Source organism: Cupriavidus sp. GA3-3 (assembly GCF_000389805.1).
GTDB lineage: Bacteria > Pseudomonadota > Gammaproteobacteria > Burkholderiales > Burkholderiaceae > Cupriavidus > Cupriavidus necator_D.
The window spans coordinates 279,498-393,819 of record NZ_KB944461.1; the positions used below are offsets into that span (position 1 = coordinate 279,498).

The following is a 114,322-nucleotide window of genomic DNA, read 5'->3' on the forward strand; positions in this document are numbered from 1 at the left end:
GCTCGATCGCCGCGCCCGCGGCGGCCGGCGCCGCGGTTGCCTGCAGCGATTCGCGGTTGGCAGCCAGCAGCGCGTCGACCTGCTTGGCATCGACGCGCGTCATCAGGTGCTGGTAGGCCTGCACCGGGCTGGCGGCCGACAGCTGCTTGTCGATGGCACGCCAGTCCAACGGCTCGACGTTCAGGAAGCGCTCAACGCCGGCAGCCACGTTCGGCACCACCGGCTTCAGGTAGACCGTCAGCAGGCGGAAGGCTTCCAGCGAGACCGAGCACGCCGCATGCAGCGCCGCGCGCTTGTTTTCGTCCTTGGCCAGTTCCCACGGCTTCTCGGTGTCGACGAAGGCGTTGACCGCATCGGTCAGCTCCATCACCAGGCGCAACGCCTTGCTGTACTCGCGGGCTTCATAGAGGTGGGCGACCTGCGGTGCGGCCTGGCGCAGCTGTTCGAGCAGCGGGTGGGCCAGCGCGGCCTCGTCGACCTTGCCTTCGAAACGCTTGACCAGGAAGCCCGCGGCGCGGCTGGCGATATTGACGTACTTGCCGATCAGGTCGCTGTTCACGCGCGCAATGAAGTCATCGAGGTTCAGGTCGAGGTCTTCCATGCTCGCGTTGAGCTTGGCGGCGAAGTAGTAGCGCAGCCATTCCGGATTCATGCCGGTGTCGACATAGCTCTGCGCGGTGATGAAGGTGCCGCGCGACTTGCTCATCTTGGCGCCGTCCACGGTCAGGAAGCCGTGGGCGAACACATTGGTCGGGGTGCGGTAGCCCGAGAAGCGCAGCATCGCCGGCCAGAACAGCGTGTGGAAGTACAGGATGTCCTTGCCGATGAAGTGGTACTGCTCGGCGGTCGAATGCGGGCCGACCCAGGCGTCGAAGTCGATGCCCTTCTTCGCGGCCAGGTTCTGGAAGCTGGCGTAGTAGCCGATCGGGGCGTCCAGCCACACGTAGAAGTACTTGCCGGGCGCGCCGGGGATCTCGAAGCCGAAGTAGGGCGCATCGCGCGAGATGTCCCAGTCGGACAGGGTCGAGGCCTCGCCCTCGGCGCCCAGCCATTCCTGCATCTTGTTGGCGGCCTCGGGCTGGGCCAGGTCGGCCACCCATTCGCGCAGGAAGGTCTCGCAGCGCGGATCGGACAGCTTGAAGAAGTAATGGGCCGACGACTTGCGCACCGGCGTGGCGCCGGACACCACCGAATACGGGTTCTTCAGGTCGGTCGGCACATAGGTGGTGCCGCAGACCTCGCACGAGTCGCCGTACTGGTCCTTGGCGCCGCACTTGGGGCACTCGCCCTTGATGAAGCGGTCCGGCAGGAACATGTTCTTGACCGGGTCGAAGAACTGTTCGACCTCGCGCTCGGCGATCAGGTCCTCGGCCTTCAGGGCCAGGTAGATCTTTTCGCACAGCTCGCGGTTTTCTTCAGCGTCGGTGCTGTAGTAGTTGTCGAACGACACCAGGAAGCTGTCGAAGTCGCGCTTGTGCTCGGTCCAGACGCGGTCTATCAGTGCCTTGGGTGTGATGCCTTCCTTCTCGGCGCGCAGCATGACCGGCGTGCCGTGGGTGTCGTCGGCGCCGACGTAGTAGACCTCGTTGCCCATCATGCGCTGGAAACGCACCCAGATATCGGTCTGGATGTATTCCACCAGGTGGCCGATATGGATCTGGCCGTTGGCATAAGGCAGGGCGGATGTGACGAGGATGCGACGTGCGGTCATAAACAGGAGCCGGTCAGGAGCGGGGAAATATCAGGGGGACGGCGCCAGCCAGGAAGGGAGGGCGCGTGCCGGGAAGGGGCTATTTTAGCAACTGGCCAGCGCCTGCGCGCCGGTTCCGCATGGCGGAATGGCGAAACCCACGGATCCGTTCGGCCAAAAAAAAAGCGCCGGTCAGAACCGGCGCAGCTTTCCACAACGGAAAAGGAGGAGAAATCAGGTACCGCCCGGGAGGTCAGCCACCCATCGCGAGCCAGCAACGGTGGCAAGCGGCACCTGTTTCTATGACTGGGTCATCCTTGAATTGGTTTCAAAAAAATTTCGACGCGGCGATTTTGTGCCCGTCCGGCCTCAGTGCCGTTGTCCGCAACCGGCTGGGATTGCCCGCGCCCTTCGGCCGTCAGTCGGTTGCGTGCGACGCCGCGATCACCCAGGTAGCCGGCCACGCTCTGGGCGCGGCGCTGCGACAGCTGCATGTTGTAGTTGGGGTTGCCGGTGCTGTCGGTATGGCCCACCACGTTGGCGCTCACGTCCTGGTGCTGGCCCAGGGTCTGCGCGACCTGGTCGAGCACCGAGCGGAACGACGGCTTGATGGTGGCGCTGTCGGTATCGAAGGTAACCTGGCTGGGGATGTTGACCTTGAGCGTGCCATCCGGCTGCTCGGTGATCTGGGTGCCCGTGCCCGCGGTGTCCTTGTTCAGCTTGCCGCGGATGGCGTTCCAGTTGTAGCCGGTTGCGCCGCCGATGGCACCGCCCACTGCCGCGCCCACCAGCGTGCCGGTGGTATTGCCGCCGATCAGGTTGCCAAGCCCGGCGCCGACCGCGGCGCCCACGCCGGTGCCGACTGCCGTATGGGTTTGCTGTTCAGTGGCGCAACCTGCGGCCAGCAGCGTGGCAGCGGTGAGCGAGACAGTAACGAGCTTGATCTTCATGCTTTCTCCTTCTGATGTTCCCGTAAATGTTCTTGGTACCGCATCGCGATGGTAACGCCAAGGCTAGCGGCAGGTAACCCTTTGTACGCGTCGGGCCCGGCCGGCCCGGGCACCGCCTGCGGTGCCGGCGTACCGGGCCGTCCAACCGCACTACAATATGGATATGGCGGCGCGCGCACAAGTGCAAGCTTGTGAGATTTGTAAATGTCTGTAATCCCACACCCTATGCAGGGTATTGCGCGCGGATTTCCGGCGTTCATGGCCGGTGCTGCATACTTTGATACATTAGGCGCAGGCCATCATGCGCCAGTCCCCCCAAATCATCGAAGCGGAGTTTGTCTTGAGCGTCAGCACTGAGCAGGTCACCGAAGCCCTGCGCACCGTCATCGACCCCAATACGGGCAAGGACCTGGTATCCACCCGCTCGGCCAGGAACATCCGCGTCGACGGCGGCGATGTCTCGCTGGAAGTCGAACTCGGCTACCCCGCGAAGAGCCAGTTCGATCCGATCCGCAAGCTGGTGGTTGCTGCGGTGCGGCAAGTGCCGGGCGTGAGCAATGTCAGCGTGGCCGTGACCATGAAGATCGTCGCGCACGCGGTGCAGCGCGGGGTCAAGCTGCTGCCGGGCGTGAAGAACGTGATTGCGGTGGCGTCGGGCAAGGGCGGGGTGGGCAAGTCCACCACGGCCGTGAACCTGGCGCTGGCGCTGGCGGCGGAAGGCGCGCGCGTCGGCATGCTCGACGCAGACATCTATGGGCCGAGCCTGCCGATGATGCTGGGCATCGACGGCCGCCCGGAATCCGCCGACGGCCAGACCATGGAGCCGCTGGAAGGGCACGGCCTGCAGGCCAACTCGATCGGCTTCCTGATCGAGCAGGACAACCCGATGGTATGGCGCGGCCCGATGGTCACCTCGGCGCTGGAGCAGCTGCTGCGCCAGACCAACTGGCACGATCTGGACTACCTGATCGTCGACATGCCGCCGGGCACCGGCGACGTCCAGCTGACGCTGTCGCAGAAGGTGCCGGTCACCGGCGCGGTGATCGTCACCACGCCTCAGGATATCGCGCTGCTGGATGCCAAGAAGGGCCTGAAGATGTTCGAGAAGGTGGGCATTCCCATCCTGGGCATCGTCGAGAACATGGCGGTCTACTGCTGCCCGAACTGCGGCCATGTCGAGCATATCTTCGGCCACGGCGGCGGCGAGAAGATGTGCGCCGACTACGGCGTCGACCTGCTGGGCAGCCTGCCGCTGAACCTGCAGATCCGCGAGCAGGCCGACTCCGGCCGCCCGACCGTGGTGGCCGAGCCCGACAGCCCGGTGGCCGGGATGTACCGCGCCATCGCGCGCAAGGTGGCGATCAAGGTCGCCGACAAGGCGCGCGACATGACCAGCAAGTTTCCGAGTATCGTGGTGCAAAACACCTGAGCGCGCGCCGCGCGCAGCAACCATGGAAAGCCAGCCTGCCCCCGACCTGCCGGCACCCGCTGCCCGCCCCGCCGTCACCATGGCGGTGGTGATGCGCAAGGTCGCGCTGGCCAACCGCTGGCAGCCGTGGAAGTGGGAGCTGGACGCGGTGCTGCCGGACCTTGGCGAGTTCGGCACGCATCCCGTGTGCCTGGAGCACGACGCCCACGGCGCGCACTGGCTCTACCCGGGCTTCGAGGTGACGTTGTTCCGCGACCAGGGCGAAGGCTATTACCTGAACCTGACCTCGACCACGCCGTGCTGGTTCGTGCTGTGGCGCATGCCAGAGGACGACGGCGCTGGCGAAGAGGCCCATCCGGTGCCGATGACCGTGACGCTGTCGTACAACGAGGCCGGCCGCTGGCTCGATGCCGGCGAGACCGTCGAGAACGTGCCGCTGGCGCCCGAGCAGCGCGAGTGGCTGCAGGCCTATGTCGACCAGCACTACCGGCCCGAGCCCAAGCAGCGGCGCCGGCCCGAATCCTTCAAGGCGCCGGAAGACCGCGCCCGCTACTGATCCTGACGACCTGAGCTTGCCCTGCCGATGAGCGATTCGTCCTTCCTGTCGCGCTGGTCGCGCCGCAAGGCCGCGGTGCGGGAGGGCGTGCCCGTGCCGGCAGAACCGGCACCACCGGCGCATGCCGAAGCCGTCCCCGCGGCCACCGGGGCCGCGCCCGAAGCGCCGCAAGTACCGGCCCCGACGCTGGAGGACGTGGCCGCGCTGCGCCCCGGCGACGAGATCGCCCGGTTCGTGGCCCGCGGCGTGGATGAGTCAGTCAAGCGCGCGGCGCTGAAGACGCTGTTCGCCGATCCGCACTTCAAGGTCATGGACGGGCTCGACATCTATATCGACGACTACAGCAAGCCCGACCCGATCCCGCCGGAGATCCTGCGCCAGCTGCGCCAGTCCGAGACCCTGGGCCTGTTCGAGCCGACCGACGAGGAACGCGCGGCGGCACAGGCCGCGGCCGCCGCCGCGGGGCCTGTGGATGTACCGCCGGCGGCGCCCGCCGAGTTCGCCGAATCCGGCGAGACCGCCGACACTACGGACATACCCGCACCAGTCGAAACGCCGCAGCAAACTGTAAGTCAAAGCGCAGAACAGGGCCCGCAAGACCCGGATAAATGCGCGTAGCCTCACAGGTGCAGCGCAGCCTACAATAGGCATCCCCACAATCCGCCGGCCCGCAGACCCCTCGCCAAGAAGGACGTCCGGACCGGTCAGCCGCATTCGCCATGCCGACGCTGATCTGCAACTGCAACGACACCATGCCGCTTGACGGGGCGGCATTGTCCGAAGCAACCAAGGACGCCAACCAGGGCCCCTTGAAGGTCCATCGCCTGCTGTGCCGGCGCGAGATCGGCGACTTCACCGCCGCGCTCGACGGCACCGACGACGTCATCGTCGCCTGCACCCAGGAACGCCAGCTATTTACCGAAGTCGCGGCGCAGGCCGCGCAGGGCAGCGATGGCCGCCCGGTGGTGACTGCGCCGGTGCGCTTCGTCAATATCCGCGAGACCGGCGGCTGGTCACAGGGCGCCCGGCGCGACCCCAAGACCGCCAATGCCAAGATCGCCGCGCTGCTGGCCGTGGCAGCGCTGCCCGAACCTGACCCGGTGCCGGTGGTGGATTACCGTTCCGACGGCGCGGTGCTGGTGCTGGGCCCGGCTCAGCGGGCGCTGCCGTGGGCCGAGCGGCTGGCCGCGATGCAGCTGGAGGTCACGGTGCTGCTGACCGGCAGCGACATGCGTGAAGGCGCCGCGGCGCAGCCTGCGGCGCGCGCCTATCCGGTCCACAGCGGCCGGCTGGGCTCGCTGACAGGCTGGCTGGGCGCGTTCGAGGCCAGCTGGGAGACCGGCGCCGGCCGCAGCAACCCGATCGACCTGGACCTGTGCACCCGCTGCAACGCCTGCATCGACGCCTGTCCCGAGGACGCGATCGACTTCAGCTACCAGATCGACCTGTCGCGCTGCCGCTCGCACCGTGCTTGCGTGCGCGCCTGCGGCGCCGCCGCGGCGATCGACTTCGACCGCCCGCAGGGCACTGTGCAGGGACGCTTCGACCTGGTCTTCGACCTGTGCGACACGCCTGCCTTCACCATGCACCAGCCGCCGCAGGGCTATCTGCACGCCGGCGCCGATGCCGCGCGCCAGCAGGCCCAGGCGCTGATGCTGGCGGGGCTGGTGGGCGAGTTCGAGAAGCCCAGGTTCTTCCGCTACAAGGAAAACCTGTGCGCGCATGGCCGCAACCAGACCACCGGCTGCACCGCCTGCATCGACATCTGCTCGACCGAGGCCATCGGCTCGCGCTGGCATGACGGCAAGGGGCGCATCGAGGTCACGCCCAACCTGTGCATGGGCTGCGGCGCGTGCACCACTGTGTGCCCGAGCGGGGCCATCAGCTATGGCTACCCGGGGCCGGAAGTGACCGGCGCGCGCCTGCGCACGCTGCTGTCAGCGTACCGCCAGGCCGGCGCGCGCGATCCGGTGGTGCTGCTGCATGGCGAGGAATACGGCACGCCCGCGCTGCTGGCACTGGGCCGTTCCGCCCGCGGCGGCAAGGCCAAGGGAGTGCCCGCCAATGTGATGCCGTTGTCGCTGTTCCACCCGGCCTCGGCCGGGCTGGAGCTATGGCTCGCCGCGCTGTGCTGGGGCGCCAGCCGCGTAGCGGTGCTGCTGACCGGCGACGAGGCACCGCAGTACCGCACCGCGCTGCTGGAGCAGATCGCGGTCGGGCGCGCTCTGCTGGCCGGCCTGGGCTATGACGGCGAGGTACTGTCGCTGGTCGAGGCCGCCGATACGCCGGCGCTGGATGCCGGCCTGGCGGCGCTGCGCCCGGGCCGCAACGCAGTGCCGCCGGCGCCGTTCGGCCCCGTCGCGGCCAAGCGCGAGATGCTGGACTTTGTGCTGGACCACCTGGCGCGGCACGCGCCGGTGCCCGCGCCAAGCGTGCCGCTGCCGGCCGGCGCGCCGATCGGCGCGATCGCGGTGGATACGGGCAAGTGCACCATGTGCATGGCCTGCGTCGGCGCGTGCCCGTCGCAGGCGCTGCGCGACAATCCCGAGCGCCCGGTGCTCAGCTTTATCGAGCGCAACTGCGTGCAGTGCGGGCTGTGCGAGAAGACCTGCCCGGAAGACGCCATCAGCCTGGTGCCGCGCCTGCTGGCCGGCGACGCGGCGCGCCGCCCGGTGACCCTGAACGAGACCCAGCCGTTCCATTGCATCCGCTGCGCCAAGCCGTTCGGCACGGCGCAGATGGTGGAGTCGATGCTGGTGCGCCTGGCCGGCCATCCGGCCTTTGCCGGCGCCGCGGCCGAGCGCCTGAAGATGTGCCCTGACTGCCGCGTCATCGACATGATAGAGCGCGATACGGGAACCGCCACCGGCGCCACGCTGCGCTGACAGCGGCCAGGCCACCCAGGACAAATCATCACGACATGACAGATTTCCAGCCGATCCAGCTCACCGCCGCGCCGCCCGCCGACGATGCCGAAGACACCGCCCGCGCCGACCTCTACGGTCTGCTTGCCACGCTGTTCTACCACGCGCCCGACGCCGCGCTGCTGCACCACATCGCCGCCAACCGCGCCGTGGGCGAGGACGCGAACACCGTGCTGGGCAAGGCGTGGAACGCATTGTGCGATGCAGCATCGGAGACCACGGCGGCCGAGGCCGAGGACGAGTACCGGCAGCTGTTCGTGGGCGTGGGCCGCCAGGATGTGTTCCTGTACGGCTCCTTCTACATGACCGGTTTCCTGAACGAGCGCCCGCTGGTGGCGCTGCGCGAAGACCTGGCCCGCTACGGCCTGGAGCGCCATGAAGATGTCAGCGAAACCGAGGACCATATCGCCACGCTGTGCGAGGTGATGCGCTTCCTGGTGGCGGGCGACGACCTGGCGGTGTCCAACCTGGGCGAGCAGCAGCGTTTCTATGCGCAGCACCTGCAGCCCTGGGTGGAGCGATTGTGCGATGCAGTGACGACGCACCCGCAGGCGCGTTTCTATCGCAGCGTGGCAGGCTTGCTGGGCGCGTTTGCCGGCGTGGAAGCGATGGCGCTCGAGATGCATTGAGCGGGCGGCATTGAATATCGGCGCGCTTCGAGGCTTCTTTAGCGCAGCGGGCCCAAGGCGGCCATTTACACGAAAATGGGTTGGAAAGTAGGGAAAAACCCGTGCATATCATGGTCTTTCCTGCTAGTTGATTCTAGAATATGCATAACAACGCATAACGGCTAAAACCATCGGGCTTGGACAGCCGAGGAGCCCCCACATGACACAGAAGCAAACCAGGGTCGCGCGCCGCACGTTTCTCGCGGGCGCTGGAGTTGTGGCTGCCGCTACGGGTGCGGCAGCGCTGACCGCGCGCGGTCCGGCCATGCCGGACCAGGCCGCAGCTCTGCCGGAACCCACCGATCCTCCGTCGGCCAGCAAGGGTTACCGGGTCTCTGACCACATCCGCAAGTACTACCGGACCACGCTGGTGTAGCTGCCAGGGCGGTGTGGTCTGCCGCACCGCCTGCAACCGGACGCGACCTGCGTCCGCATCTGAGGTGAGACATGATCTTGACCCGCAAACGCGCGGCGCAGGGCGCATCCGCCCGCCTCGCTGACGGCCTGGCCAACCGGCCTGAACATGCCGGCGCAGCCTCCGGCCGACTCTCGCAGCGGCTCGCGGCCAGCCTGGCCGGCGCGATGCCGACCATGGACCGCCGCAGCTTCCTCAAGCGCTCTGGCATCGGCGTCGGTGCCGGGCTGGCGGCCTCGCAGCTGACGCTGATCCGCAAGGCGGACGCAGCCGACGACAAGAAGGCGGCTGCCGACGGCAAGACCGGCATCGTGGTCAGGCGCACCGTGTGCGGCCACTGCTCGGTCGGCTGCGCGGTCGACGCGGTGGTGCAGAACGGCGTGTGGATCCGCCAGGAGCCGGTGTTCGATTCGCCCATCAACCTGGGCGCGCACTGCGCCAAGGGCGCGGCGCTGCGCGAGCACGGCCACGGCGAATACCGCCTCAAGTACCCGATGAAGCTGGTCAACGGCAAGTACCAGCGCATCAGCTGGGACCAGGCGCTGGACGAGATCACCGCGAAGATGAAGGAGATCCGCCAGCAGACCGGCCCGGACTCGATGTTCTTCGTCGGCTCGTCCAAGCACAGCAACGAGCAGGCCTACCTGCTGCGCAAGTGGGTGTCGTTCTTCGGCACCAACAACACCGACCACCAGGCGCGCATCTGTCACTCCACCACCGTGGCGGGCGTGGCGAATACCTGGGGATACGGGGCGATGACCAACTCGTACAACGATATGCAGAACGCGAAGGCAGCGCTGTATATCGGCTCCAACGCGGCCGAGGCGCACCCGGTATCGATGCTGCACCTGCTGCACGCCAAGGAGAACGGCTGCAAGGTGATCGTGGTCGATCCGCGCTACACGCGCACCGCAGCCAAGGCGCAACACTACGTGCGCATCCGCTCGGGTACCGACATCGCGTTCCTGTTCGGCATGCTGTACCACATCTTCCAGAACGGCTGGGAAGACCAGAAGTACCTGCAGGATCGCGTCTACGGCATGGACAAGGTCAAGGAAGAGGTCATGGCCAAGTGGACGCCCGACAAGGTCGAGGAAGTCTGCGGCGTGCCCGAGGCGCAGGTGAAGATGGTGGCCGAGATCATGGCCAAGAACCGTCCCAGCACGCTGGTGTGGTGCATGGGTCAGACCCAGCACACCATCGGCAACGCGATCGTGCGGGCCTCGTGCCTGGTGCAGCTGGCGCTGGGCAATATCGGCGTGGCGGGAGGCGGCGCCAACATCTTCCGCGGCCATGACAACGTGCAGGGCGCCACGGACGTGGGCCCCAACCCGGACTCGCTGCCGGGCTACTACGGCCTGGCCACCGGCGCGTGGAAGCACTACGCCGCGGTGTGGGGTGTGGACTATGAATGGATCAAGAAGCAGTTCGTCTCGCAGGCGATGATGGAGAAGTCCGGCACCACGGTGTCGCGCTGGATCGATATCGTCACCGAGAAGAACGAGCTGATCGACCAGGACAACAACGTGCGCGGCGTGTTCTTCTGGGGCCATGCCCCGAACTCGCAGACGCGCGGCCTGGAGATGAAGAAGGCGCTGGACAAGCTCGACCTGCTGGTGGTGGTCGACCCCTATCCGTCGGCGACCGCGGCCATGGCCAACATGCCGCCGGCCGAGGGCGACAAGGTCAACCCGAACCGCGCGGTCTACCTGCTGCCGGCATGCACGCAGTTCGAGACCTCGGGCACGTGCACCGCGTCGAACCGCTCGCTGCAATGGCGCGAGAAGGTCATCGAGCCGCTGTTCGAGTCGATGCCCGACCAGACGCTGATGCAGGCGTTCGCCGACAAGCTTGGCTTTGGCAAGGAGCTGTCGAAGAACATGAAGCTGATCGAGGTGAAGCGCGCCGGCCGCACCTGGATGGAGCCGGAGCCAGAATCGATCCTGCGCGAGATCAACGCCAGCAACTGGACCATCGGCTACACCGGCCAGTCGCCGGAGCGGTTGAAGGCGCATATGCGCAATATGCAGATGTTCGACGTCAAGACGCTGCGCTGCAAGGCGGGCAAGGATCCGGTGACCGGCTACGACCTGACCGGCGACTACTTCGGGCTGCCGTGGCCGTGCTACGGCACGCCGGAACTGAAGCACCCGGGCTCGCCCAACCTGTACGACACCAGCAAGCACGTGATGGACGGCGGCGGCAACTTCCGCGCCAATTTCGGCGTGGAGCGCGACGGCGTCAGCCTGCTGGCGGAGGACGGTTCGTATTCGCTGGGCGCTGAGATCACCACCGGCTATCCGGAGTTCGATCATGTGCTGCTGAAGAAGCTGGGGTGGTGGGACGACCTGACCGATGCCGAGAAGGCCAAGGCCGAAGGCAAGAACTGGAAGACCGACCTGTCGGGCGGCATCCAGCGCGTGGTGATGAAGAACCATGGCTGCCACCCGTTCGGCAACGCCAAGGCGCGCGCGGTGGTATGGAACTTCCCCGACGCGATCCCGCAGCATCGCGAGCCGCTGTACTCCACGCGCCCGGACATGGTCGCCAAGTACCCGACCCACGACGACAAGATGGCGTTCTGGCGGCTGCCGACGCTGTACAAGTCGGTGCAGCAGCGCAATATCGAGAACAAGGTCTATGAAAAGTTCCCGATCATCCTGACCTCCGGGCGGCTGGTCGAGTACGAGGGCGGTGGCGAAGAAACCCGCTCCAACCCGTGGCTGGCCGAACTGCAGCAGGAGAACTTCGTCGAGATCAACCCGCGCGCGGCGTCCGACCGCGGTATCCGCAACGGTGACTTTTGCTGGGTGAAGACGCCCACCGGGGCCCGCATCAAGGTGCGCGCGCTGGTGACCGAGCGGGTGGGGCCCGATACCGCGTTTATCCCGTTCCATTTCTCGGGCTGGTGGCAAGGCAAGGACCTGAAGGACTACTACCCCGCGGGCGCGATGCCGGTGGTGCGGGGCGAGGCGGTCAACACGGCCACCACCTACGGCTATGACTCGGTGACGATGATGCAGGAAACCAAGACCACCGTTTGCCAGATCGAGCGGTTTGCCTAAGCGCAGAGGGACACCATGGCACGCATGAAATTTATCTGTGACGCCGAGCGCTGCATCGAGTGCAACAGCTGCGTCACTGCCTGCAAGAACGAGCACGAGGTGCCCTGGGGCGTGAACCGGCGCCGCGTGGTCACCGTCAACGACGGCATGGTCGGCGCCGAGAAATCGATCTCGGTGGCCTGCATGCACTGTTCGGACGCGCCCTGCATGGCGGTCTGCCCGGTCGACTGCTTCTACCGCACCGAGGACGGCGTGGTGCTGCACGACAAGGACGTCTGCATCGGCTGCGGCTACTGCTCCTACGCCTGCCCGTTCGGCGCGCCGCAGTTCCCGTCGACCGGCACCTTCGGCGTGCGCGGCAAGATGGACAAGTGCACCTTCTGCGCTGGCGGCCCGGAAAAGAACGGCTCGGAAGCTGAGTTCGAGAAATACGGCCGCAACCGCCTGGCCGAAGGCAAGCTGCCGCTGTGCGCCGAGATGTGCTCGACCAAGGCGCTGCTGGGCGGCGACGGCGATGTGATCGCCGACATCCTGCGCAACCGCGTGATCAAGCGCGGCACCGGCGGCGACGTGTTCGGCTGGGGCACGGCCTACGGCACCGCCAAGGGCGGCGCGGCCCAGCCGGCCCAACCGGCACAGCCGGCGCCCGCTGCACCGGCCGCACCCGCGGCCCCGGGAGGGCAAGCGTCATGAACCGCGTCCGCGTTGTTGCATTGGTGTCGCTGTGCGGCGTGCTGCTGGCAGCTTGCGGCGAGAAGCCGCAGACCATCAGCCCGTCGCACCGCAAGACTGACGCCCAGGCCTACCAGGGCGCCCCGGATGATCCGTTCGTGGCCAAGGGCTGGAAGCAGGGCGACAAGACCAGCTGGGACAACCAGATTCGCCAGCGCAACCAGTTGCAGAACGAGTACAACCGCACGCAATGAAGGCGCTGCAGCTGGGCTGCCCCGGCAGCCGGGCGCTGGCCCTCGACGATCCGAAGGAGTGCACATGACGCCGTCGCAGAATGCATGCCGCGCAGGCTGGCGGCGCTGGCTCAGCGCCGGCGCGCTGGCGCTGGCGGCCTTTGCCGGCACCGCCGCCGCACAGGCGCCGGCCTCGGCACCGCCGGCACCGGCCGCCGCGCAGGCCAATGCCGACACCAACAACCCGGCCACGCACCCGGTCCAGCCGCTGGCCGGCATCGCATCCGAGAATATCTTCAACATACCGCGCCGCGATATCGCCGCCGAGGCCCAGTCGCAGCAGCAGCGCACCGTCACGCAGCCCGGCAACAATGCGCCGGTCTGGCGCGAGGTCAATTCCGACCAGCGCCACTACAGCAGCCTGCCCGACAAGGAAGCCGGCGTGCTGATCCAGCGCACCGGGCAGCAATGGCGCCTGTTCCGCAACGGCGTCATCACCGTCTGGGGCGGCTGGCTGCTGCTGGTGGTGCCGCTTGCCATCCTGGGCTTCTTCCTCTGGCGCGGCGCCATCCCGCTGCGCACGCCGCGCACCGGCCGCATGATCGAGCGCTTCACGCCGCTTGAGCGCATTGTCCACTGGACCATGGCGATCTCGTTCGTGGTGCTGGCGGTGTCGGGCATCGTGCTGCTGCTGGGCAAGCATTTCCTGCTGCCGCTGATGGGCCACATGCTGTTCGGCTGGCTGACCTACGTGCTGAAGAACCTGCACAACGTGATCGGCCCGATCTTCACGCTGTCGGTGATCGTGGCCTTCGTGGTGTTCGTGCGCGACAACCTGCCCAACCGCGACGACATGCGCTGGGTCACCAGCCTTGGCGGCCTGGCGTCCGGCAAGCATGTGCCGAGCGGGCGCTTCAATGCCGGCGAGAAGATGTGGTTCTGGATCGGCGTGTTCGTGTTCGGGCTGGTGCTGTCGGCATCGGGCTGGGTGCTGGACATGATCGTGCCAGGCATGGACTACTACCGCGCGACCATGCAGATCGCCAACGTGATCCATGGGATCTCGGCCGTGCTGATGATCGCGATGGCGTGCGGCCATATCTACATGGGCACGGTCGGCATGGAAGGCGCCTACCGCGCCATGCGCGACGGCTGGGTGGACGAGGCCTGGGCCAAGGAGCACCACGAGCACTGGTACGACGACATCAAGTCCGGCAAGATCCCGGCCCAGCGTTCGGCCAGCCCGGAAGCCGCCGCGGGGCGCAACACCCGGCATACCCCGGGCGAAGCCTGAGGCCGGCTGCCAACCAGACCATGCGGAACCCACGATGACGATGACACGCACCCTGACGCTGGTTGCCCTGTGCGCGGGCGCCACCCTTGCCACCGGCGCGCTGGCCAAGCTGCCGCCGCCGACCGAGGCCCAGCAGGCCAAGGCCGCTGAGACCAAGGCGCGCGCCGCCTGGGCCGACAAGGTCGCCGCCTACCAGTTGTGCCGCGCGCAGGACAAGACCGCGGCGCGTTACTTCGCCGAGCGCAAGGCCCACGGCCAGGAAACCCGCGCGCCGTCGCAAGCCGCCGCGTGTGCCGATCCGGGCCCGTTTGTGGCGCCGACCGCCGCTGCGCCTGCCGCCCCGGCGCCAGCCGTGGCCAGCACCGCGGCCGACGCCAAACCAGCCGCGGCCGGCGCGGTACAATCCCCTGCAAAGGCGCCGTAACCACAGCCCCATGCACGCCGCGCGCGGCGCGGGGCCCTCACCAGCAGTCCCGAGCCCCTCGTCATGACCCTGCGTCCCGAGCTTACCCAGGCAGCCGTTCCCCTGATCGAAGAGGTTGAAGTCGTCGACGAGCAGGGCCGCGTGCGCGCGGCCTACCTGCCGGGCGAGCGTCCGCTGACGGTCTACCTCGACAAGCGCGAGCTGGTCACGCTGATGACCCTGGGCGGCGCGCCCGAGCACCTGGTGCTCGGCTACCTGCGCAACCAGCGGCTGGTGGAATCGATCGAAGACATCGCCGCGGTGCAGGTCGACTGGGAAACCGAGTCCGCCGCCGTGACCACGCGCAATGGCGTGGACCGCATCGAGGAACGCACCGCGCGCCGCGTGGTGACCACCGGCTGCGGGCAAGGCACCGTGTTCGGCTCGCTGCTCGATGAGGTCGACAACATCCGCCTGCCGGTTGGCGCCACGCTGGACCAGGACACCCTGTACGGCATCATCGACACCATCCGGCTGCAGCAGTCGGTCTACAAGCAGGCTGGCTCGGTGCACGGCTGCGCGCTGTTCCAGGGCACCGAGCTGCTGATGTTCATCGAGGACGTGGGCCGCCACAACGCCGTGGACGCCATCGCCGGGCGCATGTGGCTGGAAGGCATGACGGGCAGCGACAAGATCTTCTACACCACCGGGCGCCTGACTTCCGAGATGGTGATCAAGGGCGCGCAGATGGGCATCCCGTTCCTGCTGTCGCGCTCGGGCGTGACGCAGATGGGCTACCAGATGGCCCGGCGCGTCAACCTGACGCTGTTTGCGCGCTGCACCGGCAAGCACTTCCTGCTCTACACCGGGCGCGAGCGCTTCCGCCACCGGCTGCCTGAAGACGCGGTGGCGTAAGCGGCACTTGGTTGTTTGCGTTTGCATAAAGGGGTGGGCGCGATTGGTTGTACAATGCGGCGCACTCCGAGCCAGTGTGTTTACCCTCCCAACCTTATGAGCATCAAATCCGACAAGTGGATCCGCCGCATGGCGGAGCAGCACGGCATGATCGAGCCGTTCGCGCCAGGCCAGGTCCGGGAGCAGGACGGGCGCAAGATCGTTTCGTACGGCACCTCGAGCTACGGCTACGACATCCGCTGCGCCGACGAATTCAAGATCTTCACCAATATCAACAGCACCATCGTCGATCCGAAGAATTTCGACGAGAAGTCGTTCGTGGATTTCAAGGGCGATGTCTGCATCATCCCGCCCAATTCGTTCGCGCTGGCGCGCACGATGGAATACTTCCGGATCCCGCGCAGCGTGCTGACCATCTGCCTGGGCAAGAGCACCTACGCCCGCTGCGGCATCATCGTCAATGTGACGCCGTTCGAGCCGGAGTGGGAAGGCTATGTGACGCTGGAGTTCTCCAACACCACGCCGCTGCCCGCCAAGATCTACGCCGGCGAGGGTTGCGCCCAGGTGCTGTTCTTCGAGAGCGACGAAGTCTGCGAGACCTCGTACCGCGACCGCGGCGGCAAGTACCAGGGCCAGCACGGTGTCACACTGCCGAAGACCTGAGCGCATTACAATGCCGGCGTTTGCCGGAAGGCTGGCCCCGAGAATGGCCGCCACACCTGACGTCAGAGCCACATGTCGCCGCAGCGGGGAACCTCCTGCCGGCCATGTGGCTCAAGTCCTTTATGTCCTGCTTTCCATCAAGGATGCCCGATGAAATTCCGTTTCCCCGTCATCATCATTGACGAAGACTTTCGCTCCGAGAACATCTCCGGCTCGGGCATCCGCGCGCTGGCCGAGGCGATCGAGAAAGAGGGCATGGAGGTCATGGGCCTGACCAGCTACGGCGACCTGACGTCGTTTGCGCAGCAGTCCAGCCGGGCATCGACCTTTATCGTCTCGATCGACGACGACGAGTTCACGCGCGACGGCGATGACCAGCTCGAGGCCGCCGCCATCGAAAAGCTGCGCGCCTTCGTCACCGAAGTGCGCCGCCGCAACTCGGACCTGCCGATCTTCCTGTACGGCGAGACCCGCACCTCGCGCCACATCCCCAACGATATTCTGCGCGAGCTGCACGGCTTCATCCACATGTTCGAGGACACGCCGGAATTCGTGGCACGCCACATCATCCGCGAAGCCAAGGTCTACCTCGACACGCTGGCGCCGCCGTTCTTCAAGGCGCTGATCGACTACGCGCAGGACAGCTCGTACTCGTGGCACTGCCCGGGGCACTCGGGCGGCGTGGCTTTCCTGAAGAGCCCGGTGGGCCAGGTGTTCCACCAGTTCTTCGGCGAGAACATGCTGCGCGCCGACGTCTGCAACGCGGTCGATGAACTGGGCCAGCTGCTGGACCACACCGGCCCGGTGGCCGCGTCGGAGCGCAATGCCGCGCGCATCTTCAACTCCGACCACATGTATTTCGTCACCAACGGCACCTCCACCTCGAACAAGATGGTGTGGCATGCCAACGTGGCGCCGGGCGACATCGTGGTGGTGGACCGCAACTGCCACAAGTCGATCCTGCACGCGATCATGATGACGGGCGCGATCCCGGTCTTCCTGATGCCCACGCGCAACCACTACGGCATCATCGGCCCGATCCCGAAGAGCGAGTTCGATCCGGAGACGATCAGGAAGAAGATCGCCAACCACCCGTTCGCCAGCAAGGCCAAGAACCAGAAGCCGCGCATCCTGACCATCACCCAGGGTACGTACGACGGCGTGCTGTACAACGCCGAGCAGATCAAGGAAATGCTGGCCGCCGAGATCGATACGCTGCACTTCGATGAAGCCTGGCTGCCGCATGCGGCCTTCCACGACTTCTATCGCAATATGCACGCGATCGGCAAGGACCGCCCGCGCAGCAAGGACGCGCTGGTGTTCGCCACCCAGTCGACGCACAAGCTGCTGGCCGGCCTGTCGCAGGCCTCGCAGATCCTGGTGCAGGATTCCGAGACGCGCAAGCTGGACCGCTACCGCTTCAACGAGGCGTACCTGATGCACACCTCGACCAGCCCGCAGTACTCGATCATCGCCTCGTGCGACGTGGCCGCGGCGATGATGGAAGCGCCGGGCGGCACCGCGCTGGTGGAAGAAAGCATCCAGGAGGCGATGGATTTCCGCCGCGCCATGCGCAAGGTCGAGGGCGACTACGACGACGGCAACAACGGCGACTGGTGGTTCAAGGTGTGGGGCCCGGACGCACTGATCGAAGACGGCATCGGCGACCGCGAAGAGTGGATGCTCAAGGCCAATGAGCGCTGGCACGGCTTCGGCGACCTCGCCGACGGCTTCAACCTGCTCGACCCGATCAAGGCCACCATCATCACCCCGGGCCTGGACGTGGACGGCGAGTTCAGCGAACGCGGCATCCCGGCGGCCATCGTCACCAAGTACCTGGCCGAGCACGGCATCATCATCGAGAAGACCGGGCTGTATTCGTTCTTCATCATGTTCACTATCGGCATCACCAAGGGCCGCTGGAACTCGCTGGTGACCGAGCTGCAGCAGTTCAAGGACGACTACGACCAGAACCAGCCGCTGTGGCGCGTGCTGCCGGAATTCGTCGCCAAGCACCCGCAATACGAGCGCATGGGCCTGCGTGACCTGTGCGATGCGATCCACAGCGTGTACAAGGCCAACGACGTGGCCCGTGTGACGACGGAGATGTACCTGTCGGACATGGAGCCGGCGATGAAGCCGTCGGACGCCTGGGCCATGATGGCGCACCGCGAGATCGAGCGCGTGCCGGTCGACGACCTGGAGGGCCGCGTCACCGCCATCCTGCTGACGCCGTACCCGCCGGGCATTCCGCTGCTGATTCCGGGCGAGCGCTTCAACCGCACCATCGTGCAGTACCTGAAGTTCGCGCGCGAGTTCAACAAGCTGTTCCCTGGCTTCGAGACCGACATCCACGGCCTGGTCGAGGACGAGGTCGACGGCAAGACGGCGTACTTTGTCGACTGCGTGAAGCAGGGCGGCTGAGCGCCAGTCCGCGTTCCGCTGACGTGAACAGGGCCCCGCTATGCGGGGTCCTTTCTTTTGGGGGGGAGCTAGGTGAACGGATTCAGCAGCATCGCGCCCGTGCCGCGGAAATCCTCAACATTGCGCGTGACAATGGTCAGGTCGTGGATCAGCGCGGTGGCGGCAATGAACTTGTCCAGCGCGTGCTCAGGCCGCGGCGCGCGCAGCTGGCCCCAGACCTGGGCGACGTCGGCATCGACCGGCAACACCAGCCGGCCAAAATCCTCCAGCACGGTCGCCAGCCATTGCTCCAGCACCTCGGCCTGCGCCGTATCGCCGCGATGGCGGATCAGCGCTACGCCACGCTGGAGCTCGCCCACGGTCAGCGCCGACAGGTAGAGCGCGGCACCTTCCCGCGCCGCCTGCCGGAAGAACGCGCGCACGCCGGGGTTGGCGCGTTCGCGCTTGCGCGTTTCGCTGATGACGTTGGTATCAATCAAATACACGCGGCGCCTCGCCTGGATTCTGGATCCGCTCGAAGTCGGCGTCTTGCCCGACGTCCGGGATGCTGGCCAGCACCTCGGCCAGGCTGCGCCGGCGCGTGCCGCCCAGCGCCTGCGCCAGGATGGCGCGGTGTTCGGCCTCGGCGCTGCGGCCGTTGGCGACGGCCCGCTCGCGCAGGCGCTGGACCAGGGATTCATCGATGCCACGAACGAGTAGTGTTGCCATCTTGAGCTCCTCACCATCGGATGGAGCAAGGATAGCATTGTTATCAATACGGCGGTCACGTATCGACGGCAGGCTGTGCATCGTTGCCGTGTCCGGCCGGTACAAGGGTGTGGTGGGCATGGTGGCTCTCCTGGGGGGTCAGTCTGCTGAACACAGGAGCCAGTCTGGGCCCCGCCGGAGCGCCGGTCGATGAGCCGATTCGCAATCGCGCGCCATGCCTTGCGGCGACACCAAAGCGCCACCGCGCCACCACCGCCGGACGGCGCCGGGGTGGACCCGCGCCAATGAAAAAGCCCCGCGTTGCCGCGGGGCTTGCCAGGCTTGCGCGTCCCCGGGGAGCTGGTTCAGCGCTTCTTTTCGAACTCAAACTGCGGCGCGGCCGATTCGCTTTCCGCGGGCGGCTGTGTCGGCAGCTCCAGCGATCCGCCAGCGGCGGGCTGCGACCCCGGTGCCGGTACCGACAGGCTCGGCGCCGGCTTGGGGCTGGTGCCTCCCAGGTCGAGGCTCAGGTCGCGCGTGATGCTGCGATCCTGTGCCTTTTGCGTGCCGGTGCTGACCAGGCCGGGGAAGACGATGATCAGCGCCACCATCACCAGCTGGATGACCACGAACGGCACCGAGCCCCAGTAGATATCCGAGGTCTTCACCTCGCGCGGCGCGACTGAGCGCAGATAGAACAGCGAGAAGCCGAACGGCGGGTGCATGAACGAGGTCTGCATGTTCACGGCCAGCAGCACGCCGAACCAGATCAGGTCGATGCCGAGCTTGTCCGCCACCGGGCCGACCAGCGGCACCAGGATAAAGGCCAGCTCGAAGAAGTCCAGGAAGAACGCCAGCAGGAAGAACAGCACGTTCACCGCGATCAGGAAGCCGGCCTGGCCGCCGGGCAGCGCGGTCAGCAGGTGCTCCACCCAGATATGGCCGTCCACGCCGTAGAACGTCAGCGAGAACACGCGCGCGCCGATCAGGATGAAGATCACGAAGGCCGACAGCTTGAGCGTCCCTTCCATCGCCTGCCGGGTCAGCCCCAGGTCAAGGCGGCGCTTCATCAGCGCCAGCACCAGCGCGCCGAGCGCACCCATGCCGCCGCCTTCGGTCGGCGTGGCCACGCCGACGAAGATCGTGCCGAGCACCAGGAAGATCAGCGCCAGCGGCGGGATCAGCACGAAGGTGACCTTCTCGGCCATGCGCGACAGCAGGTTCAGCTTCAGCGCCTTGTTGATCACCGCCAGCACGAAGGCGAACAGGATGGCCGCGCCGACCGAGATCACCAGCCGCTCATCCAGCGGTGCCTCGGGCTTGTACATCTTGTCCACCGCCACGCCCACCACGATCGACAGCGCGGTCAGCACCAGCACCGAGGTGGCGCCGCTCTTGCCGCTGGGTTCGCGGAAGGTGCGCGCCTCGAGCGGCAGCGCCGGCGCCGCGGCCGGCTTGATCAGCGTGATCAGCAGCACGTAGCCCATGTACAGGCCGGTCAGCACCAGGCCCGGCACGAACGCGCCCTTGTACATGTCGCCGACCGAGCGGCCGAGCTGGTCGGCCAGCACGATCAGCACCAGCGACGGCGGAATGATCTGCGCCAGCGTGCCCGACGCGGCGATCACACCCGACGCCAGCCGCTTGTCGTACTTATACTTCAGCATCAGCGGCAGCGAGATCAGCCCCATCGAGATCACCGAGGCCGCCACCACGCCGGTGGTCGCTGCCAGCAGCGCGCCGACGAAGATCACGGCATAGGCCAGGCCGCCGCGGATCGGGCCGAACAGCTGGCCGATGGTGTCGAGCAGGTCCTCGGCCATGCCTGAGCGTTCCAGGATCAGGCCCATGAAGGTGAAGAACGGGATCGCCAGCAGCGTGTCGTTCTCGATGATGCCGAACAAGCGGCTGGGCAGTGCCTGCAGCAGCGCGGGCTGGAGCAAGCCCAGCTCGATGCCGACGAAGGCGAACAGCAGACCGTTGGCGGCCAGCGCGAAGGCGATCGGAAAACCCGACAGCAGGAATATGACCAGCGTGCCGAACATGATCGGCGCCATGTTTTGGATCAGGAATTGCGTCATCGTAGGCGCCTGTTATTGTTTTGCCGACGGGCCGGGGCGATTGGCGTCCGCTATCGTCGCGGCGATTTCCGCTGCGGGGTCGATCGAATGCTTGCGGAATGCGGAGGCCGGCAGCAGGCCCTTCAGGTAGGCGAAGCGCTTGATCAGTTCGGACAGGCCTTGCAGGATCAGCAGGAAGAAGCCAGCCACGATCAGGAACTTGGCCGGCCAGCGGATCAGGCCGCCGGCATTGCCCGACATTTCATGGCCGACATAGGACAGCCAGAAGTAGGGGATCGACAACCACAGAATGATCAGCGTGATCGGCATCAGGAAGAAAATGATGCCAAAGACGTCGATCCACGCCTGGGCGCGCTCGGACAGGCGGCCGGCAATGACGTCGATGCGGACATGCTCGTCGCGGCGCAGCGTGTAGGGCGCACCGAGCAGGAACACACCGGCGAACATATACCACTGCAGTTCGAGCCAGGCATTGGAGCTGATGCTGAAGGTGTAGCGAATGATGGCGTTGCCCGCGCAGACCAGTACGGCCAGCAGGATCAGCCATTTCGCCCACTGCCCGATGAAATCAGTCACGGCGTCGATAAGCCGCGAGATCCTCATAAGGAAAGACATGTGATCGTCCTAGGGATTTTGGGGATACAGGGGTGGCGCGTTAGTCTACGGTGTCAGCCGCTCCGCATCTTTAGGGTGAATCCCCAGTGCATCACATTTGCACCGATTTCCGCACCAATTAGGTGCGGTTTTCGATGGGATTCGGATATTTCAAGGCCGAATGTTTACCGGCGGAGAATGACCGCTACTTGCCATAAACCATAGCTAATACGTGCGTTTGCACACAGAAAATCAGAACGGGAGCTTGTTGCTCCCGTTCATGGCCGGCGGGTTACCCCTGAAGCGGGGGTCAGCCGTTCAGCGTCTTGCGTGCCTCGGCGATGGCGGCGCGCACCTGCGCCGGCGCCGTGCCGCCGATATGGTCGCGCGCGGCGACCGAGCCTTCCAGCGTCAGCACCGCGTGCACGTCGTCGCCGATCAGCGCGGCCTTGTCGCCCAGGCCCGAGACTTCGCGCAGCTCGGCCACGCTCAGGTCGGCCAGGTCGCACTGGCGGCTGTCGCAGGCGCGCACCGCGTGGGCCACGGCCTCGTGGGCGTCGCGGAAGGGCAGGCCCTTCTTGACCAGGTAGTCGGCCAGGTCGGTGGCGGTGGCGTAGCCCTGCAGCGCGGCGGCGCGCATCGCTTCGGGCTTGACGGTGATGCCCGGCACCATGTCGGCAAAGATGCGCAGCGTGTCCACGACGGTATCGACCGTATCGAACAGCGGCTCCTTGTCTTCCTGGTTGTCCTTGTTGTACGCCAGCGGCTGGCCCTTCATCAGCGTCAGCAGGCCGATCAGGTGGCCGTTGACGCGGCCGGTCTTGCCGCGCGCCAGTTCGGGCACGTCGGGGTTCTTCTTCTGCGGCATGATCGAGCTGCCGGTGCAGAAACGGTCGGCGATGTCGATAAAGCCCACGCGCGGGCTCATCCACAGCACCAGCTCTTCTGAGAAGCGCGACACGTGCGTCATCACCAGCGCGGCGGCGGCGCAGAATTCGATGGCGAAGTCGCGGTCCGACACGGCATCCAGCGAGTTGCGGCACACGCCGTCGAACCCAAGCTGCTGCGCCACGAACTCGCGGTCGATCGGGTAGCTGGTGCCGGCCAGCGCGGCCGCGCCCAGCGGCAGGCGGTTGACGCGCTTGCGGCAGTCGGCCATGCGCTCGGCGTCGCGCGTGAACATTTCGTTGTAGGCCAGCAGGTGGTGGCCGAAGGTCACCGGCTGCGCCACCTGCAGGTGGGTGAAGCCGGGCAGGATGGTGTCGGCGTTCTGTTCGGCCAGGTCCAGCAGCGCGGCGCGCAGCGCGCCCAGCAGCACCATGATGTTGTCGATCTCGCTGCGCAGCCACAGGCGGATGTCGGTGGCGACCTGGTCATTGCGCGAGCGGCCGGTGTGCAGGCGCTTGCCGGCATCGCCCACCAGCGCGGTCAGGCGCGCCTCGATGTTCAGGTGGACGTCTTCCAGGTCCAGCTTCCACTCGAAGCCGCCGGCCTCGATCTCGGCCTTGATCTGCGCCATGCCGCGCTCGATCTCGGCGCGGTCGGCCTCGGCGATGATGCCCTGCTTTGCCAGCATGGCCGCGTGGGCCAGCGAGCCCTGGATGTCGAACAGGGCCAGGCGCTTGTCGAAGAACACCGAGGCGGTGTAGCGCTTCACCAGGTCGGACATCGGTTCGGAGAAGCGGGCGGACCAGGCTTCGCCTTTCTTGGCAAGTTGGGAGGTGGACATGGACGTCGGCTGCAGTGGCTCGCGCCGGCGTGCGGACGGCGGCGGGCGCGAGAAATTGGGAAACGGCGATTATATCGCCCGCCGGCCCGCTGGCGGCACTGGGTGGCGCCGGCCGGCCCGGCAGCGCCGATCATCAGAGCCGGCTGTGGATCACAGGCCCCTTGAACACCACCGGGCCGCTTGGCCCATCGGCGTTGGGCGAGCCGCCCGGCGGCTCGATGCTGACCGCCAGCGCGGGCACCGCCGCGGGCAGTTGCGCCAGCGCCAGCCGGGCTTCGGGTGCCCGCCCGATCACGCCGAGCGACTGCGGCTTGCCGCCCGCAGGCAGTGCCCACAACTGCAGTACCTGCTGGTCGCTCAGGGCCAGGTGATCCAGGCGGCGCACGATCAGGCTGCGTGCGCCGGCGTCCCACGACACCAGCATCGCAGGCTGGGCACGGTCGTCGTTCAGCACGGCGAGGACCTCGGCCGGCGCCGCCTGATCCTGCCGGGCCAGCTGGATGCCGATGCCGACGGCAAGCACCGCCACCATGGCCATTGCCGCCGCGGCACCGCGCCAGAACACCGGGGCCGACCACAGGCGCTGCCACCAGCCGTCCGCGGGGCGGGTGTCAGGCGCCGGGCGGTCCGGCTGACTGGCCGGATCTGCCATTTTCCAGCCGAGGCGATCCTCGATCCCGCACCAGACCTTGTCGACCGGCTCGGCGGCCGCCTGCAACTCGGCCACGCCCGCCAGCCGCGCCTGCCAGCGGTGGATCGCGGCGCGCACCGCGGGCTCTTCGCGCGCGAGTTGTTCCAGGCGTCGGCGTGCGCCGCCGCGCAGCACCCCCAGCGCGTACTGCGCGGCGATGCGGTCGAGCAGGTCGGGATGGCTGGCCAGCTTCATGCCGCGCCCTCCATGCAGCTGCGCAGCCGCTCCAGGCCGCGCCGGATCCAGGACTTGACCGTCCCCAGCGGCGCGCGCAGGCGGGCGGCCAGCTCGGCGTGGCTCAGGTCCTGCAGGTAGGCCAGCATGATGGCCTGGCGCTGCGGCTGCTCCAGGCGCTGCAGGCAGCGGTTGAGCGCGCGTGCCTGCTGGCTGGCATCGGCCAGTTCCGCGGGCCCGGCGGTGTCGTCGGCCAGCCATTCGCCCAGGTCTTCGTCAAGCTCGACCGTCTGCCCGACGCGTGCCGCGCTTGCCCGGCGCAGGCAGTCCAGCGCGCGGTTGCGCACGATCGCGGTCATCCAGGTCATCGGCGCGGCCAGGTGCGGCCGGTAGTCGCCGGCGTGGTGCCAGATGCTGACAAAGCTTTCCTGCACGACATCCTCCGCCCAATCGCGCCTGCCAGTGATACGCAGCGCAAGGCCAAACAGTTTCGTCGCGGTGAGGTCATAGAGGCCGCGCAGCGCCTGCCGCTCGCCGATGGCCACGGCCTGGAGCAGGGCCGCAAGCCGCTCGGCGCCGGGCGGCGCGGCGTAGGTTTCGGCGGAAGGGGACACCGGAGAGGGGGGCACCGGGGCGTCTCGCGAAAGGGTGTTGCCGGATTATAGGCACGACCTTGCATCCGATTGGCCCCGGCGTGCGTATCAGGTGGCAGGCGCACGATGGCGGCCCCGGGCTGCGGGCCGCGGCGCCGTTGATCCCACACAGGAGAACATCATGGAACGCATGCGCACCACTGCGGTCACGACAGATCCGACCGATTCCCTTGACCGCATTGTGACCGCGCCCGATGCGCGCCGCCGCGGGCTGCTCAAGGCGCCGGGGCTGTTCGCGCTGGGCTCGCTCGCCGTCATCAGCCTTGGCGAGTCCATGCCGGCCTGGGCGCAGACCCAGTCGGGCAGCACCAGGGACGACATCAATATCCTGAACACCGCGCTGGGACTGGAATACCAGGCGATCGCGGCCTACCAGGTGGGCGCGGAAAGCGGCCTGCTGCAAAAGCCGGTGCTTGCCACCGCGGTCAAGTTCCAGGACCACCACAAGGCGCACGCGCAGGTGCTGGCCGGGACGGTGTCAAAGCTGGGCGGCACCCCGGTGGTGGCGAAGAAGGCGTCGGAATACACCTTCCCGACTGACAAGCTGAAGACCCAGGCCGATGTGCTGCGCTTTGCCGCGGGGCTGGAGAAGGGCGCCACCGCCGCCTACCTGGGCGTGCTGCCGAATTTCCACAACCGCGAACTGACCCGCGCCGCCGGCAGCATCCTCGGGGACGAGGCGATGCACTGGGCGGTGCTGCTGCACGCGCTGGGTGAGGATCCGGTGCCGGGGGCGTTTGTGGGGTGAGGGGTCAGACTGGCGCCATTTGAAAGAGCTGCCGCCCGATGTGGACGCGCCCCTCTCCCGCACGCGGGAGAGGGGCGCAAACCGGCAGCACTCTGACGCCAATCAGCCCGTATTGCGCAGGCCCGCCGCGACGCCGTTGATGGTCAGGTGGATGCCGCGCCGCACCCGGATGTCGTCGCCATCCTTGCCCGAGCGGTAGCGTTTCAGCAACTCAACCTGCAAGTGGTTCAGCGGATCGAGATACGCAAAGCGGTTCTTGATCGAGCGCGCCAGCAGCGGGTTGTCCGCCAGCCGTTCCTGGTGGCCGGTGACCAGCGTCAGCATCTCGCAGGTCAGGTGCCATTCCTTGCTGATGCGGTTGAACACGGTGCGGCGCAGGGCCGCGTCATCGCACAGCTGGGCGTAGCGCGAGGCCACGGCCAGGTCGGTCTTGGCCAGCACCATGTCCATGTTGGACAGCAGCGTCGAGAAGAACGGCCAGGTCTTGACCATGCGGCGCAGCGTGGTCACGGCCAGCTTGCGCGCCTTGTCGTCCGGCGCGGTGTCCAGCAGCGACTTGACCGCGCTGCCGAAGCCGTACCAGCCCGGCAGCAGCAGCCGGCACTGGCCCCACGAGAAGCCCCACGGAATCGCCCGCAGGTCTTCGATGCGGCGGTTCTTCTTGTCCATCAGCTTGCGCGAGGCCGGACGCGAACCCAGGTTCAGGTCGGCGATCTCGGTGATCGGCGTGGTGGCGAAGAAGTAGTCCTTGAAGCCCGGGGTCTCGTAGACCAGGTCGCGGTAGGCGGTGAAGGCTCGGTCCGACAGCTGCTGCATCACGGCCTCGAACATGTCGAGGTCCTTGGGTGCGTTCTGCTGCGGCAACAGCGAGGCTTCCAGCGTGGCGGCGACCACCGTTTCCAGGTTGCGCCGGCCGATCTCGGCGTTGGCGAACTTGCTGTTGATGATCTCGCCCTGCTCGGTCAGACGGATCTGGCCGTTCACCGTGCCCGGCGGCTGCGACAGGATGGCCTGGTAGGTCGGGCCGCCGCCGCGGCCGACGGTGCCGCCGCGGCCGTGGAACAGGCGCAGCTTGACCTGGCGCTGCTCGAACAGCTGCACCAGCTCCAGCTCGGCCTTGTACAGCTCCCAGGTGGAAGTCAGGAAGCCGCCGTCCTTGTTCGAGTCCGAGTAGCCAAGCATCACTTCCTGCTCGACGCCATGGTGCGCGATCACCGAGTCGAAGCCCGGCAGGTCCAGCAGCGACTGCATGATGCCGGCGGCGTTGCGCAAGTCCTCAATGGTCTCGAACAGCGGGATCACCATCAGCTCCATGCGCGCCGGGTCGGTCTTGCTGCCCAGCGTGCCCTGCAGCATGCCGGATTCCTTCTGCAGCAGCATCACTTCGACCAGGTCCGACAGCGTCTCGGTGTGCGAGATGATGTAGTTGCGCGCAATGCGCTTGCCATAGCGCGCGCGCAGCTCGCGCGCGGCGGCGAAGATCGCCAGTTCCTTGCGGGTCTGCTCGGAATACTCGTGCCACGGCAGCGTCAGCAGGCGCGGCTGGCGCAGTTCGGCCAGCAGCAGTTCCAGCTTGCGCGCCTCGGGCAGGGCGGCGTAGTCGGGGGCGATGCCGGCGGCGGCGAACAGCTCGGCGATGACCGCCTCGTGCACGTCCGAGACCTGGCGCATGTCGACCGACGCCAGGTGGAAACCGAACACGCCGATGGCGCGCGCCAGCGCTTCGATACGGCCATTGGCCAGCGCCTGGCCATGGTTGGCGCGCAGCGAGTCGACCACCACCTGCACGTCGGCGGCAAAGGCCTCGGCGCTGTCATAGGGCTCGGCCGGCGCCACCGGGCGGCGCGGCACGGCGTGGCCGGTCAGCGCCTTGCTGGTTGCGGCCAGGCGCGCGTAGATGCCGATCAGCGCGCGGCGGTAGGGTTCGTCGGCGCGATGCTCGGAGTGGTCGGGCGAGCGCTCGGCCAGCGCCAGCAGTTCCGGGCTGGCGTCGACCATCAGCGTCGACATCGACAGCTCCGCGCCCAGCGCATGGACTTCATCCAGGTACCAGTCGATGATCATCTGCCCCTGCTGGCTGGCGGCATGCTCCAGCGTCTCGGCGGTGACGTTGGGGTTGCCGTCGCGGTCGCCGCCGATCCAGGAGCCCATCTGCAGGAACGGCGCCAGCGGCGCCGGCTGCGCGCCCGGAGTGCCCTTGCGCTTGCGCGTGGTCGGGAACACCGCGGCGATGTCTTCTTCCAGCTCGCTCATCAACTGCGGGATGCCGCGCAGGAAACAGGTGCGGTAGTAGGACAGGGCGTTTTCGATCTCGTCGGCCACCGTCAGGCGCGAATCGCGCAGCATGCGGGTCTGCCACAGCGTGGTGACCTTGGCGCGCAGCTGCGCGGTGTTGTGGTCGCGCTCGCGCGCGGTCATCGGCAGGTCGCGCTCGGCCAGCAGGCGGGCGATTTCGCGCTCGGCGTCGAGAATACTCTTGCGCTGGACTTCGGTCGGGTGCGCGGTCAGCACCGGCACGATCAGGGCCTCGTCCAGGAACTTGCGCAGCTGCTTGCCGGTCACGCCGGCGGCGTCGATCGCCTCCAGCGCGTGGGCCAGGCTGCCCGCCTGCGGCGGCGAGCCGGCCAGCGCGTGCACGCGGCGGCGGCGGTTGTGGTGCTGGTCTTCGGCGATATTGGCCAGGTGCGAGAAATAGCTGAACGCGCGCACGACCTGGTTGGTCTGGTCGCGCGACAGGCGCTTGAGCAGGCGGTCCAGCTCGGCGCCGGCGGCGCGGTCGTTCTCGCGGCGGAAGCGCACCGCGGTCTGGCGGATGGTCTCGACCACCTCGAAGGCGGCGTCGCCTTCCTGTTCACGCAGGCATTCGCCCAGCAGGCGGCCCAGGAAGCGGATGTCCTCGCGCAGCGGCACGTCCTTGTCGGCGGTGCGGCGGGCGGTGGGGGCGATGGTGGTTCCGTTGCTCGACACGATGGAAAGCTTGGGCTTGGGGGAACGTTTGGTCCCGCTGCGGCTGGCGGGGCGTTTCGGTTCGGCGGCGGATGCGCCGTTTGCGTCACCCTGGGCGGCGCCGAGGGCAGGGCTTTGGTCTTTCGCAGCCGGGGCGGTCCGCCGGCCGTTGGGGCGCGCAGCATGCTGCGTCATGCAATCTCCTCGTTCTGCTTCTAGCTTATCTATTGGTGCGGAGGGACTATTGGGTCGCGTGCTACCATTGACGCATGTCGTCTGCCACCCTGTCTTCCTCTACCGCTGTCGTGTCTCGCAATCTTCCGCAAAAGCTCGTCATTGCCTCCCGAGAGAGCCGTCTGGCCCTGTGGCAGGCAGAACATGTGCGTGCTGCATTGCAACAATACTATCCCGCGTGCGACGTGTCCATTCTTGGCATGACCACGCGCGGAGACCAGATTCTAGACCGTACGCTGTCCAAAGTCGGCGGCAAGGGTCTGTTTGTCAAAGAACTGGAGTTCGCGATGGACGAAGGCCGGGCGGACCTGGCGGTGCATTCGCTCAAGGATGTGCCGATGGAGTTGCCCGAAGGCTTCGCCCTGACCGCGGTGATGGAACGCGAGGATCCGCGCGACGCGCTGGTGTCTTCCGCCTACGCCTCGCTGGACGAGATGCCGGCCGGCACCGTGGTCGGCACCTCCAGCCTGCGCCGTGAGGCCGCGCTGCGCAGCCGCTATCCGCAGCTGGTGATCAAGCCGCTGCGCGGCAATCTGGACACGCGGCTGGGCAAGCTGGATCGCGGCGAATACGGCGCCATCATCCTGGCCGCCGCCGGCCTCAAGCGCCTGGGCCTGGGCGAGCGCATCCGCGCGCTGATTCCCGTCGACGTGTCGCTGCCGGCCGCGGGCCAGGGCGCCCTCGGCATCGAGATCCCGGCGAATCGCGCTGAGCTGGCGCAATGGCTGGCGCCGCTGAACCACCAGCCGACGGCGCTGGCCGTGAGCGCCGAGCGCGCCGTGTCGCGCATGCTGGGCGGCTCGTGCCAGGTGCCGCTGGCCGCCCATGCGCGCTGGGAAGGCGATCAGCTGAAGCTGGACGCCTTTGTTGCCTTGCCCGATGGCACGCGCGCCATCCGCGCTGCCGCGTCCGGGCCGGCAGTTGACCTGGCTGCTGCCGAAGCGCTTGGCCAGGCCTGCGCGCGCGACCTGCTGGCGCAGGGTGCCGAAGCCATCCTCGCGGCACTGGCCGATTCTGGCGATCCCGCCGGCTCCCAAGCTCCTGCCTGAGGCTGCCCCATGCCCAGCCCGACCGTCGTTGTCACACGACCCGCCGGGCAGTCCCGGCAACTGACCGAGGCGCTGCAGGCCGCGGGCCTGGACGTACTCAGCTTTCCCTTGCTGGGCATCGGCCCGGCCGTTGACGACGCGCCGCTGCGCGCGGCGCTGGCGCGGCTGAACACCTTTGCGCTGGTGGTCTTTGTCAGTCCCAATGCCATTGCCTACGCGCTCGACGCACTGGCCGGCGTGCAGGGCGTGGCCCAATGGCCGGCGCAGGTGCCGGTGGCGGTGGTCGGGCCGGCCAGCGTCGCGGCCCTGGCCGAGCGCGGCATCGCGCCGCCCGCGTGCCGGGTGATCGCGCCCGCGGGCGCTGCCGCAAACGGGCAGGGCCCCGATGACGCCGCACCGGAGGCCGAAGCGCTGCGCTTCGACTCCGAGGCCCTGTGGGCCCGGCTCGATCCCGCCGCGCTGGCGGGCAAGCCGGTCCTGATCATCCGCGGCAACGGCGGGCGCGACTGGCTGGGCGACCGCCTGCGCGAGGCCGGCGCCCAGGTCGAGGCCGTCGAGGCCTACCAGCGCACGCTGCCCGAACCCAGCGCCATGCAGTGGCAGGCCGTGCGCGACAACCTGCGTCCCGGCGCGGCGCCGCATGCGTGGCTCCTAACCAGTTCTGAAGCGGTGCGCAACCTTGACGCGCTGGCACGCCAGCATCTGTCGCCTGAGGAAGACGCTGCCCTGCGGCAGGTGCAGTGCATCGCGCCGCATGCGAGAATCGCCGAACAGGCGCTGGCGCTGGGCTTCCCCCATATCCTGCGCGCCGCCCCGGGCGATGCCGGCCTGCTGGCGGCGTGCCTGCAGTGGGCCGATGCCCATGCCGGTCCCGCGCCGGCAAGCATGGCCAGCGCGTCAATCGAAGCCGGCCCGCCCAGCGCCACAGCCGAAGCGCCGCCGGCCCCCGTGCCGGACGCAGCAGTTCCCGCAACGTCAACGAAGGTCGAACGCGTGACGCAAGAAACCACGTCCTCCTCCGCTACGCCGCCGCCCACGGCGGCCTCCGCAGCATCGGCGCAAGCAGCGTCCGCGCCGGGCCCCGCTACCCCCGCTGCTCCCAGTGCAGCCTCACGGCGGTCCGCTGCGTTGTGGGCGCTCGTCGCCGTGCTGGTGGTGGCGACGGCTGGCGGCTTCTGGTGGCTGCAGCAGCGCGTTGACCACCTGACCGGCGAGCTGGCGCGCCGCCAGCAAAGCAACGATGCGCTGGTGCAGGAGTCGCGCGTGCTGACCCGCAACGCGCAGGACACGGTCAAGGAACTGCAGGCCAAGGTCGGTGCGCTGGAGAACCAGGTCGGAGAGACCCGCGACAAGCAGGTGGCGCTGGAACAGGTCTACCAGGACCTGATGCGCAACCGCGACGACTGGGAAATCGCCGAGATCCAGCAGTTGCTGACCAGTGCCGGCCAGCAACTGCAGCTGACCGGCAACGTGCAGGTGGCGCTGGCCGCGCTGCAAAGCGCCGACGCGCGCCTGGCGCGCGCCGACAAGCCGCAATACAACCTGCTGCGCCGCGCGATCGCGCGCGACGTCGCGCGCATGAAGGCGGTGCCCGACACCGACCTGACCGGCGCTGCAATTAAACTGGACGAGGCCATCAACCAGGTCGACTCACTGCCGCTGCTGTCCAGCGAACGCATGCTGGAGCGCAGCGAGGCCGACGCCCGCAAGGGTGCCGCGGCCAACGGTGCCAGCGCGCCGGCCGCCGCCAACGGCGCGGGGCCGGGCTGGTTCACGCGCCTGTGGGATTACCTGCGCGAAGAACTGGCGCAGGTGGTCCGCATCCGCAAGGTCGACGACGCCGAGGCGCTGCTGCTGTCTGGCGACCAGGGCTGGTTCCTGCGCGAGAACGTCAAGCTGCGCCTGCTCAACGCGCGCCTGGCATTGCTGTCGCGCAACGAACCCGTGTTCCGCAACGACCTGGCCGCCGCGCAGGCGATGATCAGCCGCTATTTCGATACCAAGTCGCGCCGGGTGCAGGGGGTGCTGACGCTGCTGCGGCAGGCGCAGGCCGGCGCGGTCACGGTGCAGCTGCCCACCATGTCCGAAAGCCTGGGCGCGCTGCATGCCCTGAAGAAGGAGTAAGCCCATGCGCCTTCTGTTCTGGGTTGCGGTCCTGTTTGGCGGCGCCGTCGGGCTGGCCCTGTTCACGCAGTTCAACCACAGCAATGTGGTGCTGTTCTATCCGCCGTATCGCGTCGAGCTGTCGCTGAACCTGGCGCTGGCCTTGCTGCTGTTGCTGTTCTTCGTGGTGTGGACGGTGATGTCCACCGTCCGCCATCTGGCCGACATGCCGCGCCGCGCCGCCGCCTACCGCGAGCGCAGCCGCATGAGCAAGGCACAGGCGGCGCTGCGCGAGTCGATCGAAAACCTGTTTGCCGGCCGCTTCGCCCGCGCCGAGCGCGCCGCGCGCGAGGCGCAGTCCTGGGACGACCAGGCCCAGACCGCCGCGCTGATCGGCGCCCGCGCCGCGCACCGGATGCAGGAAACCGAGCGGCGCGACGCCTGGATGGCGCAGGTCACCGACCCCGAGCGCGAGCAGGCGCGGCTGGTGTCGATGGCCGAGTTGCTGGTTGATGCCCGCGATGCCGACGGCGCGCTGGAGACCATCGCCCAGCTGCAGTCGCAGGGCGCGCGCCAGATCCACGTGCAGCGCATCGCGTTGCGCGCGCACCAGCACCTGAAGAACTGGACCGAGGTGCTGCGTCTGGCGCGCTCGCTGGAAAAGCGCAACGCGCTGCATCCGGTGCTGGCGCTGCGGCTCAAGCAGATGGCCGTCGAAGCCATGCTGGAGGAACGCCGCCACGACGCCGACGCGCTGACCGAGTTCTGGCGCTCATTGTCCGCCGACGAGCGCCGCGCCACCCGCATCGCCGAACCCGCGGCGCGTTACTTCGCGGCGCTGGGCCGGCAGAACGAAGCCCGCCGCATCATCGAAGACGCCCTCAAGGTCAACTGGGACAGCCGCCTGGTGCTGCGCTATGCCGATTGCGCCGTTCCAGGCCACGCGCTGCCGCAGATCCAGCAGGCAGAGAAATGGCTGGCCGCGCATCCCGCGGATGCCGATCTCTACTACACGCTGGGCGTGCTATGCCTGGGCGAGAAGCTATGGGGCAAGGCCCAGTCCAGCTTCGAGCGCGCGCTGAAATATGCAGAGCCCGACCAGCAGCGCCGCCTGCGCGTGCGCACGCACCTGGCGCTGGCGCGGCTTTTTGAGGAAACCGAGCGCTTCGACGACGCGCAGCGGCATTATCGCGAGAGCGCGATGCTGGCGGCCTGAGGATTTCAGGCTGCGCGTAAACTAACCGATTGTGTGCTCCCTCTCTCCCGCAAGCGGGAGTGGGGTGCACCGACCGCAGGCAAACTGCGGCAGCAATCCGGCCTGCCACCCAGCAGCCGCGTCACCATCCATCCCTACCACCATCCATTCCATGACTCTCGACCGCATCCTCCAATCCCAGGGCTTTGGCACGCGCCGGTACTGCGGCGACCTGATCGCCGCCGGGCTGGTCGAAGTCAACGGCGAACTGTGCGAAGACCCGCGCGCGCAGTTTGAAGTCGACGGCCTGCGGCTCACTGTAGACGGCGAGGAATGGCTGGCCTGCACCAAGGCCTACCTGATGCTGAACAAGCCCACCGGCTACGAATGCTCGCAGCGCCCGCGCCATCATCCCAGCGTCTACAACCTGCTGCCGGTGCCGCTGCGCCAGCGCGAGGTGCAGGCCGTGGGGCGGCTCGACCACGACACCACCGGGCTGCTGCTGCTGACCGATGATGGCCAGTTCATCCACGCCCAGACCTCGCCCAAGCGCAAGGTGCCCAAGATCTATGAAGTGACGACTGCCGAGCCGGTCACGCCGGAGCAGGCCGAAGCGCTGTGCAGTGGCGTGCAGCTGCTCGACGAACCGGCGCCGATCGCTGCGGAAGCGTGCGAGATCACCGGCGAACGCAGCCTGCGGCTGACCCTGGTGCAAGGCAAGTACCATCAGGTCAAGCGCATGGTGGCGGCGGCCGGCAACCATGTCAGCGCGCTGCATCGCAGCGCCATTGGCGGCCTGCGGCTCGATCCGGCCCTGGCCGAAGGCGAGTGGCGCTGGCTGACGGCGCAGGAGCTGGCCGCACTGACCCGCAAGGATTGAGCCAAACTGCAACCCCAGACCGTGGCCGGGCGCTCATTGCTGCACTGCAGCGTCCGCCAATCTTTTCCGGAAGACCCCCGGCGATTTGATAAAATGCAAGGCATGGCGAAGCCCGAAGCACCTATCAATCTGACCAATCAGTTCCTGATTGCCATGCCTGGCATGGCTGATCCGACCTTTTCGGGTTCCGTCGTCTATATCTGCGAACACAATGAGCGTGGCGCGCTCGGGCTGGTGATCAACCGGCCCATCGACATCGACATGGCCACGCTGTTCGACAAGATTGACCTCAAGCTTGAAATCCAGCCAGTCGCGCACCAGCCGGTCTACTTCGGCGGCCCCGTGCAGACCGAGCGCGGCTTTGTGCTGCATGACCCGGTGGGCGTCTATGTGTCGTCGCTGGCCGTGCCCGGCGGGCTGGAGATGACCACCTCCAAGGACGTGCTCGAGGCCGTGGCCAACGGCAGCGGCCCGCACCGCTTCCTGCTGACGCTGGGTTACTCCGGCTGGGGCGCCGGCCAGCTGGAGGAAGAGCTCAGCCGCAACGGCTGGCTGACGGTCCAGGCCGACCCCGAGATCATCTTCAGCGTGCCGCCCGACGATCGCTTCGCCGCCGCCATCCGGCTGCTGGGCATCGACTTCACCATGCTGTCCGGCGAGGCCGGGCATGCCTGATGCCGTGGGGCGTGAACTGCCCCGCGACGGCACGGTCCTGGCATTCGACTACGGCGAAAAAAAGATCGGCGTCGCGCTGGGCAACTTCATCACGCGCGAGGCGCGTGCGCTGACCATCCTCCCCAATATCACCGTGGAAGGCCGCTTCGAGGCCGTGGCGGCGCTCATCCAGGAGTGGAACCCGGTGCAGCTGATCGTCGGCATGCCGGTCAACCCCGAAGGCGGCGAGCAGCCCTCGATGAAGCTGGCGCGGCGTTTCGGCAACCAGCTCAATGGCCGCTTCGGCCTGCCGGTGGAGTGGGTGGACGAGCGCTATACCTCGCGCGCCGCGTCGATGGCCGGCGCCCGCCGCGGCGAGCTCGATGCCGAGGCCGCCCGCATCATCCTGCAACAGTACTTCGACCAATTCCCGCTATGACGCAGATTTCCGTTCCCGACGCCGAGTCGCTGTACCGCAAGCTGCTGGACCAGGCCCAGGCGTTGATCCCCGAGGCCGAGCGCGCGCGCTGGTCGGTGGCCGGCATCTACTCAGGCGGCGCGTGGATCGCCGCGCGGCTGGCCGCTGACCTGAAGCTGCCCGAGCATGGCGTGATCAACGTTGCCTTCCATCGCGACGACTATGCCAAGAAGGGCCTGCACAGCCAGGCCCAGCCGACCACGCTGCCGTTTTCGGTGGATGACCGCAACATCCTGCTGATCGATGACGTGCTGGCCACCGGCCGCACCATCCGTGCCGCCGTCAACGAGCTGTTCGACTACGGCCGCCCCGCGCGCGTGGCGCTGGGCGTGCTGGTCGACCGCGGCGGGCGCCAGCTGCCGATTGCCGCCGACCTGACTGCCGCCGAGATGGCGCTGCCGCCTGGCACCACGCTGGTGCTGTCGCGCCAGGGCGAGGGCGCCGGCGCGCAATTCGCGTTTGCGACCGAACCTACCGATTCCGCCACCGGCTGAACCGGCCCGAATGCCCCAGGCGCGCCGTGCGCGCCTGACCCCCAGCTCCGAGACCAGACCACCTCCGTTTTTTGCCCGCGCCCGACCAGCCATGACCAAGACGTTCCGCAACCCGCAGCTCACCAAGAACGGCGAACTGAAGCACCTGTTGTCGATCGAGGGGTTGTCGCGTGACATGATCACGCACATCCTCGACACCGCCAGCCAGTTCGTATCGCTGTCCGACTCAGACCGCGATGTCAAGAAGGTGCCGCTGCTGCGCGGCAAGAGCGTGTTCAACCTGTTCTTCGAGAACTCCACCCGCACCCGCACCACCTTCGAGATCGCCGCCAAGCGGCTGTCGGCGGACGTGCTGAACCTGAACATCAACGCCTCGTCGACCAGCAAGGGCGAGTCGCTGCTGGACACCATCAACAACCTGTCGGCGATGTCAGCCGACATGTTCGTGGTGCGCCATGCCAGCTCGGGCGCACCTTACCTGATCGCCGAGCACGTCGCGCCGCACGTGCACGTGATCAATGCCGGCGACGGCCGCCACGCGCACCCGACGCAAGGCCTGCTGGACATGTACACGATCCGGCACTTCAAGAAGGACTTCACCAACCTGACGGTGGCTATCGTCGGCGACATCCTGCACTCGCGCGTGGCACGCTCCGACATCCACGCGCTGACCACGCTGGGCGTGCCCGAAGTGCGCGCCATCGGTCCGCGCACGCTGCTGCCGTCGGGGCTGGAGCAGATGGGCGTGCGCGTCTTCCACGACATGGAAGAGGGCCTGAAGGGCGTGGACGTGGTCATCATGCTGCGGCTGCAGAACGAGCGCATGAGCGGCGCGCTGCTGCCGTCGGCGCAGGAATACTTCAAGGCCTACGGCCTCACGCCGGAGCGCCTGGCACTGGCCAATCGCGACGCCATTGTGATGCACCCGGGCCCCATGAACCGCGGCGTCGAGATCGACTCCGCCGTGGCCGACGGGCCGCAGTCCGTGATCCTGAACCAGGTGACCTTCGGCATCGCCGTGCGCATGGCGGTGATGGGCATCGTGGCGGGAAATAGCGACGAATGATGCAGTCGAGCGACACGAGCCAGAACACACTGAACCAGCCAAGCGACACGACAAGCCAAGCTATGAAGATTCACATCAAGGGCGGCCGCCTGATCGATCCGGCCAGCAACACCGACGCCGCGCAGGACCTCTACATCGCCGCCGGCAAGATCGTCGGCGTGGGCAGCGCCCCGGCGGACTTCACCGCCAACAAGACCATCGATGCCAGCGGCCTGATCGTGTGCCCCGGCCTGGTCGACCTGTCCGCGCGCCTGCGCGAGCCCGGCTACGAATACAAGGCCACGCTCGAATCCGAAGTGGCCGCCGCCACCGCCGGCGGCGTGACCAGCCTGGTCTGCCCGCCCGATACCGATCCGGTGCTCGATGAGCCCGGCCTGGTGGAAATGCTGAAATTCCGCGCCCGCACCCTGAACCAGACCCACGTGTACCCGCTGGGCGCGCTCACGCTGGGCCTGAAAGGCGAGACCCTGACCGAGATGAGCCAGCTGACAGAGGCCGGCTGCGTCGGCTTCAGCCAGGCCGAGGCCCCGGTGCACAACACCCAGGTGCTGCTGCGCGCGCTGCAATACGCCAAGACCTTCGGCTTCACCGTCTGGCTGCGCCCGGAAGACCCGTTCCTGGGCGGCGGCGTCGCCGCCAGCGGCGCGGTGGCGTCGCGCCTGGGCCTGTCCGGCGTGTCAGTGATCGCCGAAACCGTGCGCCTGCACACCATCTTCGAACTGATGCGCAGCACCGGCGCGCGCGTGCACCTGTGCCGCCTGTCGTCAGCCGCCGGGCTGGAACTGGTGCGCCAGGCCAAGCGCGAAGGCCTGGCCGTGACCTGCGACGTCAACATCCACCATGTCTCGCTGACCGACATGGATATCGGCTACTTCAACTCGCAGATGCGCTTCTCGCCGCCGCTGCGCAGCCCGCGCGACCGCGACGCCATCGTCGCCGCGCTGGCCGATGGCACCATCGACGCCCTGTGCTCCGATCACACCCCGGTCGACGACGACGAGAAGCTGCTGCCGTTCGCCGAGGCATCGCCGGGCGCAACCGGCCTGGAACTGCTGCTGCCGCTGACCCTGCGCTGGGCCGCCGAGCACAAGGTTCCGCTGGCCCTGGCACTGGGCCGCATCACCGCCGAGCCCGCCCGCGTGATCGGCCTGAAGGCCGGAACCCTGGCCGTCGGCAGCGCCGCAGACGTATGCGTGTTCGACCCCAGGCAGGTCTGGAAGGTCGACCGCCGCTCCATCAAGAGCCAGGGCAAGAACTCGCCGTGGCTCGGCTACGAGATGGAAGGCAAGGTCCGCATGACTCTGGTCGGCGGGCAAGTCGTCTACGGAAACCACGCCCACGCATGATCTGGCTGCGCAAGACCGCGCTGGTGCTGCACCTGCTGCGCGGGCTGGTGACCTGCGCCTTGCTGTTCCCGTGGCTGGGCGTGCGCACGCGCGAGTGGCATATCCGCCGCTGGTCACGGCGGTTGCTGCGGATTTGCGGGGTGGAGGTCGAGGTGGTGGACGCCACCGGCGCAGCGCCGCATGGCGCCGGCCGCCAGGGTGCGATGGTGGTTTCCAACCACATTTCGTGGCTGGACATCTACGTCATCCACAGCTGGCAGCCGGTGCGGTTTGTCGCCAAGTCGGAGATCCGCAGCTGGCCGCTGATTGGGTGGCTGTGCGACAAGACGGGAACGATCTTCATCGAACGTGCGCGCAAACGCGATGCCCACCGCGTGCTGCACGACATCACCGACGTGATGTTGCAGGGCGACCTCGTCGGCGTGTTCCCGGAAGGCACCACGACCGACGGCACCGAGGTGCTGCCATTCCACGCCAACCTGATGCAGGCACCGATTTCTGGTGGATTGCCCGTGCAGCCCCTCGGACTGAACTACCTCGATGCCGCTACGGGTCAACCAACGCTTGCCGCCGCCTACATCGGCGAGACCACATTGCTGCAGTCACTGGAAGCGGTCTTGCGCGCACCCAGGATCAAGGCCAGGCTGGTAATCGGGCCTGCGCTGGTGCCGGCCTCGGGCGACCGCCGCGAGCTTGCGAACTCCGCCAGGGAGGTGGTCGCCCACCTCAGCCAGGGCGCGCCGGAACACGCTGCTGCCGCGGCCCGGCGGCTGAACCACCCCGTTGAGCCCGGCGGCGTGCCCCAGCCGAGCTCCGCTGCCATCAGCTAGCCGTCCTGTCGTCCCCGCCAACGCGGGATTGCCAGTCAGGCCAGCGGGTCACAATATTGCGGGCAATCAACCTGAACGACGGTCCGTTCGGCAGGATCCTGTGCCAACCGGGCCGCCGTCAGCTTGCCACCCCAGACGCAGCCAGTATCCAGCGCCATCAGATTCGGCCGCATGACCAGGCCCAGCGTCGACCAATGGCCGCATACCACGGTCACATCCCCGGTACGCCGCCCCGGCACGTCGAACCACGGCATGAACCCGTCCGGCGCCTTGCCCAGGCCTTCCTTGGTCTTGAAGTCCATCACGCCATCGACAGTGCAGTAGCGCAGCCGGGTGAGGGCATTGACCACCACCCGATGGCGATCAATGCCGCGCAGGCCGTCGTGCCAACGGTCGGAGGCGTTGCCGAAGATGTCGGCGAGGAAGTCTTGCCAGTTGGGGCCTTGGAGTTGGTCTTCGACTTCGCGGGCGAGGTCGATGACTTGGGTGGCGGTCCATTGGGGGAGGACGCCGGCGTGGACCAGGAGGAAGTTGTTTTCCAGTAGGGCGAGGGGGCGGTGGCGGAGCCAGGTGAGTAGATCCGCACAATCGGGGGCGGTGAGGATGTCGTCGAGGGTGTCGGATTTGCCTTTTTTGCGGACGCCGGCGGCGACGGCTAGGAGGTGGATGTCGTGGTTGCCGAGGACGGTTTCAGTGCGGCTGCCCATGGCACGGATGGCGCGGAGGGTTTGCAGGGAGGCTGGGCCGCGGTTGACCAGGTCGCCGACAAGGCGGAGGGCAGGCTGTGCCGGCAATTCGCCCAGTAGGGTGTCCAGCGAGGCCGCACAACCTTGTAGGTCGCCGACGGCATGAGATGTCGAAAGAGGCACTTTATTGTTGGGCATCAGAACCGGAGAAAACTATTTCGCTTCTATTTGTAGTTTTGTGACCGATATACCGTGGCATGGTTACATGAGGCTACAAAAAGAGGGGGAGGGGATGTAGGTTAGGGCATTCCGTCGGATAGAATACCGCCACTTCTGCAGGCACTTAACGCCCCGCCGTCCTAGAAGAGGACAAGGTGGGCGCTCGGCTTTTGTCGGGTCATCGAAACATATCGAGGCAAGGAGCAGTTTTGTCGCATATTTTGGTCACAGGGGGCGCTGGGTTTATTGGCGCCAATTTCGTTCTGGCTTGGTTGAGCGACAAGTCCGCCGACGGCATTGTCAATGTCGACAAACTGACGTATGCAGGCAACCGCAAAACGCTGGCAGCGGTGGAGGGCGATAGCCGCTACGTCTTCTCCCATACCGATATTTGTGACCAACCGGCCCTCGACGCACTTTTTGCTGCTTACAAGCCTCGTGCCGTCGTACATTTCGCCGCGGAAAGCCACGTCGACCGCTCCATTCACGGCCCTGCTGAGTTCATTCAAACCAATATCGTCGGGACTTTCACGCTACTCGAAGCGGCCCGCGCATATTGGGGTGTCTTGAGCGAGACAGACAAAGCCGCATTCCGATTTCTTCACGTGTCCACCGATGAGGTCTTTGGTTCGCTTGGGCCGACCGATCCCCAGTTTTCGGAATCCACCCCGTACGCTCCCAACAGCCCCTACTCAGCTTCAAAGGCCGCCTCGGACCATCTGGTTCGCTCCTATCACCATACCTACGGGCTGCCGGTCCTGACGACGAACTGTTCGAACAACTACGGACCCTACCACTTTCCCGAGAAGCTGATCCCGCTCATGATTGCTAACGCCTTGGGTGGCAAGGACTTGCCGATCTACGGTGATGGTCTCAATGTGCGTGATTGGCTGTACGTTGGGGACCATTGTTCGGCGATCCGCGAAGTGTTGGCACGAGGACGTCTAGGCGAAACCTATAACGTTGGCGGTTGGAACGAAAAGACCAATCTCGAAGTCGTGCACACACTGTGTGGCTTGCTTGACGAATTGCATCCCAAAGCCACCGGTTCGTACCGCGACCAGATCGCCTTTGTGAAAGACCGACCCGGCCACGACCGCCGCTATGCCATTGATGCACGCAAGCTTGAGCGTGAACTCGGTTGGAAGCCAGCAGAGACTTTCGAGACTGGGCTGCGCAAGACCGTGCAGTGGTACCTTAGCAACCAGGCGTGGGTGCGGGACGTCATGTCGGGTGAGTACCGGAACTGGGTGGCGAAGCAATATGTTGCATAAGGCGTCACGCATTCCCACCGTGCTCGTAACAGGAAGCAACGGCCAGGTTGGGTTCGAACTCCGTCGCAGCTTGGTGCCGCTCGGGCGGGTGGTGGCGCTTGATCGCAAGGCCTGTGATCTGACCAACATCGATGTCCTGCGCGATGTGGTGCGCAGTGTCCGCCCTGACGTGATCGTCAACCCGGCCGCCTATACCGCGGTGGACAAGGCGGAGACCGAGACCGAGCTAGCTTTCGCCATCAACGGCGCCGCTCCCGGCGTGCTGGCCGAAGAGGCGCGCGCGCTGGGCAGCCTGCTCGTGCACTATTCGACGGACTATGTGTTCGCCGGCACCGGCGATAAGCCCTACGTCGAAAGCGACGCGGTAGGGCCGCTTTCGGTCTACGGCAAGAGCAAGCTGGCCGGCGAGCAGGCCATCGCGGAAGCGGGGGGCGCCGCCATCGTCTTGCGGACCTGCTGGGTCGCGGGTGCGCATGGCGGCAATTTCGCCAAGACGATGCTCAAGCTGGGCCGCGAACGCGACAGCCTGCGCGTGATCGCGGACCAGTTCGGCGCGCCGACCACGGCTTCTCTGATAGCCGACGTGACCGCGCACATCATTGACCGTGCTTGGCTGCATGGCGACCGGATGGAGTTTCCGGGTGGCGTCTACCATCTGGCCGCAGCGGGCGAGGCATCGTGGCATGGCTATGCCACGGAAGTCCTGCGCTATGCGGCTAGCAAGGGCGTCGAGCTCAAGGTTGATCCGGAGGCCATCGAGGCCATTCCCGCCACGGCCTACCCACTACCTGCGCCGCGGCCGTCCAACTCGCGGTTGAGCACGCGCAAGCTGCGCGAGACCTTTGATATCAATCTGCCGGCGTGGCAGCAGGGCATGCACTACCTGCTGGACCAGCTGCTTCCCTGAACGACAATATGCGCAAAGGCATCATTCTGGCCGGAGGATCCGGCACGCGGCTATATCCGATTACGCGGTCGGTGTCGAAGCAGCTCATGCCCGTCTACGACAAGCCTATGATCTACTACCCGCTTTCGACGCTGATGCTGGCGGGGATTCGGGACATCCTGGTGATCTCTACGCCGGAAGACACTACGCGTTTTTCAGACATGCTGGGCGACGGCAGCAACTGGGGCATCAATTTGCAGTACGCGGTCCAGCCCTCGCCGGATGGGCTGGCTCAGGCGTTCATCATCGGACGCGAGTTCATCGGTAACGATCCCTCGACACTGATCCTGGGAGACAACATCTTCCACGGCCATGATCTTGTTGCACAACTCGCTCGCACGGCCACTGTCGACGATGGCGCCACGGTATTTGCATACCATGTGCACGATCCCGAACGTTACGGGGTTGTCGAGTTCAATGACCAGTTCCGCGCGATCTCCCTTGAGGAAAAGCCTGCGAGACCGCGCTCGAACTACGCCGTGACAGGGCTCTATTTCTACGACAAGCAGGTGTGCGATATCGCTTCCGCAGTCCGTCCGTCTCCTCGCGGCGAGCTTGAGATTACAGATGTCAACAAGCGGTATCTGGAAATGGGCAAGTTGAATGTCGAGATCATGGGTCGAGGCTATGCGTGGCTCGATACTGGCACGCACGATTCGCTTCTGGAGGCTGCGACTTTCATCGCCACCCTGCAGAACCGACAGGGCTTGATGGTGGCCTGTCCCGAAGAAATCGCATACAGGAACAAATGGATTGGTGCGGAGCAGGTCGCTGCGCTGGCGCGTCCATTGTCGAAGAGCGGTTATGGCAAGTACCTCATGCAAGTCATTTCAGAGTCCGTCAAATGAACCTGACCGTAACCCAAACGGCTTTGCCTGAGGTGCTCGTTCTAGAACCGAGAGTATTCGGAGACGATCGCGGCTTCTTCTTCGAAAGCTTCAATTCACGTGTCTTCGAGCAGGCTACCGGCGTGAAGCGGGAATTCGTGCAGGACAACCATTCGCGATCTGTGCGGAATGTGTTGCGCGGTCTGCACTATCAGATCCAGCACCCGCAGGGTAAGCTCGTGAGGGCATTGCGGGGTGAAATCTTCGACGTGGCGGTTGACTTGCGCCGTTCATCGCCGAATTTCGGCAAATGGGTCGGCGTTTTGCTCTCCTCGGAAAACAAGCGGCAGTTATGGGTGCCGGAGGGCTTCGCGCACGGCTTCCTCGTCGTCTCGGAAGAGGCAGAGGTTCTATATAAAGCGACCGACTACTGGTATCCCGAACACGAACGGGCGGTGGCATGGAATGACGCCGAGCTCGGTATCTCGTGGCCGTTGTCCGAGACACCCGTGCTAGCGGCTAAGGACGCTTTGGCAGAGTCGCTGTTGCACGCTGAGCTTCCGCTTTGAGTCATAGTACCGAACATGAATATCCGGAACGATTCTCCGTCCCGTCATCGCCCTTCACGGTTGGAGTGAATTGCATGGCAGCGCGTGAAAAGATCCTTTTTTGCGGGAACTCGGCATGGGCCATGTACCAGTTTCGCCGTGGTGTCATGGAAGCTTTGATTGCGGATGGCTATGAAGTGCACGTTGTCGCGCCAGCGGACGGCAATTCTTCTGCCTTGGAGGAACTCGGCTGTATTTTTCACGCTGTACCCATGTCACCGCAAGGCCACAATCCTCTGGAAGATTTGCGGCTTGTCCTGGTACTGAGTGCTCTGTACCGGCGCGTCGGTCCCAAAGTGATTTTTCATTACACGATCAAGCCCAATATCTACGGATCGGTCGCTGCGTGGCTGGCCAGCGCGAAATCCATTGCGATCACTACCGGGCTGGGCTATGTGTTTCTTAATGTCGGTCTGGTGTCACGGGTCAGTAAGCTCCTGTATCGGATAGCGTTGCGATTCCCGCAGGCGGTCTGGTTTCTCAATCATGAAGACCGGGGCGCTTTCGTTTCCAGGAAACTTGTGGACTCATCGAAGTGCGTCGTGTTGCCAGGGGAGGGCATAGACCTGACCTATTTCCGGCAGCTTTCGGATATCACGCCCGGGCCATCGGAGTGTTTCACTTTTCTGCTGATAGCACGAATGTTGTGGGACAAGGGTATCGGCGAGTACGTTGATGCGGCTCGACAACTCGGGGAGCGATATAGGAATGTGCGTTTCCTTCTGCTTGGGCCGGGCGGTTCCGCGAATCCTAGCGCCATACCCATCGAACAGATTCACCATTGGCAGGAGGATGGGGTAGTTGAATATCTGGGCGAGGCGGCTGATGTGCGGCCCGCCATAGCAGCCGCAGACTGCATTGTGCTGCCATCCTATCGTGAGGGCGTACCCCGTGTTCTGCTCGAGGCCGCAGCGATGGAGCGGCCGGTGATAGCGACCGATGTTCCCGGTTGCAAGGACATCGTTGATCACGGCGTAAATGGTTACCTGTGTGCGGAACGCAATGCGGATGACCTGACATCAAAAATGGAAGCGATGCTCCAGCTAGGCGCGTCGGCGCGACGAGAGATGGGGCGTGCCGGCCGAGCAAAGGTGCAGCGCGAGTTCGATGAGAAAAAGGTGGTGGCCCATTACCGTAGTGTGATTCAGGCATTTGCCTGAGTCGGGCGAGCTGGCGGAGAAGTGCTGCAGTTGACGGAAGTGCAGACATGGATGATGGGTGTCGGTGGAATTGGCGCGAATCGATGGGACTGCGAATGTTAAAATTGATGTTATCCGTCGTTATTCGGCAAGATTTTTGATTTATATACGGACTTGGTGATTTCAATGACGTTTATTCCCGTTATTCTTTCGGGTGGGGCTGGGACAAGGCTATGGCCAGTGTCTCGGGAGTTCCATCCCAAGCCGTTCATCCGTCTGCCGGATTCACAGAGTCTGCTGCAGAAGGCGTTTCTGCGTGCGGCTGCACTGCCCGATGTTGCCGAAATCCTTACGGTCACAAACAGGGAGTTGTTCTTCAAGACGGAAGATGAGTATCGTGAGATTAACCACTCCCGGATGGCCACATCTTTCATTCTCGAACCGTTCGGGCGTAATACATCGGCGGCTGTTGTAGCTGCTGCGCTGCATGTATCGAAGACTTACGGTAACGACGCGACCTTGCTGATTCTGGCTGCGGATCACCTGATATCCGATCATGCGGCCTTCGCGGACGCTGTGGGCAAGGCAAGGGATTTGGCTGAGAAGGGCTATCTCGTTACGCTGGGGATTCGTCCGGATGCGCCCGAAACGGGGTACGGATACATTGAGGCGAGCGGCACGCAAGTCAATCGGTTTGTCGAGAAGCCGTCGGCACAAAAGGCTACCGAATATCTTGCGGCGGGCAACTACCTTTGGAACTCGGGAATTTTCTGTTTTAAGGCAGGCACTGTTCTATCACAGTTCGAAGAGCATGCTGGCGATATTCTCAACGCTGTGAAGGAGTGCTTCGACGAGTCACGAGTTGTGACGGCCGATGGTTTTTCCCAGACCGATCTCGAGGCAAGTCGGTTCGAAGGCGTGCCGAGTATCTCGATCGACTACGCGCTGATGGAGAAGTCCAATCAGCTTGCCGTTGTGCCTTGTGATATCGGTTGGAGTGATGTGGGCTCCTGGAATGCTATCGGTGCGCTTGCTGGGGCCGATGGCAGTGGCAACTGTATTGAGGGTGAGGCACTGCTGCACGATAGCAAGAATTGCTACGTACGCGGTGAGGATCGCATGGTTGGTATGGTAGGTGTCAGCGATCTCGTCGTGATCGATACGGCCGATGCGCTTCTCGTCGCTCACAAGGAGCGAACCCAGGAGGTCAAGGAGATTGTTCGCCAACTGAGCGAGCGCGGGCACGAATCCAGCAAGATCCACCGAATGGTGCATAGGCCTTGGGGCACATATACCGTCCTAGGCGGCGGCGAACGATTCAAGATCAAACGCATCGAGGTCAAGCCGGGCGCATCGTTGTCGCTGCAGATGCATTACCACCGCAGCGAACACTGGATCGTGGTCAACGGCATGGCTAAGGTGATCAACGGCGAAACCGAAACGCTGGTGAACACCAATGAATCGACATATATCCCGGCCGGAAATCGTCACCGGCTGGAAAACCCCGGAAAGCTGCCTTTGGTCATGATCGAGGTGCAGTGCGGGGACTATCTCGCGGAAGACGATATCGTCCGCTTTGAAGACACTTACGGCCGGGTTTAAGAAAGGACACGTGGCATCTATGAGCAAAGTCGCACTCATTACGGGCATCACTGGACAGGATGGTGCCTATTTGGCCGAATTTCTGCTTGCCAAGGGCTACCAGGTCCATGGAATCAAACGCAGAACTTCTCTCTTTAACACCGATCGCATCGATCACCTCTTCCATGATCCGCATTCGGGCGGCCCTAACTTGGAACTGCACCATGGGGACCTGACGGACTCGAGCAGCTTGCTGCGGATCATCGCCAAGGTTCAACCGACGGAGATCTACAATCTGGCAGCCCAAAGCCATGTTCAGGTGTCGTTTGAAGAGCCCGAGTACACCGCAAATTCCGACGGCATCGGCGCTCTGCGCTTGCTGGAGGCGATTCGGATTCTCGGTCTTGAAAAGACCGCGCGCTTCTATCAGGCATCGACATCCGAACTGTACGGATTGGTGCAAGAAGTGCCACAAAAAGAAACGACGCCTTTCTATCCGCGCAGTCCTTATGCCGTAGCAAAGCTCTATGCATACTGGATCACGGTTAACTACCGTGAATCGTATGGGCTCTATGCTTGCAACGGGATTCTCTTCAATCATGAGAGTCCGATCCGCGGGGAGACGTTCGTTACTCGCAAGATCACCCGCGGTCTTGCGCGCATTGCGCTCGGCATGCAGGATTGCTTGTACCTCGGCAACATGAACGCTCTGCGCGACTGGGGTCATGCACGCGATTACGTGACGATGCAATGGCTCATGCTGCAGCAGGAGCGGCCCGAGGATTTCGTTATTGCCACAGGCGAACAGCACAGTGTCCGGGAGTTTGTTGATCTTTCGGCGCGTGAGCTTGGTATCACCCTGCGATGGCAAGGCGAAGGTGTCGATGAGGTGGCTATCGTGGACAAGGTCGAAAACGAAGAATACGCCAGTCACGTGGCTCCGGGATCCACGATCGTACGGGTGGATCCACGATATTTCCGTCCTGCTGAAGTGGAAACGCTGCTTGGCGATGCGACCAAGGCGCGCGAAAAGCTTGGCTGGACGCCGGAGACGTCATTTGCCGAGCTTGTAGCGGAAATGGCTCAGGCCGATGCGGCGCTTGCCGCGCGTGAGAAGGCCGTACTCGGTCGCGGGTTGAAGGTCTTCCGGCCGGACCTTGGGGAGAAGTAATCGTGCCTCAGGGTCCCATTCTTGTCACAGGTGGAACTGGCATGGTCGGGCGAAACCTGCTCGATTTGGCCAAGCTCCGTAATGTCGATATCGTGGCGCCGTCCAGTCGGGAATTGGATCTGCGGAATTTCGATGCGGTACGCGGCGTCCTGCGTGACCTTCGACCGGCGTGTATTGTGCACGCGGCCGGCCGGGTTGGCGGAATCCAGGCAAATATTCGTGAGCCGGTAGCGTTTCTCGTGGAGAACTGGGACATGGGCAAGAACCTGCTCATGGCCGCTCGCGATGCCGGGGTTGCACGTGTGCTTAATCTTGGCAGCTCTTGCATGTATCCACGGAACAGTCCCAATGCACTGCGCGAAGAGGAAGTTCTGACAGGACAGCTCGAGCCGACCAACGAAGGGTATGCACTGGCGAAATGTGCAGTGGCGCGCTTGTGCGATTACATCAGCCGGGAAAGTCGGGAGTGCCAGTACAAGACGCTGATTCCATGCAATTTGTACGGCAAGTACGACAAGTTTGATCCGCAGCATTCGCATCTGGTGCCAGCCATCATTCACAAACTGCACGAGGCGAAGTCTTCGGGCCGCGACGCAGTGGACGTCTGGGGCGATGGGACCGCTCGGCGAGAGTTTCTGTACGCGGGCGATCTGGCGGACGCCATCTTCACCTTTATCGACCGCTTCGACAGCCTTCCAGGAGTGCTGAATATCGGACTGGGTCGGGACTACGAAGTCAATGAGTACTACCAGGCCGCAGCAGAAGTGGTTGGCTATATGGGACGCTTCGAGCATGACTTGTCGAAGCCGGTTGGCATGAGCCGGAAGCTGGTTGACACCAGTCGTGCCAGCCAGCTGGGCTGGGCTGCCCAGACGTCGCTGGTTGAAGGGCTGCGCGCTACATATGACTATTATTTGAATCACTTGGGGTAATGGATGCCGTACTCGCTTGCTAGTACTACGTGGGACCAGGAAGAGCTCGATGCAATGCAACGCGTCATCGAGTCGGGCATGTTTACGATGGGTAAGCATGTTGCTGAGTTTGAGCGGGTGTTTGCCGAAAGCGTCGGCAGCCGCTATAGCGTAATGGTGAACTCCGGATCCTCCGCCAACCTCGTGATGGTCGGCGCGCTGCTATTCCGGAAAAGTAATCCGCTGCAGGCTGGCGATGAGGTCATTGTGCCGGCAGTGTCGTGGAGTACGACGTACCATCCGCTGCAGCAGTATGGATTGCGAGTCCGCTTCGTCGATATTGACCGCGAGACGCTTAACTATGACCTCGATGCGCTAGCCGGCGCGATCACCCCGCAAACGCGAGCGATCATGGTCGTCAACCTGCTGGGTAATCCGAACGACTTCGCTCGCATCCGTCAGATCGTCGGCGATCGCAATATTGATGTCATTGAAGACAATTGTGAGTCGCTGGGTGCAACGTTCGAAGGGCGCCAAACCGGGACGTTCGGACTGATGGGTACTTACTCATCGTTCTTCAGTCACCATATCTCGACCATGGAAGGTGGCGTGGTCGTGACCGACGACGAAGAGCTGTATCACATCCTCTTGGCACTGCGCGCCCATGGCTGGACGCGCAACCTGCCCAAGTACAATCACGTTTGCGGAACCAAGAGTGATAATCCGTTCGAGGAATCGTTCCGGTTCGTGCTGCCTGGGTACAACGTGCGTCCGCTGGAACTGAGCGGTGCCATCGGCATTCCTCAGATGCGCAAGCTGCCTGGCATGGTGGAACAGCGTCGCCGAAATGCATCGAAGTTTCAGGCGCTGATGTCGCGCGTGCAGCACTTGCGCACTCAGCGCGAGATTGGCAACAGCAGCTGGTTCGGCTTCAGCCTCATTGTCGAACCCGATGCGCCGTTCACACGCGCCGACCTGATCGCGGCGTTTGCGAAGCACCAGATCGATGTGCGTCCTATCGTTGCCGGCAATTTCGCTAAGAACGAAGTGCTGAAGTGGTATGACTATTCCATTCACGGTAGCCTAACCAACGCGGAAGAGATCGATGTCTCGGGTTGCTTCATCGGGAATCACCACTATCCGCTGGACGACGAATTCAAACTTCTCGAGCAAGCCCTGGCCGAACTGCCGGGCGCAATAGTGTGATGCAGAAAGCCCTGAACGTCGCCGAGCGTAAGGTGTCTGCGGAGCCGAAGCCAGAGACCCTGATTACGCCGCAACCTGATTCAAGTCACTACTGGCGCGACCTGTGGCGCTTTCGTGAGCTGCTGATGTTGCTCGTGTGGCGGGACGTGCTGGTGCGATACAAGCAGACCGCCATGGGAATGAGCTGGGCCGTCCTCCGCCCGCTCACGACCATGCTCGTCTTCACACTTGTCTTCGGCAAGCTTGCCAAGTTGCCGTCGAACGACGCACCGTATGCGTTGCTGGTGTTTGCGGGAATGCTGCCATGGCAGTTCTTCTCCGCGACCTTCTCTGATGCAGGCAACAGTGTTGTGGGCAATGGCCACATCATCTCGAAGGTGTATTTCCCACGGCTGATCGTTCCGCTCAGTGCACTGTTCGTTGGAGTCGTCGATTTCGTCATCGCTGGCGTCGTGTATCTCGGCCTGTCGCTGGTCTACCTTCATATTCCGAGCTGGCAGATCATTTTTTTGCCGCTCTTCGTCATCTTGCTGTGCTCGTTCGTACTTGCATGCAGCCTCTGGGTGGCGTCGCTCAACGTCTCGTACCGGGATTTTCGCTTTCTGGTTCCGGTTGCCATTCAGTTGGGTGCCTATCTGTCGCCTGTCGGCTTTGCAAGCTCGATCGTTCCAGAGAAGTGGCGGCTGCTTTATTCGCTAAATCCGATGGTAGGCATCATCGACGGTTTCCGCTGGTGTCTGCTAGGCGGACAGAATCCTTTGCACTGGGAAGCCCTCGCAATTTCCGTCGGCATCACGATCGTGCTTCTCATCCCGGGCATCCGGTTCTTCCGGCGTACTGAAAGCGGCTTCGCCGATCTGATGTAAATCATGAGCAAAGCAATAGTTGTAGAAAATCTTTCGAAGAGCTATTTGCTCAAGCATCGCACCGCGCAGGCCCAGGCGTCGACGCAGAAATCGTTGCGCGATGCGATCGGTTCCGGTCTGGGTGCCATGCTGCGTGGTGGCCGGAAGCGTAACGCTGCGGCCGGCGTTGAAGTCGAGACAGAAGAAGTCTTCTGGGCATTGCGCGACATTAACTTCGAGGTGGAAGAGGGCGAACGCGTTGCCATCATCGGTAGGAACGGTGCCGGCAAATCCACGCTGTTGAAGATTCTTTCGCGTGTGGTCAGCCCGACGTCCGGCAGTGTGCGGATTCGCGGGCGGTTGAGCAGCCTGCTCGAAGTTGGTACGGGTTTCCATCCAGAGTTGACCGGGCGTGAGAACGTCTTTCTCAATGGCGCGCTTCTGGGCATGAGCCAGGCCGAAGTGCGTCGCAAGTTCGATGAGATTATCAACTTCGCAGAGATCGAGCGATTCCTCGACACACCCGTCAAGCGCTATTCCAGCGGCATGTACGTGCGCCTCGCTTTTGCAGTATCGGCATTTCTGGAACCGGACATCATCGTCCTGGACGAAGTACTGGCCGTTGGCGACGCTGCATTCCAGAAGAAGTGTCAAGCCAAGATGCGCCAGTTAGCGGCAGAAGGGCGTACCGTGCTGTTCGTCAGCCACAGCATGGGGGCGGTCAAAGAGATGTGCGACACCGCGCTGATCCTTGAGGGAGGCCGCGTGAACAACGGGAAGGTGTCCGTTGATGAAGCGGTGCTGTCCTACATGCGGCGATCTGTGAATACCGAATGCGCGAACCTGCCGTTCCACACAGAGGATGTCGATTGCCTGAATGTCCTGATCCTTCAGGACGAAGTGCCGGTCACTGCGTGTGATGGCAGCAAGCCAATTGATGTGCAGATCGAGTTCCGTGTGCATCGGCCTCTTCAGGCGTTTCGGATGGGGTTCTATCTCAAGACGGTGCTTGGCGAAATGATTGCGCGCTCGCTCGCGGCAGACTGGAATCCGGACATGGAAACCGTCCTGCCCGGCGATTATGTCCTGCATGCGCGATTGCCCGCCGATTTCCTGGTGGCGGGCAGCTATGTCGTGGAAATCCACTCCAGCCAGTTTGGCGTTTGCGACTATTTTGACAGCATGCTCTCCTTTCCAATCACTGTTCGCCGTTCGCCGGGGTATAACGTGCAGCATGCCGCCGAACAGCCGTTCGGTTATGTGCATCTCAATCCGGGTTGGCGCTTGGAATCCTTGTCTCTCGCATGATCGACGTCAAACTGTCAACGTGCGCACCTGCCTGGCCATGGATGCGTCAGTTCCCAGGCCACGTGCCGACTTGGGGGCCCTTCCGATTCCACATCGACAGTAATATCTCGAACTGCGATGCCTGGGTGGTATTCGAATCGCTCGCCGCGCGGGAGCAAGTCAACTGCCCGCACGAACGAACCATATTCGTGACGGGCGAACCGGACTCCCTTGGCCACTATGACGCCGGTTTTCTGTCGCAGTTCCACACTGTCGTCAGCGGGCGCCATGACATTGATCATCCCCGCATCTTCCGGATGCAACAGGCACATCCCTGGTTCGTCGAACGATCCATGGACGAGTTGCTTGCAATGGCGCCGGTGGCAAAGCAGGAAGAGATCTGCGTTATCTCGTCGGACAAGGCGTTCAGCGAAGGCCATCGGAAGCGGCTGGATTTCGTTCAGGCGTTGTCCGGGGCATTGGGAGACCGCCTGCATGTATATGGGCGCGGCATTCGTAGTTTCGACTCGAAGTGGGATCTGCTGTCCCGCTACCGATATGCGGTGGTGTTGGAGAACCACGAAAGCGAAGATTTCCTGACCGAAAAGCTCCCCGATGCGTGGCTCGCATGGTGCTATCCGTTCTATGCAGGCTGTACGAATGTCGGACGTTATCACGCGGACGATACGTGGACGCGGATTGCGATGGAAGAACCACAACGCGCAGCTCGGACTATTGCCGGTTGTCTCGATGACCCGAAGCATTACCCTTCGCACCTCGAGGCCATTGCACGCGCACGGACGCAGTATCTGTGGAATACGCAGTTCTTTCCAAATCTCGCTATCGTCCTGCAGCACCTGATTGCCACCACGTCCCAGAGCGAGCGTGTGCAGAAGACCATGATCCCGATGAACGAGATGGTGGAACGCGCGGCCAGGGAAGCAGCAGAAATCGCCAACACCGCGGTACGTGGCGATTCGTCATCGCCGCAGCAATTGCCAGAAATCAAGAACGGAAAGTCTGTGAACAAGCTATTGGTACGGGTTCTCAGGTCCGCGGGCTACCGCCTGCAGTATGCAGCCGATGCGATGGATCCACCTCCGCCGCCTCCCCCGCCGCCACCGCCACCGCCTCCCCCGCCGCCGCCTTCATTGAAGGAGATTTCGTACCGGAAATGGGTGGCGGCCGATGGCGACCGTACTCTGCGCGTCGATTACCCATTGACGTCCCAATCGATCGTGTTCGATGTCGGTGGGTTCGAAGGACAATGGGCGAGCGACATCTACGCACGGTATCGCTGCCACATTCACATTTTCGAACCGGTACCATCGTATGTGGAGCAGATCGCGCGTCGTTTCGAGCAGAACGACGCGATCCGTCTCCATGCGGTGGGCCTTGGTGGCTGTGCGGGCACGTTCCAGATCTCGATTGCCGGTGATGCATCGTCCATGCAGTTGCAGGGCGAAGACATAGTGGAAATTGGCGTCGTCACGCCCGAGCAGGTGTTTTCAGCCGAGGATGTATCGCAAGTTGACTTGATGAAGGTGAATATCGAGGGCGCCGAGTACGACCTGCTCGATCACCTGATCGACACGGGCCTTATACGGAAAATCCGCCGACTTCAGGTTCAGTTTCACGATTTCGTGCCTGACGCGGAAGCACGGATGGCGGCGATCCAGCAACGGCTTGCTGTAACGCATCGCGTGACATATCAATTCCCTTTCATTTGGGAAAACTGGGTAAGCAAGGAGTTGGAGGAATGATCGTCACGCGAGTGATCGGTGGTCTTGGAAACCAGATGTTCCAGTACGCGGCGGGCCGGGCACTGGCGCGGCGGCTTGGGGTGCCGTTGAAGATCGACAGCAGTGGCTTCGCCGACTATCCCTTGCACAACTACGGGCTGCACCATTTTGCATTAAAGGCCGTGCAGGCCGGAGACCGCGAGATACCCAGCGGGCGCGCTGAGAATCGGTGGGCCAAGGCATTGCGACGCTTTGGCCTGGGTACCGAATTGCGCGTGTTTCGCGAACGCGGTTTCGCTGTGGATCCTGAGGTCATGAAGCTGCCTGACGGTACGTACCTTGACGGGTACTGGCAAAGCGAGAGCTATTTCGCGGAAATGACACAGGAATTGCGCCGCGATTTTCAGATTGCCACCCCGCCCACTTCGGAAAATGCCGAATGGCTGGCACGTATCGGCGGCGACGAGGGCGCAGTTTCCATTCACGTCCGCCGTGGTGATTATGTGACCAATGCATCGGCCAATGCCGTGCATGGAATATGTTCCCTGGACTACTACATGCGGGCTGCCAGGTATGTAGCGGAAAACATCGGTGTGAAACCGACGTTCTATGTTTTCTCCGACGACCCGGACTGGGTTGCGGGGAACCTTCATCTCGGACACGAGACGCGGTATGTCCGCCACAACGACTCCGCCCGGAACTATGAGGATTTGCGGCTGATGTCAGCCTGCCGTCACCACATCATTGCCAACAGCACTTTCAGCTGGTGGGGCGCGTGGCTGAATGCGTCAGAGAAGAAGGTAGTGATTGCGCCAGCGCAGTGGTTTCGCGATGAGAAGTACGATACGAGAGATCTGCTGCCGCCGACGTGGACAAAGCTCTGAAACGGACTCGATCGAACGCATCGGCAATGAGATGTATCGTTGCAGTGAAATTAGTCTTTAGAGATCAATCAATAAACAGTGACGCGTCACCGGTGGATGTGACAGTGTTCACTGAAAGGGCGGAAATTGAATGAAAGGCGAGCCTTTGATCAGCGTCGTAATGCCAGCGTACAACGCGCAACAGCATCTGGCCGAGGCTATGCAAAGCGTGCTGGCCCAGACCTACGAGAACTTAGAGGTCATACTCATTGACGACGGTTCATCGGACAATACGCTTGAGATTGCGCGGTCATTTGCGGATCCTCGCATCAGGATCGTGGAGAATGAAACGAACCTTGGTCTCGTCAACACGCTCAACAAGGCCTTGGGTTTCTGTAAAGGCGACTATATCGCGCGCATGGATGCCGATGACATCTGTGTGCCGGACCGCTTCAGACTGCAGGTGGAGTTTCTGCAGCAGCATGCCGACGTTGGTGTCGTAGGCGGTGCCATCCGCTTCTTCGACAGTATCGCGACGCCTTATACATTCCAGTTTCCGCCATCGCACGACGATATTCGTGTCGCGTTGATGTTCTATTGCCCGTTGGCACATCCGGCACTGATGTTTCGCCGCTCTGTTTACGATGAGCGCAAGCTGGTTTACACCAACGAATTTCCGCACGCGGAAGACTATTGGTTGTGGAGCCGCTTCACCCAGGAAGTGCGTAGCGCCAATCTGCCGGACCTGTTGCTGCACTACCGGTTGCATAAGAAGCAGGTCAGCACGAGCGAATCCAATCACCAGTATTTGGCGTCGCGTAAGGTGCGAGGCTGGATGTTCGCTCAGGCAGGTGTTGAGCTCGACACGCGGGATTCTGAATTGCATGAAAGTCTGATCCTCGAACGGTACGCTGCGACGCCTGAGTATCTCAATGATATTGCGCATTGGTTCGCCAAACTTGAGGCCGCCAACGCGGCGTCGGGTTTCTGGGACGGGCGGGCGTTGCACGATCTTCTAAAAGAGCGATTCCGCAAGGTGCTGACAGAGACAGGTCTGCAATCGTATCGCCGATCGGCAGTGGTGGAGGCGCAGTCATATCTGCCTCCGCCGTCGGCGGATCTGGCCAGGACGATGCGAGGCTCGGCCAGTGCAGTGCAGCGGAGATGCCGCAATGCCATCAAGCGGTTGTTGATGTGGGGGAATTGAAGATGCCAGTTCCGCAAGAGAATCGACTTGCAGGGCAGGAGATGGCAACGCTAGTGGTGCGGAGCGTTGGAGGTCGTCATCGCGAAATCGCGCGCGCGCTCGAAAGCGTTGGGCGCTCGAGCTATCGTCCGCTTGAGGTCGTATTGGTGTACCAAGGCACCGACGAGGGATATCTCGAGTACCTCCGCGGCCTCGGCACCTTGGTGCCCAGTATCGAATACCGTGTGGCGCACAATCCGACAAATGAAGACCAGCGCGCAAGAAATCTCAATCTTGGCATCGCTGTGGCGAAGGGTCGCTACGTCGGCTTCCTGGACGACGATGATGCATTGGAGCCGGATCACTTGGAGCGCCTTGTAACGGTCCTGCAAGACACTGGCCGCACATGGGCCTATGCTCAAACTGTATTGAAGAAGGAGAATGAGCAGTTCGAGGTCATTCAGGAAACCACTCCCTTCGTGCGCAAGAGCTTTTCCCTGAAGGCGTTGTGGACAGAGAACTTCATCCCGATCCATAGCTTTCTGATTGACCGCACGCGACTGCATGACGAACTGCGAGAAGAGCCTTTCAATGAAGCGTTGACGCGTTCCGAGGACTGGGATTTCCTAATCCGGCTGGGTTTCTATCATGAGCCGGCCGTGATCGAGGCGTTCACCTGCAGTTACTACGTAAGCACCGCGCCGCGCAATAGTAATTTGTCGTTGACGCGCCCCAAAACGCAGACCGAGCAGGACTTGCAGAATAAACGCATGTGGGACCGCTCAAAGGAAATTGTCGAAGGCACCAAGGAAGGACTCCTCAGTCGCTTCTATTGGGCGCGTGACTATTTTGTGACGGCAGTGGCCCCGCTTGCCGCGCCCTCGGCGGAAGCGCCTCGTGCAACGAAGAACCGTCTTTACCGTCGGGTCGTGCTCGGCATTATCCGCAGGTTGGAAAGAACGGTCTGATGGACGCTATGCGTAACGTTATCAAGGAAAGGGCTAGGCAAGGCGCTCGTGTGTTCCCGGTGGGTCCGGCAAGATGGTCATGGATGCGTGGATCATGTGTGACCGATATTATCAGAGGGGCCTATGCCTAAAGTTTCCATCTGTATTCCGGCCTATCAGCAGGTGGCCTTTCTGCGCCAGACGCTGCAGTCGGTAATGGATCAGCGTTTTACTGATTATGAAGTGATCGTTACCGACGATTCGCCCGATGATTCCGTGGAAGCATTGCTTTCTGAATTCGATTTCGGCGGGCGCTTGCGATATGTGCGAAATGCCAAGCAGCTGGGTTCACCGGAGAACTGGAACGCCGCGTTGCGTCTCGCTTCGGGCGACTACCTGAAGATCCTCCATCATGACGACAATTTTACCGATGCGGATGCGCTGGGCGATTTCGTGCAGCTACTCGATGACCATCCCGATGCTGGGTTTGCGTTCTGTGCGACGCTGATCATTGATGTCGCAACGGGTCATCAGCGTGTTCATCGAGCCACCGAGAGCCAAATGCAGGCGCTGCGTGCAATGCCGGAGGTGCTGTTTGCAGGCAATTTCGTCGGTGCGCCGAGTACCACGATCTATCGTCGCGCTTTCTCGCTCGAATACGATATACGGATGAAATGGTTGGTGGACCTGGATTTCTATATCCGTATCCTCCAGAGCGGTACGCCATTCGCCTTTAGCACCAGGCCGCTGATTTGCACGCCGACGAACGCGGCGCATCAGGTCACGGAGGTATGCCGGGACAGCGGGCAAATCGAGCTTTACGAGTATTCGATCCTGTTCGAAAAGATCGCGCACAAAGTAGCCGAAGAGCCCGAGATCTGGGAGCAATGGTACCGGCTGTTCGAGAAGTACCACATACGCTCGCGTCGTGGATTCCTGAAGTACGGGGTGGCGCAACCCGAGCCTGCCGTGTATTTCGACCAGCTTATCGCGAGCTATCGCCGTAAGCGACTCCTCACATTGCAAGGTCTCGCGCGCATCTTCTTTGCGATTTATCCGAAGGTTCCGGCTCCCGTTCGCGCGCCAATACGCTGGACCAAGAATGGAGTTCTTTTTGTACTGGGTCGACAACGCAAGCTGCCGCCCGCAGGCGAGTATGGCGGCGACAAGTAATGTCTGAGCAAATCCCATCGATCACCGTGCTGCTACCTGTGCGTAATGGCGAACGGACGATTATTCCGGCGGTACGTTCCATTCTGGCCCAGACTTTCGGGGATTTCGAACTCATAGTGCTTGACGATGGGTCCACGGATAGCACTGCCCAACTCGTGCTGGGGTTGCACGACGCACGTATCCGGCTTGTCTCGGATGGCTTTCAGCTCGGTTTGACTGCACGCCTCAATCAGGGTGTCGATCTGACCCGCGGTCGCTACCTTGCTCGGATGGATGCAGACGACCTGAGCTTTCCGGAGCGACTGAAGCGTCAGTACCAGTTTCTGGAGGAACACCCCGAAGTCGATCTGGTAGGGTGTCGGGCAGCGGTATTCCGGAATGATGGGTCCATTGTCGGATTCCTGCCGTTTCGCGAAACTCATGAGGCGATCTGCGCGCGTCCGTGGCGCGGTATCCCATTGCCGCATCCCACATGGATGGGCCGGGCGGACTGGTTCCGCAAGCATCGGTATCGCGTTCCGGAAGTCAGGCGTGCGGAAGACCAGGAACTGCTGTTGCGTAGCTGTACGGCGAGCAGGTTTGCATGCCTTGACGAGACCTTGCTGGCGTACCGACAGGGAAACTACAGTGTGACGTCGACGTTGGTCGCGCGAAGACATCTTCTTCGTGCACAACTGCGGATGTTCATCGACCGGCAGCAATGGACCAATGCCGTCCTGGCGGCACTGTCCAGTGCCGTAAAGGCAGCAGTGGACGTACTGGCTGCGCTGCCAGGCATGGACAAGGGGCTGGCTTTCCGCCGTGTGGAGGACCCAGTGCCTGCCAGCGTTGTTGAACGTATCCAGAAGCTCTTGGCAAGCGCTTCGCGATCGTAGGCGTCGTGACTGGCTACGACCGTCCGGAGAGTTTTCGCGAAAGACCGCTTGCTGCCCGCGCCAAGGCGGCGCTTACCCGCCCCCTTACGTACCAGCCCAGCATAAGCGCGACATTGCAGCGTCGGTCCGCCTGTTTCAAGGCTTGCTGATTCTTCAGCAAGAACCGAGCGGTGTTGTAAAGCGCATAACTCTCATACGACAACCTGCCACGTCCACGGGCACCACCGGTGGCCTGAGACGGAGGCAGGTTGATCTGCAATGCGCGGGGCTCATATGAAATCTTGAGTCCGCTTGCACGGCAACGCACTAGGTAATCGGTTTCTTCGCGATAGCAGTTGCCGACGTAGCCCGTGTCGAAGTCTATGGCCTTGGCCGCGTCCGCCCGAATCAGGAACGATGCGTGGCATACAGGCACCTCCACGGCTTGAGGCATTCTGGCCGCGAAATCGAATCGCAGCCTGCTCAGGTTCACCACATCGTCTGCCTTGCTCGCAAGCTTGCGGCGCTCGATGACGGCGGCTTCCGTGTCCTTGTCGTCGCGCAGGTATAGGGCGGAGGCGCCAACGATATCGCTGGCGGTGTCCTTTGCTGTTTGCAGCAGAATCCCCAAAGCGCCGGGATTCAGTATGGAATCGTCATCACCGAAGTAGATGAATTCCGTCTGCGCCAGTGCCTTGCCACGGTTCTTCGAAGTGGTCTGTTTCCCGTTTGCACTGTTGCGCAGATAGGTGACCTGCGGGTAGCGCTGCATGAGCGCCTTCGCGACCTCGGGCGTATTGTCGGGCGAGCAGTCGTCCACTAGTACCAGTTGTGCGACCTCTGGCTGCAGATAGGACGGAATCGTGTCCGCAAGCAGGTGAGCGCGCTTGTAGGTCGGAACGACGACGGTCACCTTAGGCTGGCTGTCTGACATGGAATTTTGCGATGACGTAAAAGATCGTAGCAAACAGCGATGCCTTCAGCATCGGAACCACGAAGAGCAACTGGTTTTCACGCGGCAGCAGGAGGAAAAAGGGCAGCGTGGCGGCGAAGACAAACAGGCCGAGCGGCGAGGCCCTGGCTACGCGGTGGAGCAGGCGCAAACACATGCCGGTGAAAAGGCCAGCGACGAGCGGCCCGAACAGCCGCGAATACAGCAGGGACTCCGCCACTGCAGAACCGCCCATGCCCTTGCCTTCGAGGTACATTTTCGGATCGACGATGAACGATATGCGATGCGCCAGGCTGGCTGTGTGCTTGACGAATTCCAGCGTCTGACCGGCAGCGAGATCACCTAGCATTCGATGATAGCCGTCGAGGAAGGTGGCGAAGGTCGCGCGCAATCCGTCGACAGGTGTGAACCTTACAAGGTGCGTAGCCGTGGACTCGATGAAGATCAGGCTGACACCCTGCCCGTAAGCGAATCCGAAGAGTGTTTCGAACGGATCGGACGAAATTGCTGTTGCAACAGGAATGCCCACTCTAACGCGCCCCACAATATCGGCAACGATGGCGAGGCCGATGGCGGCGCAAGCAGCTTTCCACCACGAAACCTTGAGTTCCTGGGTCATGACCAGCAGCCATGTCAGCGCGATGATCTGCGCCATTGGAATACCACGCGCCCCCTTGAGCATGTCCAGTACGCAAAGCACCAGCCCGAAGCCATATGCCATGAATGCCGAACGCTGCTTGGGACGCGACGCCAGGTACATAAAGACACAGAAAATCAGCCAGCCGCCGAGCGCATAGGGAATGCCGCTCGGACCACCGTACTTGTAGAGCGCGAGATAGTCGCCATTGCGCCACGTGTCAATATTGATATAGACGCGATAAAGCGCAAAGGGCAGCAGTGCCAGGCCGGAGCGTAATGCGAAGGTGCCAAGAGACTGGTCATTGCGCACCGGGACGTTGCCGAGCTTGCCTGCCGACAATGCAATGCCGCATAAAAACAGGCTGATGCCGCACAGCGACAGCGCCACCGTATGGTCGTTCATCGGCCCCATGCGGAACCAGTCGCCGTAGCGGTAGTCGGACCAGCCAAAGAAATAGGTGATCAGGAAACGGCTGAGCAGGAAGAGCGTCGTGGTCAGGCAAAGCAGCATTGCCGGATTGAACCGGCTGGAAGACGCCTTGCTGACCCGGTATATGCAAACAAAGAATGTCAGCGTAGTAATGGGTTCTTGCCAGGCGAGTACGCCGTAGGCACCGCTGATCAGGTTGGCAATTACCAGCGCCACTGTTGCCAGAAAGAAAAAATTAGGCATCCTGGGCTCCAAAAAACAATACAAAAGCAACAATCAGCAGGGCGAGGTTCGCACAGGCGTACGCGACCGCTGCCCCTGCCAGGCCAGCCAAACCGGTCAGTATGTAGGTGGCCAGTACGAAGCAGACCGAAAACGTCAACTCGAGCGCCCAGGAAAACCGAAGATTCCTTTGATAAATGAAAAACGCGACGAACGGCATTGCCAGGGCCTTGAAGGCATCGCCGAGCAGTTCGATCCAGAGCAGGGGTGAGATGCCCGCGTACTGCTCGGAGTAGAGCACCTTGACCACGAGGTCGGCGCCGCGCCACAGGATTGCTACGCCAACGATGAAGCCGAGCACAACGAGAAGAGCATAGCCGGCCAGACGTTTTTTTAGCGTTTGGCGCGGCGCATCGCTCCGGAACACTTCGGGCAGCAGCACGAAGCTGACCACCGCTTGCGCCATGGCGACGACGGCGTCGGAGATGCGAAACATGCCTTGCCAGAGGCCGGCCGCTTCCGGGCTGACCTGCGTCGACACGACTTCGCGGACGGCGATCACGGCCGCGGTGCCGACGACGGCCGGTGCGAGCGCGATAGCGACATAGGGTGCCAGCGATCGGGCTGCCGGCCAACCGTCGCGCAAGGCGGTGATGCCGGCATGCCAGTGCGTTCGGGTGGAGGCGGCCACCACCAGCCAGATCGCGAGCGTTGTGGCAAAGCTGATGACCAGTGCGCGGACCGCGCTCGGGATCGAACCAGGCAGGACGAACAGCCAGTAGCTCAGCAGTGCGGTGACACCCGATAGCGCAACTACGATGGCATTCAGCCGCGACCGCCCTTGTGCCAGCACGGTGGCCTGGATCTGCAACGCCAGTGCAGCGAGCAGACCGAGCGCCAGTGCGGCGAGCGGGCCGAGCGCCTTGGCGCCGCTGACCACGCCGAGTTGCCGGAATCCGGCATGCCAGGCGGCGATCAGCACGGGCACACCAAGCACAAACAGCAACCCGCCGGCCAGCCACCGTGCGCGCGCCGCATCGTCCTGTGTCGGTGAGGACAACCGCGCGATCAGCCCTTGCGAGATGCCGCCATTCGAGAACGTCGTGTAGAGCGTGGCCAGGCTGAAGACATTTCCCCATGTCCCAAAGGCTGCCGGTCCCAACTGCGTGGACAGGATCTTGTTCGCGGCCAGGCCGCAGAGCAACTTCAGGAGAACGCCCAGACCAGAGATCAGTGCGTTCAATGCCATGGAGGCGCGGCCAGTGTCTGGTAAGGGCTGGAAACACGGGCCACCATCCGTGAGGTCATCGCTGTGAACAGGAAGCTCGCAAGGAAGAACGCCGACGTGACCTTGCCGAAGCCCTCCATCGTGCGCATGATGAACCAGACTGAATGCGCCGAGCGGAACTTGTTCGACGAGAACGACCGCTTGCGCACGCGGTACCATGCCAGCGTCTTCGGCAGGCGCTCGCCGCGCAGGCCACCCTTGATGAGGATCGCCCAAGCCGCAAAATCCTCCGCGACCAGGCCAGGCGGCATGGCCGGAAACACCCCGTCGCCGGCGATCTTCCGCTTGAGCATTACTGCCAGGCATCCCACGCCGCGCCGTGCGTTATGGGAAAACAGCGTCAGCCGGTTCGGCCCGCAAATCTTCGATAATGGGCGGCCACTGCCGTCCTCAAACGGAATATAGTCGTGATAGCTGAAATCCACGTCATGGTTGCGCATAAACGTGACCTGCTGTTCAAGTTTATTTGCATCCCAGATGTCATCAGCATCGAGAAATGCGACATATTCTCCAGATGCGGCCGCGATACCGATATTGCGCGCGCGTGCGGGACCGTATGCCACCGGATTTGTAATGATTCGAATGCGCGCGTCAGATGCGGCAAGACGGGCGAGCACGACTGCCGTTTCGCCATTCGAGCCATCATCGACCAAAATCCATTCGAAGTCGGTGAGGCTCTGCTGCAGAATCGAAATGGCGGTCGCGCCAATATACTTCCCATCGTTATGCACGGGAGTAATGATGCTAACCAGTCTTTTCGCGCTCGATTTGATCATTTTGCAAGGAGTAGCAGTTCCAGCCGCCGAGTCTGCGACGCCTGCGAGTATAAGGCATCGAATGCTGCAGATGCAGCATTCCGGAGGGAGCCCTGATCGGGGGTTTGTAAAATTCTGTGAAGTGTGCGTGCCATCTGTGGCACATTTTCAACGACGCTAATGGCTTCGCGATATCGCTCGTCGGAGAGCATGGCTTCATAGCCTACCGCAGCGTTTGGCATGCAGATCACCGGGATGCCATACGACAACGCCTCGGCGACCTTGGTCTTCATGCCGCTGCCCCAACTGACCGGCGCCAGGTAGACCGCGGCGGAGGCAAAGGCGGCGGACATCCGGTCGGGATCGGGATTGTCGATGACCTGCAGGCAGGGGTAGGGTGCGGCCATTTCCGCCGCACGGGCGCCCGCAACGACGAACTGCACGGGCGTATCGGCGCTTTCCTTGAACGCATTTGCCACTTCGGCGAAGTGATGCAAGGCGGTCTGATTTGGTGCAAAGCCGAAATGGGCGGTGAACAGAATCTGGGGATGGGCGGCGGAATCCACCAGGCGTTGCGCGTCGGGCTCGCCACGAGACAGCGAGATGGGCAATATGCCTGTGCGCGCGGGCATGCCGTAATGGCTGTCGAACAGCGTGCGGTCGGCCTCAGTGATAAAGGTCATGAAGTCCGCGGAGCGGCACGGGGCCTCCGCGTGGCGAATAAGCCGCGTGTCCAACGCATTACTTACTTGCCGTAACATATTTCCCCCAATGTGCTGGCGCTTCAGTTCGGCTTCCACGTTGTCGCTCAGTATCCCGTATGTCCTCCCGGGCACTTTTTTGCGAATGTCGGACATGAGCCTTCCGAGGCGGGAATTGTGGAACAGCGTGACGTCCGCGGCGCGCGCTTCGCGCATCAGCAGGGAGCGGTAAGTCATCAAGTAGGTGGGGCACAGTCGCACGCGTGCCGCCACATCCCGGAGCGTGTTCTTCTTCAGGTAAATGCGTTTGCAGTGGGCAGGGAACTCGAATATTTCCCCATTGCCCATGTCCTTGCAGATGACTGTCAGCTGGTCGACGCCTTGGGCGGCGCAAAGCGCCTGGGCCAGCGAGCGGAGATAGAGGCCGCCTCCGGAAAGCTCCTGAAGCCCATTGGGTGATATCAGCAGAACGTTCACGAATCTCGTAATTGCAGTTGTGCGCGAATCTGCTTGCAGAAGCGCTCGGTGGAGAAGGATTCTTCAATGAATGCGTGCATGCGAGCGGGGTCGCTATTGCGTCGCAGACGCTCAAAAATCGACGCAGCTTGCCTGACGAAATCACTGGTGTCTGTCGGCAGTTCGCTGACCCAGGGCACGCCTTGCCGCAGGAACACATCGCAGGCGCCCACCCGCGTGCCTAGTACACTGACGCCCGAAGCCAGTGCCTCGAGTGTGACAAGCTCGAACCCTTCGAAGAGGGAGGGCAACAGCATGATGTCGATCATGTCGTAGAACGTCGACATCTGGTCCGGCGCCAAGCCGGGGACAATTGTGACGCCGGGGAGATTCTTCAGGGTAGTCGGCACGTCGCTCGTCGTTGCGATGACCAGCCGCATGGTGGGTTGCGTGCCGATCCAGCGCGCTATCTCGATCAGATAAGGCAACCCCTTGCCATATTCCAGGCGTCCCGCAAAGCCCAGCCGCACGAGGCCGTTCGTGAATTTCTGCCCGGCATGAAACACGCTCGCGTCAATGCCATTGTGGACCACGCGGCATTTCCTTGCGGGTATCCCATGGTGGCCAATGCACAGGTCGAGGACGGCTTCCGAGACGCAGATCACGTGCTGCGCGCAGCGCATTGTCAGGCCTTCGAGGCGGGCCAGAAGCCTCATCCCCAGAAACCGGTTGCCCGACTTAGTCAAGGCCCGGATATAACCAGCCGCGGAACCGTGAACGATTACTGCTTCAGCAGGATAGAGCGGTGTGTACGAGGAGTTGGAAATGGTCACGAACTTGCCACCAGATAATCTTCTGGCCCATAGCCACAGCGATGCCGCGATTGGAAAGGCAAACTGCGCAAGGCGCTTGCCACACAGAAACTGTGGTAAAACCATGGCTTCGTCGACCAGGGTTACTTCGGCGCCATGCCGTTTGAGGTCACTCTGGAGAAGATGTACGACGCGCTCGACGCCGCCCGTGTTCTTTACCCCATTACGCGATACGAGAAAAATAGGCAAGAGCATGACAATACTGTGGTTGTGCGGTTGCACAACGCGGAGGGCAGGCCCTACTATCGGGGCGGCACGATGTGAAGTCAAATGACCGCTCGCCGCCGCACGTTCGCCTGCGATCTGCAATGCTGAACGTGGACACGGGCGGGAAGCCGACATTCTACGCGAATGCCGGCCCGACCTTGGCGCTACGATTTCTCTTGAGTTTTCATGTTTGAACTATTCTGGCTCCCTGCAATCGCGGCCTTGTTGAGTGCAGGCGCTGTGCTGATCCTGCGCCCACTGGCCACCCGCGGAGGTTTGCTTGACCACCCTGGCGGAAGAAAGCGGCACGAAGGCTCGACGCCGCTGGTCGGAGGTATCGCGATCCTTATCGCGGTCTGGGTGTCCACGGCGATGTTCGTGCGCGGCTATGATCAGTACACGCCGCTGTACATTGGCCTGACGCTGCTTGCGCTGGTTGGCCTGTTCGACGATCTGAATGGCATTCCGCCACTAAGCAAGCTGGCATTCCAGTTCACAGCCGCAATCCTGATGACTTCGTGGGGCGAGGTGTATCTACACTCGCTGGGCGATCTCCTCAACAAGCGCGACGTCATTCTTCATGCGTGGGGCATTCCGCTGACCCTTCTTGCTGTCCTCGCGGTGGTCAATGCCATCAACATGACCGATGGCATGGATGGCCTGGCAGGGGGACTTTCCTTTATCGTGTTCGGCTGGTTCGCATGGCTGGCAAACGACATTGGCAATCCGGGGGCATACCGGATCTGCCTTCTGGTGTGTGGCGCCATTGCAGGTTTCCTGCTGTTCAACATGCCCAGCCCCCTGCGCCGCCGGTTGGTTTTCCTGGGCGATGCGGGAAGTTTGTTGCTGGGCTACGGGATCAGCTGGTTCTCGGTGGAGCTGTCGCAGAAGGAGTACAACCCGGGTGGCGGTTACGTGCCCCCGGCCGTTATGCTCTGGGTGGTCGGGCTGATCTTGATTGATCTGCTGGCAGTGGTTTTGCGTCGAGCAATCCAGGGCAAGAATCCGCTGGCGGCCGATCGCACCCACCTGCATCACCTGCTGTTGCGGGCGGGACTGGATAGCAAGCAGGCAGTCTGGTTCCTCCTGGTGGGCAACTTCCTCCTCGGTCTGATTGGCGTGATTGCATGGAAGCAAGGCGTGCCGGAGTCCATCCTGTTCGTCGCATTCCTGCTACTTACGGGCATTCACTTGCTGATCATGCAGCGAGCGTGGGTCGTGATCCGATGGATACGGAGACTTCGCTCGCGATAGTGCCAATGCGAGCCACATGGAAGCTGAATTCCCCCTCTCTCCAACGCCGTGGGCGGTCTCTGCGCCGGTGCCTGCCTCAGGGCCTGCAATATTTTGCGTTTCAGGAATTCTTCGAGAATTGGAGGGCGATGGGCAGGCGCCTGGTTGAGTTCAAATTGGCAGGTGCGCAGATCATGCCTGCGCCTTTCGCGCGTGGAGCCACATGTAGACGCCCGCAAGCGTGGCCAGGACATTGGCAACTGTGTAGCCTAGAATGGCCCCTTTCGCGCCAAATCGGGGAATAGCAGTCAGATCGACAGCAACTGTTGCCAGAAGCGCAAGGCCCCATTTGATGGCGATCCATCGGGGCTTGCGCAGGTAAGCTGCCAGGATAGTAAAGCCAACATCGGCAAACACCAACGGCGAGGCAAGGGTGGCCAGGCGCAATAGCGAGCTTGCCTCCGCAAAAGCGGCGCCATACAGCAGATGCACGATCCATGGTGCCAGGAGGGTAAGGGGCACGGTGCCGGCAGCCCCCACGATGGTGATGAGGGCCGCCAGCTTCAGTACATTGCGAATGCCCGTGGACGCATCCCGTGCATAGACGTAGAGCGGAGCGATGCCAGTCGCGAGAATGGTGGCCAACGTGGTGTAGTTGTCCACGATCTGCATTGCGGCCGCATAGGCAGCGAACTCTTCAGAAGGTACGTGCGGTCTGAGTATCAGCTGATCAGCCCTGCGTGCCGCCATCATCAGCATAAAGCTGATCCAGAAAAGAGATCCATCGCGGAACAGCTGACGCGTCAGTTGGCCATCGTAATCGACAGCCTCCTGTGGCATGTATTTGCGATAGAAGGTGCCGAGTAAGACAGCGGCCATCAGGGCCTCAAGTACGAACGCGGCGGCGTAGGCGCCGACGGCATGAATTCCCATCACGGCAAGCGTGGCAACAGAGCCGGCTTTCAAAGCGAGGGAAGCAAGATTGATCAGCACACTTGGCCGGGTTCGCGTATGGGCCTGCGTCCACGCGATCACGACGCCAGAGGGTTCGCGAAGCAGGATTGTGATAGCCAAGATCAAAGCCGGCTGCCAACTGGCATCCCCTTGCCGGGATACCCATAGAAAGCCGCAGACCAGCAGGTAGGCGCAGCACGCGGCCAGAAGGCGCAGGCGGAATACGTGCTTGAGGAGCCGATGTTGTGCGGCTAGATCGCCAAGCGCCACAAGCCGCGGAACCACGACTTCGCTACCGCAAATCAGCGCGACGGACGCCCCGATCAGTACCAGGGACTGGGCGTATTGAAACGCCGCAAAGCCGTCGGTGCCGAGGGTACGTGCGAGTATCGCGACGATGCCGATGCCCACCAGCACTTGCGAGCAGCGATCGAGCAACATCCAGCCGACGTTGCCAGCTATGCGTCGCCGCATGACCTTGTGCAGCGTGCGTGTTCGGAGGCTTCGCAGTGCATCTCGCGATAGAGCGATAGCCAGCGATCGGCGGCAGCGGCAATACCGAAGTGCGTGACGATTCGTTGGCGGCGCATGTCGCGCTGGCCATCGGTTCCGGCCTCGGCGGCAAACGATTGCGTCATGGCAAGCGCCAGTGCATCGGTATCATCAATGGGCACCATGGTGCCAATGTCACCCATTAGTTCCTTGACGCCGGGCGCCGAAGTGGCTACGACAGGGCGCCCGCAAGCCAGCGCTTCGCCAATCGCTAGAGGCATGCCCTCGACGCGTGAAGAGAGTACGAAAAGATCAGCTGCATTTAACAGGGCGGGAATATCGTGCCTTGTCCCCAGCAGCGAGACGGCATCGTGCAGTCCATATTTTGATATCCGCTCCTGCAACGCTGCGCGCTGCGGCCCGTCGCCTGCAACGAAAAGGCGAGTAGTTTGTGAACGGTTCATCCGTTGGAACGCATCGATCAGCCTATCTTGCGCTTTCTCTACGGCCAGGCGTCCTATGGTCAGGATCAAATGTGCGCGGGAATCAATGCCAAGCTGCGCGCGCGTGCGCTCGCGTAGTGCCACGTCTGGCTTGAATTTCTCCGTATCGATCCCGTTGTACATCACGCGAACACGGTCAGGCCTGACGGCTCCCGCCCGGATCATCTCTGCGCGACTGGCCTGGCTGACCTGCGTCGTCAGCGTACACCAGCGATCGGTGAGCCGATAACAGAGCATGCGCAGCCGGCCGCCCTCTGAAAAGCTGTGTGCCGCGCAGATCAGCGGAGGCAGACGGCAAATGCGCGACAGTGACCGCGCAAACAGATTCGCATGGAACATATGCGAATTCACGATGTCCGGGCGCCATTCCAGTGCAAAGCGTCGTGCTTTCAATAGCGCATGAACCATCGACAGAGGTGTCTTGCGCAAATCGAGCATCAAGCACTCTACCGCGTCGGGCATGGGGACTTCGCAATCCGGAGTCAGGCTGATCAGCGCGACGCTGTTGCCTCGTGCGATGAACTCTTTCGCGAGGGCAGCAACCTGCTGTTCAGCACCGCCCATGCGTAGGCCGGTTGTCACCAGCAGGATACGCAAGGACTCCGGCTGAGCGGATGGCTCGGACTGGTTCAACGCGCGCCGTATCCGGTAAGTAAGGTTCGCAGTGTCTTGACTGCAATAAGCAGATCCAAGGCAAACGAACAGTGTTTCACGTAGTACAGGTCGTAACTTAGCTTTGTGACCGTCTCCTCGTGGGTGCCTACATAGCCCTGCTGTACCTGCGCCCAGCCCGAGAGGCCGGGGCGAACCAGATGGCGATAGGGATAGTAGGGAATGCTCTGCGAGAACTGCTCGACCATGGGCACTTGTTCCGGCCGAGGCCCGATCAGGCTCATGTCACCGGTCAACACATTCCAGAGCTGCGGAATCTCGTCGAGCCGATACTTGCGGATGATCCGGCCAACGCGGGTGACACGAGGATCTTGCTTCGACGCGAACTGCGCAGGAGCATCTTCCTCAGTGGTCATGCTGCGGAACTTCAACATGACAAAGGGGCGACCGAATAGACCGACACGCACTTGACGGAATACAGCCGGGCCCTTTGACTCAAGGCGGACGGCAAGTGCCACTAGCGCGCCTACCGGAACTGCAAGCGGTGCCATTGCCACCACGGAAACGATGTCGATGAGTCGCTTCAGGAAGCCGTAAAAATAGTGCTTGGCGTAGTCGTCAAGGAAATTCTCATCGATGTGCGCGAGTCCCACTCGCCCAGTCAGCATCTCGCCGATTCGTTCGACGGAATACATGCGGACATGTGTTAGCTTCAGCCGCGACAGCGTGCGAGTGCGTTCCGGATCGGCCATGGCGTGCCGATCGACCATCAATGCGTCACACCCGGTGGCTTCCTGCAGGGACCGGATATGTTCGAACCGGTGCGGACTCGGCAGGGCAGCACCGGGCATGTTCACGATCTGTTCGAGTTGCGCGAGTGTCGTGGGATCGGAGTATCCAAACACGGGTACATAGTTCCTGACAAACAAGCGGTACCCAAACCAAGTCCACACCAGTGTGCCAAAATAGGTGAGCAACAACGCCACGCGTGAATACTCTAGTCGCAGAACGGCGAAACATAGGAGCAGGGCTACAAAAGCCAATGTCACGGACAGCCCGACAAGGCTGTTGCCCTCGACGGGTGGCAAATGCAGTGACCTGAGCATCAGCGCGAACGCGCCGAGATACGCGGCTGCAGACCAGCCTAGTGTGCGCGTGAACAGCCCGGTGACAATTCCAGTCTGGCGCAGTTCCTCAACTGCAAACATGCCGAGGCCGAGAAACATTAGGCCTAACAGCGCCCAGCCCACCATCCGGCTGGCGCGCCGAATGATCTCGGATCCTCGTGCACGAACGGTCGGGGCGGAGCGGGACATACTGTTGGTTTTCGTCATTAGTGAATCTAGCCACACGTCAACCCGTTACGTGAGTTCGCCACTTCAAAGATTTACAAAGTTTTGCAACTGCAACCAGTTTTTCCTGCGCCACCGGCTTGTCAGGCAAACAGGTATGATGGCTAGGCCGAGTGGATGAGTGCGCACAATTGTAGTGCTTTCAGCGCTCTTGCGACGCATAGTGGTTTCAATCAGCGGCGGGATTTCTGCAATCGGGGCGCATGATTATAACTGCGTGCCTAGCCGCAGCCCGCGATGTGCACTCTAGTGCATTAGGTGCCACGGCGTCTTGGTCCGGAGCACTTCCTGAGTCGCTATCGGTCACCGCGGTTGCACAATCCGGCACAATGCTCCCCTGCGCCGATTTGGCGGTTCGACGCTTTCATGACACGTATCCAACTTTCGTAATGCTCATGCAAATTGACTCTTCGATCTTTAAGGCCTATGACATTCGTGGCGTCGTTGGCAAGACGCTGACGCGTGAGGTTGCCCGCTTCATCGGCCTTTCCTTCGGCACCGCCGCCGCAGACCTGGGCGAAAAATCCATCGCCGTAGGCCGCGACGGCCGCCTCTCCGGCCCCGACCTAATCTCCGGCCTGGTAGAAGGCCTGCGCGCCGCCGGCCTGGACGTGATCGACATCGGCATGGTCGCCACCCCGATGGTCTACTTCGCCACCAACATCGAGATCGACGGCGTCCGCCCGACCTCCGGCATCATGGTCACCGGCAGCCACAACCCGCCGGACTACAACGGTTTCAAGATGGTGCTGGCCGGCAAGGCGATCTATGGCGAGCAGATCCAGGCGCTGCGCCAGCGGATCGAAGCCGGCCAGTTCAGCAGCGGTGCCGGCACCTACAAGCAAGTCGATGTGCGCCAAAAGTACCTCGACCGCATCATCGGCGACGTCAAGCTGGCCCGTCCGATGAAGATTGCCCTGGATGCCGGCAACGGCGTGGCCGGCGCCTTCGTGGGTGACCTGTTCCGTGGCCTGGGCTGCGAGGTGACTGAGCTGTTCTGCGACGTGGACGGCAATTTCCCGAACCACCACCCTGATCCCGCACATATCGAGAATCTGCAGGATCTGATGAAGGCCCTGCGCGAGACGGACTGCGAGCTTGGCCTGGCCTTCGACGGTGACGGCGACCGCCTTGGCGTGGTGACCAAGGACGGTCAGGTGATTTTCCCGGACAGGCAACTGATGCTGTTCGCTGAAGAGATCCTGTCGCGTAATCCGGGCGCGCAGGTTATTTACGACGTGAAATGCACCGGCAAACTGGCCCCCTGGATCCGCGAGCACGGCGGTGAGCCGCTGATGTGGAAGACCGGCCATTCGCTGGTCAAGGCCAAGCTGAAGGAAACGGGCGCGCCGATCGCGGGCGAGATGAGCGGCCACGTGTTTTTCAAGGATCGCTGGTACGGTTTTGACGATGGCCTGTACACGGGCGCGCGCCTGCTGGAGATCCTGTCGCGCCACGCGGATCCGAGCGCGGTGCTGAACGCGCTGCCGAATGCCAACAACACGCCGGAACTGCAGCTCAAGTGTGCCGAGGGTGAGCCGTTCACGCTGCTGGACCAGATCAAGGCGAACGCGAAGTTCGAAGGGGCGCGTGAGGTGATCACCATCGATGGCGTGCGCGTGGAGTATGCCGATGGCTTTGGCCTGGCACGCCCGTCCAACACCACCCCGGTGGTGGTGATGCGTTTCGAGGCGGATAACGACGCCGCGCTGGCGCGTATCCAGGCGGAGTTCAAGCGCGTGATCCTGGCAGAGAAGCCGGATGCTCAGCTCCCGTTCTGAGCGCGCGACGGTGCCGGCGGCATCATCGGACGCGGCCGGTGTGGCGCAGCCCACGCCGGCCGCGGTGCCTTTCATACTGCCGGAACGGCCGCGCATCCTGCTGGTCAAGGTGTCGTCGCTCGGTGACGTGGTGCACAACATGCCGCTGGTGCATGATCTGCGCGCGCGCTGGCCGGGCGCCGAGATCGACTGGGTGGTGGAAGAGGGCTATGTCGAGCTTGTCCGTCTGTTGCCGGAGGTGCGCCGGGTAATTCCGTTTGCGCTGCGGCGCTGGCGCAAGCGCATCCTGCAGGGCGGCACCTGGCGCGAGGTGGGCGAGGTGCGTGACGCGCTGCGCCAGGAGCGCTATGACGCGGTGATCGAGAGCCAGGGTTTGCTCAAGACCGCGGTGGTTGCGCGCGTGGCCGCGCGGGCGCCCGGTGCGCCGATTATCGGGCTGGGCAATGCCACGCAGGGCTCCGGCTATGAGCCGGCGGCGCGGCTGCTATACACCGATCCGGTGCGTGTGCCGCGCCAGACGCATTCGGTGCGGCGCTCGCGCTTGCTGGGCGCTGCGCTGACTGGGCTTGTGCCGGCGGAGCCGCCGCAGTTTTTCGGGCCTGCCGCGCAGTCGCTGCATGTGGACGATCCGCTGTGGGGCGATCTGCCTGCGCGCTATGCCGTGTGCTTCCATGCGACCGCTGGCGCGCGCAAGAAATGGGCGGTGCAGAACTGGCATGCGCTGGGCAGGCGGCTGGCGGATGAGGGGCTGGTGATGTTGCTGCCGTGGGGCAATGACAAGGAACGCCAGGCTGCCGAAGAGATCGCTGCCGGTGTGCCTCAGGCGAGGGTGTTGCCGCGATTCTCGGTGATGCAGGGTTTCGGGCTGATCAACCGGGCCGAGGTGGTGATCGGGGTCGATACGGGCCTGGTCCATATCGCCGCGGCATTGTGCCGGCCGACGGTAGAGATCTATACGGCCACGTGGCGCTGGAAGACTGAGGGCTACTGGTCCGGGCGCATCGCCAATGTCGGTGACGACGGCGTGGTGCCATCGGTCGATGAGGTCTACGACGCGGCTTGCCGCGTGCGCGGAGTGGCTGCCTGATGCTGCGTTTGCTCTATAGCATGTTGTGGGTGGTGGTGCTGCCGCTGGCGCTGCTGCGCCTGGCCTGGCGTGCGCGCAAGGAGCCGGGCTACTTGCAGCATGTCGGCGAACGCCTGGGTATATATGGCAGCCTGCCCCGGAAAGGTCCATGGCTATGGGTCCACGCCGTGTCGGTGGGCGAGACCCGCGCCGCGCAGCCGCTGATCGAGGCGCTGCTCGGCGCCTATCCGCACCACCGCCTGCTGCTGACGCACATGACGCCGACCGGCCGCCAGACCGGTGCGCAGCTGTTCGGCAAGGAGCCGCGCATCCTGCAGTGCTACCTGCCGTATGACCTGCCATGGCTGGTGGGGTGTTTCATGCGGTACTTCCGGCCGCAGGCGGGCATGCTGATGGAGACGGAGGTGTGGCCCAACCTGGTGCGCGGCGCGCGCAAGGCCGGAGTGCCGTTGTTCCTGGTCAATGCGCGCCTGTCGCCGCGCAGCTTCCGGCGCACGGCGCGGTTTGGGCGTGCTGCGGCGGTCATGTATGGGGATTTTGCGGGCGTGCTGGCGCAGACGGCGGGTGATGCCGAGCGCTTTCAGGCGTTGGGCGTGCCGGCGGTGCAGATAACCGGCAACCTGAAGTTCGATATGCAGCCGGCGCCGGCAGGCGTTGCGCTGGGCGAGCAGTTGCGCAAGGTCATTGGCACGCGTGCGGTGCTGGCAGCCGCCAGCACGCGCGAGGGAGAGGAGCCGATGTTGCTCGACGCGTTCTCCCGTTGGCAATCACTGGCGGGCGATGTCCCGCGTCCCGCTCTGCTGCTGATCCCCCGTCACCCGCAACGCTTCGATGAAGTCGCCGCGATGGCGGCGCGTGCGGGGTTCTCGGTCGAGCGCCGGAGTGCACTGGATCTTGACGGCATCCAGTCGCCGCTGACTGCCGATATCGTGCTGGGCGATTCGATGGGCGAGATGGCGATGTACTTTGCTGCGTCGGATCTTGCCTTTATCGGTGGCAGCCTGTTGCCGTTGGGGGGACAGAACCTGATCGAGGCCTGCGCGGTCGGCACGCCGGTGCTGGTCGGTCCGCATACCTTCAACTTTGCGCAGGCGACGGAAGACGCGATTGCCGCGGGCGCTTGCCTGCGCGTCGACAATGCCGATGCGCTGATGCGCACCGCAGCAATCGTGCTGGCCGATCCGGCCCGTCTGGCCGATATGCGCGCGCATGCGCAGACCTTTGCGGGTCTGCATCGGGGCGCCACCGTGCGCACCCTCGCTGCGCTGGCCCCGGCGCTGGAAGGCTGATCCGGCGCTTACCCTGGTGCCTTGACCAGGGCATCCCACTGCAAGGCAAGCCGTTCCAGCGTGAAATGGCTTGCCTTGTGGCGGCCACTGGCGCCAAGGCGGCTCGCCAGTTCCGGTTGGCGGATCACCGCCAGCAGCGCCTTGGCCAGCGCATCGGCGTCATCCGCGGCAACCACCAGCGCATCCTGCCCCGGGGTGAGCAGTTCGCGGGGTCCGGTCTCGCAATCGGTTGATACGATCGGCAGGCCAAAGGCCATCGCTTCGATCAGCACCAGCCCGAATCCCTCATAGCGCGAACTCAGGCAGAAGACCGATGCACGCCCGTAGGCCTGCGCCGGATCCTGGCAGATGCCCGGCAGGCTGGCCCGGCCTTGCAGTTGCAACTGGCCGACCAGTGCAGTGAGGGCAGCGCGCGCTTCGCCTTCGCCGTGGATGACCAGTTGCCATTCCGGTTCCGCTTCCACCACCTTCTGCCAGGCGCGCAGCAAGACATCGAAACCTTTCGCCGGGACCAGCCGGCCCATGGCCAGCACGGTCTTCTGCATGCGTGGCGCGGGTTCGGCCGGCATCGGAAATGGCAACGGATTCGGCAGGCAGACTACCTCGCTGCGCGGCCGCAGTGCCTCAAGCCAGCGGCGGCGGTCCCGTTCTGTCAGCACGACCACCTGCCGGCAGAACTGCGCGGCCAGCCGACGTGCCACCTTGCGCGCCGGTTTGCCGAGATCCTCGTCGAAGTGGCAATGCTCCCACGCGATATGGTGCAGGCCCAGGCCGAGGGTGGCAGGCAGCACGAAGAGTTCGAGCATGGTGTCGACCTGTACCAGCACATCGATGCGATGCGCGGTGCAGTGCCTGCGGATGCCGGCGACCGTGGCGAAATAGGCGCGTTTGAAGGAGGGCCGTTGCGCGAACAGCGCTTCATGGCGCACGCGTGGATGCAGAGGGAACCGGCTGGCAGCATCCCAGAGGCTCAGGATCGTGACACGATGGCCAAGATCGGCCAGCGCATTGGCGATCGTTGCGGTCATCCGCTCCGCGCCGGCCATCGCATTCAAGGTACCGGTCAGGAAGCAGATGTTGCGTCGTGAGTCCTGGCTCAACTGGCCGCCCGCGCGGGCAATGCGTCCTTGCGCGCAACCACATAGGCAAAGCAAACGGCCATGATCAGGCTGTAGAAGGCATTGACCAGGGTCGTGGCGAACATGACCTCGGTCAGGCCGAACACCATGAAGCCGCAGCACAGGGCCAGGCCCATGGCGCTGGCAACCTGCGTGCCCCGGTCGGCATTGCCAAGATGGCGCAGGAAGAAGGCGGCCGGTACCAGATACAGAGCAAGGATTGCCAATAGGCCCGGGATGCCGAGTGTGGCCGTAGCATGCAGGAGTTCGTTGTGTGAATGCGGCATGCTGGCAGCGAGTGGGGAGATCTCATGCTGCGCCGCAAGCGTCTGCAGGGTCCGCTCGAAGTTCTCCGGCCCCACGCCGGTCCAGGGATGGGCCTGCACCATCTGGAGCGATTCTCGCCACAGCTGTAGCCGTATACCGATCGACGTGTCCAGTGTTACATGGTGATCAAATTGAGACAGTTCGGATACAACCTCTGTCGTGCGCTGCTGCACCCAGGCGCTGCCGAACCAGGTGAGGGTCATAAGACCGGCCAGTCCTGCGAGGGCGGCGGCCTTGTGTAGGCGAGTCAATCTGCGAGATGCTGCCAACGCAATGATCGCCAGCACCGGGATGGCGAGCCAGCCGCCACGCGTGCCACTCATGTATGAGGCGTACAGGCCGGCAAAGCCGGCCAGCAGCTTCAGGCCCGATTGCAAATAGTCCCTGCGCCGATCCCATCCAATTGAAATCAGGGCGAGTATTCCCATCAGCATGGAAAGATTGCTAAGGGGAATGATATTGGAAGACCCTACGTGAACTGGGCGACCGGCAGCTGTCGCCTCGTGGATCCAGGCCGCGGAAAGGAGTGCACAGACCACGAAACCCCACTGCACGCTCCGCATCCCACCCCTGCCAAGCCGTACCATCCCAAAAACCAACGGAATGAACAAGGCAAAGCGCAGGTAAAGGTAAGAAACATGCGGCTCCTCCGCCCCCGACAGCAGTTGCTGCAACAGCACTGCCAGCGGTAACGCCGCCATGGCCAGCATGAAGAACCAGTACCTGCGCAGCAGCTCCCCACATTCCGCCCGGCCCGCGCGCCCGCCGGCAACGAGAGTGATGGCGCTCCAGCCGAGCAGGAGTCCGTAGCAGAGGTTGCTAACCGTCGGCTTGACAAACATCAGCGCAGGGAACGCTGCCAGAACGGCACAGGCGGCCAGGTACAGAGCTTTGTCGACCCCATACGATTGGGATCTCTGCAATCTCGTCATCAAGTGCATGGAGAGAGGTTTCCGGAGGAAGGGTTGTGCACTCGGGATGCGGGCCGATCCATCCTTCTTATTATTTTGTTGCCGCCTGCTGAGCAGCGGAGCCTGTCGGTCACATTGCTGCGCCGGGCGAGGCAATTATATCGGATGGTCAGGGTGGGATTTCTTGATGTTCCGCATCCTAGCCCGCCGAACCGGTTGGGACGTTACAGAATGTATGTGATTCAATCGATGCTTCACCGGCGCTTTGGCGCAACCGCCTTGCTAAACTGATGTATCAGTAGGGTGCACTTTTCGGCATGCCCTTTGTCAGATCTGTCGATTGCATCCATGCGGCCGTCTTGAGCGGCCTGTTACAGGAGTTCTTCATGCACAGCCGTACCAGCCTGTTCCCCTTCTCCCTGGCTGCCCGCAGCGCGGCCGCCTTGCTGGTGGCAGTCATGCTCGGGGCCTGCACGACCGCGCCGGCGCCTGACCTCCCCTCCGCCGGCACCAACCTCAACCAGACCCAACCCTCCGGCCCCAGCCGCTGGGAACTGGTGCGCTGGCAGCAGCCCGACGGCGCGCAGCGCGATATCCCGCACGGCGACAACGGCCAGCCCATCATTTTTGAGTTCAATGAGGGCATCGATGCCGCGCAGGGCACGGTCAGCGGTACCAGTGGCTGCAACCGCTTTACCGGCAGCTATGGCAAGACCGATACCGGCATCCGCTTCGACCGCATCGCCGGCACGCGCATGGCTTGCCCGCCGCCGCGCATGGAACTGGAATCGGCGTTGCTCAAGGCGATGCAGACGCCGTTTGCCACGGTCGGCACGCAGCCGTCGGCGGGCAGCACGGGCCGGCAGATCATCTGGAAGACCGCCGGCGGCGACCTGCTGCAGTTTGTCGAGCGCGAAGGCGTGGGCAGGCGCGGTGCGAGCGTGGAGGCCGGCGGCGTGGAGAAGGTGGTCTATATCGATTCGCAGCGCGTGGAGTGCTCGGGGGTGGGCAAGATGACGTGCTACCGCTGGCGCGAATCGCCGGAGGCGCCGTGGCAGCTCTGGTATGGCCCGATCGAGGGGCTGGATTTTGAGCCGGGCGTGGCCTACACGCTGCGAGTGCGCGAGTACCAGGTGCCGAACCCGCCGGCCGATGCGTCGTCGATCCGCTGGCAGCTGCTGAAGGTGGAGTCGCGTACGCGGGCGAAGTAGTGCGACGCCGTTCACGCAAACGGGCCGCAGTTGCGGCCCGTTTTGCTTTGCGGCGTGCTGCGGAGGATCAGGAGCGCGGTGCGCCGGCGGGCGTGGCTTCGCGCCGCGTGCCGCGGCGCTCGACCGAGGCGCGCGGGTTTGCCGGGGCCCTGGCGCCGGCCTGGGCGGGCGCGGGCAGCTTGTACAGCGCGCCCGGCGAAGAGGTCAGCAGGGTGTTGATCTGCACCACATCGGCTTCCTGCAGCACGCCAGTGGAGGCCTTCAGCCTCAGGCCGTTCATGATGGTGTCGTAGCGGGCCTTGGCCAGGTCGCGCCGGGTCGAAAACAGTTGCGCTTCGGCGTTGAGCACGTCGATATTGATGCGCACGCCCACTTCATAGCCGAGCTGGTTGGATTCCACCGCACTGGTGGCCGAGCGTTCGGCGGCTTCCAGGGCCTTGACCTGGGCCAGGCCGTTGGACACGCCGGAGTAGGTCTGGCGGGCCGTCTGCGCGGCGCTGCGGCGCGCGAATTCCAGGTCGCTGGCGGCCTTGTCGGCCAGGGCCAGGGTCTCGCGCACGCGCGACTGGATCTGGCCGCCGGCGAAGATCGGCATGGTCAGCTGCACGCCGATCTGCGAGGCGTTGTAATGGGTGGAGATCGCCTGCGTGGCGCTGCCGGTCTGATTGGTGAAGCCGTACGAGGCCACCAGGTCGACCGAGGGCAGGTGGCCGGCCTTGGCCTTGTTGGTTTCGCGCTGGGCGGTTTCCAGGTTGTAGCTGGCCAGGTTCACCTGCAGGTTGCTGGTCTCTGCCTGCGCGGCCCAGGCGTTGACGTCGGGCGGCTGCGGGCCGGGGATGGGTGCCTCGGGGCGCAGGCCCAGCACTTCGTCGACCGGCTTGCCGGTGATCTGCTGCAGCGTGGCGCGCTTGATCTCAAGGTCGCTCTGCGCGGCGATTTCGGTCGAAGTGGCCAGGTCATAGCGGGCCTGGGCGTCGTTGGTGTCGGTGATGGTGGCGGTGCCGACTTCGAAATTGCGCTTGGCCTGCTCCAGCTGCTCGGAGATGGCCTTCTTCTGCGCGCGTGCCAGGTAGAGGTTGTCCTGTGCCGCCAGCACGTCGAAGTAGGCCTGCGCGCTGCGCGTGATCAGGTCGAGCTCGGCCTGGTGGAAGCTGACTTCACCGGCCAGCGACGCCAGTTCGCCCTGCTTGTAGGTTTCCCAGCGGTCCCAGCGGAACAGCGGCTGGCTCAGTTGCAGCTGCCAGTTGTTGTTGTTGAAGAAGCGCGTGCCGGAGGCGCTGGCCCCGGCGCCGACCGGCAGCGAAGCGGTCTGGTCGAGCTTGGTGCGGTTGGCGCCCGCGGTGCCGACCACCTGCGGCAGCAGCCCGGCGCGGCCCTGGGGCAGCCGCTCGCGCGTGGCCAGCAGCTGCGAGCGCGCGCTGGCAAACTGCGCGTCATTGGCTTGCGCATCGCGATAGACCTGCAGCAGGTCGGCCGCGCTTGCCGGTGCCGCCGGCATCATGGCCAGCAGCGGGGCAAGCAGGGAAACCGCGATCGCCAGGCGTGTCCGGATCACTCCGGGCAGGGCGTTGGGCGCAAACGTCATGAAAGCTCCAGGTTGCCGGGCGCGGGCCGCGGCTACAGTCGATTCTTCTTGGTGTTGCTGTGCTGGACTGCCGCTTCAGTACTTCGGCATGGCCGGGTCGACATCGCTGGCCCAGGCGTCGACGCCGCCGGTCAGGTTGTAGACCTTGCCGTAGCCCTGGCGCTCCAGGTAGGCCGCCACCTGCATGCTGCGTGCGCCGTGGTGGCAGATGCAGACGATGTCGGCGTCTTCGTCGAGTTCGGCCGCGCGCGCGGGGATGTCCCGCATCGGGATGTGGGTGATGCCGGGTATGGCGCAGGTCTGCACCTCCCAGCCTTCACGCACGTCGAGCAGGACCGGCTTGGCGCGGCTGGCATCGGCCAGCCACTGGGCCAGTTCGGTCGCTTTGATGACCTGCATGGTGGATCCGTCCTCAGAACTGGAATTGCGACGGCCGGGCCGCGCCCTGCAGGGGCTTGACCGCGGTTTCGAACAGGTTGACGACCTGGTATTCGGTCTCGGACACGCGTGTGACCAGGCGCGCTTCCATTACCGGCAGTTCGCCGATGAAGGCGGCGATGCGGCCGCCCACCTTGACCTGCGACAGGATCGACTGCGGAATCGCCGGCAGCGAGCCCGAGATGCAGATCACGTCGTAGGGCGCGGCGGCGCTCCAGCCGTCGGCGGCGTTGCCTTCGGCCACGTCGACGTTGGTGACGCCCGCGTTGGCCAGGTTGGTGCGGGCCAGCTCGACCAGCTCGGGCACGATGTCCACGGTCAGCACGTGGCGCGCGCGGTTGGCCAGCAGGGCGGCCATGTAGCCGGAGCCGGCGCCGATTTCCAGCACGTTCTCATGCTTGCGCACGGCCAGGTCCTGCAGGATGCGGGCTTCCACGCGCGGCGCCAGCATGTTCTGCCCGGCGGGCAGCGGAATCTCCATGTCGACGAACGCCAGCGAGGCGTACGCGGCCGGGACGAACTGCTCCCGCTTGACTACCGCCAGCAGGTCCAGGATTTCCTGGTCCAGCACGTCCCACGGGCGGATTTGCTGTTCGATCATGTTGAATCGGGCTTTTTCGAGATCCATCTTGCCATTCCTTACCAATGCCAACCGCTGTCGGTCTGTGCGCCGGCCGCGCGGTGCCACGGCCGGACAGTCTTATCAAACCCTTTATTTTAACCTTGCAGACGCCGCCAGGCTCATTCCGCGCTGGCCTCCGCCGGGGCCGGGCGATCCGGTGCCGCTTGCCGGCCGGGCGCGGGCTGCGCGTGCGCTGCGGGCTCGCTGGCGGGCTTGCCTTGCCACAGCCGGCGCAGCCAGGCGCCGAAATCATCAAGATACGTATAGATCACCGGCACCACCACCAGCGTCAGGATCGACGAGGTAATGATCCCGCCGATCACGGTCTGGCCCATCGGCGCGCGCTGCTCGGCGCCTTCGCCCAGGCTGAAGGCCAGCGGCACCATGCCGAAGATCATCGCCAGCGTGGTCATCAGGATGGGGCGCAGCCGCACGCGCGCGGCCTCCACCAGCGCCGCCTCGCGCGACAGCGGCTGGCGGCCGTCGCCAACTCCACCCTGGTCCACATGGCCCTGGCGCGCCTGGTTGGCGAAGTCCACCAGCAGGATCGCGTTCTTGGTCACCAGCCCCATCAGCATGATGAAGCCGATGATCGAGAACATGTTCAGCGTCGAGCGGAACAGCAGCAGCGCCGCGAACACGCCGACCAGCGTCAGCGGCAGCGAGGTCATGATGGCGATCGGCTGGAAGAAGCTGGCGAACTGCGAGGCCAGGATCATGTAGATGAAGATCACCGCCAGCGCCAGCGCGGACACGGCGTAGCCGAAGGACTCGTTCATCGACTTGGTCGACCCGCCAAAGCGGTACTTGTAGCCGGCCGGCCAGTTCATGCCGTCCAGCGCGGCCTTGACGTCGCGCGCGACTTCGCCGGCCGAGCGCCCGGCCACGTTGGCGGTCAGCTCGACCTCGCGGTTCAGGTCGCGCCGGCTGATCTGGTTGGCGCCGGTGGTCGGCACCAGCTCGGCGATCTGGCGCAGCGGCACCATCCTGGGCGAGCCGTCGGCGTTGGTCTGGCTGCTGGCGATCATCAGCGCGCTCAGGTCGGCCATGCCGGTGCGCGCGTCCCTGGGCAGGCGCACGCGCACGTCGTAGTTCTCGTCATCGGGCGCGCGCCATGAGCTGATGGCGTCGCCGGCCAGCAGCGGGCGCAGGGCATTGCCGATCTGCGCCACGCCCACGCCCAGGTCAGAGGCCAGCTCGCGCCGGATGCGCACCTCGATGGTGGGGCGGTCGTCCTTCATGCTCGAATCCAGGTCGGCCAGGCCGCGGATCGCCTTCATGCGCGTGCCGGCTTCCCTGGACAGGCGCCGCAGTTCGTCCAGGTCATCGCCCTGGATCGATACCTGGATCGCCTTCTGGCCGCCGGCGCCGTCGGGCATGCCCACCATCGTCAGCGTGATGCCGGCAATGCCCGCCAGGCGCTGCCGGATCAGCGGGTTGAGCTGCGCGGTGGACAGCTGGCGCGAGCGCCGCTCGGTCAGGCGCACCGACACCAGCGCATTGTTGCGGCCCGAGGCATTGCCCGAGTTGATGGTGGCGTAGGTGTAGGCCACTTCGGGGAACGATTTGAGCGCGGCTTCCACCTGCCGCACCTTGGCTTCGGTGACTTCGATCGAGGTGCCGACCGGCGTGGTGAATCCCACCTGGGTCTCGCCCAGGTCGGCATTGGGCACGAATTCCGTGCCGATCAGCGGCACCAGCGCAAAGCTGCCGAAGAAGGTTACCGCGGCGATGATGGCGGTGGCCAGCCGGTGCTTCAGCGCCCAGCCCAGCATGCCGGCGTAGCCGTTGCCAAGCTTGTCCATCTTTGCCGAGAACCAGTCCAGCAACCGCCCCACCGTGCGCCCGTACCAGCTCTTCTTGTTGCCGGTGCCGTGCAGGTCCGGGTCATGCCAGACCGACGACAGCATCGGGTCCAGCGTGAACGAGACGAACATCGAGATCAGCACCGCCGCCACCACGGTGATGCCGAACTGGTGGAAGAAGCGCCCGATGATGCCGCCCATGAAGCCCACCGGCAGGAACACCGCCACGATCGAGAAGGTGGTGGCCAGCACCGCCAGCCCAATCTCGTTGGTGCCGTCCAGCGCCGCGCTGCGGTGGTCCTTGCCCATCAGGTTGTGGCGCACGATGTTCTCGCGCACCACGATGGCATCGTCGATCAGCAGGCCCACGCACAGCGACAGCGCCATCAGCGTGATCACGTTGAGCGTGAAGCCGCACATATACATCACGCCGAAGGTGCCGATCAGCGCGATCGGCAGCGTCAGGCCGGTGATCACCGTGCTGCGCCAGGAGCCCAGGAACAGGAATACGATCGCCACCGTCAGGAAGGCGCCTTCCAGCAGCGTCGATCGCACCTCCTTGACGCTGCTGCGGATGCCGCGCGCGGTGTCGTTGACCACATTCAGCTGCACCCCGGCCGGCACCAGCTTGCGTGTTTCCTCGGTCATGCGCACCAGGCCGTCGACGGTATCGACCGTGTTCTGTCCCTGCGCCTTCACCACCGACAGGAACAGGGCGCGCTTGCCGTCCAGCAGCGCCAGGCTTTCCTGCTCTTCCTGGCCGTCGCGCACATCGGCAATCTCGCCCAGCGTGACCGGCTGTCCGGCGCGGCGCGCGACGATGATCTGGCGGAACGCGTCGGGGGTGGGCACGCGGCCCTTGATCTGCACCACCGTTTCCGTGGCCGAGGAACGCAGCTCGCCCGCGGGCAGTTCCTGGTTCTCGTTGCGGATGGCGTTCATGACCTGGTCCACGCCGATCCCCAGCGCCTCGAGCTGCGCCGGCCGGATGCGGATCTCGACCTCGCGCTTGGTGCCGCCCACGATATTGATGGCGCCCACGCCGCGCACCGTCTCCAGCCGCTTGCGCACGATCTGGTCGGCGATGGTGGTCAGCTCGCGCTGGCTGCGGGTGGCGCCCGGTGCGTTGGAGACCGAGAGATAGAAGATCGGCGCATCGGACGGGTCATAGCGCAGCACGCGCGGCTCTTTCACCTCGTCGCGGAACTGCGGGCGGATCAGCGCGATCTTGTCGCGTACGTCCTGCGCGGCCTGGCCGACGTCGACGCTCAGGTCGAACTTGATGACGACGACCGAAGTGCCCTGGTACGAATGCGAGAAGATCTCGTCGATGCCGGAGATGGTGTTGACGATCTCCTCGACCTTGCGCGTGACGTCGGACTCCACCGACTCCGGCGCGGCGCCGGGATATTCCGTCTGCACCACCACCACCGGGAAGGTGATGTCGGGGAACTGGTCGACCGGCAGCCGCTGGTAAGAGAACAGCCCCACCACGATGAAGGCCATCATCATCATGGTGGCCAGCACCGGGTTGCGGATCGACAGGCGCGTGAACCACATGGCGCGGGCCCTTATGCCTTGACGCGCTTGACCTGGCTGCCGCTGCGCAGCGTGCCGAGGTTGTTGCGGACGATCTCGGTGCCCGCGTCCAGCCCCGAGACGATCTCCACCATGCCGCTGGCCTCGTCGCGGATGCCAAGCTGCACCGGGCGCTCGGCCAGGGTGTCCTTGTCGATGGCATAGACAAAGGCGCGCTCGCCTTCCGTGCGCACCGCCGAGGACGGCACCGCCACTACGCCGGCACGCTCGCCCAGCACCAGCGCGCCGCGCGCGAACATGCCGGCGCGCAGCGTCTGGTCTGCATTCTCGACGCGGATATAGACCATGATGCTGCGCGTGCCCTGGCTGACTGCCGGGTTGATGCGCACCAGCTTGCCGGTGAAGCGGCCGGCGCCTTCCACGTCCAGCGCCACCGGCTGGCCGACCGCGGCGCGCGCCACGTCCGCCATCGGAATCGGCGCTTCCAGTTCCAGCACGCGCAGGTCGACCACGTCGACCAGGCGCGTATCCGGCGAGACCTTCTCGCCCGGCTGCACCGTGCGCGCGGCCACCATGCCGTCGAGCGGGGCCTTGACCACGGTGTCGGCCAGCGCCTTCTGCGCCACCGCCAGGCCGCCCTGGGCCGCGTCAAGGTTGGCGCGGGCAACGTCCAGGTCGGCCTGGTACTTGTCGAACGCGGTCCTGGAGATAAAGCCCTTGCCGACCAGCTCGCGGTTGCGCTCCCAGGTCTGGCGCGAGTTCTCGAACTGCCCGCGCGTGGCCAGCATCTGGCCGCGCGCCTGCGCTACCCTGGCCTCGTACTCGGTGGGATCGATGCGCACGATCACCTGGCCGGCGCGCACCGGCTCGCCCTCACGTACCAGCACCGCCTTGACCTCGCCGGAGACCTTGGCCTTGACCGAGGCCTGGTTCAGCGCACGCAGGCTGCCCGACAGCGGCAGCGACACCCGCAGGTCCTGGCGCGCCACGCTGACCAGGTCGGTCTGCAGGAATTCCACCACGTTGACGGCGGCCTGGGCCGGCGCCTGCGGCTGACGCGCGCTGCCGGCCTTGCGCACGGCGACCGTGGCGGTCAGCGCGATGGCGATGCAGGCGGCGGTGATCAGCAGGGTCTTGCGCTTCATGTTCAGGGGCCGGGTCGCGGCGCAGGGGGATCGGGCTCGGCGTCGGCTTCCATGGCGGCGGCGCGTTGCGCCAGCATGTCGTCGCGGATGCGTTCCCAGATATAGGGGCCGGTCTGCGGCGGCAGCGGGCGATTGCGGGCATCGCCGGTGGTGAGCCCGAACAGCAGCGTGTCCAGCAGGCCGTCCAGGAAGGCCTCGGGGTCGATGTCCTTCTCGGCGGTGGCGCGCAGCGCGCGCTGCCACAGCATCAGGAACACCAGCGGCGCACAGACCAGCGTCGTGGTGGGGTTGGCCGGCATCGCGCGGAATTCGCCGCGCGCCACGCCGCGGGCCAGCACCTTGGCGAACAACTCGTCGCCCGGCATCATCACTTCCTGGTTATAGAAACGGGCGATGTCCGGGAAGTTGGCCGACTCGGCCATGATCAGCTTGGTCAGCCCCGCCACCGGCGTGGCGCCGATCAGGCCCCACCAGCCGCGCAGCAGCTCGCGCAACAGCTCGGGCGTGCTGCCGTCGTAGGCGTCGACCAGGTCCGAGCCGCGCGCCAGTGCCGGCACCAGGTTCTCGCGCACCACCGACTTGAACAGCTCTTCCTTGTTGGCAAAGTAAAGATAGACCGTGCCCTTGGACACGCCGGCCGCCGCGGCCACGTCTTCCAGCCGCGTGGCCGCATACCCGCGCTCAACGAAGAGGTCGAGCGCGGCCGCCACCAGCTCTTGCGGGCGGGCGGCCTTGCGCCGGCTCCAGCGCGGGGTGTCGGCGTCCTTGTGCGGATCGGCGGGCGTTTTCACGGATGTCTTGCGGGTGCTGCGGGGCACGTGGGGGCGGCTCAGAAAGTTAATAACTTGTGGGTCAGTAATGTAGATGAGCGCCATGAGGGGGTCAAGCGCAGGCCGGCGACCCTCGGGAACACACCGAGGCGGCACTGAGGCTGATTTGCCGCGTGTGGCTTGTTGTCCGCTTTTTCCGGCGGCGCCCGGGCGCGGTTTACGGCGTTTTCCTTTTCTTACAGGACGACAGCGGCCCTTCGGGCACAATGTCCGTTTTGTGCCGGCCGCTTTGCGGCTGTCCATTGCACATCCTGAACCATCGTCATGAGCTGCCGGTCAGACCTTTCCTGCCGCGCGGGCTGCGGCGCCTGCTGCATCGCCCCGTCGATTGCCTCGCCGCTACCCGGCATGCCCGCCGGCAAGCCGGCGGGCGAGCCGTGCGCGCAGCTGCTGCCGGATATGCGCTGCGCGGTATTCGGCAGCCCGGACCGGCCTGCGTTCTGCGGCGGCCTGAAGCCGTCGGCCGAGATGTGCGGCGATTCGCGCGAAGCCGCGCTGCACTGGCTGACCCGGCTGGAAATCCTGACCGCGCCGCAGGCCGGGCCCGGGCGGCCCGGTCCGCTCGCATGACGCCTGGTACGCCACCTGACTATCCCGCAATCGGAGGCAATATGATCCGGACTTCCCGACGGCGCTGGCTTGCCGCGGCAGCCGCGGCCACGCTGGCCGTGGGCCTGGCCGCCTGCGGCGCCTTCCGCAACGAATACACCTTCTCGCAAAGCCAGCTGCAGGCGGCGCTGGAGCGCAAGTTTCCGTTCAACAAGCGCTATATGGAGTTGTTCGACATCCAGCTGACCAACCCGCAGCTGACGCTGGACCCGGCGCGCAACCGCGTCAACGTGCAGTTTGACGCCATGATCGACAACAAGCTGTTCTTCAGCCGGGCCCTGTCAGGGCGTTTTGCGCTGGACAGCGGCCTGCGCTATGACGAACCCACGCGCTCGGTGGTGCTGCAGGACCCCGAGGTGCAGCGCTTCGACGTGCAGGGCATGCCCGCGCAGTTTTCGCGCCAGCTCAACGCGCTGGGCGGCATCCTGGCCGAGCAGCTGCTGCAGGACTATCCGCTCTATACCTTCCGCGAAGACCAGCTGCGGGTTGCCGGCACGAATGTGGCACCCGGTACAATCACCGTTTTGCCAGACGGCATCAACGTCAAGATCAACCGCCCGTGACCGGGGCGCTCATACAACAATCCAGGCGGTCCGGCGCGCATGCCGGGCAACGCCCATGACCACGTTTCTCCGTTCCGCATGGAAATCGCACTTGCCCTGAAAGCCGTGATACTCGGCATCGTCGAAGGACTGACCGAGTTTCTCCCCATCTCCAGCACCGGCCACCTGATCCTGGCCGGCCAGCTGCTCGACTTCAACGACGAGAAGGGCAAGATCTTCGAAATCGTGATCCAGTTCGGCGCGATCCTGGCGGTATGCTGGGAATTCCGCGCGCGCATCGGCAACGTGGTGCGCGGCCTGCGCGCCGAGCCGCTCGCGCAACGCTTTGCCGCCAACGTGGTGATCGCCTCGGTGCCGGCCATCGTGCTGGCCTTTATCTTCGGCAAATGGATCAAGGCCCACCTGTTCAACCCGATCTCGGTGGCGCTGGCCTTTATCGTCGGCGGCGTGGTGATCCTGCTGGCCGAATGGCGCGACGCGCGCCGCGGCACGGTCTCGCATCCGCAGGGCAATGCGCTGCTGGAGGCCGCCAAGGCCGGCGCGCCGCGGATTGAATCGGTCGATGACCTGAACTGGCGCGATGCCCTCAAGGTCGGCCTGGCGCAATGCTTCGCGCTGGTGCCGGGCACCTCGCGCTCGGGCGCCACCATCATCGGCGGCATGCTGTTCGGGCTGTCGCGGCAGGTGGCCACCGAGTTCTCGTTCTTCCTGGCGATCCCGGTGATCTTCGGCGCCACCGTCTACGAGCTGTACAAGGCGCGCGCGCTGCTGAACGGGGACGACCTCGGCATCTTCGCGGTGGGCTTCGTCTTTGCCTTCCTGTCCGCCTTCCTGTGCGTGCGCTGGCTGCTGCGTTTCGTCGCCACGCATGATTTCAAGCCGTTTGCCTGGTACCGTATCGCCTTCGGCATCGTGGTGCTGTTGACCGCGTACTCCGGCCTGGTGTCCTGGCACGCCTGAGCGGGATTGCAGCAGGCAACAAAAAAGCGTGGCAGGTGCCACGCTTTTTTGTTTCTCCGTCGCCAGCGCTCAGGCGCGCTTGCGGAAGACCACGTCCCACACGCCATGCCCGAGGCGCACGCCGCGCCGCTCGAACTTGGTCACGGGCCGGTAATCGGGCCGCTCGGCAAATCCGTCCGCAGCGGTCGAGGTGTTCTCCAGCAACGGCTCGCCCGACAGCACTTCCAGCATCTGGTGCGCATACTCTTCCCAGTCGGTCGCGCAATGGATATAGCCGCCCGGCTTCAGCCGCGCGGCCAGCACCTTCACCAGCGGCGGCTGCACCAGCCGGCGCTTGTTGTGGCGCTTCTTGTGCCAGGGGTCCGGGAAGTAGATATGCACGCCGTCCAGGCAGTCATCGGTCAGCATATGCGCGATCACCTCCACCGCATCGTGCTGGAGGATCCGCACATTGCCCAGGCCGCGCTCGTCGATCAGCTTGAGCAGCGCGCCCACGCCGGGCTCATGCACCTCGCAGCCCAGGAAGTTGTCTTGCGGCCGCAGGCCGGCGATATGCGCGGTGGTCTCGCCCATGCCGAAGCCGATCTCAAGGATCGACGGCGCCTTGCGGCCAAATGTTGCCTCCCAGTCCAGTGGCTGCGGTGCGTACGGCACCATCATGCGCGGCCCGACTTCGTCGATGGCACGCTGCTGCCCGGTCGAGGTCCGCCCCGCGCGGCGCACGAACGAACGGATCCGGCGCGGATGCGCAACGCCTTCAGGATCGGCAGGAGAGGGGGCGGACGCTTGTCCGGCGCTGTCTACCGGCGCGGCGTCGTCAGCCGGCGTCGGTTCGGTGCTGGGGTCTTGGGGAAGCATGGCAACAAAAAAGCCGCCGGGCAGATCACCGTAATGGTGGCAAAGGCGGCTTGTCTCGACTGGAAGTGGAGCGGGCGATGGGAATCGAACCCACGTCTTTAGCTTGGGAAGCTAAGGTAATAGCCATTATACGACGCCCGCGAACCCGCGATTCTATGCGGATTTCTGGCGAGGACGCAAGCTGCCAGCTGCGGTACGGGCAAAATAAGTGCCTGTGCGAGCACTAACGTCCGGATCCGCTACCACGTAGAAATCGCCTGCGGCGTAAACACCGGCATCCCGATGCCAGCCGCCGCATCCGTCAACGGCTCGATTTCCACCGCGGGCCGCTCCGACCTTACCTGGCCGAAGATGGCCGCAAACGGTATGTCCGCGGCATCCCGGCCGGTGCCGATGCGAAGCAGGCCGGTGGGGATCGAGATGCCCGAAGGATCCAGCAGGTACCAGCGGTGCGACAGGTAGACCTCCACCACCGCGTGGAAATCCGGCCCGCCCATGTCTGCGTCCGCGCCGTAGTCGAGGCTGCTGGACATGCGTGCCGGGATGCTCAGCGCGCGGCACAGGGCGATCATCAGGTGGGCGAAATCCCTGCAGACGCCGGTGCGTTCCACGATTGTGTCGGCAGCCGAGGTGCGTTCGTTGGTGGACCGCGACAGGAAGCGCACATGATTGCGCACCCACTCGCGGATGGCGTAGACGCGCACATAGCCCCGCAGCATGCCGCCGAACTCGCGGCTGGCGAATTCCATCAGGCGGTCGGATTCGCAGTAGCGGCTTGGTGCCAGGTAGGGCAGGACATCGAAGGGCAACTCGGCAACGGGCACTTCTGACAACCTGTCGCCGTCTTCCAGGTAGTGATCGATGTCGATGATCGCCTCATAGCGGATGCCGAGGGGGCCCTGGGGTGCGCGCAGCCTGAGCAGCCGGTTGGCCAGCACGGGATCGGTGTAGCGGGCGGTCTCGAGGCCGGGCGGCAGCGTCAGCTGCTCCGAGACGACGGACTGCCGGGGCGTGCGGGCGGCTTCGATATTGAGCAGGAAGTCCGCCATGGGATCCATGACTTCATAGGACAGGCTTACTGCGTACCTGAGGCGGTTCATCGGGTGGTCAGCACTGGCTGGGGCCGTGGAAAGGCGGCCGGTTCCCTGGGGCCGGAAATGGCGGTGCATCCATTGCCAGTGTAGTGCGGCAGCCAGACCGTGACCTGTCAGCGGCGCCGCGCGCGTGCCGGCGGCGCGCCGGTGTCCTGCCTTGTCACCGCTTCGAGGGCTTCGCGCAACCGGATCACGGCGGGCGGCGCCTCGATCTGCGCCGGGGTGATGAAGACCAGCCGGCCCGATGCAAACGGGGTGCGCAGCCGCACTTCCCGCACCATCGACATGGCCTGGTAGTGGGCCAGCGCCGTGGCCGGCGCCACCGTCAGGAAGCCGCCCGCGGCGGTCATGGCCAGGTTGCTGTGGAACGAGGCCGATTCGATATGCGGAACGGGCGGCAGCTGGCCGGCGTCGAGGAATGGCTGCTCGAACACGTCGCGCGTGTGGGTGCCGCGCGGCGGCAGGATCCAGGGACCTTCATGCAGGTCCGCCAGCGCGACCTCGCGGCGCCGCGCCAGCGCGTGGGCGGGGGCGCAGACCACGGCCAGGTATTCATCGCGCAGCGGGGTGATGTGGACCCTGGCCTTGAGCTGGTCGGTGTCGTCTTTCTGCAGCCGGCCCACGATGCAGTCGAGTTCGCCTTCGCAGAGCATTGCGGTCAGGCCGCCGACGCTATGTTCGCGCACTGCCAGCCGCGGCAGCGCGTCCTGGGCCCGCAGCAGCGCGACCGCCTGCGGCAGCACGTCCACGCCCACCAGCGGCAGCATGCCCAGCCGGACCAGCGGCACTTCCGGGCGCGCCTGCAGCGCCTCGCCGGCGGCGTCGATCACGCCCAGCACCACGCGCAGCCGCTCCAGCGCGCGTTCGCCCGCGGCACTCAGCCGTCCGCCGCGCGTGGTGCGTTCGATCAGCCTGCAGCCGAAGGCGTACTCCAGTTCCTGCAGCATCTTGGTGACGGCGGGCTGGCTGATATGCAGCGCTTCGCCGGCCGCGGTCAGCGAGCCGCTGCGCGCCACCAGGTCGAGCAGGCGCAGGTGCCGGATGCGCAGCCGGTCAATCCGGTTGGGAGACGGCGTGGCGGCGCTGGCGCGCGTAGGGGAGGCGGGACTCATAACAAAACGTGATGGTTCCATCAAGACTGGATAATTGTTTCGAATGGCCCGGCGCCGGACAATCGGGGCAAACCATGGAGGAGACATGCGATGCATGCCAACGTCGGGCGCCGCCTGCTGCTGAAGTCCCTGCTGGCGCTGCCGGCCGCTGCCGCGCTGGGCAGGGCCGGTGCGGCCAGTCCCTATCCCAACCGCCCGATCCGGCTGGTGGTGCCCTACGCCGCCGGCGGCGGTCCGGATATCCAGACCCGCAAGCTGGCTGAGTTGCTGGCGCGAGAGCTTGGCCAGCCGGTGGTGGTCGAGAACAAGGTCGGTGCAGGCGGCATCCTGGCCGCGGAATTTGTCGCGCAGCAGCCGGCGGATGGCTACACGCTGATGCTGGGTGCCTCGACCCATGTCACGCAGAAGCTGCTGCAGCCCGGCGCGAAGTTCGACCCGATGGCGTTCACCCACATCATCCGCGTCGGCGTCAGTCCGGCGGTGCTGGTGGTCAGCGCCGGCTCGCCGTACCGGAACGTGGCCGACCTGGTCGCCGCGGCGCGGCGCGCGCCGGGCACGCTGAACTACGCCTCGGGCGGGATCGGCTCGGCCGCGCATGTGTCGGGCGCGGCGTTTGCGTCGGCCACCGGCATCGAAGTGGTGCATGTGCCGTACAAGGGCTCGGTCGAGATCGTGCCATCGCTGATAAAGGGCGACACGCAGTTCGGCTTCCCGGTGGCGGCGACGGCGATTCCGCAGATCGCCAGCGGCAAGGTGCGGGCCCTGGCGGTGACCTCGGCCAGCCGCGCCGCGGTGCTGCCGCAGGTGCCCACGCTGAATGAGGCGCTGGGCCGCAAGGATCTCGATCTCGACGCATGGAGCGGCATCTGGGCGCCGCCGCATCTGCCCGCGCCGATCGTGGCGCGGCTGCATGCCGCGGTGCTGCAGGCGCTGGGCGATCCCGGCCTGCGCCGGCGCTATGCCGAGATGGGCGCGGTGCTTGCGCCGACGCCCACGCCTGAAGCCTTCTCGCGGCTGGTGGCCGATGAGACCACCCGCATCCGCCAGGTTATCGACAAGAACCGCATCACCATCGAATAGGCTATCCCATGACCCTCACTCCACAACCGGACTTTGCCCCGCTGGCCGGCATCACCGTGCTGGATTTCTCGCACGTGATCGCCGGGCCGTTTGCCACCTTCCTGCTGGCGCAGTTGGGGGCGCGGATCACCAAGGTCGAGAGCGCCGGCGGTGGCGACGTGATGCGCCGCGCGGGCAAGGGTCATGCCGCCTTTGTCGCGCTCAATGCGGGCAAGTCGTCGCTGGCGCTCGACCTGTCGGATGAGGCAGGGCGCGAACACGCGCTGGAACTGGCCGGCCGCTGCGATGTCTTCGTCGACAACCTGCGGCCGGGCGTGCTCGAGCGCTTCGGGCTGGGCTATGAAGCCGTGCGCGCGCGCAATCCGCGCGTGGTCTATTGCAGCATCTCGGGCTTTGGCCGCGGCGCGGCGCAGTGGCATGGCCGGCCTGCCTACGACCACGTGGTGCAGGCCGCCACCGGCATGGCCTGGATGGGCGGCACCGAGGGCGATCCGCCGATGAAGACCGGCTTCCCGGTGATCGACTCGGCCACCGGCATGCTGGCCGCCTTTGCCATCCTGGCCGGCGTGCGCGAGAGCGAACGCACGGGGCGGGGCATGCTGCTCGATGTCTCGATGGCCACCGCCGGCCTGCAACTGATGTATCCGATGACGTGCGATGCCATGACCACCGGCGGCGTGCCGGCGCGGCAGGGCAACCAGGGCTATTCGGGCAGCCCGTCGGCCGATTTCTTCCGCACGCAGGATGGCTGGCTGGCGATCGGCGCGAATACGCCGAAGCAGTTGCTGGCGCTGCTTGACGCACTCGGGCTGGGCGGGCTTGCGCAAGATCCGGCCTTGTTCGAGACGCCGCTGGATGCGGGCGCCTTGCCTGCCTTCGTGCGCTCGCTCGATCCGGCCGCGCTCAAGCGGGCGATTGCGGGCGCAGTGGCGGCGGGCACCGCGGAGGATCTGGAATTGCGCCTCAGCGCGCTGGGGATCCCGGCGGCCCGCCTGCGCAATATCGCTGAGTTTGCGGGGGAGTCGATGGCCAATGGCAGCCTGCGGCCGGTGGCGCTGCAGGAAGGGGAGACCGAGGTGCTGTCGCCGGGGCTGGGCTTCCAGGTCTACCGCCCGGTATGACACCCGGCGGCGTATAGTTGCTGGCACGATGGCGCACGGCTGTGTGCCGCCATCGCTCCAACTCGCAACGTCAGGACGCCGCCACCTTGACCACCGATTTCTTCGCCCGCTTTGAAGCGGAATGCCTGCCGCGCATCGCCGCCGCGATTGGCCAGCATGACCGGCGCGTGCAACTCCACACCCTGCCCGCCGAAGCCCCCGGCCGGCCACCGCGCCTGCGCATGACCGGGGATGGTCCGCCGGACCTGCGGCGCCACCCTTATGCGCTGGATATCACGCTGGCGTGGGATGGACTGGAGGTGCAGCGCTTGTTCGCGGCCGGTGGCGAGGTGCGCTTTGCCGGTTACCTGGCGGCGTTGCCGGCCAAGCTGCGCGCCTGGCAGGAGCCGCGCGGGATCGACTTCCGCTCGCTGTCGCAGGCTGACCCGGCGATCCTGATCGGCGGGCTGGATTTCGAGCGCTGAGCCGGGTGCACTGACTCAGCCAGCCACCCGCAGCCGGCAGATCGCGCTTTCAGTTTGCCCCGGCTCGATCCAGCGCAGCCCCTGGCCGTGGTGGATCGCGTCGGGCAGGCCTGCCCACGGTTCCACGCAATAGAAGTCGGAGGTTTCGTTTTCGGACCAGGTCGTCACGGCATGCCATGGCGCGCTGCCGGCAAGGTCGAGTTCGAACGTGACGCGGCGGTCCGGCATCGCCAGCGCGGCGGACGGGCTGTCGCGAAAGACGTGGAACGTGTCCTGCAGGCGTGCGTCGTCCAGCCAGTAAGTCGTCTCGCCCCGCTCTGCGGGCCCGGGGCTGCCATCGGGTAGCTGGCGCATGCGGTCCGTGCCCGGCAATGCCAGCGACGCGGCGCCACGTTGCGCGTGCGGCAGCGCGAAATAGAAATGGTGGCCGGGATAGCAGGGCAGGCGTTGCGCGCCGGTATTGATGGTGCGCAGCGTGACTTCGAGGCCGTCGGGCAGCAAGCGGTAGATGGCGTCGAAGACAAAGGCAAAGGGGTAGCCGGCGCGCGTTGCATCGCTGTCGCGCAGCGTCATCGTGATCGCGGCTTGCGCGTCGATGGCGCTGACGTCGAAGGGCAGGTCGCGCGCAAAGCCGTGCTGCGCCAGCGTGTGCATGGTCCCTTGCCCGTCGCGCCACTGGCCCGGATTGCCATTGGCAAAATGCCGGCCGATAAACGGAAACAGCAGCGGGTTGCCGCCGCGGACCGTGGCCGGGCGGGACCAGTCGGCAGCGTCCGGCCAGTAGAGGATGTCCTGTCCGCGGTGCACCCAGCGGACCAGCCGCCCGCCGTGTTGCGGGGCGAGCAGCAGGAACGTGTCGGCATCGCCGATCCGGACCAGCGGCTGGCCCTGGAAGTCTTGTGTCGGTAGCAATGGCATGTTGATCGTTGGTGCCGCGCCGTTCGCGTGCCGCCCGGCGCAGCTGCCATGATAAGCGAGGCCAGCGCGCTGGCGGCTGCCGGGTTAGCTGCTGGTGTAGATGGTGTTGCGCACCAGCGGGTACACCTGCGTCTCCCACCGCCTGCCGTTGAACACGCCATAGTGCCCGACCCCGGTCTGCACATGATGCATGCGCATGTAGGGGCGCAGGCTGGAGCACAGGTCCTGCGCCGCCACGGTCTGGCCGATGGCGCAGATATCGTCGCGTTCACCCTCCACGGTGAGCAGGGCGGTGCGGTGGATGGCGCGCGTGCGGACACGGCGTCCGCTCACGTCAAGCAGGCCCTGGGCCAGCAGGAAGCGCTGGAATACCAGGCTGACGGTTTCCAGGTAGAACTCCGCGGTCAGGTCCATGGTGGCGAAGTACTCGATGTAGAAGTCGCGGATGGCATCGGCCTTGTCGTGCTCGCCGCGCTCGCGCAGGGCGTAGAGCTCGCGCAGCGCCTGTTCGTGCCGCTCCGGGTTCATGCTCATGAAGGCCAGCAGCTGCACGTGGCCCGGGTAGACGCGCCGCATCGCGCCGGCAAAGCGCAGCGGCACCATGCCGATCAAGGTGCGCTCGAACCATTCGAGGGGTTGGCTCATGGCCAGCGCGTTGACCTTGGTCGGATTGACGCGCGCGTCGATGGGGCCGGCCATCAGCGTCAGGCTGGGCGGCTGGGCGGGATCCCCGTCCTCGGCCATGAGTGCCGCTGCCGCCAGCGCTGCCACGGCAGGCTGGCAAATCGCCACCAGATGCGTGCCGCCGCCCAGCGTCTGCAGGAAGCCGATCAGGTGCTGCACGAATTCATCGAAGCCGAAGCGCCCGGCCAGCAACGGAATGTCGCGGGGGTTGTGCCAGTCGGTGAGATAGACGTCGTGGTCGGCCAGCATGGTCTGGACCGTGCCGCGCAGCAGCGTGGCGAAGTGGCCGGACATCGGCGCCACCAGCAGCACGCGCGGCTGGCCGACGATGCCGTGGCGGCGGAAGTGCAGCAGCGAGCAGAACGGCGTGCGCGCGACGACTTCCTCGGTGACCGGCACCGGCTGGCCGCCGACGGTTGCGTGGTCGATGCCGAAGGCCGGCCGGTGGTGCGTGAGCCGCACCAGTGCGATGAGCTCGCAGGCGGCACGCAGGCGGGGCACCGCGTCGAAACCACCGGACCTGGGATTTGCCGCCAGCGTCGCGGCAGCCAGCTCCGCCAGCGTGCAGGCCGGCAGTATCATGTCCGCGTAGATCTGGTAGGCGTGGTACAGCATGGCTCGGTCCCCGCTATTCTGGTTCTTGCGAGCCGCAATATGCATGCCATCAGTTTATGCCTGGCACGCGCCTTGCGCATTGTGCTGTGAGCGGGCGGACAATGCCGCGCAAGTAGCGAGGCATGCGCCTGGCGCATGGGCATGGCGCCGCTTCGCGGCGCGTTGCGCGCAGCGGCTTCAGACTGGTGCCTGCCGGATGCACTGCATAGGTGCGCGGCCATTAGCGGCAACAAGCAGTAAAGGAGGCGCGATGTCCAAGACCACACTCACCATCAGCAGCAAGACCTATTCCTCATGGTCGCTGCGCGGCTGGCTGCTGGCGCGCTTTGCCGGCCTGGAATTCGAAGAAGTGCTGGTGCCGCCGGACGACGCCGCGGCGCGTGCGGAAATCCTGCTGCTGTCCCCGTCGATCCTGGTGCCGTGCCTGCGCCACCACGGCGTGACGGTGTGGGACACGCTGGCAATCGCCGAATACCTGAATGAAATCCACCCCAAGGCTGGCCTGCTGCCGGAAGACCGCGCCGCGCGTGCCCACTGCCGTGCCATCTGCGGCGAGATGCATTCCGGGTTCGCCGCGATGCGTTCGGCGCTGCCGATGAACCTGAAGGGGCATTTCCCCGGGATGAAGGTGTGGTCGCGTGCGCAGGCGGACATCGATCGCGTCACGGCGATCTGGACCGAATGCCTGACGCGCTACGGCGGGCCATACCTGTTCGGCACGCGCACCATGGCCGACGCCATGTACGCGCCGGTGGTGACGCGCTTTGTCACCTATGGCGTGATGCTCGATCCCGTGCCGGTTGCCTACTGCAAGCAGATCCTGTCGATGCCGGAACTGCAGGAGTGGATCGCGGCGGCGCGCGAGGAACCCGACGAAATCAGCGAGCTGGATGTGGAATTCTAGCGGCCGCCGCCGGCGCTGACGCTACGCCGTGGCCGATTCGGCTTGCCGCGCAGCCAGGAAGCGTGCGGCGTAGTCGAAGTACCAGTCGAGCGTGTCCGGGTTGGCCATCGCATCGCGGTTGGCGATGCCCTGCGGCGCATGGCCGAGCAGCAGCTTCTTGATCGGCACCTCCATCTTCTTGCCCGACAGCGTGCGCGGCACGCCGGGCACCTGCACGATCTCGTTGGGCACGTGGCGCGAGGACAGCGCGTCGCGGATGCGCGCGCGCAGGGTGTCGCGCAGCGCATCATCCAGCACCAGGCCTTCGCGCAGCACCACGAACAGCGGCATATAGGATTCGCGGCCCAGGTATTCCAGGTCGACCACCATGCTGTCGAGCACCTCCGGCAGGTCTTCCACCACGCGGTACAGCTCGCTGGTGCCCATGCGGATGCCGTGGCGGTTGATGGTGGCGTCCGAGCGCCCGTAGATCACAGCGCCGCCGCGCCTTGTGATCTTGATCCAGTCGCCATGCCGCCAGACGCCGGGATAGGTGTCGAAATAGCTGTCGCGATAGCGCTTGCCGTCGGTGTCGCCCCACAGGTAGAGCGGCATCGACGGCATCGGCTCGGTGCAGACCAGTTCGCCCACCGCGTCGAGCAGCGGCTGGCCGTGGTCGTCGAAGGCCTCCACCCTGGCGCCCAGGCAGCGGCACTGCATCTCGCCGGAATAGACCGGCAGCAGCGGGCAGCCGGCGACGAACGAGCCGGCAAAGTCGGTGCCGCCCGACATCGGCACCAGCCAGATGTCTTCGCGCACATGGCGGTAGATCCAGTCGTAGGCCTCGACCGGCAGCGGCGAGCCGGTCGAGCCGAGCCCGCGCAGGCGCGACACGTCGGCGATGCGCGCCGGCTCGATGCCCGCCTTCATGCAGTTGGTGAAGAAGGCCGCGCCGGCGCCGAACATGGTCACGCCGGCATCGTCGACGAAGCGCCACAGCACGCCGGCATCCGGAAAAGCCGGGTTGCCGTCATACAGTGCGATGGTGGTGCCCAGCAGCAGCCCGGCCACCTGCGCGTTCCACATGATCCAGCCGCTGCTGCTGTACCAGTGGAAGACATCGTCCGGGCCCAGGTTGTTATGGAAGGCCATCAGCTTGAGCTGCTCGATGACGATGCCGCCATGGCCATGCACGATCGGCTTGGGCATGCCGGTGGTGCCGGACGAATAGACGATCCACAGCGGGTGGTCGAACGGCACCGGCTCGATCGCCAGCGGCACGTCGTGCGCCAGCACCTCCTGCCAGGCATGGGTGCGCACGCCGGCGGGCGGCGCCGCATTGCTGCCGACCTGTGGAACGAGCACGAGATCGGTCAGCGAGGGGAGGGTGGCGACCAGGTCTGCCACCACCGGGGCGCGGTCGTAGACCTTGCCGCCATAGCGGTAGCCATCGACTGCTATCAGCACCTTGGGCTCGATCTGGCGGAAGCGGTCGATCACTGCCACCTGGCCCATGTCGGGCGCGCAGCCCGACCACACCGCGCCGAGGCTGGCGGTGGCGAGGAAGGCGACGATGGTGGCGGGGATATTGGGCAGGTAGCCGGCGACACGGTCGCCGCGCTGCACACCCATCTGGCGCAGCGCATGCGCCAGCGACGCGACCTGGGCTTCGAGGGTGTCCCAGCTCACTTCGGCCAGCGGCTGCGCTTCGCCGGCGTAACGGATCGCGGCGCGCTGGCGGGCGCTGCCAATGCCGGCATGGCGGAATACCTGCTGCACGTAGTTCAGCGTCGCGCCTTCGAACCAGCGTGCGCCCGGCATGGTGTGGCGGTCCAGCACCTGCGTGGCGGGCGTGTCGAAATGCACGTCGAAATACGCGCGCACGGCATCCCAGAAGGCTTCCAGCTCGGTGACCGACCACTGCCACAGGCTGTCGTAGTCGTCAAAGGCCAGGCTGCGCTCGGCGCGCAGCCAGCGCATGAAGGCGGCGATCTGGCTGCTGTCGCGGAACGCCGCGGACGGCGTCCACATCAGATTCCCTTCGGTCAGAGGGGCGGGGGTGCTCATGTCTCCTCCTCGGGCCCGTCTGTCGCGGGCATCGGATGGTGGCGATGGGTATGCCGGGCTCGTGTGGCGGCAGCCGGCATCAGCCTGCAATGATAACGGCCCTTAGATTCAGTTGCCGGCCGGACGCTCGAACAGGCTTTCCCACATGGTATCGACCTTCGCCTTGACCGCGGCATCCATGGAGATCGGCGTGCCCCATTCGCGCGTGGTCTCGCCCGGCCACTTGTCGGTCGCGTCGATGCCCATCTTGGAACCCAGGCCCGACACCGGCGAGGCGAAGTCCAGGTAATCGATCGGCGTGTTGTCGACCAGCACCGTGTCGCGGCTGGGGTCGACCCGTGTGGTGATGGCCCAGATCACTTCCTTCCAGTCGCGCACGTCGACATCGTCATCGACCACCACGATGAACTTCGTATACATGAACTGCCGCAGGAAGCTCCACACGCCGAACATCACGCGCTTGGCATGGCCGGCGTACTGCTTCTTCATGCGCACCAGCGCCATGCGGTAGCTGCAGCCCTCGGGCGGCAGGTAGAAGTCGGTGATCTCCGGGAACTGCTTCTGCAGCAGCGGCACGAACACCTCGTTCAGCGCCACGCCCAGCACCGCCGGCTCATCGGGCGGCTTGCCGGTGTAGGTGGAGTGGTAGATCGGGTCGCGCCGCATGGTGATGCGGTCGATGGTGAACACCGGGAACCAGTCCTGCTCGTTGTAATAGCCGGTGTGGTCGCCGAACGGGCCTTCCAGCGCATGCTGGTAGCCGGACGGGTGGTTCGGGTCGGGCTGGATATGGCCTTCGAGCACGATCTCGGCCGACGCGGGCACGCTCAGCTCGGACAGCGTCGGCGTGAGGCAGCCGGCCAGCGCGGTGCGGCTGCCGCGCAGCAGGCCGGCGAACTGGTACTCGGACAGCGTATCGGGCACCGGCGTCACCGCGCCCAGGATGGTGGCGGGGTCCGCGCCCAGCGCCACCGCGATCGGGAAGGGCTTGCCGGGATTGGCCAGCGCATGCTCGCGGAAATCCAGCGCGCCGCCGCGGTGCGCCAGCCAGCGCATGATGACCTGGTTGCGGCCGATCACCTGCTGGCGGTAGATGCCAAGGTTCTGGCGCTTCTTGTGCGGGCCCTTGGTCACCACCAGGCCCCAGGTGATCAGCGGCGCGGCGTCGCCGGGCCAGCAGGTCTGGATCGGCAGGCGCGCCAGGTCGACGTCGTTGCCTTCCCACACCACCTCCTGGCAGGCCGGGCTGCTGACGCGCTTTGGTGCCATATCCCACACAGATTTGGCCAGCGTGAACAGCTTGCCGGCCTCGCGCAGGCCGCGCGGCGGTTCCGGTTCCTTCAATGCTGACAAGACCCGGCCGATGTCGCGCAGGTCCTCCATCGATTCGGCGCCCATGCCAAGTGCGACTCTGTGTGTCGTGCCGAACAGATTGGCCAGTACGGGGACGCTATAGATACCTCCATCGGTGCTGGCTCCGGAAGGTTTCTCAAAAAGGACCGCGGGGCCTCCAGCGCGCAGCAGCCGGTCGCAGACTTCGGTCATTTCCAGGTTGGGCGCAACCGGCCGGGCGCTGCGCCGCAGCTCGCCCATGCCTTCGAGTTGGCCGATGAAATCGCGCAAGTCTTTGTATTGCATAGTGAATTCTGTTGTGGTGCGGGGCTGGGGGAAAGCCTCTGCAAGGCGGCGTCGAAGTCGGTGACGATACACATTCACCGGCGCCGCGGCAAAAAAATCATCAAAGCCAAGCCGCGCAAATTGTAAGTTTTTTGTCGCTGACAGCGTACTTTTCCGAGCGACCAGCCAAGGCCAGGCCTGCGTTTGCGGGCAATCGGGTGATCCGGTGGCGACATGGCAATCATTGTTACAAATAACTGTAAGTAGTAGAAACCGAGGTTATTATTCTTGACGGGATATAACACCGTTCCTACAATCCGGTGTTGCTCCATGGAGTGTTGCGTCGCAACATGGATTTTCCCCCTGTGTCAAGGGGTGCACATAAAGAAAATGTGCCAGAAAGTCCCTCCAGCAAGGACCGATGTATGGACCCGAAGCAAGGCGGGCCGACCGGTCGCCTCCGGCGACTTGCCGGAGCGTAGTGAGTTTAGTCGTGGCAGGGTGCGCTCCCCCAGAGCGTAGCCTGTTTCCAGTTGGGCGCACGGGGAGCGCCTGCCAACAGATGCTTGGTCGTCACTGCTGGACGGCGCGGCATCCTTACTTGAGTACGTTGAGATCGGGCGCGTGCCGCAGTCGGGCGCGCGAAGCGGGCAACGGATGGAGGTAAGCATGAGCGGTTGGAAAACCCTTCATCTTCCCGGCATCGGGCGGGCCTTGCAGGTCCGTCTCCGACAGCCGGTACCCGGAGTGAGTCGGGCATTGCAGGTCCGTCTTGCGCATCCGGTCGCGGGCCGCGCGTTGCGCGGTGGCCGCACAACGCTGAAGTACGCGCTGAACAGCCTGGGCGTGGTCGCGGTTGTTTCGGCCGTGTCGCTGTCGCTGAGCCAGGAATGGCGCACCACGCTGGCCGCGCTGCTGGCGGGTGACGAGGCACCCGCGGTGCTGGTTGGCGCCGCCATGCCGGCCGCGCCTGCCGTGGCCAGCACTGCCGTGCCGCCGCATTCGGCGGACGTCGCCGCGGCCAAGCTTGCCTTTGGCAAGGCCGGCCTGCCGACGGTGTCGGGCGTGGACGAATGGACCCTGGCGGCATCCGCCAAGGTGCCGTCGGTCGCGCACCTCGCCGCGCGGATCCCGGTCACGCGCGTGGCGCAAGACGCCCGCAGCACCGCCACGCTGGGCAGCGCGCGCGAGCAGGCGGCCGTCGCCGACTATATCGCCCGCAAGTACCGCGTGGCGGCGCAGGCCACCGCGCAGCTGGTGAAGGCGGCCTACCTGACCGGCCGCGAGGTCGGCATCGACCCGCTGCTGATCCTGGGCGTGATCGCGATCGAGTCCAGCTTCAACCCGTACGCCGAAAGCGGCGTGGGCGCGCAGGGCCTGATGCAGGTCATGACCAAGGTCCACCAGGACAAGTACGAGGCCGTCGGCGGCGTTGCCGCGGCACTGAACCCGTATGCCAATATCAAGATCGGCGCGCTGGTGCTCAAGGACTGCATCGCCCGCGCCGGCTCGATCGAAGGCGGCCTGAAGTACTACGTCGGTGCCACCACGGCTACCGATGGCGGCTACGGCGCCAAGGTGCTGGCCGAGCGTGCCCGCCTGCGCCAGCTGCTGGGCGTGCGCAACGCGCCCGCCAACGCCGACAAGCCGGTCGAGGTCAAGGCCCCGGCCGAGCGGCTGGCCCCGACCGAGAAACTGGAAGCGAACAACGGTCCGCACAACGCCTGAGCGCGCAACGGTACCGCCAATCAGAAAAGCACCCCGCGGGGTGCTTTTCTTTTGCCTGCTTCAGCCGCGGCAGAGGCCGGTCAGCGGAACAGCTTGCCGAGGCGCGCCATCGCCTCCTCGATATTCTCGCGCGAGGTCGCGTACGAGATCCGGATGTAGTCCTTCGCCGTATGCGGGCCGAAATCCTGCCCCGGCACCATGACCACGCCCGCATCGTGCAGCATCGCCTGCGTCAGCCGGTCGGCATCGCCGGCGGCGGGGTGGTTGACGCCGCGGCAGTCGGCGTAGACATAGAAGGCGCCGTCGGGGCGCACCGGCACGCGCAGGCCAAGGGACTCCAGTGCCGGCACGATCAGGTCGCGGCGGCGGCGGAACTCGGCCTTGCGTTCGTCGTAGATCGCCAGGGCCTCGGGGGTGAAGCAGGCCAGCGCGGCGTACTGCGCCACGGCCGACGCGCAGATGAACAGGTTCTGCGCGACCTTCTCGAAGGCTTCCACCAGCGCCTCCGGCACCACCAGCCAGCCCAGGCGCCAGCCCGTCATGTTGAAGTACTTGGAGAAGCTGTTCACCGTGACCACGTTCTCGTCCAGGCTCAGTGCCGAGACCGGCGGCGCGTCATAGGACAGGCCCTGGTAGATCTCGTCGAGGATGGCAAAGCCGTTGCGCGCGCGCACGGCCTGCAGGATGCGGGCGAGCTCGTCGGGCAGGATCGAGGTGCCGGTGGGGTTGGAAGGCGATGCCAGCAGCACGCCGCGGGTCTGCTCGCCCCAGTTGGCCTCGACCTGCGCGGCGGTCAGCTGGAAGCGCTCGGCCGGGCCGCTCGGGATCATGCGCGCGGCGCCGTCGAAGGCGGCGACGAAGTGCCGGTTGCAGGGGTAGCTGGGGTCGGGCATCAGCACCTCGGCACCGATCTCGACCAGCACCGCGCACGCCAGCAGCAGCGCGCCCGAGGCGCCGGCCGTGACGATCACGCGCCGGGCCGGGATATCCAGCCCGTAGGCCGTCTTGTAATAGCCCGCGATGGCCTCGCGCAGCGGATGGATGCCGAGCGCGCCGGTGTACTGGGTCACGCCGCGGCGCATGGCGGCTTCGGCCGCGCGCACCACCGGCTCGGCGGCGGTAAAGTCCGGCTCGCCGATACCCATGTGCACGATATGGCGGCCGGCGCGTTCCAGCGCGGCGGCCTGCTTGGCCAGTTCCATCACGTGGAAGGCTTCGATATTGGCGAGGCGGGAGGCGGTGGCCAGGTGCTGCATGTCCATGGTGGTCCGGGACGGGCCCGGGGCCCGTTCAGCAAGAGGATAGGTAGGAATGAAAACACCCGCCGGGGCGGGTGTCGTCTTCATCACTGCCGGCGCAAGCCAGCCGTGATGGCGTGGGCCGGCCCGCGGGCGGCTCAGCTGGCAACTCAGCGGCGCGCCGCGACCTCGGCCGCGCGCACCTGGGCGGCAAGCTTGTCCAGTACGCCGTTGACGTACTTGTAGCCCTCGACGCCGCCAAAGGTCTTGGTCAGCTCGACGGCTTCGTTGATCACGACCTTGTACGGGATGTCGAGGCAGTGCACCAGCTCATAGCTGCCGACCAGCAGGGCGGCGCGCTCGACCGGCGACAGTTCTTCGACCTTGCGGTCCAGGAACGGCTCGAAGGCGGCGGTCAGGCGGGCTTCCTCGCGTACGGCGCCGTTGAGGAGCGCGTCGAAGTGCTCGCGGTCGGCCTTGTTGAAACCTTGCGCATCATGCAGGTGAGCCTGGATCGCCCCGATGTCATTACGGTTCAGCAGCCACTGATACAGCCCTTGCAGAGCCAGCTCGCGCGAGCGGCGGCGCGCGCTCTTGGGCGGTGCCTTGGCCTCGGTGCGGGCCGCGGCGGGCTTGCCGCCGGCTGTCTTGCCGCCGTCGTTGTCGGGGGTGTTCGACGTATCACTCATCGTCGTCCTCGTCTTCATCTTCCTGGCCGCGCAGCGAATCGAGCGCGGCGACCAGGTTGGCCATCTCCACCGCGGCGCGGGCGCAGTCGCGGCCCTTCTCGCGCGTGCGGGCGTGGGCCTGCTCGTCAGTATCCACGGTCAGGATGCCATTGGCGATCGGCACATTGAAGTCCAGGCCGACGCGGGTGATGCCGGCGCCCGACTCGTTCGAGACCAGCTCGAAGTGGTAGGTCTCGCCGCGCACCACGGCGCCCAGGGCGACCAGGGCGTCGAACTGGCCGCTCTCGCACATCTTCTGCAGCGCCAGCGGGATTTCCAGCGCGCCGGGGACGGTCACCACCAGGGTGTCTTCGCCCTCGACGCCGAGCTTTTCCAGCTCGGCCACGCAGGCTTCGAGCAGTTCGGCGCAGACCGGCTCGTTGAAGCGGGCCTGCACGATGCCGATACGCAGGCCTTCACCGTCGAGGTTGCTGGGGTAGAAGCCGTGATCCATTGTTCAGTTCTCCAGTTTTCGGGGCGGCAGCGGCGCTGGTGCGCGCTGCCGGGGTGTCCGGGTGGCGCAGGCTCAGTCGGCCTGGCCGTTCATGGGTTGGTAGCCGGTGACCTCGAGGTCGAAGCCGGTCATGCTGGGCATGCGCTGCGGCGACGCCAGCACGCGCATCCTGCCCACGCCAACATCCTTCAGGATCTGCGCGCCCATGCCGTAGGTGCGCAGGTCCGGCTTGCGGCGCGGGCGCGACTGCGGCGCGTCCAGCGCGCTGAACTGCGTGAACAGCTGGTCGGCCGAGTCGCCGCAGTTAAGCAGCACGATCACGCCGCTGTCGGCCTCGGCGATGGCTTTCATTGCCGCCGGAATGCTCCAGGAATGAGTGGTGCACTTCACTTCCAGCAGGTCCAGCACCGAGAAGGGCTCGTGCACGCGCACCAGCGTTTCCTGGTCCGGCGCGGGCGAACCCTTGACCAGCGCCAGGTGCGCCTGGCCGGTGGGCTTGTCGCGGTAGGCGATGCTGTGGAAGGTGCCGTAGGGCGTCTGCATGGCGCGCTCGCCCACACGCTCGATAATGCTCTCGGTGCGGCTGCGGTAGTGGATCAGGTCGGCAATGGTGCCGATCTTCAGGTCATGTTCCTGCGCGAACTCGATCAGGTCCGGCAGGCGCGCCATGGTGCCGTCGTCCTTCATGATCTCGCAGATCACGGCCGCCGGCGTCAGGCCTGCCAGCGCGCCCAGGTCGCAGCCGGCCTCGGTATGGCCGGCGCGGATCAGCACGCCGCCGGGCTGGGCCGTCAGCGGGAAGATATGGCCGGGCTGGACCAGGTCGGCCGGCCTGGCGTCGCGGGCGACGGCGGCCTGCACGGTGCGGGCGCGGTCGGCGGCGGAAATGCCGGTGGTCACGCCCTCGGCAGCCTCGATCGACACGGTGAAGTTGGTGCCGTGCTGGGTGCCGTTGCGGCTGACCATCGGGTGCAGGTCCAGCTGGCGGCAGCGCTCGGCGGTCAGGGTCAGGCAGATCAGCCCGCGGCCGTGCTTGGCCATGAAGTTGATCGCTTCCGGTGTGACGAAATCGGCAGCCAGCACCAGATCGCCTTCATTCTCGCGGTCTTCCTCATCGACGAGGATGACCATGCGGCCGGCGCGGATGTCGGCAATGATGTCTTCGGTACGGGCGATTTTCATGGCGTGCTGAACGGCAAATTGGGGCGAATCGAGCGAAAAACCGGCGAATAGCTGGGGCAGGAAACATGGCCGCGGTTGAAAGCGGCCGGACTGAGGCGGGGCGTCGGGCCGGGCCGGCCAGGCCATATACGCCCGGCAGGTTGCCCAGTCAAGCCGGGTATTGTACGCCAAGGCAGGCAAGGCGTGAGGCGACGGCGCCGGAAAGTGCGGCGCCTGCCTGAAGCGGGTGGGGAGCGCGGTGCTGCATGGGCCGCCCCGTTGCCGGCAGGGTGCCGGCGCCTGGCTCGGCCGGGGCTATGCGGCGGCGGCCAGCGCGGTGCGGTCGTGGCCTGCGGCGCGCAGCCGCGAGGTCCTGGCGATGCGCGCCCTGGCCGCGCGGGTCGCGTCAGCCAGCGCGAGCTCGCGCGTGAGGAAGCCGGCGTTGGGTTTGGTGAACCTGGCATGCGCATCCAGCGCATAGGTCCATTCCCACTTGCCGAAGGTGACCTCGGCCAGTGTCACGACAACGTGGCAATGCTGATAGAAAAAACTCTCGCTCATGCTTGTTTCCTGTGTGGGACAGCGCGCTGGCCATGGCCTGCAAGCCATGCGGGCCAGTGGCGGTCTGTCAGCCAGCCGCGCAGGGGCAGCCGGCCACCCTGTGGGTCGATGGCGGCGGCGCCGGCATCCTGGGCGATCTCGCAGAGCCGCCCCTTTGCGTGCGGGTCGCACGCGCAGATCATCATCAGCTGGCCTGCGGTCATTTGCCGCTTCTGCCGCCTCAGGCCGGCGCGCATGATCCCGGCGCCGACCACGCTGCCCAGCCACCGGCCGATCACGGCGCCCAGCGCCATGCCGCCGAGGTAGGCCATGAAGCCCGTGGCCGCGTTGACCGGCGTGCCGTAGCGGAACACGAGCCAGGCCACCAGCACTGCGCCGGCGGCCATGCCGGCTGCCGCGACTTCATTGCGATAGGTGACCTGTGCCGCGTGGGGCGAGGGCAGGCCTTCGGCCGGCTGGTCGTCGCGCTGGAAGAACCATGGCCCGTCGATGCGTGCGGGAGTCGCGGCCAGCTCGCCAAGCTGCGCGTGCGCGCGCCTTGCCGCGGCAATGTCGTTCAGCCGGAAATACAACAGGGTGAGCATGGTCATGCCTCGCTTGGTGTCAGGTCCATTTGCCGCTGGACCACGGAAAGCCTGCGAAACGCCGGGCGCCTGGGCGCCGGAATGTCTTCGCCAGGGGGGAGGACGGCGGCTGCAGCCGCGGCCATCCGTTGCCCACGGCCTGGTCCCAGTCGATCAGTAGCGTGGCGGCACGGTGCAGGTGGGTCGCGGCCAGGCGCACAAAGCCCAGGCGCGCGCGCATCGGCGCAGTGGGATGCCGGTCACGCAGCAGGCGCGTGGCCGGAAGTCGCTGATACAGGATTCTGGCGGTGGGGTCGGGCACAGTGAGTTCCTTCATGGGTGCCGGGCAACAATCCGGCCCGCAGTTGAAAGAAACGGCGGGAGCGCCAGCTCGCGGACGAGCGCGCGGCGCGGCGGGCAGGGGAGCATGAAGGTCCAGGTGGTCCCCGTGAGTGACTTCAGCAGTCACCGGTGCTAGACGTTGTCGAGGGGGGAGGCCCGGGAACGAGTGGCGAGCGCCTGTGGGCATACATGGACTGCAAGCGCTGCTTAACCATTCTAGGCCTCGGGCGCTGCAGGCACCAGCTGACTTACAACAAAGCTGCCAGGCCCCGCGCGGCGCGCCTCCCAGGGGGGGCGGCGGTGCAAGCAAATTGCCACAGGAGGGGTTTGTCAGCGTATGCTCGCGACAAAAGGGCACGCCCCGCCCTGAATGCCGCCGCGCTGGCAAGCGGCGGCTCGGACTTCAAATCAGGGCGGCAGCCTGATCGCGCCCGCGGACTTTGTACAACAAAGGGAGACAACCATGTCGAGGCAGATCAAGAACAAGGCCGAACTGCGTGCCCTGGTACGCGCCGAGCAGTCGAAGTTCGCCGCCTGCGAAGGCGCCTGCTTTGGCGATGTGGTCTGGCACGCGCCGGACGCCGGCGGCTGCAACTGGAGCCTGTCCACGATGGAGGGCGGCAACAGCAGCGCCTGCGTGGAAGCGCTGCGTCCCTTCACCGACAAGCTGCGCGAGACCTATAACGTGCCTGACGAGGGCAGGTAGCCCGCGGGATTACGCGGGGGCCTGCGCGGTCGACAGCATCCGCTCCACATAGCGGGCGATCAGGTCGATCTCCAGGTTCACGCGCGCGCCCGGCTTGAGTTCCTGCAGCGTGGTGACTTCCACGGTGTGGGGGATCAGGTTGATGGAGAACACGCAGCCGTCGGCTTCGTCATTGACGCGGTTGACGGTCAGCGACACCCCGTTGACCACGACCGAGCCCTTGTAGGCCAGGTAGCGTGCCAGCTCGCGCGGGGCGCGGATGCGCAGTTCATGCGATTCGCCCACCGGCGCGAAGTGCACGACTTCGCCCAGGCCGTCGACGTGCCCGGACACCAGGTGGCCGCCCAGGCGGTCGGCCAGGCGCAGTGCCTTTTCCAGGTTGACGCGGCCGGTGCTCTCCAGCCCCACGGTCTTGTCCAGCGACTCGCGCGAGACCTCGACGTCGAAACTGTCGGGCGCCATGGCGATCACGGTCATGCAGGCGCCCTGGATGGCAATGCTGTCGCCGATGATGACGTCCGACAGGTCCAGCCCGCCCGCGGCGATATGCAAGCGCACGCCGGCATCGGCGGCGCCCAGCGGGGTTACGGAATCAATGCGGCCGACTGCCGCGACAATGCCTGTAAACATGGTGGTGTCTTCTGCTTTGGGTATTTGGAATCTGGATACGCGGTGCCGATGGGTGGCGCGCTACGCGTCGTTGCGCCGGGCAATCAGGCGCAGGTCGTCGCCGATCTGCCGGATCTCATGCCAGCGGAACTGTGCGGCGTCCTGCAGCCGCGCCAGCGGCGGCAGGTTGAACATGCCCTGGGCATCGCCCAGCAGCTTGGGTGCGAGGTAGATCAGCAGCTCGTCGGCGCAATGCTCGCGCACCAGCGAACCGTTGAGCTTGAAGCCGGCTTCCACGTGCAGCTCATTGATGCCGCGCCGGCCGAGTTCTTCCAGCATGCGGCGCAACTCGACCTTGCCGTGCGGGTTGGGCAGGACCACGACTTCGGCGCCGCGGCCTTCCAGTGCGCGCTGGCGTTCGCGGTCCTCCACCGCGCAGAACACCAGCACCGGCTTGGCGAACTGGCCGGTGTCCGGCGTCAGGATCTGCGCGTCCAGCGGGACCTCCAGCCGCGAATCGACCAGCACCCGCTGGGGCTGGCGCGGCGTGGCGATGGCCCGCACCGTCAGCGCGGGGTTGTCGTCGCGCACGGTGCCGATGCCGGTGAGGATCGCGCACGCACGTGCGCGCCAGGCATGGCCGTCGTCGCGCGCGGCCTGGCCGGTGATCCACTGGCTGGTGCCGTCATGCAGCGCGGTGCCACCATCCATCGATGCCGCCACCTTGATGCGCACCCACGGCAGCCCGCGCGTCATGCGCGAGACGAAGCCGATATTCAGGTCGCGCGCTTCCTTCTCCAGCAGGCCGCAGCGCACGTCCACGCCGGCCTCGCGCAACCGCTGCAGGCCGCGCCCGGATACCGACGGGTTGGGATCCTCCATGGCCGCTACCACGCGCGCTACGCCCGCGCGCACCAGCGCATCGGCGCACGGCGGCGTGCGTCCGAAATGGCTGCACGGCTCCAGCGTGACATAGGCGGTGGAGCCGGCCGGGTCCAGCCCGCGCGCCAGCGCGTCCTTCATCGCCTGGATCTCGGCATGGTCCTGTCCGGCCGGCTGGGTGAACCCCTGGCCGATGACCTGGCCATCCTTGACGAGCACGCAGCCGACGCGCGGGTTGGGCGTGGTGATGAACATGCCCCGCGCGGCGAGCGCGAGGGCCTGTTGCATGGCGGCGTGGTCGGTATCGGAAAACATTCGGCGGTTGCGTTTGCCTTGGCGCAGCGATCTGGAATACAGGGCTGCCGGGTTATGGTGGTCCGGAGGACTCCGTCGCATCGCAGTCAGCGTCGCGGCCGGGGGTGCAGAGTCGGATACGTCCCTGCGCGCCCAGTCTGACTTGCCGCTGCTCGCCACGGCAGCCGAGCGTGAAAGTGGCGGCCTGGAAACCGCCCTGCTCAGAACGAGAGTATCCCACAGGCAGGAATTTCAGCACATTCGTGCCGCGGGCGGTCTGGCGCAGCGTCACCCACAGGCAGGGCATGCCCGGTTCGACCACGGCCAGCACCGCGCGGCGATCCGGGTCGCCGTCTGCCGCGACCAGTTGCCAGCCAGGGCCCAGCGTCGCCTCGCCCGGCAGCGGCTGCAGCGTCACCTCGAGGCGGCGCGCCAGTGCGGTGGCCCGCGCCAGCGCCAGCGATGCCGCCAGCCGGTCGGCCGCCAGTGTGACCTGTTGCCGGGCGAGCAGGCCGCCGAACACCGGATAGGATGCCGCCGCCAGCAGTGCCAGGATGGCCAGGCCGGCGAGCAGCTCGGCCAGAGTCAGGCCATGGTGGCGGCGGGGAGCGTGGCTGTTCATCGCGCCTTCAGCAATGGGACGGAAGCGGCCGCGGCACGGCTTCACCTTCGGGTAGCGTCAGCCACTGTCCGGTGCTGCGCAGGATCAGCACGCCGCACTCCGGGTCGGGCCGCTGCGGGACGGCTCGCAATTCAACACAGGTATCCAGGCCGGCCTGCGGGCATGCCGCGGCTGTCACGACATGACGCACGGTGCCGGTGGCCGGTACGGGTAGTGGCCATTCCCCGGCGGCCACTTCGGCACCGGGTTCGGTGGCAAACGTCATGGCGCCGACGGCGTGGCGCTCCAGTTGCAGCATTCCCTCGGTCAGCGCGGTACGCGCCTGCGCCCGCCATCCCCGCATCAGGTGGCCGTGCCATGCGGGCACGGCGATGGCCGCGAGGATCGCGAGGACGGCCAGCGCAACCGCAAGCTCGACCAGGCTGAACCCGGCCCGGGGCCGGGAGGCAGGCGCCGCGGTAGTCATGGCAAATCCTCCCGTACCGGTCCGGCGATCTCGCGCCAGCGCAGGCGCCCGGTGCGCCGGCTGACCATGGTTTGCGACACCCGCGTGACCGTGTTGCCATCGACAGCCCATAGCGACAGCTCGTAAGCCTGGCGCGCGGTGCGTCCCGGCTGCGCCGGTGCGGCGGGCAATTCGGCAACGGTCACGAACACGCTGGCGCCTGGAGCCAGCAACTGGCCGGTGGCCATGTGCAGGCGTTCGCCGGTTCCGCTCTGGCTGACCGATTCCCCGGTCGCCGCCAGCACCAGGTAGCTGCGTTGCGCGCCATCGGGCGTGCGCGTCACGAACAGCAGATGGCCGGGGAAGACCGGCTGGACCTCCACCACCTGTTCGCCGGCATGGGGCAGGGTCAGATGCCAGCCGGCATCGCCGGCGCCGGCTGGCTGCGCGCGCAGGATGTGCCCGCCATCTACGGCCTGCGCCACAACTTGCACCAATGGGACTGCAGTGGCGCCGCGCGAGGACGACAGGTCGGGCACCGCTGCAAGTTCGTTGCCCGTGCCATAGACCACGACCGGCGCAGTCGGCGCTCCGAGCAGCACGGGCGCTTCGGGCATGAGCGGCTGCGCCGACGTCTGCATCCGGTGGAGGCATGACACGGCGGGCGCACCGCCCGGCTGAGGCGCTTCCGCGAGCGGGAAGCGCCATAGCTGGCCGGCATCGTCTGTCGCATAGGCAGCGCGTGCCGTGCCTGTCATGTCGGACAGCACGCTGGCCGCCACCAGGTTGCCGGTTGCCGGCCGGCCCAGGCAGTCGCGTTCCGGCAATGGCAAGGTGCGGACGGCGTACTGCCCGGCCCATGCCGCCCCGGCGGGCTTGTCCAATGGCAGCAGCGCAAGGCCGGAGCGCGCTGCCTCCGACTTGTCATGGGTCGCGGCAGCCAGCGTCACGACTGCGTACCAGCGCAATCCGTCCTGGCCAGGAATGCCGGCGGCACGCACCGGGCCGCGTGCGGATAGTGGCAATGTGTCCGTGGCGGCGATCTCCCACAGCAATGCAAAGGGCATCGGACCGTCGGGATCCGAGACGTCGAGCGCGAATGCCGCTGCGGGGTTGCCGGTCCTGGCGCTGCCAGGGATGCCACACAGCACGACCGTGCGCCACTCGCCATGGATCGTCACATCCTGCGCTTCGGGGCGAGGGCAGGGCGCGGGCGCCAGCGGCGCGTCGTTCGCCGGCGTGGCGGCGGCATAGGGCAACAGCACGCCGGGCAGATAGGCGGCGCGCTCCTCGCCGGTCACGGCATTGAACGCATGCAGCAGACCGTCGTTGGTGCCCAGCCAGACGACGTGCGGGCGCAGGCCGTAGCGCGCGCGAAAGCCGGCATGCCCGGGTTTGCCAGGCGCCCAGGCCGGAGGCGCAACCACCCGCACGCGCGCGCCTGCGGCATTGCCGAGTCGCGTGTCGCGCTGGCGCAGGCCGGCCTCGGTGCGGTCGCCGCGCAGCCATTCGAGGTGAGCGCGGTCAAGGCGGCCAAGCATGTCGGCGCTATCCGTATTCCGGAAGGCGGCATCGATGGCAGCCCATTGCAGCGCGATGACGCGCTGCGGCGGCGCTGACGACGTGAATATGCGACGCGATCCAACCGGCCGATGGTCGAGGCTCGTGCCGGCTTCCCATAGATAAGGCGACAGCACTGGCGCCGGTCCTTGCCAGCCGACAGCGAACAAGCGCCCGGTCCATGGATATGCGCCCGCCGTGGTCCGGTAAGCCAGGGGCAGCCGACCTGCTTCGGATCCGGTGGCGGCTGACGCTGGTGCAATGGCGATGGCCAGGCAGGCGAAGGCAACGGCAACGAGGCGATTCACGGCTGGATCACGCTCTGTAGCACGGCACGTATGGCACGGCTGCGGCCGAAGCCGATGGCCGTGATCCGGATCCGTGGTGCCGGTGTGGTGGCGGAAGGGGCATCCGGAGTGCTGTAGCCGGACGGTGCTTCGTCCAGGATCTCGGCGACATACCGCGGCAGTTCGCGCGTGCCGGCGGCACCCGCGGGCAGCACCGGCAGCGTCGCACCCGAGAAGCGGCCGAATGGCACGCCGACGGCGTCCGCACTGGTGTCGGCCAGCAGCCAGGGCTGCCACACGGGTGGGCCCGTCACCGCTGGCCGGCACACGCCAGCCTGCTGGCCGCTGCCGCAGTGTCCCGGTGCCGGCCAGATGCCGAGCCGGCCCATCATGTCTTGCGATATGGCGGCCGCAAGCAGGTCCGACTCGGCATCAAGCAACGCGACCTCGGCGGCCCGGAATGCGATTTCGCGTTCGAGCTGCATGACGGCAAGTCGCCGCGCGGACAGCAGCATGTGCAGCGTGCCGGCAGCGGTCAGCACTACCAGCAGCAGCATCGTGGCGCAGAGCAGCAGCGTGACGGCGCCTGCCTTGTGGCGACATGGAAGGCGGCGGGCTAGCACAGCGTTTCCTGGCAGCGTGGCGCATTGCGCAGCCGCACCGTGGTGGCGAAGACACGGCGGGCGGTGCCGGCCTGCGACGGCGGCACCGGCGCCAGATCGCCGGCGGCGGTGCCGGGTGGGTCGGCGTCTTTGCCCGGGCTTGCCGCTGCCGAACCCGGGCGCTCGCCGCGCACGGCAATGGCAATCTGCACGGCCACCACGCGATGCCAGGCGGATTCATCCAGCGAGTGGATCGCGGATGCCGTCTCGAAGCGGTCGGCCCGGCCGTCGCCGTCCGTATCCAGGCCGTAGCGCACTTGCAGTGATTCAACGCCGCGGACCAGCGCGCCGGAGGTCCAGCCAGTGCCGTCGATCACGCCACCGCGGCGTGCCGGGTAGCGGCACAGCAGTTGCGGCACGCCATCGCTGCCCGCCGCGACATAGATCAGGTTGGCTGCGACGTAGCCACTGTGCGCGTCAGCACCGGCCACGCGCGCGGCGACGGCGTAGCCGCTGCAGTCGGTCATGGTTTCATCCGGCTGCGACGGCGCAGCCGGCAGGCCGCTGCCGCTGAAGCGGACCAGCAGCGCATCGCTGCGGCCGACGCCAGCCCTGCCGCAGGACGGCACCGCACCGATGGCAGGCTGACCGCAGTCGTCGGCGCCGCTGACGGCCGGCGGCGCAGGGTAGGAGGTGGCGGGAAGGGGCTCGCCGGGCCAGCCGGACTGGCGCAGCAGCGCGGCGATGATCGTCAGGGCGCGCTGGCCGCGCTCTTCGAGCAGGATGCGGTCGGTGGCGGTGAGGTAGGCGGTACGAGTGGCATGGAATGCCGCAACGGCTGCCGCGGTGACGATCAGGCCGAGTATCAGTCCGACCAGCAGCTCGACCAGCGAGAATGCCCTGGATGCGTCCCGCCTCATGGCTGCATCCACAAGGCGATCGCGGGTATGCCGGCCTGCCCGCCAAGCCGTCCTGCCATGATCAGTGGCGAATCTTCCGGGCACGGAAACGCCGGGTTGTTCCCGCACCGGCTCGACCAGAGGTCTGGTCGCCCGCTTTGCAGTGCCGGCTGCGCTGTATCCAGCTCAGCCATCTCCACGGCAAGGCGGGCGGACCGGGCCAGCGCGTCGAGTTCGCGCAG

General features: G+C 65.1%; 106 protein-coding genes and 1 tRNA gene (1 of these 107 running past the window's edge). 56 read left to right on the forward strand and 51 right to left on the reverse strand.

The features are described 5' to 3' along the window. Both metG and C265_RS03980 read right to left on the reverse strand, forming a co-directional pair. Positions 1-1,711: methionine--tRNA ligase (metG, locus tag C265_RS03975; RefSeq protein WP_010813857.1), on the reverse strand; the 1,711-nt coding region annotated here is incomplete at its 3' end. A 290-nt stretch (positions 1,712-2,001) separates the two neighbouring features. Next, positions 2,002-2,640, reverse strand: coding sequence for an OmpA family protein (locus C265_RS03980; RefSeq protein ID WP_010813856.1), 639 nt, complete (start codon positions 2,638-2,640; stop codon positions 2,002-2,004). A gap of 340 nt (positions 2,641-2,980) precedes the next feature. Here C265_RS03980 and apbC point away from each other — a divergent pair, with 340 nt between their 5' ends. The 14 genes from apbC (at position 2,981) to C265_RS04050 (ending at position 18,301) form a co-directional block, all read left to right on the forward strand. Next, positions 2,981-4,069 carry an iron-sulfur cluster carrier protein ApbC gene (apbC, locus tag C265_RS03985; protein WP_010813855.1) on the forward strand — a complete coding sequence of 363 codons (1,089 nt, stop codon included), beginning with the start codon at positions 2,981-2,983 and terminating at the stop codon, positions 4,067-4,069. Positions 4,070-4,091: 22 nt separating this feature from the next. Beyond that, positions 4,092-4,625, forward strand: a complete 534-nt coding sequence (locus C265_RS03990) for a DUF3305 domain-containing protein (RefSeq protein ID WP_010813854.1) — start codon at positions 4,092-4,094, stop codon at positions 4,623-4,625. A 27-nt stretch (positions 4,626-4,652) separates the two neighbouring features. Continuing rightward, complete coding sequence (locus C265_RS03995; protein WP_010813853.1) at positions 4,653-5,243, forward strand: DUF3306 domain-containing protein; 591 nt, start codon at positions 4,653-4,655, stop codon at positions 5,241-5,243. A gap of 101 nt (positions 5,244-5,344) precedes the next feature. Beyond that, positions 5,345-7,510: a 4Fe-4S binding protein gene (locus C265_RS04000; RefSeq protein WP_010813852.1), complete on the forward strand. Its 2,166-nt coding sequence runs from the start codon at positions 5,345-5,347 to the stop codon at positions 7,508-7,510. A gap of 35 nt (positions 7,511-7,545) precedes the next feature. Further along, positions 7,546-8,178, forward strand: a complete 633-nt coding sequence (locus C265_RS04005; RefSeq protein ID WP_010813851.1) for a molecular chaperone — start codon at positions 7,546-7,548, stop codon at positions 8,176-8,178. Positions 8,179-8,377: 199 nt separating this feature from the next. Further along, complete coding sequence (locus C265_RS04010; RefSeq protein WP_010813850.1) at positions 8,378-8,593, forward strand: hypothetical protein; 216 nt, start codon at positions 8,378-8,380, stop codon at positions 8,591-8,593. A gap of 71 nt (positions 8,594-8,664) precedes the next feature. Beyond that, on the forward strand, positions 8,665-11,697 hold the full coding sequence (locus C265_RS04015) for a molybdopterin-dependent oxidoreductase (RefSeq protein ID WP_010813849.1): 3,033 nt from the start codon (positions 8,665-8,667) through the stop codon (positions 11,695-11,697). Between the two features lie 15 nt (positions 11,698-11,712). Then, complete coding sequence (gene fdh3B / locus C265_RS04020; RefSeq protein ID WP_010813848.1) at positions 11,713-12,390, forward strand: formate dehydrogenase FDH3 subunit beta; 678 nt, start codon at positions 11,713-11,715, stop codon at positions 12,388-12,390. Next, entirely contained in the window at positions 12,387-12,623 is a 237-nt protein-coding gene (locus tag C265_RS04025; RefSeq protein ID WP_010813847.1) for a hypothetical protein, read from the forward strand. Before fdh3B ends, C265_RS04025 begins: the two co-directional genes overlap by 4 nt. Before the next feature lie 64 nt (positions 12,624-12,687). After that, positions 12,688-13,896: a formate dehydrogenase subunit gamma gene (locus C265_RS04030; protein ID WP_010813846.1), complete on the forward strand. Its 1,209-nt coding sequence runs from the start codon at positions 12,688-12,690 to the stop codon at positions 13,894-13,896. A 34-nt stretch (positions 13,897-13,930) separates the two neighbouring features. Next, entirely contained in the window at positions 13,931-14,320 is a 390-nt protein-coding gene (locus tag C265_RS04035; protein WP_010813845.1) for a hypothetical protein, read from the forward strand. A 63-nt stretch (positions 14,321-14,383) separates the two neighbouring features. Beyond that, positions 14,384-15,214 (forward strand): formate dehydrogenase accessory sulfurtransferase FdhD, encoded by an 831-nt coding sequence (locus C265_RS04040; protein ID WP_010813844.1) that lies wholly within the window; start codon positions 14,384-14,386, stop codon positions 15,212-15,214. 96 nt (positions 15,215-15,310) lie between these two features. Then, positions 15,311-15,877 carry a dCTP deaminase gene (dcd, locus tag C265_RS04045; protein WP_010813843.1) on the forward strand — a complete coding sequence of 189 codons (567 nt, stop codon included), beginning with the start codon at positions 15,311-15,313 and terminating at the stop codon, positions 15,875-15,877. Between the two features lie 150 nt (positions 15,878-16,027). Further along, a complete protein-coding gene (locus C265_RS04050) occupies positions 16,028-18,301 on the forward strand; it encodes an arginine/lysine/ornithine decarboxylase (protein WP_010813842.1) in 2,274 nt (757 codons plus the stop codon). 68 nt (positions 18,302-18,369) lie between these two features. On the opposite strand, the gene C265_RS04055 is transcribed toward C265_RS04050, so the two are convergent. The 7 genes from C265_RS04055 to C265_RS04085 all read right to left on the reverse strand — a co-directional run bounded on the left by C265_RS04055 (position 18,370) and on the right by C265_RS04085 (position 24,871). After that, positions 18,370-18,786, reverse strand: a complete 417-nt coding sequence (locus C265_RS04055) for a type II toxin-antitoxin system VapC family toxin (protein ID WP_037023550.1) — start codon at positions 18,784-18,786, stop codon at positions 18,370-18,372. After that, positions 18,773-19,009, reverse strand: coding sequence for a plasmid stability protein StbC (locus C265_RS04060; protein ID WP_010813840.1), 237 nt, complete (start codon positions 19,007-19,009; stop codon positions 18,773-18,775). Before C265_RS04060 ends, C265_RS04055 begins: the two co-directional genes overlap by 14 nt. A gap of 344 nt (positions 19,010-19,353) precedes the next feature. Next, complete coding sequence (locus C265_RS04065) at positions 19,354-21,069, reverse strand: TRAP transporter large permease subunit (RefSeq protein ID WP_010813839.1); 1,716 nt, start codon at positions 21,067-21,069, stop codon at positions 19,354-19,356. A gap of 12 nt (positions 21,070-21,081) precedes the next feature. Further along, positions 21,082-21,684 (reverse strand): TRAP transporter small permease subunit, encoded by a 603-nt coding sequence (locus C265_RS04070; protein ID WP_011615914.1) that lies wholly within the window; start codon positions 21,682-21,684, stop codon positions 21,082-21,084. A gap of 289 nt (positions 21,685-21,973) precedes the next feature. Then, entirely contained in the window at positions 21,974-23,392 is a 1,419-nt protein-coding gene (gene argH, locus C265_RS04075) for an argininosuccinate lyase (protein ID WP_010813837.1), read from the reverse strand. Between the two features lie 133 nt (positions 23,393-23,525). Then, positions 23,526-24,278, reverse strand: coding sequence for an anti-sigma factor domain-containing protein (locus tag C265_RS04080; RefSeq protein WP_010813836.1), 753 nt, complete (start codon positions 24,276-24,278; stop codon positions 23,526-23,528). Continuing rightward, entirely contained in the window at positions 24,275-24,871 is a 597-nt protein-coding gene (locus tag C265_RS04085) for a sigma-70 family RNA polymerase sigma factor (RefSeq protein WP_010813835.1), read from the reverse strand. The genes C265_RS04080 and C265_RS04085 overlap by 4 nt, the downstream gene beginning before the upstream one ends. Positions 24,872-25,031: 160 nt before the next feature. Between C265_RS04085 and C265_RS04090 the strand changes: the two genes are divergently transcribed. Further along, on the forward strand, positions 25,032-25,658 hold the full coding sequence (locus C265_RS04090) for a ferritin-like domain-containing protein (RefSeq protein WP_010813834.1): 627 nt from the start codon (positions 25,032-25,034) through the stop codon (positions 25,656-25,658). A gap of 102 nt (positions 25,659-25,760) precedes the next feature. Here the strand turns inward: C265_RS04090 and ppc are convergent, their stop codons facing one another. Beyond that, positions 25,761-28,799, reverse strand: a complete 3,039-nt coding sequence (ppc, locus tag C265_RS04095) for a phosphoenolpyruvate carboxylase (protein WP_010813833.1) — start codon at positions 28,797-28,799, stop codon at positions 25,761-25,763. 74 nt (positions 28,800-28,873) lie between these two features. Between ppc and hemC the strand changes: the two genes are divergently transcribed. The 10 genes from hemC to C265_RS04145 all read left to right on the forward strand — a co-directional run bounded on the left by hemC (position 28,874) and on the right by C265_RS04145 (position 38,933). Continuing rightward, complete coding sequence (gene hemC, locus C265_RS04100) at positions 28,874-29,887, forward strand: hydroxymethylbilane synthase (RefSeq protein ID WP_037023553.1); 1,014 nt, start codon at positions 28,874-28,876, stop codon at positions 29,885-29,887. A gap of 9 nt (positions 29,888-29,896) precedes the next feature. Then, the gene (gene hemDX / locus C265_RS04105) at positions 29,897-32,011 is read left to right on the forward strand and encodes a fused uroporphyrinogen-III synthase HemD/membrane protein HemX (protein WP_010813831.1); all 2,115 of its coding nucleotides are present in this window, start codon (positions 29,897-29,899) and stop codon (positions 32,009-32,011) included. A 4-nt stretch (positions 32,012-32,015) separates the two neighbouring features. Next, a complete protein-coding gene (locus C265_RS04110; RefSeq protein ID WP_010813830.1) occupies positions 32,016-33,206 on the forward strand; it encodes a heme biosynthesis protein HemY in 1,191 nt (396 codons plus the stop codon). 151 nt (positions 33,207-33,357) lie between these two features. Beyond that, positions 33,358-34,065: a pseudouridine synthase gene (locus C265_RS04115; RefSeq protein ID WP_010813829.1), complete on the forward strand. Its 708-nt coding sequence runs from the start codon at positions 33,358-33,360 to the stop codon at positions 34,063-34,065. A gap of 102 nt (positions 34,066-34,167) precedes the next feature. After that, positions 34,168-34,740 (forward strand): YqgE/AlgH family protein, encoded by a 573-nt coding sequence (locus C265_RS04120; RefSeq protein WP_010813828.1) that lies wholly within the window; start codon positions 34,168-34,170, stop codon positions 34,738-34,740. Continuing rightward, complete coding sequence (gene ruvX, locus C265_RS04125; RefSeq protein WP_010813827.1) at positions 34,733-35,158, forward strand: Holliday junction resolvase RuvX; 426 nt, start codon at positions 34,733-34,735, stop codon at positions 35,156-35,158. The genes C265_RS04120 and ruvX overlap by 8 nt, the downstream gene beginning before the upstream one ends. Continuing rightward, the gene (pyrR, locus tag C265_RS04130; protein WP_010813826.1) at positions 35,155-35,691 is read left to right on the forward strand and encodes a bifunctional pyr operon transcriptional regulator/uracil phosphoribosyltransferase PyrR; all 537 of its coding nucleotides are present in this window, start codon (positions 35,155-35,157) and stop codon (positions 35,689-35,691) included. The genes ruvX and pyrR overlap by 4 nt, the downstream gene beginning before the upstream one ends. A gap of 91 nt (positions 35,692-35,782) precedes the next feature. Continuing rightward, complete coding sequence (locus C265_RS04135) at positions 35,783-36,757, forward strand: aspartate carbamoyltransferase catalytic subunit (RefSeq protein ID WP_010813825.1); 975 nt, start codon at positions 35,783-35,785, stop codon at positions 36,755-36,757. Between the two features lie 62 nt (positions 36,758-36,819). After that, positions 36,820-38,103: a dihydroorotase gene (locus C265_RS04140; protein WP_010813824.1), complete on the forward strand. Its 1,284-nt coding sequence runs from the start codon at positions 36,820-36,822 to the stop codon at positions 38,101-38,103. After that, positions 38,100-38,933 carry a 1-acyl-sn-glycerol-3-phosphate acyltransferase gene (locus C265_RS04145; protein WP_010813823.1) on the forward strand — a complete coding sequence of 278 codons (834 nt, stop codon included), beginning with the start codon at positions 38,100-38,102 and terminating at the stop codon, positions 38,931-38,933. The genes C265_RS04140 and C265_RS04145 overlap by 4 nt, the downstream gene beginning before the upstream one ends. A gap of 35 nt (positions 38,934-38,968) precedes the next feature. Here the strand turns inward: C265_RS04145 and C265_RS04150 are convergent, their stop codons facing one another. Further along, positions 38,969-39,817: a symmetrical bis(5'-nucleosyl)-tetraphosphatase gene (locus tag C265_RS04150; RefSeq protein ID WP_037023555.1), complete on the reverse strand. Its 849-nt coding sequence runs from the start codon at positions 39,815-39,817 to the stop codon at positions 38,969-38,971. 230 nt (positions 39,818-40,047) lie between these two features. On the opposite strand from C265_RS04150, the gene rfbB reads away from it, so the two are divergent. From rfbB to C265_RS31205, 17 genes are all read left to right on the forward strand, one after another. After that, positions 40,048-41,112: a dTDP-glucose 4,6-dehydratase gene (rfbB, locus tag C265_RS04155; protein ID WP_010813821.1), complete on the forward strand. Its 1,065-nt coding sequence runs from the start codon at positions 40,048-40,050 to the stop codon at positions 41,110-41,112. Continuing rightward, positions 41,102-42,019 (forward strand): dTDP-4-dehydrorhamnose reductase, encoded by a 918-nt coding sequence (gene rfbD / locus C265_RS04160; RefSeq protein ID WP_010813820.1) that lies wholly within the window; start codon positions 41,102-41,104, stop codon positions 42,017-42,019. The genes rfbB and rfbD overlap by 11 nt, the downstream gene beginning before the upstream one ends. Positions 42,020-42,027: 8 nt before the next feature. Further along, a complete protein-coding gene (rfbA, locus tag C265_RS04165) occupies positions 42,028-42,906 on the forward strand; it encodes a glucose-1-phosphate thymidylyltransferase RfbA (RefSeq protein ID WP_010813819.1) in 879 nt (292 codons plus the stop codon). Next, positions 42,903-43,454 carry a dTDP-4-dehydrorhamnose 3,5-epimerase gene (rfbC, locus tag C265_RS04170; protein WP_010813818.1) on the forward strand — a complete coding sequence of 184 codons (552 nt, stop codon included), beginning with the start codon at positions 42,903-42,905 and terminating at the stop codon, positions 43,452-43,454. The genes rfbA and rfbC overlap by 4 nt, the downstream gene beginning before the upstream one ends. Positions 43,455-43,528: 74 nt before the next feature. Then, a complete protein-coding gene (locus C265_RS04175; RefSeq protein ID WP_010813817.1) occupies positions 43,529-44,653 on the forward strand; it encodes a glycosyltransferase family 4 protein in 1,125 nt (374 codons plus the stop codon). A gap of 165 nt (positions 44,654-44,818) precedes the next feature. Then, positions 44,819-46,234 carry a mannose-1-phosphate guanylyltransferase/mannose-6-phosphate isomerase gene (locus C265_RS04180; RefSeq protein WP_010813816.1) on the forward strand — a complete coding sequence of 472 codons (1,416 nt, stop codon included), beginning with the start codon at positions 44,819-44,821 and terminating at the stop codon, positions 46,232-46,234. Positions 46,235-46,253: 19 nt separating this feature from the next. Next, the gene (gmd, locus tag C265_RS04185) at positions 46,254-47,384 is read left to right on the forward strand and encodes a GDP-mannose 4,6-dehydratase (RefSeq protein ID WP_010813815.1); all 1,131 of its coding nucleotides are present in this window, start codon (positions 46,254-46,256) and stop codon (positions 47,382-47,384) included. Between the two features lie 2 nt (positions 47,385-47,386). After that, the gene (locus tag C265_RS04190) at positions 47,387-48,316 is read left to right on the forward strand and encodes a GDP-L-fucose synthase (RefSeq protein WP_081645097.1); all 930 of its coding nucleotides are present in this window, start codon (positions 47,387-47,389) and stop codon (positions 48,314-48,316) included. Positions 48,317-48,319: 3 nt separating this feature from the next. Beyond that, on the forward strand, positions 48,320-49,501 hold the full coding sequence (locus C265_RS04195) for a DegT/DnrJ/EryC1/StrS aminotransferase family protein (protein ID WP_037023558.1): 1,182 nt from the start codon (positions 48,320-48,322) through the stop codon (positions 49,499-49,501). Further along, entirely contained in the window at positions 49,501-50,367 is an 867-nt protein-coding gene (locus C265_RS04200; RefSeq protein WP_010813812.1) for an ABC transporter permease, read from the forward strand. Before C265_RS04195 ends, C265_RS04200 begins: the two co-directional genes overlap by 1 nt. Before the next feature lie 3 nt (positions 50,368-50,370). After that, on the forward strand, positions 50,371-51,654 hold the full coding sequence (locus C265_RS04205) for an ABC transporter ATP-binding protein (RefSeq protein ID WP_081645098.1): 1,284 nt from the start codon (positions 50,371-50,373) through the stop codon (positions 51,652-51,654). After that, positions 51,651-53,396: an FkbM family methyltransferase gene (locus C265_RS04210; protein ID WP_010813810.1), complete on the forward strand. Its 1,746-nt coding sequence runs from the start codon at positions 51,651-51,653 to the stop codon at positions 53,394-53,396. The genes C265_RS04205 and C265_RS04210 overlap by 4 nt, the downstream gene beginning before the upstream one ends. Further along, positions 53,393-54,259 carry an alpha-1,2-fucosyltransferase gene (locus tag C265_RS04215; protein WP_010813809.1) on the forward strand — a complete coding sequence of 289 codons (867 nt, stop codon included), beginning with the start codon at positions 53,393-53,395 and terminating at the stop codon, positions 54,257-54,259. The genes C265_RS04210 and C265_RS04215 overlap by 4 nt, the downstream gene beginning before the upstream one ends. A gap of 130 nt (positions 54,260-54,389) precedes the next feature. Further along, complete coding sequence (locus C265_RS30960) at positions 54,390-55,445, forward strand: glycosyltransferase (RefSeq protein ID WP_010813808.1); 1,056 nt, start codon at positions 54,390-54,392, stop codon at positions 55,443-55,445. A 2-nt stretch (positions 55,446-55,447) separates the two neighbouring features. Next, positions 55,448-56,392 carry a glycosyltransferase family 2 protein gene (locus C265_RS31200; protein ID WP_168163305.1) on the forward strand — a complete coding sequence of 315 codons (945 nt, stop codon included), beginning with the start codon at positions 55,448-55,450 and terminating at the stop codon, positions 56,390-56,392. A 123-nt stretch (positions 56,393-56,515) separates the two neighbouring features. Continuing rightward, positions 56,516-57,544, forward strand: coding sequence for a glycosyltransferase family 2 protein (locus C265_RS04235; RefSeq protein WP_010813805.1), 1,029 nt, complete (start codon positions 56,516-56,518; stop codon positions 57,542-57,544). Further along, a complete protein-coding gene (locus C265_RS31205) occupies positions 57,544-58,419 on the forward strand; it encodes a glycosyltransferase family A protein (RefSeq protein WP_081645100.1) in 876 nt (291 codons plus the stop codon). The genes C265_RS04235 and C265_RS31205 overlap by 1 nt, the downstream gene beginning before the upstream one ends. A gap of 13 nt (positions 58,420-58,432) precedes the next feature. On the opposite strand, the gene C265_RS04250 is transcribed toward C265_RS31205, so the two are convergent. The 6 genes from C265_RS04250 to C265_RS31215 are packed head-to-tail and all read right to left on the reverse strand — an operon-like array spanning position 58,433 to position 64,908. Then, the gene (locus tag C265_RS04250) at positions 58,433-59,332 is read right to left on the reverse strand and encodes a glycosyltransferase (protein WP_010813802.1); all 900 of its coding nucleotides are present in this window, start codon (positions 59,330-59,332) and stop codon (positions 58,433-58,435) included. Then, positions 59,313-60,662, reverse strand: coding sequence for an O-antigen polysaccharide polymerase Wzy (gene wzy, locus C265_RS04255; protein ID WP_010813801.1), 1,350 nt, complete (start codon positions 60,660-60,662; stop codon positions 59,313-59,315). Before wzy ends, C265_RS04250 begins: the two co-directional genes overlap by 20 nt. Beyond that, positions 60,655-61,890, reverse strand: coding sequence for an oligosaccharide flippase family protein (locus tag C265_RS04260; RefSeq protein ID WP_010813800.1), 1,236 nt, complete (start codon positions 61,888-61,890; stop codon positions 60,655-60,657). The genes wzy and C265_RS04260 overlap by 8 nt, the downstream gene beginning before the upstream one ends. Then, the gene (locus tag C265_RS31210; protein ID WP_081645101.1) at positions 61,881-62,705 is read right to left on the reverse strand and encodes a glycosyltransferase family 2 protein; all 825 of its coding nucleotides are present in this window, start codon (positions 62,703-62,705) and stop codon (positions 61,881-61,883) included. Before C265_RS31210 ends, C265_RS04260 begins: the two co-directional genes overlap by 10 nt. Next, on the reverse strand, positions 62,702-63,862 hold the full coding sequence (locus C265_RS04270; RefSeq protein ID WP_010813798.1) for a glycosyltransferase: 1,161 nt from the start codon (positions 63,860-63,862) through the stop codon (positions 62,702-62,704). The genes C265_RS31210 and C265_RS04270 overlap by 4 nt, the downstream gene beginning before the upstream one ends. Then, positions 63,859-64,908 carry a glycosyltransferase family 4 protein gene (locus tag C265_RS31215; RefSeq protein WP_168163306.1) on the reverse strand — a complete coding sequence of 350 codons (1,050 nt, stop codon included), beginning with the start codon at positions 64,906-64,908 and terminating at the stop codon, positions 63,859-63,861. The genes C265_RS04270 and C265_RS31215 overlap by 4 nt, the downstream gene beginning before the upstream one ends. A 198-nt stretch (positions 64,909-65,106) precedes the next feature. On the opposite strand from C265_RS31215, the gene C265_RS04280 reads away from it, so the two are divergent. Then, on the forward strand, positions 65,107-66,174 hold the full coding sequence (locus C265_RS04280; RefSeq protein ID WP_010813796.1) for a glycosyl transferase: 1,068 nt from the start codon (positions 65,107-65,109) through the stop codon (positions 66,172-66,174). A gap of 171 nt (positions 66,175-66,345) precedes the next feature. On the opposite strand, the gene C265_RS04285 is transcribed toward C265_RS04280, so the two are convergent. Genes C265_RS04285 through C265_RS04295 form a run of 3 tightly spaced genes read right to left on the reverse strand, consistent with a single transcriptional unit; the run spans position 66,346 to position 70,048 of the window. Then, on the reverse strand, positions 66,346-67,581 hold the full coding sequence (locus tag C265_RS04285; protein WP_037023566.1) for an oligosaccharide flippase family protein: 1,236 nt from the start codon (positions 67,579-67,581) through the stop codon (positions 66,346-66,348). Continuing rightward, a complete protein-coding gene (locus C265_RS04290; protein ID WP_037023649.1) occupies positions 67,566-68,699 on the reverse strand; it encodes a glycosyltransferase in 1,134 nt (377 codons plus the stop codon). The genes C265_RS04285 and C265_RS04290 overlap by 16 nt, the downstream gene beginning before the upstream one ends. A 32-nt stretch (positions 68,700-68,731) precedes the next feature. Continuing rightward, positions 68,732-70,048 (reverse strand): sugar transferase, encoded by a 1,317-nt coding sequence (locus C265_RS04295; RefSeq protein WP_035816666.1) that lies wholly within the window; start codon positions 70,046-70,048, stop codon positions 68,732-68,734. Between the two features lie 413 nt (positions 70,049-70,461). On the opposite strand from C265_RS04295, the gene C265_RS04300 reads away from it, so the two are divergent. From C265_RS04300 to waaA, 3 genes are read left to right on the forward strand one after another with little or no spacing between them, the layout of a single operon-like run. Continuing rightward, entirely contained in the window at positions 70,462-71,847 is a 1,386-nt protein-coding gene (locus tag C265_RS04300; RefSeq protein ID WP_010813792.1) for a phosphomannomutase/phosphoglucomutase, read from the forward strand. Then, positions 71,828-72,934 carry a lipopolysaccharide heptosyltransferase I gene (gene waaC / locus C265_RS04305; RefSeq protein ID WP_010813791.1) on the forward strand — a complete coding sequence of 369 codons (1,107 nt, stop codon included), beginning with the start codon at positions 71,828-71,830 and terminating at the stop codon, positions 72,932-72,934. Before C265_RS04300 ends, waaC begins: the two co-directional genes overlap by 20 nt. Beyond that, positions 72,934-74,223: a lipid IV(A) 3-deoxy-D-manno-octulosonic acid transferase gene (waaA, locus tag C265_RS04310; RefSeq protein WP_010813790.1), complete on the forward strand. Its 1,290-nt coding sequence runs from the start codon at positions 72,934-72,936 to the stop codon at positions 74,221-74,223. The genes waaC and waaA overlap by 1 nt, the downstream gene beginning before the upstream one ends. 8 nt (positions 74,224-74,231) lie before the next feature. On the opposite strand, the gene C265_RS04315 is transcribed toward waaA, so the two are convergent. Then, positions 74,232-75,323 (reverse strand): glycosyltransferase family 4 protein, encoded by a 1,092-nt coding sequence (locus C265_RS04315; protein WP_037023568.1) that lies wholly within the window; start codon positions 75,321-75,323, stop codon positions 74,232-74,234. Continuing rightward, entirely contained in the window at positions 75,320-76,609 is a 1,290-nt protein-coding gene (locus C265_RS04320; protein WP_010813788.1) for an O-antigen ligase, read from the reverse strand. The genes C265_RS04315 and C265_RS04320 overlap by 4 nt, the downstream gene beginning before the upstream one ends. Before the next feature lie 356 nt (positions 76,610-76,965). Between C265_RS04320 and C265_RS04325 the strand changes: the two genes are divergently transcribed. After that, positions 76,966-77,790, forward strand: coding sequence for an META and DUF4377 domain-containing protein (locus C265_RS04325; RefSeq protein WP_010813787.1), 825 nt, complete (start codon positions 76,966-76,968; stop codon positions 77,788-77,790). 67 nt (positions 77,791-77,857) lie between these two features. Here C265_RS04325 and C265_RS04330 read toward each other — a convergent pair whose 3' ends face one another. The 6 genes from C265_RS04330 to C265_RS04355 all read right to left on the reverse strand — a co-directional run bounded on the left by C265_RS04330 (position 77,858) and on the right by C265_RS04355 (position 85,742). Then, entirely contained in the window at positions 77,858-79,375 is a 1,518-nt protein-coding gene (locus C265_RS04330) for a TolC family outer membrane protein (protein ID WP_010813786.1), read from the reverse strand. 75 nt (positions 79,376-79,450) lie between these two features. Further along, positions 79,451-79,774, reverse strand: coding sequence for a rhodanese-like domain-containing protein (locus tag C265_RS04335; protein ID WP_010813785.1), 324 nt, complete (start codon positions 79,772-79,774; stop codon positions 79,451-79,453). A gap of 13 nt (positions 79,775-79,787) precedes the next feature. Beyond that, positions 79,788-80,441 (reverse strand): protein-L-isoaspartate O-methyltransferase, encoded by a 654-nt coding sequence (locus tag C265_RS04340; RefSeq protein WP_010813784.1) that lies wholly within the window; start codon positions 80,439-80,441, stop codon positions 79,788-79,790. A 113-nt stretch (positions 80,442-80,554) separates the two neighbouring features. Continuing rightward, positions 80,555-83,800 (reverse strand): efflux RND transporter permease subunit, encoded by a 3,246-nt coding sequence (locus C265_RS04345; RefSeq protein ID WP_010813783.1) that lies wholly within the window; start codon positions 83,798-83,800, stop codon positions 80,555-80,557. 11 nt (positions 83,801-83,811) lie between these two features. Beyond that, complete coding sequence (locus C265_RS04350; RefSeq protein ID WP_010813782.1) at positions 83,812-84,924, reverse strand: efflux RND transporter periplasmic adaptor subunit; 1,113 nt, start codon at positions 84,922-84,924, stop codon at positions 83,812-83,814. A 2-nt stretch (positions 84,925-84,926) separates the two neighbouring features. After that, positions 84,927-85,742 (reverse strand): TetR/AcrR family transcriptional regulator, encoded by an 816-nt coding sequence (locus C265_RS04355; RefSeq protein ID WP_010813781.1) that lies wholly within the window; start codon positions 85,740-85,742, stop codon positions 84,927-84,929. Between the two features lie 276 nt (positions 85,743-86,018). Here C265_RS04355 and C265_RS04360 point away from each other — a divergent pair, with 276 nt between their 5' ends. The 3 genes from C265_RS04360 (at position 86,019) to C265_RS04370 (ending at position 87,886) form a co-directional block, all read left to right on the forward strand. Continuing rightward, entirely contained in the window at positions 86,019-86,324 is a 306-nt protein-coding gene (locus tag C265_RS04360; RefSeq protein WP_037023570.1) for a hypothetical protein, read from the forward strand. A 41-nt stretch (positions 86,325-86,365) separates the two neighbouring features. Next, positions 86,366-86,926 (forward strand): DUF1439 domain-containing protein, encoded by a 561-nt coding sequence (locus tag C265_RS04365; protein ID WP_010813779.1) that lies wholly within the window; start codon positions 86,366-86,368, stop codon positions 86,924-86,926. A gap of 78 nt (positions 86,927-87,004) precedes the next feature. Continuing rightward, on the forward strand, positions 87,005-87,886 hold the full coding sequence (locus C265_RS04370; RefSeq protein ID WP_010813778.1) for an undecaprenyl-diphosphate phosphatase: 882 nt from the start codon (positions 87,005-87,007) through the stop codon (positions 87,884-87,886). Between the two features lie 69 nt (positions 87,887-87,955). Here C265_RS04370 and trmB read toward each other — a convergent pair whose 3' ends face one another. From trmB to C265_RS04390, 4 genes are all read right to left on the reverse strand, one after another. Next, positions 87,956-88,744, reverse strand: a complete 789-nt coding sequence (gene trmB / locus C265_RS04375; protein ID WP_010813777.1) for a tRNA (guanosine(46)-N7)-methyltransferase TrmB — start codon at positions 88,742-88,744, stop codon at positions 87,956-87,958. A 66-nt stretch (positions 88,745-88,810) separates the two neighbouring features. After that, a tRNA-Gly gene (locus tag C265_RS04380) sits at positions 88,811-88,885 on the reverse strand. A gap of 98 nt (positions 88,886-88,983) precedes the next feature. Further along, on the reverse strand, positions 88,984-89,844 hold the full coding sequence (locus C265_RS04385) for a transglutaminase family protein (protein ID WP_011615870.1): 861 nt from the start codon (positions 89,842-89,844) through the stop codon (positions 88,984-88,986). 107 nt (positions 89,845-89,951) lie between these two features. After that, positions 89,952-90,950 carry a LysR family transcriptional regulator gene (locus C265_RS04390; protein WP_010813775.1) on the reverse strand — a complete coding sequence of 333 codons (999 nt, stop codon included), beginning with the start codon at positions 90,948-90,950 and terminating at the stop codon, positions 89,952-89,954. A 90-nt stretch (positions 90,951-91,040) separates the two neighbouring features. Here C265_RS04390 and C265_RS04395 point away from each other — a divergent pair, with 90 nt between their 5' ends. The 3 genes from C265_RS04395 (at position 91,041) to C265_RS04405 (ending at position 93,615) form a co-directional block, all read left to right on the forward strand. Then, entirely contained in the window at positions 91,041-92,030 is a 990-nt protein-coding gene (locus C265_RS04395; protein ID WP_010813774.1) for a tripartite tricarboxylate transporter substrate binding protein, read from the forward strand. Between the two features lie 8 nt (positions 92,031-92,038). Continuing rightward, positions 92,039-93,151 carry a CoA transferase gene (locus C265_RS04400; RefSeq protein WP_010813773.1) on the forward strand — a complete coding sequence of 371 codons (1,113 nt, stop codon included), beginning with the start codon at positions 92,039-92,041 and terminating at the stop codon, positions 93,149-93,151. Positions 93,152-93,237: 86 nt separating this feature from the next. Next, complete coding sequence (locus C265_RS04405) at positions 93,238-93,615, forward strand: DUF5594 family protein (RefSeq protein ID WP_010813772.1); 378 nt, start codon at positions 93,238-93,240, stop codon at positions 93,613-93,615. A 15-nt stretch (positions 93,616-93,630) separates the two neighbouring features. Here the strand turns inward: C265_RS04405 and C265_RS04410 are convergent, their stop codons facing one another. Both C265_RS04410 and C265_RS04415 read right to left on the reverse strand, forming a co-directional pair. Next, positions 93,631-94,533 (reverse strand): aldose epimerase, encoded by a 903-nt coding sequence (locus tag C265_RS04410; RefSeq protein ID WP_037023572.1) that lies wholly within the window; start codon positions 94,531-94,533, stop codon positions 93,631-93,633. An 84-nt stretch (positions 94,534-94,617) separates the two neighbouring features. Further along, positions 94,618-95,832, reverse strand: a complete 1,215-nt coding sequence (locus C265_RS04415; protein ID WP_010813770.1) for a polyhydroxyalkanoate depolymerase — start codon at positions 95,830-95,832, stop codon at positions 94,618-94,620. A gap of 250 nt (positions 95,833-96,082) precedes the next feature. Here C265_RS04415 and C265_RS04420 point away from each other — a divergent pair, with 250 nt between their 5' ends. Then, entirely contained in the window at positions 96,083-96,736 is a 654-nt protein-coding gene (locus tag C265_RS04420) for a glutathione S-transferase family protein (RefSeq protein ID WP_010813769.1), read from the forward strand. A 21-nt stretch (positions 96,737-96,757) separates the two neighbouring features. Here the strand turns inward: C265_RS04420 and C265_RS04425 are convergent, their stop codons facing one another. Both C265_RS04425 and ubiD read right to left on the reverse strand, forming a co-directional pair. Beyond that, positions 96,758-98,782: an acetoacetate--CoA ligase gene (locus C265_RS04425; protein ID WP_052181591.1), complete on the reverse strand. Its 2,025-nt coding sequence runs from the start codon at positions 98,780-98,782 to the stop codon at positions 96,758-96,760. A 108-nt stretch (positions 98,783-98,890) separates the two neighbouring features. Further along, the gene (gene ubiD / locus C265_RS04430; RefSeq protein WP_010813767.1) at positions 98,891-100,420 is read right to left on the reverse strand and encodes a 4-hydroxy-3-polyprenylbenzoate decarboxylase; all 1,530 of its coding nucleotides are present in this window, start codon (positions 100,418-100,420) and stop codon (positions 98,891-98,893) included. Positions 100,421-101,068: 648 nt separating this feature from the next. Between ubiD and C265_RS04435 the strand changes: the two genes are divergently transcribed. Beyond that, a complete protein-coding gene (locus tag C265_RS04435; RefSeq protein WP_037023574.1) occupies positions 101,069-102,127 on the forward strand; it encodes a lytic transglycosylase domain-containing protein in 1,059 nt (352 codons plus the stop codon). A gap of 80 nt (positions 102,128-102,207) precedes the next feature. Here the strand turns inward: C265_RS04435 and C265_RS04440 are convergent, their stop codons facing one another. From C265_RS04440 to C265_RS04470, 7 genes are all read right to left on the reverse strand, one after another. Further along, a complete protein-coding gene (locus C265_RS04440; RefSeq protein WP_010813765.1) occupies positions 102,208-103,389 on the reverse strand; it encodes a pyridoxal phosphate-dependent aminotransferase in 1,182 nt (393 codons plus the stop codon). Between the two features lie 146 nt (positions 103,390-103,535). Then, positions 103,536-104,054 (reverse strand): transcription antitermination factor NusB, encoded by a 519-nt coding sequence (gene nusB, locus C265_RS04445; RefSeq protein WP_010813764.1) that lies wholly within the window; start codon positions 104,052-104,054, stop codon positions 103,536-103,538. After that, entirely contained in the window at positions 104,047-104,547 is a 501-nt protein-coding gene (gene ribH, locus C265_RS04450; protein WP_010813763.1) for a 6,7-dimethyl-8-ribityllumazine synthase, read from the reverse strand. Before ribH ends, nusB begins: the two co-directional genes overlap by 8 nt. A gap of 72 nt (positions 104,548-104,619) precedes the next feature. Further along, positions 104,620-105,729 (reverse strand): bifunctional 3,4-dihydroxy-2-butanone-4-phosphate synthase/GTP cyclohydrolase II, encoded by a 1,110-nt coding sequence (gene ribBA / locus C265_RS04455; protein ID WP_010813762.1) that lies wholly within the window; start codon positions 105,727-105,729, stop codon positions 104,620-104,622. A 294-nt stretch (positions 105,730-106,023) separates the two neighbouring features. Continuing rightward, positions 106,024-106,269 (reverse strand): hypothetical protein, encoded by a 246-nt coding sequence (locus C265_RS04460; protein ID WP_010813761.1) that lies wholly within the window; start codon positions 106,267-106,269, stop codon positions 106,024-106,026. Continuing rightward, positions 106,266-106,859: a hypothetical protein gene (locus C265_RS04465; RefSeq protein ID WP_010813760.1), complete on the reverse strand. Its 594-nt coding sequence runs from the start codon at positions 106,857-106,859 to the stop codon at positions 106,266-106,268. The genes C265_RS04460 and C265_RS04465 overlap by 4 nt, the downstream gene beginning before the upstream one ends. Positions 106,860-106,872: 13 nt before the next feature. Then, positions 106,873-107,169, reverse strand: a complete 297-nt coding sequence (locus C265_RS04470) for a hypothetical protein (RefSeq protein ID WP_010813759.1) — start codon at positions 107,167-107,169, stop codon at positions 106,873-106,875. Positions 107,170-107,637: 468 nt separating this feature from the next. Here C265_RS04470 and C265_RS04475 point away from each other — a divergent pair, with 468 nt between their 5' ends. Next, a complete protein-coding gene (locus tag C265_RS04475) occupies positions 107,638-107,880 on the forward strand; it encodes a hypothetical protein (protein WP_010813758.1) in 243 nt (80 codons plus the stop codon). A gap of 9 nt (positions 107,881-107,889) precedes the next feature. On the opposite strand, the gene C265_RS04480 is transcribed toward C265_RS04475, so the two are convergent. From C265_RS04480 to C265_RS04515, 8 genes are all read right to left on the reverse strand, one after another. Then, positions 107,890-108,510: a riboflavin synthase gene (locus C265_RS04480; protein ID WP_010813757.1), complete on the reverse strand. Its 621-nt coding sequence runs from the start codon at positions 108,508-108,510 to the stop codon at positions 107,890-107,892. Between the two features lie 60 nt (positions 108,511-108,570). After that, complete coding sequence (ribD, locus tag C265_RS04485; RefSeq protein ID WP_010813756.1) at positions 108,571-109,686, reverse strand: bifunctional diaminohydroxyphosphoribosylaminopyrimidine deaminase/5-amino-6-(5-phosphoribosylamino)uracil reductase RibD; 1,116 nt, start codon at positions 109,684-109,686, stop codon at positions 108,571-108,573. Between the two features lie 52 nt (positions 109,687-109,738). Beyond that, on the reverse strand, positions 109,739-110,287 hold the full coding sequence (locus tag C265_RS04490; protein WP_010813755.1) for a GspH/FimT family pseudopilin: 549 nt from the start codon (positions 110,285-110,287) through the stop codon (positions 109,739-109,741). Between the two features lie 7 nt (positions 110,288-110,294). Next, the gene (locus C265_RS04495) at positions 110,295-110,753 is read right to left on the reverse strand and encodes a prepilin-type N-terminal cleavage/methylation domain-containing protein (RefSeq protein WP_010813754.1); all 459 of its coding nucleotides are present in this window, start codon (positions 110,751-110,753) and stop codon (positions 110,295-110,297) included. Then, positions 110,750-112,273 (reverse strand): PilC/PilY family type IV pilus protein, encoded by a 1,524-nt coding sequence (locus C265_RS04500; protein WP_246840175.1) that lies wholly within the window; start codon positions 112,271-112,273, stop codon positions 110,750-110,752. The genes C265_RS04495 and C265_RS04500 overlap by 4 nt, the downstream gene beginning before the upstream one ends. A 323-nt stretch (positions 112,274-112,596) precedes the next feature. Then, positions 112,597-113,202 carry a pilus assembly protein gene (locus C265_RS04505; RefSeq protein ID WP_010813752.1) on the reverse strand — a complete coding sequence of 202 codons (606 nt, stop codon included), beginning with the start codon at positions 113,200-113,202 and terminating at the stop codon, positions 112,597-112,599. Continuing rightward, positions 113,196-114,101 carry a PilW family protein gene (locus C265_RS04510; RefSeq protein ID WP_010813751.1) on the reverse strand — a complete coding sequence of 302 codons (906 nt, stop codon included), beginning with the start codon at positions 114,099-114,101 and terminating at the stop codon, positions 113,196-113,198. Before C265_RS04510 ends, C265_RS04505 begins: the two co-directional genes overlap by 7 nt. Then, positions 114,098-114,322, reverse strand: partial view of a hypothetical protein gene (locus tag C265_RS04515; RefSeq protein WP_144062240.1) — the 3' portion only. It continues 168 nt past the right edge of the window; only the last 225 of its 393 coding nucleotides appear in the window; its start codon lies off the right edge, out of view — the gene reads right to left on this strand; its stop codon occupies positions 114,098-114,100. The genes C265_RS04510 and C265_RS04515 overlap by 4 nt, the downstream gene beginning before the upstream one ends.

Coding starts and splice junctions, on each gene's coding strand:
- C265_RS03980 (WP_010813856.1), bottom strand. CDS start 2,640: ATGAAGATCAAGCTCGTTACTGTCTCGCTCACCGCTGCCACGCTGCTG.
- C265_RS03990 (WP_010813854.1), top strand. CDS start 4,092: ATGGAAAGCCAGCCTGCCCCCGACCTGCCGGCACCCGCTGCCCGCCCC.
- C265_RS03995 (WP_010813853.1), top strand. CDS start 4,653: ATGAGCGATTCGTCCTTCCTGTCGCGCTGGTCGCGCCGCAAGGCCGCG.
- C265_RS04000 (WP_010813852.1), top strand. CDS start 5,345: ATGCCGACGCTGATCTGCAACTGCAACGACACCATGCCGCTTGACGGG.
- C265_RS04005 (WP_010813851.1), top strand. CDS start 7,546: ATGACAGATTTCCAGCCGATCCAGCTCACCGCCGCGCCGCCCGCCGAC.
- C265_RS04010 (WP_010813850.1), top strand. CDS start 8,378: ATGACACAGAAGCAAACCAGGGTCGCGCGCCGCACGTTTCTCGCGGGC.
- C265_RS04015 (WP_010813849.1), top strand. CDS start 8,665: ATGATCTTGACCCGCAAACGCGCGGCGCAGGGCGCATCCGCCCGCCTC.
- fdh3B (WP_010813848.1), top strand. CDS start 11,713: ATGGCACGCATGAAATTTATCTGTGACGCCGAGCGCTGCATCGAGTGC.
- C265_RS04025 (WP_010813847.1), top strand. CDS start 12,387: ATGAACCGCGTCCGCGTTGTTGCATTGGTGTCGCTGTGCGGCGTGCTG.
- C265_RS04030 (WP_010813846.1), top strand. CDS start 12,688: ATGACGCCGTCGCAGAATGCATGCCGCGCAGGCTGGCGGCGCTGGCTC.
- C265_RS04035 (WP_010813845.1), top strand. CDS start 13,931: ATGACGATGACACGCACCCTGACGCTGGTTGCCCTGTGCGCGGGCGCC.
- C265_RS04040 (WP_010813844.1), top strand. CDS start 14,384: ATGACCCTGCGTCCCGAGCTTACCCAGGCAGCCGTTCCCCTGATCGAA.
- dcd (WP_010813843.1), top strand. CDS start 15,311: ATGAGCATCAAATCCGACAAGTGGATCCGCCGCATGGCGGAGCAGCAC.
- C265_RS04050 (WP_010813842.1), top strand. CDS start 16,028: ATGAAATTCCGTTTCCCCGTCATCATCATTGACGAAGACTTTCGCTCC.
- C265_RS04060 (WP_010813840.1), bottom strand. CDS start 19,009: ATGGCAACACTACTCGTTCGTGGCATCGATGAATCCCTGGTCCAGCGC.
- C265_RS04065 (WP_010813839.1), bottom strand. CDS start 21,069: ATGACGCAATTCCTGATCCAAAACATGGCGCCGATCATGTTCGGCACG.
- C265_RS04070 (WP_011615914.1), bottom strand. CDS start 21,684: ATGTCTTTCCTTATGAGGATCTCGCGGCTTATCGACGCCGTGACTGAT.
- argH (WP_010813837.1), bottom strand. CDS start 23,392: ATGTCCACCTCCCAACTTGCCAAGAAAGGCGAAGCCTGGTCCGCCCGC.
- C265_RS04080 (WP_010813836.1), bottom strand. CDS start 24,278: ATGAAGCTGGCCAGCCATCCCGACCTGCTCGACCGCATCGCCGCGCAG.
- C265_RS04090 (WP_010813834.1), top strand. CDS start 25,032: ATGGAACGCATGCGCACCACTGCGGTCACGACAGATCCGACCGATTCC.
- ppc (WP_010813833.1), bottom strand. CDS start 28,799: ATGACGCAGCATGCTGCGCGCCCCAACGGCCGGCGGACCGCCCCGGCT.
- hemC (WP_037023553.1), top strand. CDS start 28,874: ATGTCGTCTGCCACCCTGTCTTCCTCTACCGCTGTCGTGTCTCGCAAT.
- hemDX (WP_010813831.1), top strand. CDS start 29,897: ATGCCCAGCCCGACCGTCGTTGTCACACGACCCGCCGGGCAGTCCCGG.
- C265_RS04110 (WP_010813830.1), top strand. CDS start 32,016: ATGCGCCTTCTGTTCTGGGTTGCGGTCCTGTTTGGCGGCGCCGTCGGG.
- C265_RS04115 (WP_010813829.1), top strand. CDS start 33,358: ATGACTCTCGACCGCATCCTCCAATCCCAGGGCTTTGGCACGCGCCGG.
- C265_RS04120 (WP_010813828.1), top strand. CDS start 34,168: ATGGCGAAGCCCGAAGCACCTATCAATCTGACCAATCAGTTCCTGATT.
- ruvX (WP_010813827.1), top strand. CDS start 34,733: ATGCCTGATGCCGTGGGGCGTGAACTGCCCCGCGACGGCACGGTCCTG.
- pyrR (WP_010813826.1), top strand. CDS start 35,155: ATGACGCAGATTTCCGTTCCCGACGCCGAGTCGCTGTACCGCAAGCTG.
- C265_RS04135 (WP_010813825.1), top strand. CDS start 35,783: ATGACCAAGACGTTCCGCAACCCGCAGCTCACCAAGAACGGCGAACTG.
- C265_RS04140 (WP_010813824.1), top strand. CDS start 36,820: ATGAAGATTCACATCAAGGGCGGCCGCCTGATCGATCCGGCCAGCAAC.
- C265_RS04145 (WP_010813823.1), top strand. CDS start 38,100: ATGATCTGGCTGCGCAAGACCGCGCTGGTGCTGCACCTGCTGCGCGGG.
- C265_RS04150 (WP_037023555.1), bottom strand. CDS start 39,817: ATGCCCAACAATAAAGTGCCTCTTTCGACATCTCATGCCGTCGGCGAC.
- rfbD (WP_010813820.1), top strand. CDS start 41,102: ATGTTGCATAAGGCGTCACGCATTCCCACCGTGCTCGTAACAGGAAGC.
- rfbA (WP_010813819.1), top strand. CDS start 42,028: ATGCGCAAAGGCATCATTCTGGCCGGAGGATCCGGCACGCGGCTATAT.
- rfbC (WP_010813818.1), top strand. CDS start 42,903: ATGAACCTGACCGTAACCCAAACGGCTTTGCCTGAGGTGCTCGTTCTA.
- C265_RS04175 (WP_010813817.1), top strand. CDS start 43,529: ATGGCAGCGCGTGAAAAGATCCTTTTTTGCGGGAACTCGGCATGGGCC.
- C265_RS04180 (WP_010813816.1), top strand. CDS start 44,819: ATGACGTTTATTCCCGTTATTCTTTCGGGTGGGGCTGGGACAAGGCTA.
- gmd (WP_010813815.1), top strand. CDS start 46,254: ATGAGCAAAGTCGCACTCATTACGGGCATCACTGGACAGGATGGTGCC.
- C265_RS04195 (WP_037023558.1), top strand. CDS start 48,320: ATGCCGTACTCGCTTGCTAGTACTACGTGGGACCAGGAAGAGCTCGAT.
- C265_RS04200 (WP_010813812.1), top strand. CDS start 49,501: ATGCAGAAAGCCCTGAACGTCGCCGAGCGTAAGGTGTCTGCGGAGCCG.
- C265_RS04205 (WP_081645098.1), top strand. CDS start 50,371: ATGAGCAAAGCAATAGTTGTAGAAAATCTTTCGAAGAGCTATTTGCTC.
- C265_RS04210 (WP_010813810.1), top strand. CDS start 51,651: ATGATCGACGTCAAACTGTCAACGTGCGCACCTGCCTGGCCATGGATG.
- C265_RS04215 (WP_010813809.1), top strand. CDS start 53,393: ATGATCGTCACGCGAGTGATCGGTGGTCTTGGAAACCAGATGTTCCAG.
- C265_RS30960 (WP_010813808.1), top strand. CDS start 54,390: ATGAAAGGCGAGCCTTTGATCAGCGTCGTAATGCCAGCGTACAACGCG.
- C265_RS31200 (WP_168163305.1), top strand. CDS start 55,448: ATGCCAGTTCCGCAAGAGAATCGACTTGCAGGGCAGGAGATGGCAACG.
- C265_RS04235 (WP_010813805.1), top strand. CDS start 56,516: ATGCCTAAAGTTTCCATCTGTATTCCGGCCTATCAGCAGGTGGCCTTT.
- C265_RS31205 (WP_081645100.1), top strand. CDS start 57,544: ATGTCTGAGCAAATCCCATCGATCACCGTGCTGCTACCTGTGCGTAAT.
- C265_RS04250 (WP_010813802.1), bottom strand. CDS start 59,332: ATGTCAGACAGCCAGCCTAAGGTGACCGTCGTCGTTCCGACCTACAAG.
- wzy (WP_010813801.1), bottom strand. CDS start 60,662: ATGCCTAATTTTTTCTTTCTGGCAACAGTGGCGCTGGTAATTGCCAAC.
- C265_RS04260 (WP_010813800.1), bottom strand. CDS start 61,890: ATGGCATTGAACGCACTGATCTCTGGTCTGGGCGTTCTCCTGAAGTTG.
- C265_RS31210 (WP_081645101.1), bottom strand. CDS start 62,705: ATGATCAAATCGAGCGCGAAAAGACTGGTTAGCATCATTACTCCCGTG.
- C265_RS31215 (WP_168163306.1), bottom strand. CDS start 64,908: ATGCTCTTGCCTATTTTTCTCGTATCGCGTAATGGGGTAAAGAACACG.
- C265_RS04280 (WP_010813796.1), top strand. CDS start 65,107: ATGTTTGAACTATTCTGGCTCCCTGCAATCGCGGCCTTGTTGAGTGCA.
- C265_RS04285 (WP_037023566.1), bottom strand. CDS start 67,581: ATGCGGCGACGCATAGCTGGCAACGTCGGCTGGATGTTGCTCGATCGC.
- C265_RS04295 (WP_035816666.1), bottom strand. CDS start 70,048: ATGACGAAAACCAACAGTATGTCCCGCTCCGCCCCGACCGTTCGTGCA.
- C265_RS04300 (WP_010813792.1), top strand. CDS start 70,462: ATGCAAATTGACTCTTCGATCTTTAAGGCCTATGACATTCGTGGCGTC.
- waaC (WP_010813791.1), top strand. CDS start 71,828: ATGCTCAGCTCCCGTTCTGAGCGCGCGACGGTGCCGGCGGCATCATCG.
- waaA (WP_010813790.1), top strand. CDS start 72,934: ATGCTGCGTTTGCTCTATAGCATGTTGTGGGTGGTGGTGCTGCCGCTG.
- C265_RS04320 (WP_010813788.1), bottom strand. CDS start 76,609: ATGCACTTGATGACGAGATTGCAGAGATCCCAATCGTATGGGGTCGAC.
- C265_RS04325 (WP_010813787.1), top strand. CDS start 76,966: ATGCACAGCCGTACCAGCCTGTTCCCCTTCTCCCTGGCTGCCCGCAGC.
- C265_RS04330 (WP_010813786.1), bottom strand. CDS start 79,375: ATGACGTTTGCGCCCAACGCCCTGCCCGGAGTGATCCGGACACGCCTG.
- C265_RS04335 (WP_010813785.1), bottom strand. CDS start 79,774: ATGCAGGTCATCAAAGCGACCGAACTGGCCCAGTGGCTGGCCGATGCC.
- C265_RS04340 (WP_010813784.1), bottom strand. CDS start 80,441: ATGGATCTCGAAAAAGCCCGATTCAACATGATCGAACAGCAAATCCGC.
- C265_RS04345 (WP_010813783.1), bottom strand. CDS start 83,800: ATGTGGTTCACGCGCCTGTCGATCCGCAACCCGGTGCTGGCCACCATG.
- C265_RS04350 (WP_010813782.1), bottom strand. CDS start 84,924: ATGAAGCGCAAGACCCTGCTGATCACCGCCGCCTGCATCGCCATCGCG.
- C265_RS04360 (WP_037023570.1), top strand. CDS start 86,019: ATGAGCTGCCGGTCAGACCTTTCCTGCCGCGCGGGCTGCGGCGCCTGC.
- C265_RS04365 (WP_010813779.1), top strand. CDS start 86,366: ATGATCCGGACTTCCCGACGGCGCTGGCTTGCCGCGGCAGCCGCGGCC.
- C265_RS04370 (WP_010813778.1), top strand. CDS start 87,005: ATGGAAATCGCACTTGCCCTGAAAGCCGTGATACTCGGCATCGTCGAA.
- trmB (WP_010813777.1), bottom strand. CDS start 88,744: ATGCTTCCCCAAGACCCCAGCACCGAACCGACGCCGGCTGACGACGCC.
- C265_RS04385 (WP_011615870.1), bottom strand. CDS start 89,844: ATGAACCGCCTCAGGTACGCAGTAAGCCTGTCCTATGAAGTCATGGAT.
- C265_RS04390 (WP_010813775.1), bottom strand. CDS start 90,950: ATGAGTCCCGCCTCCCCTACGCGCGCCAGCGCCGCCACGCCGTCTCCC.
- C265_RS04395 (WP_010813774.1), top strand. CDS start 91,041: ATGCATGCCAACGTCGGGCGCCGCCTGCTGCTGAAGTCCCTGCTGGCG.
- C265_RS04400 (WP_010813773.1), top strand. CDS start 92,039: ATGACCCTCACTCCACAACCGGACTTTGCCCCGCTGGCCGGCATCACC.
- C265_RS04410 (WP_037023572.1), bottom strand. CDS start 94,533: ATGCCATTGCTACCGACACAAGACTTCCAGGGCCAGCCGCTGGTCCGG.
- C265_RS04415 (WP_010813770.1), bottom strand. CDS start 95,832: ATGCTGTACCACGCCTACCAGATCTACGCGGACATGATACTGCCGGCC.
- C265_RS04420 (WP_010813769.1), top strand. CDS start 96,083: ATGTCCAAGACCACACTCACCATCAGCAGCAAGACCTATTCCTCATGG.
- C265_RS04425 (WP_052181591.1), bottom strand. CDS start 98,782: ATGAGCACCCCCGCCCCTCTGACCGAAGGGAATCTGATGTGGACGCCG.
- ubiD (WP_010813767.1), bottom strand. CDS start 100,420: ATGCAATACAAAGACTTGCGCGATTTCATCGGCCAACTCGAAGGCATG.
- C265_RS04435 (WP_037023574.1), top strand. CDS start 101,069: ATGAGCGGTTGGAAAACCCTTCATCTTCCCGGCATCGGGCGGGCCTTG.
- C265_RS04440 (WP_010813765.1), bottom strand. CDS start 103,389: ATGGACATGCAGCACCTGGCCACCGCCTCCCGCCTCGCCAATATCGAA.
- nusB (WP_010813764.1), bottom strand. CDS start 104,054: ATGAGTGATACGTCGAACACCCCCGACAACGACGGCGGCAAGACAGCC.
- ribH (WP_010813763.1), bottom strand. CDS start 104,547: ATGGATCACGGCTTCTACCCCAGCAACCTCGACGGTGAAGGCCTGCGT.
- ribBA (WP_010813762.1), bottom strand. CDS start 105,729: ATGAAAATCGCCCGTACCGAAGACATCATTGCCGACATCCGCGCCGGC.
- C265_RS04460 (WP_010813761.1), bottom strand. CDS start 106,269: ATGAGCGAGAGTTTTTTCTATCAGCATTGCCACGTTGTCGTGACACTG.
- C265_RS04465 (WP_010813760.1), bottom strand. CDS start 106,859: ATGACCATGCTCACCCTGTTGTATTTCCGGCTGAACGACATTGCCGCG.
- C265_RS04470 (WP_010813759.1), bottom strand. CDS start 107,169: ATGAAGGAACTCACTGTGCCCGACCCCACCGCCAGAATCCTGTATCAG.
- C265_RS04475 (WP_010813758.1), top strand. CDS start 107,638: ATGTCGAGGCAGATCAAGAACAAGGCCGAACTGCGTGCCCTGGTACGC.
- C265_RS04480 (WP_010813757.1), bottom strand. CDS start 108,510: ATGTTTACAGGCATTGTCGCGGCAGTCGGCCGCATTGATTCCGTAACC.
- ribD (WP_010813756.1), bottom strand. CDS start 109,686: ATGTTTTCCGATACCGACCACGCCGCCATGCAACAGGCCCTCGCGCTC.
- C265_RS04490 (WP_010813755.1), bottom strand. CDS start 110,287: ATGAACAGCCACGCTCCCCGCCGCCACCATGGCCTGACTCTGGCCGAG.
- C265_RS04495 (WP_010813754.1), bottom strand. CDS start 110,753: ATGACTACCGCGGCGCCTGCCTCCCGGCCCCGGGCCGGGTTCAGCCTG.
- C265_RS04500 (WP_246840175.1), bottom strand. CDS start 112,273: ATGCTTGGCCGCCTTGACCGCGCTCACCTCGAATGGCTGCGCGGCGAC.
- C265_RS04510 (WP_010813751.1), bottom strand. CDS start 114,101: ATGAGGCGGGACGCATCCAGGGCATTCTCGCTGGTCGAGCTGCTGGTC.